Raw genomic sequence first — 115,343 nt, 5'->3', positions numbered from 1 at the left:
TTAAATCCGATTTCGTCTGCCAGCTGTACAATGAATTCAATGGCATCCTTGTGGTTCAGGATCATCTGCGCTTCCTTTGCAGACTTATTGTCTGCAACTTGCCCGGATGAAATCAGTCGCTCGGTGTCCAGAAGAGAATAGGTATTGCCTTCCAGGCGGCTGGAGTTCCAGGATAAGTCTATTAATAACCTGTTAAGAATTTCTTTTGCGTATGTGCCGGCGGGTTCATTTAATCTGGCCGTGTTACCTAATGCTGCCAGGTTTTGCAATTCTGTTGGAGATAAATAATTACTAACATTAGGCCGGTAATTTTCCAGGAAATTGCGGTTATAGCCTACTGGCCGGCGTAGTTGTATTGGGCTTTGGACGATTGTAAGTAACTCCTGGGCTGCTTCCGACAGAGTAATAGCAGTGGATTGGGGGTGGTTTGCTTCGAAATTTTGATGGGCAACATGGTAGCGCAGGCTGCGAGTAGCACCGGATGTTATTATTTCACCGGACTTTTGCAAATCTTCTAATCTACGTTGAAATGTACGACGACCTAATTTCAGGCCACTTGCAGAAATAATCTCATCTAAAGAAGCTCCACTTGGAAATTCTTTAATTGCTTTTAAAAGGGCCGCCTTTTCTGAAATCATGATGTTTTCTGACATTTTTTCTAATTTACGACAAAAAATGTCGCAAAAAATCGTTTCGTGACAATTTTTTGTCGTAAAAAAGGTTTTGCGACATTTTTTTTGTCGTAAATTATGAACCGGTGTCTGTTTAACGTTCTGGACGAGCGTAATAATTTGTCACTAACAAGGTTGAGAAAATATCTATTTTATGCAATCAGTTGTAAAGGCTTTTATTGCGGCGCTACGCTTGAAGGTGCTTGATGCAAAGAATCCGCCACATGCTTGTTTTATTAAACATTTATCACATTCTTCGTGGAATATATTTTTCCAGTCGGAAATCGATTTTCTAGTGAATTGCCATATTTTTTCAGGTGTGGTACAAAGTTGGGCATTGTAAAGAGACGTATTTATACCAAAATCAGATAAATACGTTATCGCCTCTACAAGTTCATTTCCGTAATCATTAGGATCTATCCATAGTTTTTCTATATTATGAGGTGTATAACCTTGGTATTCTAGCCCCATAAATGCTACATGTTCAACAAAGGGTAGGTTCTTATAGATAAACTTGGAAAGTTTCACGAGGCGTGGAATTGTTTGCTTGTGAAGGACTATTCTTATCTCGAGTCGGATATTATGTTTGGCCAGGTTGTATATGCCCTGGATAGTTTGATTGAAAGCCCCCTTAGCTTGAACAATGTAGTCATGTTGCGCATAGTAATCAGAATATAGAGGAATGCCCAACATGAGCCGGGAGAATGACATCATGCTCAATTTTTGGGAAAATGTTGGCCAGGCAAATGACCGGCCATTCGTTAAACAGTGTATTTCTGTGTCTGGTAGATGTGTTTGAATTTGTTCTAATAATTTAAAAAAACGTTCTCCCAGAAGGGTCGGCTCACCACCGGTGATTCCAAGTTCGAAGCAGTCTTTAGGTATTAGCGGTATAGTTTGCGAATGAATGTTGTATAAATAATCTGTATCATCTCTGTTTTTTGGTGGTTGAGAACACATCAGGCAATTGCTGTTGCATCGTTCGGTAAATAGTAGGAAATTATGATACGAGTTTATTCTATACAAAGTATTGATCACCCCATCTGTATTCACAACGACAATATCTCCTTCTGATAAGTGATCAATTGCGGTAATTGAATGTACACTTGGTTTGTCAAGTTGAAATAGCTGGGCATCGGTCGAAAGAACTGCTTTGAAACGCCCAATATGTCCGGAAATATTGTCGGTTATAATCAAAATTTCAGCGTCATTCTCGGGGTTGAAAGTAACCCTGCCTATAACTGGGGCGTCTACCCCTGATGGAGTACCTTTGGTTTTCAGTAACATTAGCTTTTCCCTGTTATCCAGCTTCGGAATATTTTTTCTATCTTTTTGTCTTTATCCATGAGTGCAATCAGGTATCTGATTATTTCCATATTTCTTTGGCAAAAAGAACTTGTTGGTCTGTGACCAATCAAATCACCTTGAGTTGCGTGATTAAATACCGGATCGACACCACAATAAGCCTGGAAGGCACATTCAGAACAACCCGGAAGAGATTCATTAGTCATTACTTCACTAAGGGCCGCAACTTTGTTGCCATAAAATATCTCTTCGTAGGTATTTTCTCCAAGTGTTCCCAGTTTGAATGTGAAATCGTTCATTTCTGCGAGCATTCTGGCTTCGTCGGAAGCGTAAACAGCGCCATCATAATTAAAAACTATTACGTTATTGACCAGGCCAGCTGGTGATTGAAGGTCAACATACCCTACGGGAAATGGAGTAAGCAGTTTTTTTAGAATGATGCTGGCATAGTCTTCCCGAATAAAATAACCATCCATATTGTACTGAATGATTCTTCCGAGAGCTTTTTTATAGAACTCAAGGAATTTCTCCGCTTCATATTTATTTCTGTCTTTATTTCTCGTAGCGAAACCATAAGGACTAATTGGTCTGAGGAAGATGTTTCTGAACGCTAACGCAACATATTCATCAACTATTTCCTCGGGGTATTCCAGAGAAAGCGTTGTTGTTGTCACCAATGCAGAAACATGCTCGCTACCTAATATTTCCCGACATCTTTTGATTCCTTCAACGGCAAGTTGATGACTACTTGCATTAGGCTTATGTCGATTCTTGTTATGAATAAATGAGGGACCATCCAGAGACGTGGATATTAGCATTTTGTTCTCATGAAAATACAGCAGCATTTCATCTGTAAGGAGGGCAAGATTTGTACACACTACATAAGTGATTTTCTTCTCGTATTTTTCCGCCTCAATTTTTGCTTTTTCGACTGCATATACGATATTTTCAAATGCCAATAAGGCTTCCCCTCCTTGAAATTCCATTGTCACATGAGGATTAGGTGATTTCATCATCAACCTTATTCCAGCTTCAATATGAAGCCTGCTCATATCATATTTGTTTTTATCGGACGTAACCCTTGATACCTGGCAATAATGGCAGGTATGCTCACATCGCAAACTCATAACAAAAATGTGCAATGAAGTAAAATAATCAAGGAATGACTTTTTGGTGCGATAGCGAGTCGCAAGAACTTCAATAAGATCAGGGAGAGCGCTTTCTGATATGAAAAAGTTAGCAATGAGATCAGCATATAACTCCTGATCTGAGACACTGCCAGAATTGATTTCGCCTGCTACAATCCGGGTAGTAGTCCCTGTTGGTACAACGAGAAAGTCCCCTACTTCATTTACAATAACTTCTTTCTCTACGGAAATACGATGAAACTTAAACGGTAGTAAAAAGTAGTCGCGGGATGGGGACTGATAGTGCTCAACCTCTTTGAATTTCCTGGATTGCATATTAGTAATGGCACTTGTGGGTATCATACTTTTATGGATTGAGGGCTAAAACCTACAGGATCACTTATTTCCGATATAGGGTCTTTTTCATGGTCATAATAGGCAAAAGCTTTAGCTATAATAAGTTCTCTGATGGTTTGGGTTTCATTAGTGATGAATTGCCTTAGCTTGAAGTCGATGAGATCTTGCTTTAGTTTGAGAACAATATTATCCCAATCCAATGTTTCAGTTTGGTGGAGGGCTTTTAAAGTTATTTTATATTGAAGGTTGTTTAATTTTCCAATTTCTACTTCGAAATTATTAGTATACCAATAAAGGCATTTCAATAAAACAACCTCGGGGTATATCTCCGCATCAATAGTCACATTTAATACATCGTCATTTTGGTGAGTTTCCATTTATCTTATTTATTAAGGCATGAAGGGTTTTGCTGTCTACGATTCCGTTAGGTCTGAGTTCATTGTCTTGTTGAAATTTGATAATAATGATTTCTGTCTGAAGTCCAAAGTAACCTGTAACATACATGTCCTTCTTAAATGTCATTAGGATTTTTTGCAACATTTCTACATCAGCCCCTTCACAACCCTTGGAAAGTTGGCGATCTCCCAGTTTTAGATGTTGGGAATCGGCTATGGCACTTAGGTTGCCCAATTTATTTGAAGTTGGACTTGAGGCAGTATTACGATTATAGAATGAATTTCCAGTACTAACACCTGAATTTCTCCCTGCTGTATTTGTAATGGAAGACGTTTTTAAAGGACTTTCTGACGATGAGGAATTATCAGAAGGAGACGGTTGTGTATAAGATGACCTTGCTGCCGGAGTATAGCTACTGCCTGAGCTATAGGAAGAGGAATAATGAGAACTGTGCGAGCTGTGCGATGAATGAGAGCGATGTGAACTATGCGAACTATGCATTAATACAAAACTATTTTCTGGGTTTGCTACGTTTAGTTTTAAAACCAGCTTGGGTTTAGTAACATTTTTATGAATGTTTTCATAATTGATGTTATTGTCGTTATCAGAGGCCAGGTTATTAACGAAAACTTCTGCTTTAGTCTGTGAAAAAGCACTGAGAGCAGCAGCTATTACAGCAAGACTTTTCTTAGCCAGATTTTGGAAACCAAATTTGTCTTTACTCATTGGGTACAGTTTGGGGAATGACGATAATAGTAAAACAGGTTATTACTAAACGGTATGGTTAAATTTTGAGTTGGGTATCGTACAGATCTAAACCTAAGTTAAATAAATTCCATTTAAGATGCATAATCTTAGCAGTACAATTATTGAAAAAACTCAATAATTGCATGAAATAAATTCAATAGGGTCTTATTACACAAATAAAAAAGGCACCGATTTGCATCGATGCCTTTTAAAATTCTAAGAGCGTCCGCTCTAAAAAGTACCCCAGATGGGAGTTGAACCCACACTCGCATTGCTGCGAACGGGATTTTAAGTCCCGCGTGTCTACCAATTCCACCACCAGGGTTTGTAGGGAATAATCAGAGCGAAAGACCGGGCTCGAACCGGCCACCCCGACCTTGGCAAGGTCGTGCTCTACCAAATGAGCTACTTTCGCATTAGTTTAAGAACTTTTCCCTCCGGCTTTTTTTCGTTGGGATTGCAAAGATAGCAATCTTTTCGAAGTTGCAAAATTTTTCTCGCCTTGAATTAAAATATTTTACGAATCTCTTTTTTTTTAAACTGTAACTACGGATTCAGATCGTAACTGTATTTCACCATACCCATCAGCTCTTTCCCCTTGCCATAACAGGTTTCTTTTAGAGGTAGCCCGTTAGACTGATATTCATATTGCCAGATAGTGTACGACGACGTTTGTGCGTTCACGGTAGTCATCTTCACCAGCTTTCCCTGTGTATTATACTCAAAAATATAGTCGGGGAGCATCCGTTTTTTCGCAGGCTGATAGCGGTATACATCTGTCAGATGACCCTCTTTATCATAGTTGTAAAACGTGCGCTTTCCGCTCCGCTGCTCCAGTTCTTCCGTTACATGCCCGCTGGTATCCGTTTTAAACGTAACCACTGCTGAGTCATTCACGTTACCTTTCTTTTGTATCATCCGTTGCAAATGCCCCGCCGCGTCGTATACATAGGCCCTGGTTTCTTCAAAACGCATCTTGCTTTCCCGCGCTACAGAAGTACTGCTGATATATTGCAACAACCCGTCGCCGGTGTAACGATATAAGGTGATAGTAACACTCGCGGATGAGCTGTCCACTGTTTTGGTCAGCTGCCCCTTGCTGGAAAAGGACGATGTCATCGCAGAATAACCGGTTGAGCTGGACTGCGTTTGCGCCCGCATCTGGTGATACGTAGGACTTAAATTCCGCTCGCAACGGAAATCCCGGTCTATTTCCATATTGGCATCCAGGGTTTGCACCATCTGGGTCTTTACCTTGTTATCTTTCAACAGCGCCAGGGTGGCTACCGTTTGCTGCGTATTATAAATATCCTGGAAGTAGTATTGACAAAACCCCCTGCCCGCAAATGCCAGCATACCCAGTGACAGTAGAATCGTTTTTTTCATGAACGTAAAAATCGCTGATTTTTAATTGTTACAAAAGTAAAACGCAAAAATCATATTAAAATTTTTTGCGGGGATGATATAAGGCCCTGATTTCTTTTTATCTTGTCGCAACAACAATTATCTAAATCGCTTGAAAACGCAACCCTTACGCCAGGACAAACACTGTCTTAACTGTGGTACGGACGTACCTGAACGCTATTGTACCCACTGTGGCCAGGAAAATACGGTGCAACACGAAACCTTTGGCCACCTGTTTAAACATTTTGTGGCGGATATCTTTCACTACGACTCCCAGTTCCTGGTTACCCTTAAGAACCTGTTATTCAGGCCCGGATTTCTTTCCCGCGAATATATGGCCGGAAAAAGGGTACGCTATGTGAACCCGATAAAGCTCTATGTGTTTGTTTCCTTTGTCTTCTTTTTTGGCGTCTTCGCCATTCACTCCGGCCACGAAGAAACGGAAGGAGAGGAGCCGGTAACAGCAGAGCAGGCAATGCAGGCTGCTTTCCGGGGAGATACTGCAATAGCCGGTAACGAAGACCTGAAAAAAGCTTTGGCGGAAGACACCTCGAAGCTGGAGAAAATACAAAAAGTCACCTCGCAGTTCGGAGGTTATACCTCTGTCAAATCATTTGATTCCGCCCAGGCGGCCCTGCCGGATAGTGAGCGCCTACACGGTCCGTCGAGGCTCCTTTTCCGGCGGATGGCCGAAATCCGCCACAAATACGGGAACAATTACCAGGAGGCGCTGGTGGAAGTGTTTAAACACAATCTCCCTAAGTTGATGTTTTTACTGCTGCCATTGTTCGCCCTGTTTATGAAATGGATCTATGACAAGAAGAAATGGCTCTATGCGGATCACGCCATCTTCGCTATCCACCTGCATTCCTTCGCATTTATGGTGCTGCTGTTGGGATTTTTACTGGAAGCGATCTTCCATAACGATGTTTTTCTGTCCATCGTCTACTGGATGATCTTTATTTACCTGGTACTGGCACTTAGCAATAACTATAAACAAAGCTTCAGAAAGTCGCTGGCAAAAGGGATCTTCCTGCTCGTTGCCTATGCCATCGCAGCGGGATTGGTGTTTCTTGGCTCCCTGGTGCTTATTTTTAGCATATTTCTTTAACTTTAAATATGCCTGAATATATCATCATACACCAACAGGTGGCGCCATATGTGGCCCACATACAATTAAACCGCCCCAAAGAACTGAATGCACTCAACCTGCAGCTCATGGGAGAGCTCAGAGATGCCCTGAAACAGCTGGATGCTGATGAACAGGTGCGGGTTATCGTATTAAGCGGTAACGACAAAGCCTTTGCCGCCGGCGCCGATATTAAACAAATGGCTGATAAAACAGCCATTGATATGTATAATATCGACCAGTTCAGCACCTGGGATGCCATCAAAAAAACAAAGAAACCTATTATCGCGGCGGTGAGCGGCTTCGCCCTTGGCGGGGGCTGCGAACTGATGATGCTCTGTGATATGATCGTTGCCAGCGAAACAGCCCGTTTCGGCCAACCGGAAATAAAACTGGGCGTGATGCCCGGCGCCGGTGGCACCCAGCGACTTACACGCGCCGTAGGTAAAGCTCTCGCCATGGAAATGGTGCTCACAGGTCGCTTTATCACCGCAGAGGAGGCCCTGCAGGCAGGCTTGATAAACCGTATCGTGCCCGTAGACCTTTTTTTGAAAGAAGCCATTAAACTGGCCGCGGAAACAGCCGCAATGAGCCCCATGGCCCTTAAAATGGCCAAGGAAGCCGTCCTGAAAGCATTTGATACCAGCCTGGAAGAAGGATTACATTTTGAACGTAAAAATTTTTATCTTCTCTTTGCATCTGAAGATCAGAAGGAAGGCATGCAGGCTTTTATGGAAAAGAGATCACCTGTATTTAAAGGAAAGTAACGTAAGCTTTATTGAAAAACCATTAAACTTTTTTATTATCTGACTTGTTGACCTTCGGCTGAAAAATCATATTGTTATCGCTGTGGGAAAGTGGTGCCCGTCAGCGTTTTGTAAACCCCGTTACTATCAAAAAAATTTAACCATGAGTGCAAGACGGATTCCTGTTGCATCGTTTATTTCATTCACTTTCTGTGTCATCGCCTGTAATGGGCCTACACAGCAGGTCCGGGCAGTTGTACTGGCGGATCAGACAAGCCTGCCCGCCACCGACACCATGATCGCCGGCGGCGATACTATTCAAACTGACCTGGTAGCATCCTGGAACAGCTTTCTCTCCTACGAAGGCAAATATGCCGTGGAAAGCGGCCTTTTTGAAAAAGAACCATTGAAAAGCCGCTTCGTAGCACTGGTAAGCAAAGCCAGGAAAACTTTCTTCGAAAGATTAAAAGTATCTCCCCCCATCGAAGTAGAAAATAAAATCCTCTTTAATGAGGGATATACACCCGGCAAATCCGGCTACGATGAAGCTGCTATCGCTATAGACCTCGACCGCGATATTATCTATATCGGCTTCACCGTAAACCGAAGCCTCATGCTCTTCAGCGAAAAAGGAGATACCGACTACCCCGAAAAGTTTCTTCAGTGGATGCAGAAATTTGACCGCTGATTTTTTGCCCGGGATTTTTTTTGCCCAGGATTAACAGTGATTATGATGATTTTCAGGATTTTTTCCTTTGATGATTTTAAAAAGATTAGCGAAGATTTTCATACTGGTAATCTTCGCTAATCTTTTTTAATCACATAAAATCTCAAAAATAAAATCCTGAAAATCATCATAATCACTGTTAATCCTGGGCAAAAAAAAAATCCCGGGGCAAGAAAAATCAGCGATCATCGAATTTATTCTTCAACGCCGCCAGCTTAGCCTGGAAATCATTCAGCGGCGCCTCTTTCGCCGCAGGTTTATCCTTGCGGATATCCTTACGCGGCTCTGATTTACGTGGCCCCTGCTGCTGCTGTCCGCCGCCACCGCCTTTCTCATTATCTTTCATAGATAAGGAAATGCGTTTGCGCGCTACATCTATTTCCAGTACCGTTACCTGTACCTTCTGGTTCAGCTTCACGGCTTCATTAGGATTACTGATAAATTTATTGGAGAGATGGGAAATATGCACCAGCCCATCCTGTTTAACCCCGATGTCAACGAATGCACCAAATGCAGTAATGTTCGTCACTACGCCCGGCAGCACCATTCCCGGTTTTACATCCTCCATCTTGTGGATGCCTTCCGCATATTCAAAAATAGAAATCTCGTCACGCGGATCACGGCTTGGTTTGGCCAGCTCCTTCAGAATATCTTCCAATGTCAGCAAACCTACTTCCGGACTCACATAATCCTTGGCATTGATCTGCTTCCGCAACTCTTCCTTGCCAATCAGATCAGGTACCGTACAATGTTGTTTCTCCGCCATTTCCTTTATCAGGTCATAACGCTCCGGATGCACGGCAGAATTATCCAACGGATTATCGCCATTTTCAATACGAAGAAAGCCCGCGCACTGCTCAAATGCTTTGTCACCCAAACGATGCACTTTCTTTAACTGCATACGGTTACTGAAAGCGCCGTTCTCTTTACGGTATTTTACAATGTTCTCCGCCAGGGAAGGCCCCAGGCCGGAGATATAAGCCAGCAAATGCTTGGAGGCTGTATTCAGGTTCACACCTACATTGTTTACGCAGCTCACTACCACGCGGTCCAGGCTCTGTTTCAGGGAAGACTGGCTCACATCATGCTGATACTGTCCAACACCAATCGCCTTGGGATCTATCTTCACCAGCTCCGCCAGCGGATCTATCAAACGACGGCCAATAGAAACCGCACCGCGAACCGTTACATCATGATCAGGGAACTCCTCACGGGCTACTTCCGATGCAGAATAAACGGAGGCGCCGCTTTCGTTTACCATGAATACATTCACCTTTTTACCAAAGTCGATCTTCTTCACAAATTCTTCGGTTTCACGACCCGCCGTACCATTGCCCACAGCGATAGCTTCGGTTTCGTATTTATCTGCCCATTTCTTCAGCAGGGCTTCTGCATCATCCCGTTTGTAATTCTTCTCCAACGGGTATATCACATCGTTGGCCAGCATATTACCCTGGTTATCTAACGCCACCACCTTACAACCGGTCCGGTAACCCGGGTCAATCGCAATAACACCTTTAGGACCCAATGGCGCCGCCAGCAACAATTGACGCAGGTTTTCAGCAAATACTTCGATGGCCTCTGCATCCGCCTTTTCCTTCGCTACCGCCCTGAACTCATTTTCCAGGGAAGGACGCAGCAAACGCTTGTACGCATCCGCAGCAGCCTTGGTTACCTGCTCCGCTGCCTTACCCTTGCCGGTTACAAACTGTTTGTTGATCAGCTCATTGGCATCTTCTTCCACAGGAGCAATAGAGCTGAACAAAATACCTTCGTGCTCTGCACGTAATATCGCCAGCACCCGGTGAGACGGCATCTCCCGCAGGTCTTCTGAAAACTCAAAGTAATCTTTATATTTATCGCCATCCGCTTCTTTTCCTTCCACTACCTTGGAAGTAAGCTTGCCGGTATTGGCAAATAATTTACGCAGCTTGTCACGGCATTCCGCGTTTTCATTGATCCATTCCGCAATAATATCCCGCGCACCTTTCAACGCTTCTTCTGATGTAGCTACCTGCTCGTTGATAAATGTTTCCGCAGCAGCAATGTCAGCATCCTGCTCTTCAAATAACAACCTGGCCAATGGCTCCAATCCCTTCTCAATCGCCACGGTAGCACGCGTTTTACGCTTGGGCTTATAAGGAAGATAAATATCTTCCAGCTCTGCCAGCACCCAGGTTTGCTCTATTTTTTCCAGCAACTCCGGGGTCATTTTCTCCTGCTCCGTAATCGTTTTGATAATAAACTCACGGCGATCATCCACCTCCTTGTAACGCTTCTGCAAGTCTTCAATACGACCTATCTGCACCTCATCCAAACTACCCGTTACCTCTTTACGGTAACGACTGATAAAGGGCACCGTAGATCCCTCAGATAACAGGGTCATGGTATTTTCTGCCTGTTTGCCGGAAATACCTAATTCCGATGAAATAAGCGCAATGTGTTTCGGATTCATAAATCAATACATTTTGGGATTTTTTGATTGCCAGATCCCCGGATTTTATTGTCACAATACTGCACTGCCACAACAAAATTTCGCTATCTCCAAATCATGAAATCACTACAATTTTATAGCTCGCAAATGTAATTAAAATGGGCTTTTTACCAAGAAAAAGAATTCCCCATTTATCCTTTGGCCTTTAGCAACTGCAGCGGATGATCTTCGTTACATTTGTTAAAAGCTAAAAGCTGGTGGCTAAAAGCTTAAAAATGATCCCTATTTTTACAAAATATGGAAAAGACAGCCACATTTGATCGCCTCCTGCAGATCATGGACGATTTAAGGGAAAAATGCCCCTGGGACCGCAAGCAAACCATTCAAACGCTCCGGCAGCTCACCATCGAAGAAACCTACGAGCTGGCAGATGCTATTACTGACGAAGACTGGAAGTCCATCAAGGAAGAACTGGGCGATATTCTCCTGCATATCGTGTTTTATGCCAAAATAGGCGCCGAACAACAAAAATTCGATATCAACGACGTGATCAACGGGGTATGTGATAAACTCATCCACCGTCACCCGCATATTTATGGAGATGTAAAAGCCGATACGGAAGAACAGGTAAAACAAAACTGGGAGAAACTTAAGCTGAAAGAAGGTAAAACCTCCGTGCTCAGCGGCGTACCCCTCTCATTACCCGCACTCGTAAAAGCAATGCGCCTCCAGGAAAAAGCCAAACAAACCGGCTTTGAATGGGACAATACCAGCCAGGTATGGGATAAGGTGAAGGAAGAAGTAAATGAGCTGGAAGAAGCCGTCAGCAGCGGTAGTAAAGATGCTATAGAAGATGAATTCGGCGATGTGATGTTCTCCCTGGTAAACTACTCCCGCTTTCTCGACATAGATGCGGAAAATGCCCTCGAACGTACCAACAAAAAATTCCAACGCCGTTTTCAGGCCATGGAAGCCATGGCACTGCAGCAGGGCCGTACCCTCAATGATATGAACTTAACGGAAATGGATACACTCTGGAACCAGGTGAAAGCCACAGAGCAATTATAAATTTTTATAACAGCATCTCATTGATCGATACAAAAGAAATACGGCTTTTTTTCCTGCGGCATGGCTATCTGCTGATCATCGCAGCCTGGCTGTTTACCTTCGCCTTCCTGTTCAGTAACTACTGGTCGTACTACTCCTCCCCGCAAGGCGTGAAACGCAGCATGGAAAAAAGTATCCAGCAAAGAGAAAAGGACTTCCTGAAACTGTCTAAAGATACCAGTCTCTCTAACTCCCTCTTTACACGGAGCTATAACCAGGCAACCATCGACAAGCTTACCCAGCTGGAATACTACGTTTTTGCCTACGATTCCGCCCACTCCGGTATCTGGCTTACCTTCTGGAATACCAGCCAGGTGCAGCCGGAAGAGCTGCAAACCTCCCTGGAAAATGGCTCCCGCTTCATGAAACTGAAAAACGGGTATTATGAAGTGATCACCCGTAAAGTGAAGTCTGCCCCCGGCCACGGACAATTCCTCGTTGGCGTGATCCCGGTACGACTGGAATACGCCATCAAAAACAATTATCTGGTTAACCACTTCTACCACAAGGAAGAACTGGGAGAAGAATACAATATTTTAACAGAAGCCCCCCGGCTAACACAACCGGAACATACGCTTTTACCCGTAAATAACGGGGACGGAGAAACGTTATTTTACCTGGACTATAACAGCGGTATGCACATACATCCCCCCAATAACCTGAGTGTATTACTCCGGGTACTGGGCTGTATCTGCGTCCTCATTTTCCTGAACCTGTTTGCTACACTGCTCGCCAAAACTACCAATCCGCTGTATGGATTCCTGTTCCTGTTCCTTATCGTATTCGGACTCCGGGTGCTCAGCTACGTATACCCGTTCCCGTTTAATCTGAAAGAACTCAATATTTTTGATCCCAGGATCTACGCAAAAGATGAAATCTTCTACTCCCTCGGTGACCTGCTGATCAATGTACTGCTCACCTTCTGGATGATCCTCTTTTTCCGCGAACATGTTAAAACCATTAATCCGCCCGTTCTCAAAAAAAGATGGGCACAGAGCCTGGTGATCATCATCGCCAGCCTCATACTTTACATCGTGGAACAATTCCTGGCCGACCTGATCCAGAGCCTCGTGATCGACTCCAGGATATCCTTCGATGTCATCAATTCTTTCAGCATCACAGAATATAGCGTTATCGGTTTTGTTGTACTGGGATTCATCTCATTCAGCTTTTTATTCTTCTCCCAAATCATCAACTACCTGCTTAATGAGCTCACTAACTTCCAGTATCGTACTAAATATATCTGGCTCGGCGCAGTAGGCATCATCTGGCTGCTGTTCCGTGTACACAACCCGGAACTGCCTTTCTCCATTTCCATGGTGGTGTGGCTGCTGGTATATATTGTGCTGCTCGACTTTATCGCCGACCGCTTTGAAAGCAGCATGGCTACCGTGCCTTTCCTCTTCTGGCTTTTCCTGCTCACCATCACCACTTCCGGTGCACTGGTGCATTATAACAACCATAAAGAGTTGTACGCAAGACAACGACTCGCGGAAGACCTGTCCAGGCAAAAAGATCCCTACCTGGAAATGCTGCTGAACGATATCGGGAAGAAGATTGAACATGATGAAGCCATTCAGTATTTTTTCCAGGACAGCAGTGGAAGAGAGCGCCGCAAAGCTACATTCGACAGTCTCCTCCTCCAGAAATATTTTCAGGGTTACCTGAGCCGTTTTAAAGTAAACATCTATGCATATGATGAAAACGGCGCCTCCCTGTTTCAGTCAGATACCATCAGCCTGCTGACTTTCAACCGCCTCATGTTCGTGGAATCAGAAGCCTCGCCGGCACTCGTTCCCGGCAATGATCTCTTTTACTACGAAAGAAGTTTTAACGACTATAGCTATATCGCTAAAAAAGAATTTCATAAGACGAATAATGACGTGTCGGGATGGCTGGTGTATATGCTCACGCCTAAGCCGGTGAACAGCGAAAGGTTATACCCCGAACTGCTCGTGGAAGGGGATGTCAGCGATCCCGGGCGCGAATACGGGGGCACTTATTCTTTTGCAGTATACGATAAAGGAATCCTGGTCAGCAACAACAACGATTTCCCTTTTCCTATCCGTTTGTATCCGCACGATATTCCGCTTACAGATATTGCGGTGAAATCCGTTAACGGGTATTCGGAATTGTTGTACCGGGCCAGCGCCGATAAGGTAGTTGTGGTAGCAAAAGAGCACCGGATGTTTGTGGAATTCATCACCCTCTTTGCTTACATGTTCTGCCTGTTCCTGCTGATCATCGCAATATACAAGGCTTTCGACCTGCTCATTAAGGCAAGGATGCGTATCAGTAATTTACGTACGCTCATTAACGTGAGTATCCGCAAGAAAGTACACGGTACTATTATTTTTGTAGTCATCTTCTCCTTCCTGATACTGGCCATTACCACTATCAAATTCTTTATCTACCGCTCCGAATCGCAGAACCGCGAACGGTTAAGCAAAACCATGAGAGAAGTAGCAAAAGATGTGGAGAAAGTATTTGAAAATCAACGCGACCTCGACCAGGTAGGAGATATCTATGATTCTGAATTGATGAAGCGCTTGTCTGCTTCACTGGCGGATATTGCAGATGAACGCGCATTGGATATTAACGTATACGACCGCGATGGCAACCTGCAGCTCACCACCCAGCCCCTGATGACGGACAAAGGGTTGATTTCTGCCAAAATGGACCCACAGGCCTATTACCGCCTTTTCCGGCTGGAACAGATCCAGTTTATACATACGGAATATATTGGCGTAATGCCTTTCCTCTCCGGCTATATGCCGCTGCGTAATCATGATACACACGAGGTGATTGCTTACCTGAACGTACCTTATTTTGCTACACAAACAGAGCTGAACGAACAGATCTCGAACTTCCTCGTGGCACTCATTAATTTCAATGCTTTCATCTTCCTCATTGCAGGGATGGTGGCCTTGTTGATCACCAATTCCATTACCCGTTCGTTTTCGCTGGTAACGGAAAAACTGCGCCATGTAAACCTTGGTCAGCGCAATGATGAAATAGAATGGGATAAAGATGATGAGATCGGCGCACTGGTAAAGGAATATAATAAGATGGTGCGTAAGCTGGAAGTCAGCGCAGTACGACTCGCAAAAAGTGAACGGGAAGGTGCCTGGCGCGAAATGGCCCGGCAGGTGGCGCATGAAATTAAGAACCCGCTTACGCCCATGAAGCTGAGTATTCAATACCTGCAACGAGCGATCGCCGGCGACTCTCCGAATGTGAAGGAATTGTCGCGCAATGTAGCCGGTACCCTGGTAGAACAAATAGAACACCTCTCCAATATCGCATCCGACTTCTCTGCATTTGCGCGCATAGGCGAACCTAATAATGAAGTAGTGCTGATCAACGAAGTGCTGCACTCCCTGACTTCATTGTACCAGGGGCATGAAGACTGTGAGGTGACCTATATGGAACCAACGCGGGACTTTTATGTATTTGCAGATAAAACCCAGATGAACCGGCTGTTTACCAACCTGCTGCTGAATGCCATCCAGGCTATTCCGGACGATAGGAAAGGACAGATCGGGGTAAGACTGCAACTTACATCAGACAACTTTGTTATTGTGAGTGTGTCAGACAACGGGGAGGGGATCTCCTCTGAAGTGCAATCCCGTATATTTGTGCCTAACTTTACCACGAAATCGTCCGGCACCGGTCTTGGATTGGCCATGTGTAAAAATATTGCGGAACAGGCCCGTGGGGAAATATGGTTTGAAACAAAACTGAATGAAGGAACTACATTTTATGTAAAGCTGCCCCTGGATGGGAAGTGATAGTGCAATAAAAAAATGTAATATGAAAGAACTGATAGCTAACAAAGATTACGAGGGCATCAGGAAAGCGCTTTCCGAAAATCCCTTGCTGGCCAATGAGGGCCTTCCGTTTGATGAAGAAAATACAACCAAAGCTCATCCTTTGCACCGGATCTGTGACGGCGTATTTGCTCACACTTTCACTGACGGGGAAGCCGTTGAAATGGCACGGATATTTTTGGGGTTTGGAGCGCATGTGGATGGTAATGAATTGGTAGAAGGACATGATACCCCGCTGTTGGCAGCAGCCAGTTTACATGCAGAGGAAACGGGCATCTTGTATATTGAAAACGGCGCCTCCATTAATCACGGCGGGTGTTATGGCGGAACGGCCTTACACTGGGCTGCCTGGGTGGGAAGAGATAAGCTGGCAGCACGGCTGATCCGGGAAAAAGCAGAGATCAATAAACGATGCACTGAATTTCATGGTACGCCGCTTTTGTGGGCTGTGCACGGCTTCAAGTACGGCGGGATAGAAAACCGGCATCACCAGGTGGAATGCGTCCGGTTGCTGTTGGCAGCCGGCGCCGATAAAACGATTCCCAATATCGAAGGAACCACGCCATTGGAATTTCTCGATGAAGAAGATACTGAATTGATAAACCTGCTGAAATAAGGTAACAAGTCATTAACGGCAATAAAAAAAACCGTTCCGGTGATCGGAACGGTTTTTTAAATAATTTTTCAGCAGTTGCTACTGTGCATCCTTTGCTACAAAACTTTCTTTAATCTTCTCCAGCAGTTTGCTATCGATCATTTGTTGTGCCAGCTGTATCATGTTTTTAAACGCTGTTCCTTTGGAAATACCATGACCAATAATAACTGGTTTGGAAACGCCTAAAACGGGAGTACCGCCGTATGATTCTGAATCAAATTTCTTCATATAATCATCCTGAATATCACGTCTTAACGCTATCTCATGGAATGATTCAGCCATCTTAAGAACAATGTTACCGGTAAAGCCTTCACAAACGATTACATCAGCTTTTTCGCTGAGGATATCCCGGCCTTCGATGTTACCAACGAAATTGATTTGTTTGCTTTCCTTTAACAGGGGATAAGTGGCTTGCGCAAGCAGATTACCTTTGCCTTCTTCTTCACCGATATTCAATAGGCCTACCTTGGGGTTGTTTACCTGCAGGATGTGCTTTGAATAAAGAGAACCCAGAATTGCAAATTGCGCGAGGTTTTCAGGTTTGCAGTCGGCGTTGATACCTACGTCAAGCAAGAGGCCATACGATCCGTTTTCACGGGGTACGAGAGTAGATATAGTAGGACGTTGCACTCCCTCTATGGCTTTAATGGAATAATAGGTGCCCACCATCATGGCGCCGGTATTACCCGCGCTGATGAAAGCATCTATTTTCTCATTTTTCAGTAAATGAAAACCGATAGAGATGGATGATTGTGGCTTCTCTTTCAGTGCCTTAGTAGGGTGTTCATCCATCCCGATTACCTGGGATGAATGAACAACTGAATATTTTGATTGGTCCAGCTGTACTTCTGTTAATAAAGGAGCCAACTGTTGCTCGTCCCCTATCAATACCAGATGCACATCAGATGCAACAGTGTCTAAATATAATTTTACTCCTTTTACTGCTTCTGCGGGGGCGAAATCGCCACCCATCATATCAAGCCCGATTCTCATGTAACTCAAGTTTGTTCTTGTTAGCTCGGGTAAAAATAGTAAAATAATTATTTAGCTGCACTCTGTTTTTCCAACACTACTTTTCCTCTGTAGTACAGTTTGTTTTCCACCCAATGAGCGCGGTGTCTCAGGTGCACTTCACCGGTTGCGCTGTCTGTGCTTAAAGTATCCGCTACCGCCTTATAATGCGTTCTTCTCTTTGCTGATCTTTGCTGAGAATGTCTGCGTTTAGGATTTGGCATTTTATTTAATTTTTAATTGTCCTTAAATTTATCCAACCCTTTCCAGATTGGGTTATCGTTTTCTTTTGCCTGCTGGTTCATTTGTTCCAGCATTTCAATCACCTTCGGATTACACCCGCTTTTGCCATCAGCACTGTCAGGGTGTATACGTTGCATTGGAATGCTAAGATGGATGAACTCGTATATGTAGTCCGCCACGTTTAAATGACTTTCCGTCTTCAATATATACGATACATCCGGATCTTCTTCGCTACTCGCCAGCTCTTCCGGATTCTCCACCAGCTTAACTATCTGGTTGAAATCATCCCATAACTGCATTTCGAAGAGTTCTCCACAACGGTCACATGTTACTGTTACCTTCCCACCGATCTCAAACTTTAATAAGAAAAAGTTACTTTTCTTATCCAGGGTAAGATTTACACTTACCGAACAGTTATTGAAATCCTTCGGTTCCTCAAAATTATCAAAGAAACTATCTCCGATTGCATACTGAAATGAATGCACCCCTGGATTTAGTCCTACAAAGGCAATATCAAATTCGCGGAGTGGTTTCATATCAAAGTCCTCACTTTTAGAGGGATGCAAAGGTAATTAAATATTTGCAATTGCAAAAATTTCATAAATTTGTTCACCAACGATATCTTATTTATATATATATTTATATCATAAAATATCAGCCATATTGATCTGTGACCAACAAAGCGTGAGGCGCAAAGGTACACAATTCGCGTTTATCTTATGCCAGTTTTTCACAATTCATCGATTTAATTGAAAATCCGTACCCCATCCTGTCAGAAAAATGAAGGCCATAGGAAGAAACAGTAAGAAAATGACTGCTGCTGAAAGCACCGGCATGCCACAAAATGGCGCCCCGGACATCTTTTCCTTGCCCATAACGGCCTGGCTCAACAGCACCATCGCAGGTATATTGGTGACCGATGAAAAACACCGCTGTATCTGGGTAAATGACATCTTTTCCCGGTATATGAATGGCGCCAGCCCCGTGAACCTGTCTTACACTGAACTCATCCGTTTTTTTAAACCAATGGTCACCGAAAAGACCGCCCTGGAAGAAAAGATGAAATCTCTCCGCCGGGAAAAAAAGCCCTGGTTCGGATGGGAAGTCCCCTTCGAAAACGGACAAATATGGGAAATTACCTATCTCCCCGTATTTAACGGGGAAGGTTTCAGCGGCAGCATCTGGCAAGCCATCGACATCACCCGCCGCCACAACGTACAGGAAGAAATAAAGCGTAATGAGGAGAAATTCAGGGTAATACTCAATAACCTCAACGCCGCCATGTGCGAAACAGACGTAAAAGGTAATATCACCCGCGTATACGAAAGCTTCTGCCGCCTTTCAGGCTACCAGGAGGAAGAACTCATCGGCAGGAACATCACCGACGTATTTGTGCCGGAAGAAAACCGCGCCTTCGCCCGCGCCCTCCGCAGGAAACGCGTTGAGGAAAACGTTTCCCTCGTATATGATATGGAAATAAAGCTGAAAGATGGCTCCTCCCGCTGGATACTGGCCAGCTCCGCCAATATCTACGACCGCGAAGGCCGTATCACCGGCGGCGCAGGCATCCATATGGATATCACCCACCAGAAAAAGCTGCAGGCAGAACTGGAAGAAGCACGCCGGCAGGCTGAAGAAGCCCGCCACGCGCAGAAAGACTTCCTCGCCAGCATGAGTCACGAAATCAGGACCCCGCTGAACGCTATCATCGGTATGGCACACCTGCTGGAAGAAACCCACCTGGATGCCCAGCAAACAGAATATGTCAACATCCTCAAACACTCCTCCGGCATACTGCTGGGTATTGTCAGCGATATTCTCGATATTTCCAGGATAGAAGCAGGGGAAATACAAACAAATCAACGCGAATTCAACCTTCGCGAACTGATACAGTCCCTCAGGCAAACGTTTGAACTGAAACTGGGCCGCCGGCCAGTGAAAATAACCGCTGAACTCGATGCAAACCTTAATACCTGGCTGCTTGGCGACGATGTGCTATTGAACCAAATACTAATCAATTTGTTAGGTAATGCAGAGAAGTTCACCAATGAAGGCGAAATTGCTATCAAAGCCACACAGGAAAGCTGGCTGGATAACAAACTCTGGATCAGGTTCCGCGTATGCGATACAGGCATCGGTATCAGGAAAGATAAACTGGAGCTTATCTTCCGGAACTACAAACAGGCAGAAGGGGATATCCGTGAAAAATATGGCGGCACAGGCCTCGGTCTGGCGATCGCTAAACAGTTGGTGGAGTTCCAGGGAGGTAATATCGTAGTGGAAGAATTACCTGGATTTAATACCTGTTTTAGTTTTAATATCCCTTTTATGGATAGCCGCCGGCCCCTCACGGCCCATACCGGTAAACTGAGCAGGAAACTCCTGCAAAGATCTTTTGAGCAGGCCAGGGTACTTGTAGTGGAAGATAACCCGATGAATCTCCGCTACATCATGAGCCTGCTGGAAAAATATAAAATCAACTACCAGCTTGCTACCAATGGTCCTGATGCTACCTACTTCCTGGAATCAAGGCAATACGACCTTATCCTCATGGATATCCGTATTCCCGGCATGAACGGACTGGAACTGGCACAGAAAATCAGGGCGGACGAGGAACAACCTAATGTGGCCACCCCGGTGATCGCCACCACCGCCGTAGCCATGGAAGGTACCGCCAACATGGCCAGGGCCGCCGGAATAACAGACATACTCACAAAGCCATATACACCGGATCAGCTACTACAGATTTTTAATAAATATCTCAACGAAGACGAAACAGAACTAATAATGGAAGAAGTGCAGAACCTTAGCGGATTTGAATTTAACAACGATTTGGATGTAAAGTATCTCACAGATCTTTATGAGAGTAATATTTCCTATGCCGCCGACCTATTCGAAATTTTTATCAGAACCATTCGCGATGAAATTGCCAAACTCGATGTAATGGTCATTCACCACGAGTGGGAACAAATGAAGTTCCAGGTCCACAAACTAAAACCAAACTTTGCCATGGTAGGCCTCACCTGGATCAGCTCCAAAATGCAGGAGCTGGAAAACTACCTCCGCATAAACCAGGACCTGCATGCCCAGGATATCGCCCGGCTTTTTAATGAAATACAGGAAGAAGTAAACAAATTCTACCCGCTGGTGGAAGAAGAATACCACAAAATGCGCGACTTTATAGATAGTCCCGGCGAATAGTCAATAGGATTGCAGCACTTCCCGGATGCTGTTATAATAATTGCCGCCAAATAATATCAGGTGTACCAGCAACGGATACAGCTGACAAATACCTATCCGTTGTTGCCAGTCGGGCAACAATGGATAGGCAGCCTGGTAAGCATAATAAAAACGGGTATCAAATCCGCCGAAAAGCCGGGTCATTGCCAGATCCATCTCCCGGTGGCCATAATACACCGCCGGGTCAAACACACAGGCCTTCCCGTTTGCCCCCACCATAAAATTACCCGACCACAAATCCCCGTGTAACAATGCCGGCGCCTCCGCCGGGAACAACTGCGGCAACTGCCTGCACAACGATTCTACCTGCTGCACCATCTGTTTATCCACAATCTGCTGGTCATAAGCCATCCGGATAAGCGGCAGCAAACGGTTAAAGGCATAAAATACCGCCCAGTTGCTGTAGGGCGTATTGTATTGCTTTAAAGTACCCAGGTAATTGGTACCCGGGTTACCAAAATGAGGCTTCGTAACCCGGTGCTGACGCGCCAGGGAAACCGCAAAGTCATCCCAGAAATCAGTTACCGCCTGCCCCTTCGTCAAAAATTCCTGTACCAGGTAAGCACGGCCGCCAACACTTCCATAAGCCAGCGGCTTAGGCGCCTGCAACGCCCCGGCCGACCGCAATTCCAGCAACCCCGCATATTCCTGTGCAAACATCTCAGGAAAACGCTTCGCATCATTCATCTTCACAAAAAAATATCCCTCGTTGGTGGCTATACGAAAAGATTCGTTAATATCGCCTCCATGCACGCTTTTTGCATCATTTATATGTATTTTTACTTTCAATTGTTCGGAAAGCGCCGCACTTAACTGTTTTAGTAGAATTTCATCTATCATGTTCCGCCACATTATATGGAGACAAGAGCCCGGTTTAAAAAGAAAATCGTCCGTATTGTACTAACGCTTACGGCTATACTGTTGTTAAACGGATTATTCGCCTGGAGTAACCGCTTCAGCGATTTCTACTTCCATAGGTGGTATAAGTGGAGTAGTTTGGCATTCAGACAAGTAACAGGTATAGTTCCATTCAGCATTGGCGATGTAATATATACTGCCTGGATTGTTGGAGGAATATTTTATTTGTTAAAACTATGTTATAAAGTAGTCCGTCTCTCCTGGGAAGAAGCCGGTCTCCAACTCTTACGGGGCATACAGTTCCTGTTATCCGTATACCTCGCCTTCATAGTGCTTTGGGGCCATAACTACGAACGCAACTCCCTCACTATCGATACAGGCCTCGTTACCGGCACCTATAATACCCGGCAACTTTACCAGCTCTCCGATACATTACGGCAACTCGTGAACCTCGAAAAAGCTAATACCGGCGATACTACCGGGGTCATGAAAACAGATACCGCCGCTATCCCGGTTTTTAAAAGAGCCGTTACCGCCTACGAGGCAGCCGCCAAAAACTGGCCTGCCCTCGAATATAAAGCGCCCTGCATAAAAAAGGCCCTCTTCGGCCACTGGCTTAACTATATCGGTATTACCGGCTATCTCAACCCATTTACCAACGAAGCACAGGTAAATACCACCACGCCACCCGTGCTGCAACCATTTATAACCTGTCATGAAATAGCGCATCAGCTTGGATATGCACCGGAAGAAGAAGCTAATTTTGTAGGTTACCTGGCTGCAACCAGTATTCCGGATAGCCATTTCCGTTATGCAGCCCATTTTGATATGTTCATGTATAGTGTACGGCAATTGGGCTACCGGGATACCACCCTCGCCAAAAATATATGGAACCGTACCGTTCCGGGGGTTAAGGCTGATTATAAAGCGATCATCGACTTCTACGAACCCTATACCGGCAAAGTAGACGAATACTCTACCCTCCTTTACGACCGCTACCTGAAAGCCAACAAACAAAATAAAGGCATTCGCAGCTACAGCGAGGTCACTACCTGGCTGATCGCCTATTTTAAAATAAAAGCTAAAAGTTAAAAGCTGAAAGCACAAAGCAGTTTCAAATCATTATCTCCTTATCTCCTTATCAACCTCCGCTTGCTAACAGCTAACAGCTAACAGCTAATAGCTAACCGCTAACCGCTGTATCAGTTCATCATCAATACATTCACACTCCGCTGCAAAATATTAAACGCAATCTCCGCCATCAGGTTTTCACGATCCAGCGTGGGGTTTACCTCCGTAATTTCAAAACAGCAGATCTTGCGGTGCTGCATAAATTTGGCAATCAGATCTTCTGCTTCCCGCTCCCGTAAACCATTGCTTACAGGCGTACCGGTACCTTTGGAGATAGATGCGTCCAGGCTGTCTACATCAAAAGACACATAAATATATTCACAGTCACTCAGGTAACGGAATACCGAACGGGAAATGTTCTCCGGTCCTTTTCTTCGTACCTCACTGGTAGTAATCACTTTCATGCCGTATTGCTTGATCAGGTGGTCTTCTTCCTTTTCAAAATCACGGAGGGAAATGAATACAATATCTTCCGGCAATACCTTGGGGGCAATTTTACCGATATTCTTCAGCGCATTCCACATCTTAGTGGTGTTTTCATCGAGGTCATGCACTTTACAGTCCATATTATCTTCCGCAATGGCGGTAGCCAGCGGCATACCATGCATATTGCCGGAAGGGGTGGTGTAAGGTGTGTGGAGGTCGGCATGGGCATCTATCCAGATTACGCCCAGTTTGGCTTTGGGATGGGCCATCTTTAAACCGGCAATGGTGGCGCCGGCTGTACTGTGGTCGCCGGAAAGCAATACCGGGAACCAATTGGCCTTCACCGTTTCACATACGCTTTTGCTGATGCGCTCGTACATATTAAAGGTGCCTTTGATCCTTTTGGCATAGGGCGACTCAATAGGTTCAAACAACAGCTTATTTTCCGTTTCAATTGCTTCGGTGGGGAAGTGCACAAAAAAGTTACTCATGAAGTCCAGCGCCGCAATCTTGATCGCATCTACTCCTAAACTGGCGCCACGGGTTCCTGCTCCTATTTCTGATTTAACTTCTATTATTTTAATATTCTTCATAAAGAGATCATTATAGGCAAGCTACAGGATTTTATGTGAACGCCCAAAGCAGCGGAACGTAGAATGGTGAAAAATTGGCATATAATAGCTGAACCAAATCCAATACAGTAGCGTTATTGTAGCGATTTGTTCAATATTTTCCCGGTTCTGGTTGACAACGTTGAATTTTAATCGACCTATTTTTTTAGCTGCTGATTTATAAATAATTTGAGTGGATTACTTCTAAAATTATAACCATGGATTTTCAATTGACGGAAGAGCATCTGATGATACAAAAGGCTGCCCGCGATTTTGCTGTCAACGAGCTGTTACCAGGTGTAATAGAAAGGGATGAACACCAGAAATTTCCTGCAGAACAGATCAAAAAGCTGGGTGAACTTGGGTTTTTAGGTATGATGGTAAGTCCAAAGTATGGAGGAGCGGGGTTGGATGCGATTTCATATGTACTGGCAATGGAAGAAATCTCTAAGGTAGACGCTTCCGCTTCCGTGGTCATGAGTGTAAACAACTCCCTTGTTTGCTGGGGCCTCGAAACTTTTGGAACAGAAGAACAAAAACAAAAATACCTGGTGCCCCTGGCCTCCGGGCAAATTATAGGCGCTTTCATGCTGAGTGAGCCGGAAGCCGGTTCGGACGCCACTTCCCAACGCACCATCGCGGAAGATAAAGGGGATCATTACCTGCTTAACGGTACCAAAAACTGGATTACCAACGGCAACTCTGCCAGCGTATACCTGGTAATGGCTCAAACCCATCCGGAGAAAGGCAGCAAAGGTATCAACGCGCTCATCGTGGAAAAAAATATGCCCGGTGTTACCATCGGCGCCAAAGAAAATAAACTGGGTATCCGCGGCAGCGATACCCACAGCGTAATGTTCCAGGACGTAAAAGTTCCTAAGGAAAACAGGATCGGAGAGGATGGTTTCGGGTTTAAATTTGCCATGAAAACCCTGGCCGGCGGCCGTATCGGGATCGCCTCCCAGGCGCTTGGTATTGCCAGCGGCGCTTTTGAGCTGGCCCTTAAATATTCCAAAGAAAGAAAAGCGTTTGGTAAAGAAATATCCCAGCACCAGGCCATCCAGTTTAAACTGGCCGATATGGCCACCCGCATCGAAGCCTCCCGCTTACTTTGCTTCAAAGCCGCATTGGATAAGGATCACCACCGGGATTATACCCTCAGCAGCTCGATGGCCAAAGTATTTTCGTCCGAAACAGCTATGTGGGTAACCACCGAGGCAGTACAGGTACACGGCGGATACGGCTACGTAAAAGAATACCACGTAGAACGCCTCATGCGCGATGCCAAGATCACACAGATCTACGAAGGTACCTCCGAGGTGCAACGTATCGTGATCAGCAGATCCATACTTTCTTAGAGCTGAAAGCTGAAGGCATAAAGCTAAAAGCTATTGTAGCGAATGATCATAGCGGAAAAAAATCTCCGCGTTAGTCATTCGCTACAATAGCTTTTAGCTTTATGCCTTCAGCTTTCAGCTCTTTTCAGTTATCTTTGCCGGATGTCAATTAACTTAGAAGCATACCAACAGGTACTTTCCCGGCTCAAGCCCTATGAAGCCAAACTGGTGGCCGTTTCCAAAACGAAACCAGCGGCAGATATTGAAGCTTTTTATGCGGCAGGACAAAGGATCTTCGGAGAAAATTACGTACAGGAATTAACCGAAAAGCAAGCCGCTTTACCGGCCGACATTGAATGGCATTTTATTGGTCACCTGCAGTCTAATAAAGTAAAGTTTATAGCGCCGTTTGTAGATACCATTCATGCGGTAGACAGCTTGAAACTGCTGCAGGAAATCAGTAAACAGGCGGCCAAACACCAGCGCATCATTCATTGCCTGCTACAGATGCATATTGCCGAAGAAGAAACAAAGTTCGGTATGGATGAGCAGGAGTTACAGCAACTGCTCCAGGCCTATACCACTAACCCGGCGGCTTTCTCATCTGTTCGCATGGCGGGCATGATGGGGATGGCTACCAATACTACCAACGAAACCCAGATCCGTAAAGAGTTCCACCAGCTCCAACAGTTATTCGGGTCCGTTAAAACCAATTATTTTAACAACGAAGCGTACTTTAAAGAACTGTCCATCGGAATGAGCTCCGATTATGCCATAGCCCTGGAGGAAGGGAGTACTATGGTGCGCATCGGCAGCCTCCTCTTTGGAGAAAGGAACTATTCACAAATGTAGACTTATGAAGAAATTATGGATCTTTTGTCTTACAGGTATAGGCATGGCCGCCTGTAATGATGGTAACCCAACAAGAAATTTTGCCAATGGTGTGTGGCAGGCAAAACTGCACCGGGCTGACGGGGCAGACATCGTTTTCAACTTTGATGTACAGGATACTGCCGGCAAAAAAATGTTGTACGTGCTCAACGCTACGGATAAACTGCTGGTGGATGATGTAAAAATAAAAGACGATTCTCTTTTTATTAAAATGCCTTTCTTCGATTCGGAGTTCAAGGCAAAATTAACCGGCGACAGCACCGTAGAAGGACTGTGGATCAGGCATCTGGCAGATAAGGATGTCAGTATTCCTTTCACCGCCGTTGCGGGTAAAGCAGAACGCTTCCCTGTCAATACACCGGCAGCAGCCAACGTTTCCGGCCGCTGGGTTACAGCATTCGTATCTGCAAAAGATAAAGACAAAAAACCTTCCACCGCGATCGGCGAGTTCAAACAGTCCGGTAACATAGTACATGGTACGTTCCTTACCACTACCGGCGATTATCGTTTCCTCGACGGGGTGGTGGATGGCGATACCCTCCGTCTCTCTACATTTGACGGCTCTCATGCTTACCTGTTTACCGCTCTTGTAGGGAAAGACAGTATCAGTAACGGCCGCTTCTTTGCCGGCATCGGCGACGGACTGGAAAATTGGTCGGCTGTGAAAAATGATACCGCCAAACTGCCCGATGAACGGACCATTGCAACGATGAAACCCGGTCAGCAACAACTGGACTTTAGTTTCCCGGATATGAACGGTAATAAAGTGAGCATAAAAGACGAACGCTTTAAAAATAAAGTAGTCATCATTACCCTCATGGGCTCCTGGTGCCCTAACTGTATGGATGAAACCGGGTTCCTGAGCAGGTGGCATGAGCAAAACAAAGACCGTGGCGTGGAAATCATCGGGCTGGCCTACGAGCGCACCACCGACTTTGAAAAATCGAAGAAAAGCCTTGAAAACTTCCTGAAACGATTCGATGTAAAATACCCGGTACTGATTACCGGCGTAACGCCCGCCGATCCGCAAAAAGGGGAGAAATCGCTGCCGCAGCTCACAGGCATTAAAGGCTTCCCCACCACTATTTTTATCAATAAGAAAGGTAACGTGGAGGAAGTGCATACCGGCTTCTCTGGTCCCGGTACAGGTGAGCACTACGAGGAATTCCAGGCCGATTTCAATCGCTTGGTGTCCGGTATGCTGGATGCAAAATAGGTTGGAACAGGAGAAAACGGAGTTGATGCTTTTCAGATATTTTGGCTAAAATGATATTAATACAGAAATATTTAATAATTATATAATATTTCTGAAAAAAGAGTAAATCCCCACTGGTATTTATTTTCCGGTGGGGATTTACTTTTTAATAAAATTTATTATTTCATTTCTTTCAATAAAGTTTGAAAAATACCAGAATGTAATTATTTTACTGCTCCGTTTGACTTTTATAAATTCCATTATCTAATACGCTTATCTTATCCACCTGCCGGGGCAATGTCAACTCTGATATTGTCCTGGATAGCGTCTCCTTCGATGTTTAACGTTATTGAAACTGATCCTTTCCCTCAAAAAGCAGGTGGTTTTCTCTCTCTCTTCATTTTCATAATAACATTTCTTTAAGGCCAACCTCCTATTGTCACTGCTATACTGGCAAGATATTTGGAAATTTTGTCTGCAAGTGTGAGTTAAACTATGCACCGAAATCATTTGTTAAACCATAAAAATCCACTAACTATGTCTACAACGAAATTTTTAGCAGGCGCTATAGCCGGGTTGACAACCGGATTGGTAATCGGATTATTGACAGCACCGGATAGTGGCGACAGAACCCGCAAAAAAATCAAAAGCACCGCAGACGATTGGCGTCATAAAATCAACGGTTTGGTAGGAAAAGGAGGAGAGGATTTATCAGAGCTGAAAGAAGTATTTGAGCACGAAATCACAGGTTTACAGGATGATGTTCGTGAACGTGTATTGAAACTGATCAACAAGAGCCAGGGAACGTATAACCGGTTTAAAAGAGAAGCGCTTTCCTGAAAAGCATAAAGCATAAAGCCGAAAGCAAAAAGCTATCGAACCGAATGATTAATGCGAAAAATCATTTCCATTAAAATCATTCGCTTTGATAGCTTTTTGCATTCAGCCACATCAATTTTAATCTTCGCTGTATTAGCTTTAATCTTCGCTGCATCTAACTTTAATCTTGCATCTAACTTTAATCTTCGCTGCATTTAGCTAACAGCTAACAGCTAATGGCTAAAAGCTATTTCAATATTTCCCCGGTTTCCATATAGTTCTTAAACCGCTTGATATCTTTCACAATCATATTTTCAAATGCAGGATTCAGCAGCCAGGCCAGCCCGGATCCTACATACCCTGCTGGTGGCCGGTAGGTAATCATCACATCTATTTCGGTACCGCCGTTAAACGTGTCGCGGAAGGTTACCCTGCCTGCCGTTGCAATACTGGAGCCCGGTAACGACCGCCAGCCAAGAATTTCACCGGGTATCTCTTTTACAATCTCTGCATCCCATTCCAGCGTACCTATCCCCCCCGGACCTTTTACCATCCAGTGGGAATGAAACGGATCATTTTCCTCCACTGATTGCAGGTGCTTCATAAATACCGGCAGATTGTTCAGCTGCCGCCAGAAATAATAAACTTCTTCTTTGGGATTATCTATTGTGACAGAGGTTCTGATGTTAACGGAGGCGGTATGTCTGTCGGGTTTTCTTCTGCCAAGAAGACCATTGATCAGGTCATTACCGCTGATGCCCCGGTAAAGCAGGTAACCCGCTCCCAGCAGCTTAAAGAAACTTCCAACGGGCCTTTTGTCTACCTTACTGATAGCATCTCCCAGCAACCAGGCGCCGGTAAAAATAGATACGATTCTTCCTTCAGGCGTTACGTTAATAATGTTGGACCCTTCGTATAATGCCCCACCTTTGGGTTGTTCTCTTAAATGACCATTTTGTTGTTGTGTTAAGGAATTCATATATACAGTTTGGGGAACTAACAGCTAAAACCCTGCAATTTTATATTAAACCTAATAAAATATTGATATTTAGGTAGATAGATATGTGGTTTGTACATATCTCCTGTGGCGTATCCGGCACGGTGCGCAATTTTTTACACACTATCGGAAAGAAATCACTTTCCGGGAAAAGTGCGCATTATTGCCGGAAATGGCCCGTTTCCGCTCCTGCGGCAGGTGAATTATGTTCACTGCTGTTATTCGCCTTGCATTTCTCTGTACTATCTGTTATCTTAACCGCCCAAATAAACGAACGTATGAAAAAAGCACTGACCGCGTTATTGTTACTGGCTGGTCTCCACAGCTCCGCCCAAAAGGAAGTGGCCCCCAATAAATGGCTGAAACTCTTTAATGGCAAAGACCTCAAAGACTGGGATGTAAAAATAACCGGACATGACCTCAATGATAACTTTGGTAATACTTTCCGGGTCGATAGCGGTATGCTCAAAGTAAGTTATGACCACTACGACGATTTCAATGAGCAATACGGACATATTTTCTATAAAAAGAATTTCTCTGCTTACCTGGTGGTGGTAGAATATAAATTTACCGGGGAGCAGGTAAAAGGCGGTCCGGGCTGGGCTTACCGCAACAGCGGTATTATGCTGCATGGCCAAACGGCAGCCAGCATGACCAAAGATCAGAACTTCCCCATTTCACTGGAAGATCAGCTGCTGGGGGGCGATGGTAAAGATCCCCGTACCACCTCCAATTTGTGTACACCCGGTACCAACGTGGTCATGAATGGTAAACTCATCACGGATCATTGTATCAGTTCTACCTCGAAAACATATCATGGCGATGTTTGGGTGCATGCAGAGGCCCTGGTACTGCGTGATTCAGTGATTAAACATATTGTGGAAGGCGATACTGTAATCGTATATAACAAGCCACAGGTGGGCGGTGGCGCAGTATCCCACGGCCGCCCCGAACTGCTGAAAGAAGGACGCCTGCTCTCAGAAGGATCTATTTCTCTGCAGAGCGAAAGTCACCCGATAGCATTCAGAAAAGTGGAACTCTTCGATCTTTCTCCTTACATCAACGATCCTGTTAAGCTGAATAAAATCCTGCATTTGCTGCAGAACCGTCCTGGTGCAAAGAAGGGAAAATAATACTGCCATGATGCGGGCGAGGGGGCCTCGGTGGCCTGGGGCGTCTTGGCGGTACACAACTAACTGCCAACCATAATATCAATAAGGCCAGTACAGACAATGTGTTGTTTTTCATAATCACTTGTTTATGCTGATGAAAAAGGGTATACAAACGGATTGTTTTCCGGATGGATGATAATAAGACAAATCCGATACCATTTTTGGCCGCTTTAGGCTACCTTTGACCCCTCGAAAAAACAGCATGGAAAATTGTACCCTCTATACGCACGACACAGATATGAAGAAAGTGCTGACCCGCATACGGGCGCACTTTGGAGAACAGGCAGTAAAGGTAACAGGACGAGATCATCACTGGGAGCAGTTGACCATCACATCAGGAAAGAAGCTACTCCGTAAAGGCAATACACTCACTATCACCTGGCGTCAAAGGGCCATGCCCGGGTATCAACTGGTACGTAATGACGACCCTGTTATCATCAACCTGCTCGGCATGTATGCCTTTGTGCAACAGCTGCCGGCAGAAAACACCATGTTGCAGGAGCGTTTGCTGGCTAAAGTAGCTACTATCAACACAGAAGTGCTGCTCCTCGCTGAACCGTCCTTTAATGGTGATCTCAGAGCCGCTGTAATGGAGCTGGCCCAGGAACTAGATGGCATCTTCTTTTGTGAAAAGAATTTCATCTTTAATACAGATGTACAGGGATTCTGGGATAAAACAGGCGCACTGTTACTCGATGTAAACGGCCATTCCACCGCTACCAATCTTACTGTTAATATCGATGCTACTTATTTCGATCGCCAGGAAACACCCTCAGATACTGCCAACAACAGGAAGCAACGCAATATTCAGTTGCTGAAGGACATGAACGTGATCACCTCCGTAAACCTGCCCGTTATCAGCGATGAAAGTCAAACAACATTGCGGTCTGCCACAGCAGTAGCCAACCGGGTAGCCGTGCTGGCTGCTGTTAACACCGTGGCCTTTGGCTATCTCGACGGACCTGCTGTAATCAGCTACCTGCAACAGCATCGGCTCTGGGAGGAAACCACAGCCGCAGAAAAGGCATTCCTGCACGATCCACAGGAAGACCAGCGAACAAAGGAAACATGGAAATGTGAAGATATCTGGGTGCTGCTCTGGGCACTGAAAAAAGTGCCTTCCCTGGGAGAGATGGATGCGCTCTGCAACCTGGATATGGTACCGGAAGAAGCGTTTCCCTTCAAAGGCCCGGGCTCAAGCCCTGCCGCATTCCTGGCTGCTGCCACTGAAATACGCAACCCCACCGAAATCCTCGATGCCAACGATCTCTACTATCGCGCTAACTGGGCTTGCGTGGATGCCCGCATAAAAGGTGAAAAAGAACCGCTGCATCCCGGTATTGTATACGAAAGACATTATGCCCTGAACTGGCTGATTAACTATAGAAATCAGCCATGGGATGAGGTGAGAACGGATACATGAGGAACAGCTTTTAGCCATGAGCTGTTAGCTTTTAGCAAATGCAGCGAAGATTTTCTATGCCAGGAAAAACAAAACCCCTGATAATCTCCGCTGCAATTACTACCCGCTAAAACCCAAAAGCTTCGCGGATATACTTCACCGGCGCACTGCCATAGCTGAGGAACTTCTCATTAAAAGCTTTCAAACGGTAGTTCGCACCTTCCTGCTTTTTGTACAATTCGCGGAGGTCAATAATTTCCTTGTACCCGGTAAAATAGCTGGTCAGCTGTACGCTGCTGACGCTTACCCTTTTCCATTTGCCTTCTGCTTCTGCGGTTTGCTGGAATGCTTCTTTGGTCAACAAATGAATGGCATCTTCCTTACTCATATCTTTCACATGCACACTATAATCGAGTATGGTATTACATACTGTGCGCAGGTTCCATTTGTACCACATCAGCCACATTTCCGGGGCATCTTTGCCATAGCCGTTCTCCAGCATCATCTGTTCTGTGTATACCGCCCATCCTTCAATCATGGCGCCATTGCCCATGAGTGACTTAATGAGGCTGGGCGATTGGTTCGCATATACCAGCTGGGTGTAATGCCCGGGAATAGCTTCGTGTATATCCAGTATCTGCAGGATATACTGATTGTATTCACGCAGGTAACTTTCTGCTTTTTCTTTTGGCCATCCTTCCAGGCTGCCTACGTTGTAATAGGTATTCCCTCCTTTATCATAAGGACCGGGCGCACTGATGGAAGCACCTGCCACACCTGCCATGTAGGCGGGTTCTTTACGCACCACTAACGGCTTGGACGGATCGATGTACAACAGGTCTTTCTCTTTGATAAAAGCAATGAGTGCAGGCAGTTGCTTTTCAATGGCGGATTGAAATTCTTCCGGTTTCACATGTTGTACGGAAAGCGTGTCGATCATCCGGCCTACCAGTTCCAGGGAATCCGCAGGCATAGGGGTGTTGCCAAAATAGGTGGGCCACAGCTTACGGCTGATCTTTGTCATTTCGCCGTGTACATAGGCCTTGCGGGCTATCGCAGAATCATAGATCTGGCTGGCGGTAAAGCTGGATTGTATATTGAAATCAAATTTCTGATCGTACAGTTTTTTGCCTAAACGGAAACTGCGGGGATTGGCTGGCTTCAATGCTTTTAACCAGTTGGCGTAATCCCGGATAGCTTTGGCGCCGTTTTTTGCGCTCGCCAGCATGGCGCTTTGTTCTGCTGCGGGAATGCCGGTTTTTTTCAGTGAATCGGCAAAGTCTTTTTCAAAAACAGATACACCGCCATTGTTCTGGTCTATGGCAAGGGAGGTCAGCTCAGGAACGGGATCTTTGATTTGTTTTTTAGCCGCTTCGTAGTAAGCAGGAATGTATGGTAACCTGGCGGCAAAGCTGCGTAGCCTTGATTCCAGCGGTGCATAGTTTTCATTTAATATAAAAGCAAAAGTATTGCTTACGTTAAAGGAAGAAGGATCCCACTCATTGCTTTTCTCTTCATTGATGCCCCATTGAACTGAATGCAGGTAGTTCTGCATCAACTGGTAGTCAATGCTGTTAGCGTCGCTGAGCGCTTTTATATCAAAGGTCTTCAGGGAGTCCAGCTGCTGCTGCGCAAAGGTGAGTTTTGTTTGTGTAGCCGTGCTGTCCGGAACTACCAGCACCGAATCATACTTATGATAGCCAACACTGGTGGCCCAATCCGGGTTTACTTTCCACAGGGCGTCAATAAACCGTGCTTCATACTGGCTGAAAGCATTGTTCAGCGTACTGTCTGAACCGCTTTTTTTGCTGTCACTGCTGCCGTTGTTACAGGCTGCGAGGATAGCAACGGCGGTGGCGCAAAGAAATAGTTTTCTCATGGGAATAGATAATTGTTGTGTTGGTGTTAAATGTCTGTGTAATATACTATTAAATTATTTTCTTTATTTTTGCAGCTTATTGATTAAAACTGCAAACACTTGCGCCATGTAATCTCACAGGCATATTAACACATTCTTGCTGCCGCTCCCTTCCGGAGCCGGCCTGTGAAACTATTGTTTAATTTGAACCCCGATAACATGGCAATTTCTCAAAAATATGGCCGTACCTGGCATTATCCGTTTTCGCCGGGAACTACCAGCGATGACCGTATTCAGCATGAATACTGGCAGCAGCTGCAACAGATTCCTGTGCTGATCCATACGGAAAAACTGGACGGAGAAAATAACTGTCTTTCCCGTCATGGCGTGTTTGCGCGCTCTCATGCAGCGCCCACTACTTCACCGTGGACGGAAAGTATACGCCGCTACTGGCAAAGTATAAAGAATGACCTCGGTGATCTGGAAATTTTTCTGGAGAATTTATACGCGGTACATTCTATTGAATATAGAAACCTGGACCATCACTTCTATGTATTTGGTATCCGGGAGGGCGACCGGTGGCTGAGTTGGGAGGAAACGCATTTCTATGCGGCTATGCTGGATTTACCGGTGGTACCGGAAATAAAGCGTATAACGCCGCCGGCTACACGCGCGCTGTTTGAAGAAGACACCTTGTCGCTGGTCAGCGGCCGGGGCGCCTTTGAACCATATGATGTGCACACCGGGGCTCCTGCCACGATAGAGGGGATTGTATCCCGTAATGCAGCTTCCTATGCGGTAAGCGATTTTGCAGACAATGTGTTTAAATATGTCCGTAAAGGGCATGTGAAAACAGACCAGCACTGGACCCGTCACTGGCGCCGGGCTGGGTTAAACAACGAAGGAGGTAACTATGTGGCAGCTCAGTGAAAATAAGGACTGGAAGTGGCTGGAACATAACTTTGACTGGGTGCGGGTAATGCAGGAGGTACCCCAGGACCCGCGCCACCATGCTGAGGGTAACGTGGCTATACATACGCAGATGGTATTGTCGGCGCTTGTGCAACTCCCCGGTTACGTGGAGTTGTCGCCGGAAAACCAGGAGCTGCTATGGACGGCGGCCCTGCTGCACGACGTGGAAAAATACAGCACCACCGTCACCGAACCGGATGGCCGCATTACTTCTGCGGGTCATGCCCGTAAAGGAGAGGGAAGGGCCAGGCAGATCCTCTACCGGGATGTGCCGGCGCCTTTCGCCATACGGGAACAGATCGCCAAACTGGTGCGGTATCATGGCCTGCCACTTTGGGTGTTCGAAAAACCGGACCCGAAGAAAGCGGTGATCACCGCCAGTCTCGAAGTAAATACCCGGCTGCTGGCCTTGCTGGCCCGCGCGGACGCATTGGGCCGTATCTGTACCGATCAGGCCGACCTGCTGTACCGCCTTGATTGCTTTGAGGAACTGTGCCGGGAAAACGAGTGCTGGGGCCAGCCCCGCGCTTTTGCCACCCCGCAGGCGCGCATGCATTACCTGCATAGGTCCGGCACTTCGCCGGACTATGTGCCCTTCGGACAGCCGCAAACACCGGTGATCATGATGAGCGGCCTGCCGGGAGCCGGCAAGGATACCTATGTGCGGAAGCATTATGCGGATTTACCCGTCATCTCCCTGGATGATATCCGCCAGGAAATGAAAATAAAGCCAACAGATAAAAGCGGGAATGGTACTGTGATTCAGGCAGCAAAAGAACAGGCGAGGGAGTATCTGCGCAACAGGCAAACTTTTGTGTGGAACGCCACCAATATTACCCGGCAAATGAGAGAACAGCTGATCAGCCTTTTTACTACCTATGATGCTGCTGTAACGATTGTATATGTGGAAGTACCGGCGGCGAAGTTGTTACAGCAAAACCGGCAAAGGGAAGCGATTGTGCCACTGCCGGCAATGGAGCGGCTGATTGCTAAACTGGAAATACCGACAGAGATAGAAGCGCATCGGGTGGTGCTGTCTTGCCCGGGATTTTTTCTTGCCCAGGATTAAACTGATTATAATGATTTAAAGGATTTTTTTTTCTTTGATTTTAAAAGATTTGGCGAGACATAAGCGAATGTATCTCCCCAATCTTTTAAAATCAAATACAATCAAAGAAAAAAAATCCTTTAAATCATTATAATCAGTTTAATCCTGGGCAAGAAAAAAAAACCGGATAATCTAAAATTCATTCCTCCACATCATGCTCTCCACGGGCTTGATGGTGCGGCCATTATACTTGGCATTACCTTTTTTATTGTAAAAGGTTTCCACTTCTCCTTCTACTACGAAATAGATCAACTGGCCGATAGGCATCCCTGCGTATATGCGTACGGGTTGGGCGCAGGAAATTTCCAGGGTCCAGGTATTGCAAAAGCCTACATCCCCTTTACCGGCAGTAGCATGGATGTCGATGCCCAGACGTCCGGTGCTCGATTTGCCCTCCAGGAAAGGTACATGGGCATGCGTTTCGGTGTACTCTTCCGTTACTCCCAGGTACAGCGTACCAGGCTGTAAAACATATCCTTCTTCCGGTATTTCGAAATGATCGATTTCATTGTGTTGACGGGCGTCCAGTACACGGTCTTTGTAGGTAGCAAGGTATTTACCCAGGTGTACATCATAGGAATTGGTACCCAGGTATTTTCGGTCATAGGGAGCAATGACGATAGTGCCTTTTTCAATTTCCTCCAATATCCGTTTGTCTGACAAAATCATGCTTAGGTTCGTTTAATTTTAGTGAGCGGTATTTTGAATAAAGTAAAAAGCTGAAAGCAAAAAGCAAAAAGCCTTCTGCTGGTTTCATGAGCTGTTTTTTGCTTTCGGCTTTCAGCTTTATGCTTTCAGCTTCCCACAAAAGCTGTTTTTTCTGCTTTTTTGCTTTAATTTGGCAAGATATGCCATTAATACGAACGATACAAATTGATCCGGAAACGAGACTGGGTGTATGGAAGATAACAGAGACCGAAGACTTTTTCCGGGAGAAGGTAAACATCAGCCCGTCGATTCACCATCCGCATAAGCGCTTACAGCATTTTGCGGGCAGATACCTGTTACAGACGCTTTTCCCGGAATTTCCGTTGCATCAGATCACAGTGACCAATAGCCGGAAACCAGTGCTTGCATGTGACAGCCACCATTTTTCCATTTCGCATTGCGGCGACTATGCGGCTGCCATTGTGAGCACCAAAGCAGCAGTAGGCATAGATATTGAAGAGGTGAAGCAAAAAATAGAACAGGTATCGCATAAGTTCCTGGCCCCGGTAGAAAGATCGTTTATTGATCCTGCTCACGAATTGTCTCATAAAACGATCTGCTGGAGCGCTAAAGAAGCCATGTTTAAATGGTATGGCCATGGAAGTGTTGATTTTAAAGAGAATATGCGTTTACATCCCTTTGTTTATCAGCAGGCCGGTTTCATTACTGCCGATTTTAACAAACCGGATTCAAATACGCGGTTATATTTGCAATATATTATGGAAAATGACCTATGCCTGGCATGGACTCATCCTGCGTGAGGAAAGGACTTATTAAGCGCTGTTGCATTATTTATGAAGATATATTTACTCGGTTTTATGGGTGCCGGAAAATCCTATTGGGGTAAACAACTGGCGGATCACCTGGAACTTCCCTACTATGATCTGGATGAAGTGATTGTAGAAGCAGAAGAAATGGCGATTGCCGATATTTTTTCTACCAAAGGAGAAGATTATTTCCGGGAGAAGGAAAGTAAACTGCTCCGCGAACTGTCAGCACAGGAAAACTTCCTGATCTCCTGCGGGGGCGGTACACCCTGTTTCCAGGAAAATATGGATTTCATGAATGAACAGGGCATCACCATCTGGATTAATCCTTCGGTGGAAGCCATGGTGGAAAGATTGCAGCGTAAGAAATTCAAACGCCCGCTGATAGCAGACCTGGAAGATGAAGACCTGGCAGGGTTCGTGGAAAAGAAAATGGCGGAGCGCTTGCCCTTCTACCAGCAATCCAGGCACATAATTTCATCAGATAATATTTCATTGGATACCTTTACGCAAAATTTATAGCATGCATAAAAGTTTTTTAGTTTGGGCGGCGGTTTTTGGCGCACTGGCAGTCATTTTAGGTGCATTTGGTGCGCATAAACTGAAGGAACTCGTGCCCCCCGAAACCGTATCTACTTTTCAGACAGGCGTTACTTATCAGTTCTATCACGTTTTTGCTTTAATTGTTACCGGCATTCTCTTTGCTCACCTCCCGGGAAGCGCACTGGTATGGGCCGGCAGATGTTTTATTATCGGCATCATCTTATTTTCAGGCTCCCTGTATGCGCTGACCATGTTAAAAATGACGGGCAATGTAGGACTGAAAGGCCTTGGTATACTTACACCTATTGGAGGTGTATTCTTTATAGCCGGTTGGGTGAGCCTCCTGCTCGGCGTGTTAAAATTAAAAGCATAAGAGGAACTCGTATATGTATAGAGGATTTTGGGTGTTGCTGCTGGGAATGCTGACCGGTGCCTCAACAATGGCACAGGATAATACCGGTATTGCCGGCAAATGGTACGGTACCTTTAAACGCTACTATGGCGATAAATACCGCATGGTAGTCGAACTGGAAAAAGACGGCGCCGGGTATAAAGGCAACGTAGCATTTCCTGACCTGTCCGACAATGAAACGTTCGAACTGGAAACGGTCGTTTACCGGAAAGACACCCTGCTGTTACGTATCGACGGACTCAGATTTGCTTACACCGGCGTACGGGACCCCGTTACCCAACAGTTCATAGGCATCTCCAGCTTCGGCGACGAAGAAGCCCGGGTGGACCTCGGACGGAAAGAAATTACCAAAGCAGATCTTTATAAAAGGCCGCAGGAGCCCAAACCACCCTATCCGTACTACACCGAGGAAGTGAGGTTCAATAATATAAAAGACAGCGTTTCCATTGCCGGTACCTTTACCCGCCCTGCCGCAATGGGCAAATACCCTGTAGTGGTGATGATCAGCGGATCAGGACCCCAGAACAGGGACGGAGAAATGGCTGGTCATAAGTTGTTCCTTGTATTGGCCGATTATTTTGCCCGCAACGGCATTGCTTCATTGCGGTACGACGACAGGGGAGAAGGAAACTCCACCGGCGACTACGACAGCGCCACCGTCTACGATTTTGCACATGATGTGAGCACTGCCATGGGCTATCTGAAAAAAAGAAAGGATGTAGACCCGTTAAGCATTGGTTTGCTGGGGCACAGCGAAGGCGCAATAGTGGCGCAGATAGTGGCCGCTAACAACCAGGGTGTGGCGTTTGTAATATCCATGGCCGGTATCGGCGTGAACGGCCGCCAGTTGATCGATCAGCAAATGGCCATCCGGCAAAGCATGGCAGGGAGATCAGACAGCTTTATCCTGGCCGACCGGCAAAGAATGAAGGCCTACTGGGATGTACTGGCCGGCGATAGCGATATTGCGGTAATCAGACCCCAGGCAGAAACCATCATCCGCGAATTGTACCGCAGCTCCGACGAAATAGTGAAAAAAGAGATGACGGAAGACGAAATGGTACGCAACGCGCGTTTAAGCCCTGAAGCAATATCTATGCTGCGTTATAATCCATTAACGTATCTTAAGCAGATCAAATGTCCGTTTATGGCGATCAGTGGAACAAAAGATATACAGGTCGATGCCACTACGAATCTGAATGCAATTCAACGTGGATTAACCGAAAATGGAAATATGCTGGTAACAATCCGTAAGTTTGATGGATTAAACCATATGTTCCAACGTTGTAAAACATGTACAGCAAACGAATACGGAGAGCTGGAACAAACCATTGATCCACTGGTGCCGGAATTTATAGCACACTGGATTTTACAGTTGCCATAGTTCACCAGGTAGTTCCAAATAGCTTTTAGCGTTTATCTTTTAGCCTTTAGCTCATAATCTGCTAAAGACTAAAAGATAAAGGCTAAAAGCTAAACGCTAAAAGATAATTATGTCCAGGAATAAACTGAAAACAGAAAAACCGGAAAGCAAGAAACCCAAAGGCCCCTCACCAAATCCTGATGTGTTGAAGCAAGACAAGGAGCCCGAGGTAAAAGTAAAAGAGCTGGTGAAAGATGAACGTACCCACAAAGTGATGGGTGTGTTCTTCCTTTTGCTGTCTGTTTACTGTTTTATTGCTTTCACCTCCTATCTTTTTACCTGGGAAGATGACCAGGATAAAATATTCCATTATTCCACCCGGGAGCTGTTCTTCGGCGATGTTAAAGTAGATAACCTGCTGGGCCGCCTGGGCGCTTATGTATCCCATAACTTCTTTTTTTACGGAGTAGGTATTGCTGCCTACCTGTTCTGCTACTTCTTTTTTATTATCGGTATTAACTTCATCGTGGGTCGCCGGGTTTTCCGCGTGTGGCGCAACGTAAAGTATATTTTGTTTGGCCTGCTCTTTATCAGCATGGCGATGGCATTCGCAGTCGGCGGTGGGGATTTCCCCTGGGGTGGCGCTTTGGGCGACGCCCTGAATAAATGGACCACCGGCTTTGTAGGTAAAACCGGTACGGCACTCTTACTGCTGGTTGTCGGATTTTCCTGGCTGATCTGGAAGTTTAATTTCGATTTCAAATGGCCGGAAAAGAAAATAAAACCACCGAAACCCGTTCCTGCCGCAGCTCCTGCAGCGCCGGTAGCGCAGGCCACTGCTGCTGCCGCACCTGTAGCTGCCATCAAAGATGACCCGCGTAAAAACGGGCTGAAAGGTGACGGAGGGGTAATGGTGATCCCTCCTCACGAGGAAGAAGAAATAGATGAAGAAGACCTGCCACCCATGCAGTTGGTAGAAAGGGAAGATATTACCGTGATTCCATCTCACGCGCCATATATGCCGCCAGTCATGCCGGATGCAGCAGCACCCGCCGAAATAGAAGAGGATATAATGGAGGAGGAAGAAGAGGAAGAAGATCCGGGGCCATTGTTGTATATAGAAGAAACACCGGAACAACTGCCAACACCGGGTAACAAAAAGAAAAATGAACCACAGGAAGTGGCGTTTGAAATAAAACCTACTTTCCAGGATGAGGAAGACGAGATAGAGGAAATCCAGCCATCAAGACCCGTAGAACCGGTAGACCCATACGATCCTTCCCTGGATCTGAGGGATTATAAATTCCCAACATTGGATCTGCTGGAAAACCACAACGCCGACAAGGTGATTGTACAGGACACATCAGAACTGGAGAAGAACAAAAATCAGATCATCGATACCCTCAAAAACTATGACATCTCCATACAAAAAATAAGCGCTACAGTAGGTCCCACGGTTACCCTGTACGAAATAGTGCCGGCTGCCGGCGTACGTATTTCCCGTATCAAAAACCTGGAAGACGATATCGCCCTGAGTTTATCGGCACTGGGTATCCGTATTATTGCGCCCATTCCGGGCAAGGGTACCATTGGTATTGAGGTGCCCAATGTAAAGAAGACCATCGTATCACTCAAAAATATGCTGGCCTCGGAAAAATTCCAGTCCAGTACCATGGATCTGCCGATTGCTATTGGTAAAAAGATCGACAACGAAAACTTTATCGCCGACCTGGCCAAAATGCCTCACCTGCTGATGGCGGGTGCTACCGGCCAGGGTAAATCCGTTGGTATCAACACTTTGCTGGTATCGTTGCTGTATAAAAAGCATCCTTCCCAGCTGAAGTTTGTACTGGTGGATCCAAAGAAAGTGGAGCTCTCACTGTATAAGCTTATTGAGAAGCACTTCCTGGCCAAATTGCCAGGCGAGGACGACGCCATTATCACCGATACCAAAAAAGTAATCCATACCCTCAATGCCCTGTGTATTGAAATGGATTTACGTTACGACCTGCTCAAAGAAGCGGGTACCCGTAATATCCGCGAGTATAACGGGAAGTTCACCCAACGGCGTCTGAACCCGCTGAAAGGACATCGATACCTGCCATTCATTGTATTGGTAGTGGATGAGTTCGCCGATCTGATCATGACGGCAGGTAAAGAAGTGGAAATGCCGATTGCCCGCTTGGCCCAGCTGGCCCGTGCGGTGGGTATTCACCTCATTATTGCCACCCAACGCCCGTCCGTAAACATTATTACCGGTACCATCAAAGCCAACTTCCCGGCCCGCGTGGCCTTTAAGGTGTCTTCCAAAATAGATTCCCGTACCATCCTCGATATCGGCGGTGCTGAGCAGCTGATAGGACAGGGAGATATGCTGGTTTCCTTTAACGGGGAACTGGTACGTTTGCAGTGCGCCTTTGTGGATACACCGGAGGTGGAAAGCGTTGCGGAATTTATCGGTAACCAGAAAGGCTACCCCGACGCATTCCTGTTGCCGGAATACGTGGACGACAAAGATCCTGACGGCAAAGAACTGAGCATCGCCGACCGTGATCCTTTGTTTGAAGAGGCTGCGCAGGTAATTGTTACCACTCAACAGGGTTCTACCTCTTTGTTACAGCGCCGTATGAAACTGGGCTACAACCGCGCCGGCCGCCTCATGGATCAGCTGGAAGCAGCCAACATCGTAGGCCCCAATATGGGTAGCAAGGCAAGGGAAGTGCTGGTGAGAACGGAGAGTGAGCTGCAGGAAATCCTTAATAATTTGTTATAATATGTTAAGGGAATTGGAATTTATTACCCTTTTTCAGGAAATATGCTGAATTTTGCAGCCTTTAAAAGACCTACACAGCTTACCGGCATGGCATTTGTCTTTGCTGGTTAGCACAAACTAAAAAAAACTACGATGAAGAAATTTGTATTAACAGGAATGTTGTTGAGTGGTATCATTTTCAGCGGCATGGCACAATCTAAGGGAGCCTCCGACCCAAAGGCTAAAACCGTTCTGGATGGTGTTAGTAATAAATTCAAATCATTAAAAACAGTAGTAGCTAATTTTATATTGAAAGTAGAAGGCGCCAATAACAGCGTAACAGATTCCAAAAAAGGAACCGTTTACCTGAAAGGTGCTAAATATAAAGTGACGCTGCCCGGACAGGAAATCATCAGCGATAACAAAACTTCCTGGACATACGCCAAAGATGTAAATGAAGTAACCGTAAATAATGTGGATCAAAGCAGCGGCGCCATGACACCGGCCAAGCTGTTTACCAACTTCTATGATAAAGACTATCTGTACAAACTGGAAGCAGAAACAACAGAAAAAGGCAAAGTGTTACAGAATATAGAACTGACGCCAACAGATAAGTCCAAGAACGTATTTAAAGTGATCGTATCCGTAGACAAAAAGAGCCAGAGCATTGCAAAAATGAAGGTTTTTGAGAAAAACGGTAACCACTATACGTACGAAATCACCAACTTTACACCAAATACCAACCTGAGCGACGCCACTTTTACGTTTGACGCTAAGAAGTATCCCGGCGTAGAAGTAGTGGATTTAAGATAGCAGAAAGCACAAAGCTAAAAGCATAAAGCGACCGAAGCGAAGAAAATAGCGTAGTATTTAACTAAACTCGCGGTTTTCTTCGCTTCGGTCGCTTTATGCTTTTAGCTTTGCGCTTTCTGCTTATTTATTTACCTTTGGCAAGTTCAATTTAAAATTAAATAATATGGCATACGACGTAATCGTAATTGGTAGTGGGCCCGGCGGATATGTGGCTGCTATCCGCGCTTCTCAGCTGGGATTTAAAACTGCAATAGTGGAAAGAGAGAGCCTGGGAGGTATCTGTTTAAACTGGGGCTGTATTCCAACCAAAGCTTTATTAAAAACTGCACAGGTATTTGAATATACGCAGCATTCAAAAGACTATGGTATCACTGTAAGTGATGCGCAGGTTGACTTTGATGCGGTGATCAAACGTAGTCGCGGTGTTGCTGATAAAATGAGCAGGGGCGTTCAGTTCCTGATGAAGAAAAATAAGATTGATGTGATCATGGGCAATGGAAAGGTAAAGTCCAAAGGCCAGGTAGAAGTTACCGATAAAGACGGTAAAGCTACTGTATACGATGCAAAACACATCATTCTGGCTACAGGCGCCCGTTCACGCGAACTGCCAAACCTGAAAATTGATGGTAAAAATGTAATTGGTTACCGTGAGGCAATGGTGCTGCCAAAACAGCCTAAATCCATGATCGTGGTAGGTTCAGGTGCTATTGGCGTTGAATTCGCTTATTTCTACGCTACACTGGGAACTAAGGTAACTATCGTTGAGTTCCTCCCACGCATTGTGCCGGTAGAAGACGAAGATATCTCCAAAGAACTGGAAAAAATATACAAAAAGAAAGGTATCGAAATCATGACCAACGCTTCTGTTGAAGCAGTAGAAGCCGCTGGTAATGGTGTGAAAGCGAAAGTAAAAACGCAAACCGGCGAAATCACCCTGGAAGCAGATGTGGTACTGAGCGCGGTTGGTATTGCCGCTAATATCGAAAATATCGGCCTGGAAGGGTTAGGTATCAAAACCGATAAAGGTCGTGTACTGGTGGATAAATATTACCAAACCAACGTTCCCGGCGTTTACGCGATCGGCGACATGGTACCTGGTCAGGCCCTGGCACACGTTGCTTCCAAAGAAGCGATCGTTTGTGTGGAAGCCATCGGATACAACGAAAAGAAATATGCACATAAACCAGCAGCTATTGACTACATGAACATCCCGGGCTGTACTTATTGCGCTCCCGAAATTGCTTCTGTTGGTTATACTGAAAAGGCAGCAAAAGAAGCCGGTTATGAAGTGAAAGTGGGTAAATTCCCATTCTCTGCTTCCGGTAAAGCTTCTGCCGCCGGCGCTACAGAAGGTTTCGTAAAAGTGATCTTCGACGCTAAATACGGCGAATGGTTAGGTACTCACATGATCGGTGCCAACGTAACAGAAATCATCGCGGAAACAGTAGTAGCACGCAAACTGGAAACTACCTACCAGGAAGTACTGGATTCAATCCACCCGCACCCAACTATGAGCGAATCTGTAAAAGACGCTATAGAAGTTGCTTACGGAGAAGCGATCCACCTGTAGTCACATCATATTGTAAATACGTAAACAGCCGCCCTGATCTGATCAGAGCGGCTGTTTTACTTTTGCCGGCGGCTACTGGGTAACTACCAGCTTTTCCGTTGCAGCCTTATTTCCATCACTGGCATGCAGATAGTAAACACCCGGAGCGTTACTCCAGTCTTTCGCGTTTAAAGTAACCGTTCTCTCTTTCTGCATCTCTTTTACATGTACCGTCGCACCGTGGCTGTTGTAAATAAGCAACCGCACGTTGCCGGCGCTCCGGAATCCCTGCAACGTAACTGTAAACTGGTTTGCAACCGGATTAGGGTATATCCGTATGGCCGATACCACAGGGCCGGCTGTTTTAAACAATGTACTGTCGCTGGTGAGGGCAGTAGGAGTAATAGTGCCGTTGCAGGCAGGAGTGGAACTCCAGGCCATCTGTGCATCGGTAAACTGGCTCCATGCCGTATTTACATCCACGTTGGACGCATCCCCCGCATTTTTGCCATCACAATCCGCCCTGCCATTATTTGGATGCGGTACCTGGAGATAGGTACCGTTGGTGGCACAACTGCCTATTTCCGCATCGCCACCTGCTACTACGGCATTGCCGAAGGTAACGCCCCATTCCAGCGCATCGCCTTTTATATTGGCGCTGCCGGAAACGGTACAGTTGGTGAGCACTGCATTATCGGCAACTACGGCGCTGCCGGTATAATTACCCCCATACACGTTTGCATTACCACTGATGGTCACCGTATTGCCTACTGTTGCATTTTCCACCCATGCATTACCTGTAATCTGTGCTGTGCCGGTGATAACGGAGTTGCCCAGTACGATGGCTTTAGGGCCTACGAAGGCGGTAGAGGCCACAGTTGCACTGTTGGCCACCCACCCGCCACCATTCGTATGGGTGTGACCGTTAATTTTATAAGCAGAACGGAAGGTACTCTGATAACCTTCCGGTACGGCGTTGGCTATACGTAATTCGTATGGATAGCGCTTTATTTTGGGCCAGCCCGGTTCCCATACGTAGCTGGTGTGAGTGGTAGGCGCCCCCATAACTACCAGGTACAGCTGCGTTTCATTGCTGTTCATGGTAAAACTGATTTCACTTTCATTGGCAGTGGCGGTAGTGCCATAGCGGGAAATGGTACCGTTCGGCAACGTTGCTACAAAGCCATAGCGCCAGCCGGCGGTGCTGTTTACTTCGGTATGCCCTTTAAATTTTACGGTTACATTCCTGGCGCTGCAGGTGGTGTATAGCGGAATAATATTGTAACCATAATCCTGTGGCGCGCTCGCATTGTCGATCTTATATCTTCCCATGGTGGCATTTACCTGCTGTAACAGGGTATACAGCCGCCAGATATAATGTGGCTCCTGCACTTTTAACCGGTCCCGTTCTGCTTTGTAAATAGCGCCAAATCCGTTGGTGGTATAGTCGCAGGCCACCTCCCGTTTTGCATAGTCGTACATGAAAGTGTTGAGCTGGGCCTGGGTCCAGCTTTTGAGCCGCCGGTAGGTCATCAGCGGATGCTCTCCCGCGGTAGCACTGGTACGGATAGATTCTTTCCATAACCTGTTCACCATGGTAATACCATCTGTTTGCTGCATATACCACAGCATTTTAAACGCGTCATAGTGATGCCGGGTGGAGCTGAAATGAAACATACTGGTGGCCATCCACCTGGGCAGATCATCGTTGGCAAAGCGGGGATACATTTGTGTGCGCATGAAGTTGGCATGTGTTTCCCAGAAGAAGCCTGCAGGATCGTAGTCGTTGAACCCGCAGTTAGCATTTTCCTGGATGGCAATCATGCCCTGTAAGCTGTGTGTCAGTTCATGGCTGATGACCCCTCCGTCCCGGGTAGCATTGGGGTGTACCCACATGGCCCCGATGGTATTGCCATAGGTGCCGCCAAATGCCCATCCGCTGGGGCCTCCCGTTCCCCAGGTGTCGTTCATCACGATGATAAGTTTGTATTTGCCCAGGTTTTTGGTGGGTGCATCCGAACAGAAACCGATTTCGGTGATAAATTTCGTATAGATTTTTTCCAGCGTATCACAGATCGACTGCGGGTTAAATGCCAGGTTGGGATCGCTGTAAGTAGCGGGATTAGTGCCTACTACAGCCCCCCAGAATACCACAAAATTGGCGGATTGATAGCTGCGGCTGTAAGACCAGGTAGATAGATAGGGATCCGTACTGAACTCAGGTGGTATGTATACCGTTTTTTGTGCTGATGCCATCACGGCGATGAACAACAAGGCAAAAAGAGATAGCGGGTTTTTCATAAATAATTGATTTGTTGTTGGTTGAAAATATAAATGGTTCACAAAAAATGCGTGCGTTAAAATCAGCCGTGGCAAGGCGCCCCAGCTATCTGTATCATTAAAAAGAGGCACGGGAACTATCAGCACGGGGATAGCCGGGTGTAAGCGCTATCAACACAAAAAAGGCTGCGTAAATAAATTGATAATAGGGCTGTTGATTCGTTTTACTTCAATTGATGGATCGGATTTTCAGGTGTTATATGTATAGTGGAAATGCCAGGTCGCTACAAAGTAATTTAATTGTCTAATTGACACTTAAAGTTAAGTGTTCGGCAAGATTATTTTCGCTATGATCTTAACCGGTTATTGATGAATTTTATCCTAAAGGAAGCAGGGTTGAACGCCGTGCGGATATTCGTTTGCAGTAGCATCCGACCGCAAGCCCCGGCCAGTCGCGGATGCGGCACTATTCCGGGTAATTATTCGCAATGGTAGGAGGATCAGGCCAGCCATCTTTCCCGGCCGGCGGGCAGCCGGACTAAGCAGGGTATGGGAGTTATTCGCAATGCTAACGGCGCTGATGCCAGTTATGCTTCCCGGCGGGCGGCTGATATCTATTCGCGTTGCTAACGCTGATTACAGCACGCCGCCGGCCGCGCCCATTTCATTATTGCTTTACAAATTGTTTCGAAAAAATACGTTGGCTGTCTACATAAATGCTGCAATTAAAAACACCATTGGGCAGCTGTTGCACGGGCACGATTTCCTGCCCGTCTTCCAGGTTGCGCTGCATCATAATACGTCCGCTCATATCAGTGATCACCATTCTCCTGCTGCGCGCCTGCGCATCTAAAATATAGAGTTGTGTACTTACAGGGTTGGGAAATAGCAGGATGGTATTATTCAGGAATATACTGACAGAAGCAATGTCTGAATAAATAGCTGTCCCGTCAACGGTTTCGATCCGTACCCGGTACCGGGGCAGCCCTTCCGGCGGATGCTCGTCCAGGAAGTTCAGGTTGAGCGCTTGACCCATTTGTTGCTCGCTGAGGGTAGTCCAGCCCTGGGCAGACCAGCGCTCCCAAAACAGCTTGCTCAGATGCCAGTTACTTCCCAAACTAAGGGACAGCAAAACTTTATTATCTGTTGTTTTATCTGCCAGCAGGCTCTGGACATAGCATCCCGTGCCTTGTTGAGTATAGTCGATTGCGTAGCTGCGAATCCCGGTCCAGCCTGCCGGTGCAATGGCGCTTACTGCGAAGTACAGCGATGCGGCAGTTGCTTTGGGAATAAAAACAAATGTATCACGGAGCTGGCTATACGGAATTAAAGTGCTGCTGCCCATGGTATATAACTGGTAAGCTGCCGCCCCAGGTTGCGAATTCCAGTAAAGCAGTACAGTATCCTGGCAGTTAAAGCCCACCTGCATGGTCAGCACCGGTGAAATATAGGCCGGGGTACTGGTAAAGGCAGTATCGGGCAGCGTCAGTTTAAACTGTACTTTCTCAAAGATGTTGGGGGTAACCCAGTTATACAGACCCTGCTCCAGGGGAACATTTTGTGCGATGGATATCCAGGTTTTACCACTGTCACGGCTATACGAAATATCACCGTTACCGCTATAGGTAGTTTGCCATTGCAGCGCCGCGTTTTGCGCGGCTTCCAGTATATTTCCCGCGGCGGGGTACTGCCATTGAAACCGCTGCAACGGTGTAAATTCATAAGCCAGGTGGAAGCGTTGCAATGCGGTGGCAAGCTGCCGCCCCTTTACATGGATACGCAGTTTGCCTGCTGCGGGGCGCTGGATACTGATTTGTTCTGTATTGTTGATGCTGTCCCTGCCACGTTGTGCCATAGCAGCCAGTGAATCTGCTGCCGGATAAGTGCTGAGTACCCAGGGCAGCCAGGTGTTATTGTCGGCCGTAACCACTGTCAGATCCAGGTCGTTTACCAGCGCTTTCACTGCATTTACGCCTGCTGCCGGGTCGTTCCAGCACAATGTTATTTTTGCCTGCGCCATACCTGCGGGTACGTTGATATCAAAGCTGACTTCTTTTCCTGCACTTATTTCCCCGCTCAGCACGCGGTTTTCCTGCAGTGTTTGAAGGGCGCCCAGTGCGTGCAGGTAGCCATATCCATGATCATACGAAGGCTGTACTCCCGATGGGCGAATCGCGCTGTTGATAATCACAGCTTTGATGAGTGCGGAAGAAGGAAGCGTATTATGTTGTTGACGCCATGCGTCTTGCAGCAATGCTGCAACGCCCGATGTAATGGCCGCCGCGCCGGAAGTGCCATCTTCGCCGTAAGCGGCTATTTCAGGCTTTATACGTCCATCATAGGCAGGGCCCCGTGAGCTCAGCGTTATTATTTTTGAAGTCCCGTCTGTACCACCGGCCACGATTACATTTTTAGCCTGTTTAAAGTTGCCGGAGAGATTGGCGTAGCCGGCAAGCCCCTGGTATCGGCCGGCCGTGGAGGTAGTGTTGCCGATGTTACCGGATGAGTATACATGTACAATTGTATCGGCTTCCTGTATGTGCTGATCATAGGCCACTGCTTCTGCACCGTAGTAATTTTCGATGCCTGTGCCATAAGAATGGTTCTGCACAGTAATACCGGATTGTGTGTAATAAGCATCTTCATCCGGAAATAAACTGCTGTTATAATCGGCGGAGCTCAGTTTTACTTCCGGCGCGGCACCCAATCCTTTTTCGCCGCTGTTGCCGGCGCCGCCAATCAGGGTGGCCATCACCGACGCATGAGAACTGTTCTGTGCAGAGGTATAGCTGGATGCAACATACCTTCCACGCAGATCAATATCGGTAGTATCAAAAAGATCTTCTTTAACGGAAACGGTTATACGTTTTCCCCGCACCAGCGGAAATTGTTGTTGTGCTATTGTGATGCGATTGGCAGTAAGATTGCTGGTATTGATAATGATTTCGGGAGAAGGCCGCCGGATTGAATTGGCAAAGATAACCGCAGGCTGACTGATAAATGCCTGCCAGTCTTCTTTTCGAACCTTCGCTATTACAACGGTAAAGCGGTTCACGTATTTTTGTATGCGGGCATATGCTGGTTGCTGGTGCGCCACACAGGCCGCCTGCACGGAAATACTGTCGTTATTACGGGCGCTTTCCACCTGTTGCAGCAGGTCTGGAGCAGCTTTGTAATTGCTGTTGGAGGTATAGCAATACACAACATTGCTGTCGGCAGGCAATTGCTCCAACACATAATGGTAACGGGTTAGCGACTGTAACATTCCCCACCTGCGCAGTGCAGATGAAGACGGCGCCTTCCTGAATTTTACCAGGAAGGGCGGTTGCCGGTGCCCGTTGGAAAAAGTGTCTGCTGCATACCGATACAAAATGCTATCGGTTGAAATTTTTTGCTGCCCGATAGCAGTATAACTGTAGCATAGCATCAAAGTCAGCAGGGGCCATATTTGGAGGGTTCTTAGCTTCATGCAGGATGGGTGGCAACAGGTCAGTGATTTTGATTTTAATGTTGCAACTTAAAGCTAGTGTATTTAGGTTTTCAACGCAATTTTATACGGATAAAAACAAAATATTTTTTTTAAGTAAAACGAAAGTTGTAATATTGAAACAGGGAATCCTAACACTAGAAATTCAACAAAATCTGAGCAATCTAAACAACGATCTGGAAGAGCCATTTCACAACAATGGTAGTTAGTAGAGCAAGTCTTTTTCGCCGGGAATAACCGGTACCACTAAATCATCGCCAAACCATTAAAAAAACCTGGTGCTATGCCATCATGGTGATCGTAGCTATTGTATGCGTCCAAAAACGAGAGCACACTTACCGTGGTTTTTTGGAAAGATAAACAAAGCTGGAGCATTGTATTTGCGGCCATAAAGCTGGCAAAGTGACTGTGTGTGTTTACACATTTGCAAACGTCTTTTTGATGCTTTATAGAGCTGAAAATCATTGCAATATTTTGTTATTGTTAACAGTTGCCCGTTTGAAGAAATGGGCGATGCAATATCTTTTTTTTAAAACCAAAACCAAAATTTGAACTATGAGAAAACAAACACTTCCTGTCCTTTGCTGTGTGGCAGCAACTTTCCTGTTTGCGTCCTGTCAAAAAAATGGCGCGCAAAAAGAAGAAGTAAAGCCAGATCCCGTATCAGCAGAGGTGTTAGCCCAGATTAAAGCCAACGGCTTCAGCACCGACAACGTGGTGAAAACCGAAGATGGCTATCTTGTAGAAAATGACATTCTGTTAACAGCAGACCAGCTGAAACAACCAGTTGTCAGCCCCATTCTCCGGATAGCTAAAACAGAACAGTACCGCACCAATTATCTCGTAAGTGCACTGCCCCGCGTAATCAAAATTAAAGTGACCAACCTGGGCACCGCATTTATTGCCGGAACAGATACGGCGATTGCACGTTACAACCGACTCAATCTGCGTATTACCTTCCAGCGTATTACCAGCGGTACCCCTAATATCACTATCAAAGGGTTCAACCAGGGACCAAGTGGTGGTTATATCACATTAGGATCTTCCGGTTTCCCAACCAGCGGCGGTAATCCTTATGGCACCATCAAAATGAACACCAATCAGTATGCTTACGGATCTAATCCGAACGTATTGTACGTGGGTTCTGTTATTCAGCATGAAATTGGTCACTGTATAGGTATGCGTCATACCGACTACATGGATCGTTCCTACAGCTGTGGTGGTAGCGCCATAAATGAAGGAGATGGTGGAGTAGGAGCGGTATGGATTCCTGGTACCCCATCTGCCCCGGATGCTAATTCCTGGATGCTGGCCTGCTCTAACGGCGGTAACCGTACCTTCAACGCCAACGATATTATTGCACTGAATTATCTGTATCACTAATCGTTGCATGAGTTAATCTGCCGAGGTATTTCCGGTGCCTGGAATTTTTTGATGCTGGAGCAGCATTATTGCGGGATCTCTCTCCTGTAATAAATACTGTTGTCAAAAAATTCCGGCCCGGAAATACTGCTGATATAAAACTTATACCTATTCTCCGATACATCTTACCGGTTCATCTATAATTTTTGTGTTTCCTCCGCATTATTGGAATCTTTAGTACAGATCAAAAAAATGATGCGATGGAAAACACCCGTAAAAAATTCCTGAAACAACTTTTAATCAGCGCTACAGCTGTTCCTGTATTGATAGACGCCTGTAAGAAAGGCGATAGTACTGATCCCTCCAAAGATAGTAGCAGCAGTGGTTGTACAGTATCACCGGAAGAAACGGACGGTCCTTACCCGTTGTATACCAGCCGGGGATCTTCTATCCAGCGTGTGGATATTACCGATGGGAAAGAAGGACTGCCATTGCATATTACACTGAACATCCTCAACACCAACGATAGCTGTAATCCGCTGGCCAACGCCAGGGTAGATATCTGGCATTGTGATAAGGACGGATACTACTCCGGGTACAGTAACAGGGGATACCTGGGCAACCAGGATAATACCGCCCTTGTATTTTGCCGCGGGCTGCAATACAGTGATACCGCCGGCCAGGTGAAATTTACTTCGGTATATCCCGGCTGGTATGAAGGAAGAATAACGCATATCCATGCACAGGTGTATGTAAACAGCAAACTGAAAACCACTACACAGATTGCATTTCCCGACGATATTAATACCGCTGTGTATAAAACGGCATTGTATGCTGCACACGGCCAAAATACCAGCGTTGCAAAAAACAGCGCCGATATGATCTTCAGCGATTCATTGTCGGCCGAACTGGCCTCAGTGACTGTTAACACCGGCGGTGGATACGATCTTGTTCATAATATTTATGTGGCCGGTTGATATGGGGAAAACAATCATTACGCTCGTCATCCGCCAGGTGATCGATGCGGGGAGCAATACCCCATTTGCCAGGCAGGTATTTCATGATTCCTATGCGGAATTTCTAATGCAGTCGCAGGTATACAATCCTGCCGAACAATTCAGGACCTTTGCTGAAATGGTGGCGCAACAACCTAAAGCCAACTCTCTGCATTACAAAACGGGTTTCGCTATCGGGCTGTATGTTCAATCGCTGAACAACCTGGTACCTGATACCTGGGATACCCTCGGGAGTATACAGCTGCCGTTTCAACGATACCAGTTTAAAATCATCGCATCGGATATTCTTGACCGGCAGGCGCACAGCGTGGCCATCCTGTATTACACCGCGCCGCTGTTGCTGCACAAAGTAATAGGAGACCATCTGCTGCTAGGGTTTCAGGATACAAACGATACGTTTATGCTATCGCTCCATCAACACATCAGCATTTGTAGTTATGAGGAAATGACGTAAGGTCGGGCCTACAACTGCTTCCAGTCGCGTATAAAATCAATGTAACTGTCGCTGACCGGCAGCTCCGCCGCCGAGCTGAGTTTCACTTTCCTGTTTACTACTGTCCGGACTTTATCCACCGCTACGATGTAGCTGCGGTGGATTCTCCGGAACCGCTCTGAGGGCAGCTTCTCCAGTATTTTTTTTAACGTCATTAATGTCAGCACAGGTGCTTGCCCGGTCCGGTGTATCCGGATATAATCTTCCATACTTTCTATATACACGATGTCGTGCAATGGTATTTTTACGCATTGATATGAGGAATGTACGAGCAGGCTTTCTGTGCCGGCCGGCAGCAGCTGCTGCCGGGAGTGAGCCTGCGCTTTTTGTACCGCCTTTTCAAAACGTTGAAAGGGAATAGGCTTTAGCAGGTAGTCGATGGCATCGAGCTCAAAACCCTCAAAGGCATATTGCCGGTAGGCGGTGGTGAAAATGATCATCGGATGGGTAGTGAGGCCTCTGGCCAGGTCCAGTCCATTGATATCCGGCATGTTAATGTCCAGGAAAATAAGGTCTGCCGGTACCTGGCGCAGGTATTCCGATGCAGAAACCGCGTCTTCAAAAGTATGCAGCAGTTTCAGCCAGGGAAACTGCTGTGCGTACGTTTTGATCACCTGCAAGGCAGGTGGTTCATCATCTATCACTATAAATTTAATCTCCATCGGTTATACCTGTAATTGTAAAGAAATAGCATACGCGCCGTTACCTTCACTGATCTGCAACTCATATTTGTCGGGGTATAAATGATCCAGTCTTTGCCTGGTGTTGGAAATGCCAATGCCGGTGCGGCTGGTGTCAGGTGTTATCCGGAATAGTTTATTGCTGCAATAGAAATGGATATGATGCTCAGATGTATTCAGCAGGATATTGATCTCTGACGCTTCGTGATTGCTTACGCCGTATTTAAATGCGTTTTCCAGGAAGGGCAACAGCACCAGCGGGGCAATGCAATTGATACCGGGACTGCCGGTAACAGAAAAGTTGACCTTTGTTTTGGCGGTAAGCCGGAGCTTTTGCAGGTCAATGTAATCACGTAAGCAATCTATCTCGCTTTCCAGCAGCACATAATCATCCCGGGTATATTCGGTGACATAGCGAAGCATGTTGGATAGCTTCATAATGCTCATCGCCGTATTTTCATTGCGGGTTATGGCGAGCGAGTAAATATTGTTAAGGGTATTGAACAGGAAGTGCGGGTTGATCTGTGCTTTCAGGAAAGAAAGTTCTGCCTGGGTTTTACTGGTTTCAGCGTACAGCGCTCTTTTCTCGGTTTGCCGCCAGCGGCGGGTGGTTTCAATGGCAATGCTCAGGGCAATGGTCAGCAGGAAAAGAAAGTCACTTACCATATCTACTTTCACGGGTGGCTTGCCGGGTGGCCGCCCGTTTTGCCCCGATCCCGGTGGCATGGGCGGGTGCCAGCCCGTTTCCCTGCCCGGATGCGGCATCCGCCTGAACAGGTGATCAAAGGGCTGCATGTAATTGACCATGATCAGCAGCAGCAATACCGCCAGGAAGTACAGCACATACTGTTTCCGGAAATACAGCTGCGGAAAAAGAAAAATAGTATGGAAATAGAATAATGCTACATAGGTTACCAGGAATACCAGGTAATCTGCTGAAAATAAGAGGGAGAGTGCTTTATGGTCGCCCGTTTGCCCGCTAATAAACAGCAGCGGTAAACTAAGGCATATCAGCCACCCAGTGATGTGAGCTATTACTACCGAAGATTTTAACCGGAACATTTGCGACAGATAGATATAGGGATGAAATTCAGGTAATCCGTTCACATTACACGCGTGATCTCTCTAAACAGCTGGTTTATGTCGATGAATCACAGGAAACGCGGGGTTATCTTTTCCACCCTCCCCGAATTATAGTAAATTGCCTCTTTTATAAAAAGAATATCAGATATGTTGCAACGAATCGCGAAACCTGTGCTGCTGTTGGTACTCCTCGTACTTGCGCGGCAGGCTTATGCCACGGAAGGGATGTGGCTGCCTCAGCTGCTGTCCGGCCTCAATGAAAAAGAGATGAAGGGAATGGGTATGAAAATCACCGCCTCGGATATCTACAATATCAACAAAGGCAGTCTGAAAGATGCTATCGTAAGCTTTGGTGGTTTTTGTACGGCTGAAGTGATCTCTGAACAGGGATTGCTGCTCACCAATCACCACTGCGGCTATGATGCCATTCAAAAGCATTCTTCCCTGCAGAACAACTTCCTTGAAAACGGTTTCTGGGCGAAGTCGGCCGTAGAAGAACTGCCTAACCCCGGTTTGTTTGCCACCTTCATTGTGCGCATCGACGATATCACCAAAGCAGCTCTGCAGGATGTGAAACCCGGTATGAGCGAAAAAGAACGGCAGTCGGTGATCGACAGGCGCCTGAACGATATTAAACAAACTGTTCGCCGGGAAAGCTGGCAGGATGTGATGATAAAACCATTTTATGAAGGCAACCAGTATTTCCTGTTTGTAACAGAAACTTACCGGGACGTACGGTTGGTGGGCGCACCGCCTTCTTCTATCGGTAAGTTTGGGTCAGATACAGATAACTGGGTGTGGCCGCGTCATACGGGCGATTTTTCGATGTTTCGTATCTATGCCGGTAAAGATGGTCGCCCGGCGCCTTATTCAAAGGATAATGTGCCTTTAAAGCCCAAATATGCGCTGACCATCTCCCTGAAAGGGGTAAAGCAAAACGACTTTACCATGGTGATGGGCTTCCCGGGCCGTACCACGGAATACCTGCCCTCAGAAGCCGTAAAGCAAACGGTGGAGGTACTGGATGCCGCCAAAGTAGACATGCGGGATGCCGCCCTCAAAATTATAGATGGCTACATGCGCAAAGATCAACAGATCAAAATACAATATGCCGCCAAGTATGCCGGTACAGCTAATTACTGGAAAAAATGGATGGGCGAAATGCAGGGGGTAAAACAAACCAACGGCATCGGCAAAAAGCTGCAATATGAAGATAACTACCGGCAGCTGATGGAAGCCAACCCGGTATGGAAACAGAAATATAGCGGGGTGCTTGATTCATTGAACCTTTACTATAGCCAGATACAACCCTACGCACAGGCACGCGATTACTACAGCGAACTGGTAAAAAATGTGGAATTATTTACCGTGGGTGATCGCTTAATCACATTCCTCAACGATGTGCATGAACGGGGAGAGGGACAGTATGAAACCATGCGCGAGCAGTTCCTGGCGTCTATGCAACCATTTTACCAGAACTATAATGCAAAAGTAGACCACGATATTTGTGTGAGTCTTACTAACCTCTACGCCAAAGCAATACCCGCCAGGTACGCCGGTAACGAATTTGCACAGATATGGCAGGAGCATAACCGCGACGGCCGCACATTGTCCGATAAGTTGTATGCCCTGTCCGGTTTAACATCTCCCGAAAAATTAAAAGCATTTGTACAGCAACCTTATAATACAGTAGTGTCGCAAATGTGGACGGACCCCGCTACCCGACTGGTAATGGCTATGCGTAAAGGTTTTGTGGATAATGTAAGCAAACCGCTGGCAGATATACAAGCCAATATCAACAACCTGCAGCGTACCTACATGCAAGCGCAAATGGACGTAATGAGCAGCAAAAAAGCTTTCTACCCGGACGCCAACAGCACCCTTCGTGTAACGTATGGTAAAGTGGATGGCTACAATCCGCGGGACGCCATTCACTACGACTTCTACACCTACCTCGATGGCGTTATGGAAAAATATGTTCCGGGTGATTATGAGTTTGATGTACCTGCAAGACTGATTGAACTTTATAAGAAGAAAGATTATGGCCGCTATGGCGTAAACGGCAAAATGCCGGTTTGCTTTATTGCCTCCAATCACACTACCGGCGGTAACTCCGGCAGCCCGGCACTGGATGCGCACGGACACCTCATTGGCCTGAACTTCGACCGTACCTGGGAAGGTACTATGAGTGACATTAATTTTGATCCTGCCATCTGCAGAAATATCATGGTAGATATCCGTTATGTACTTTTTATTGTAGACAAGTACGCCGGATGCACCAGGCTGATCGATGAACTTAAATTGCAATAAACGCAGCGGGTTTTGTTTTGCCCAGGATTTAAGTGATTATGATGATTTACAGGATTTTTCTATTGATGATTTTTTGATTTTAAAAAGATTTGGGTAGATATCAGCGAATTTTTTCCGCTGATATCTACCCAAATCTTTTTAAATCTCTTTAATCAAAAAAATAAAATCCTGTAAATCATCATAATCACTTAAATCCTGGGCAAGACTAACTTCGCTGAACAGCTGCCTTGCATTCGTACACGATCGAGCTGCATCTGTCCACTGTTTTCAGGCCTTTCCTGTAAGAGCGGAAGCCATGGAAAAATCCCTGCAGCAGGCGACTTTTGCCTGTTTTATATTTTTCGCTGAGCAGACTTACATAGAAGCCATCAAATACCATCGGATGTTTCTTTACAAGTTGGATGTGGTGCTGTGTTAACAGCTTTTCCATTGCACCTGGTGAAAAATGATAAAGGTGCCGCGGCACATCGTAGGCTGCCCAGTATTCTTTGTAGTAGCCGGCATCGGAAGAGGTATAGTTTGGAACTGCAATCAGCAGGGAGCCACCGGGTTTCAGCAGGGTACGGATATGATCCAGGTACCGGTGCAGGTCATGTACATGTTCCAGTACATGCCACATCGTAATCGCATCAAACTGTTGCGGCGCCAGTGTATATAATTCTTCTACCGGGAGTGCGGTGATATTGTAGATGTCTTTTGCATTGCGGCGTGCATTTTCGTCGGGCTCAAGACCGGTAACTGTCCACCCGCCAAGCTGCATATAATGCAGGAAAGCGCCGGTACCGCTGCCGATGTCCAGTAAGGTACCCTGTTTGATACCAGCGGCATTGCGCACCCAGTTTTGTTTGGAGCGCAGCGTGATCTTTCTCACGCTGTGGTATAAACGGTTGATGAGTCCTTTTTTGGTTTCAGAATGCGAAATATATTCCTGCGACTGGTAATAACGGCCTATATGCGCACCATCGGGTACGTTTTGTGTAAACCGGCCGCCACAGCCTCCGCAGTGGACAATATGGAAGGTTTCTTTTGATACAGTATAGTCTTTGGCATCCAGCGCTTCATGTATCTGTGCGGAACCACAAAGCGGGCAGTTGTTGTGATAGATTAAACTCATTTGATTGTTGAATACGCTTATATAATTATTTATACTCTCCCCATACTTCTCTCAGTACATCTGCTATTTCGCCCAGTGTTGCCAGGTGCTCTACTGCTTCCACTACCAGTGGCATCAGGTTTTCGTTGGTGCCGGCAGCCTGCCTGATTTTTGTCAGCGCCGTTTGTACTGCGGCATTATCGCGTCTGGCACGTAATGATTGCAGTCGTTCGGACTGTAATATACGGATGCTGTCATCGATACGGAAAACTTCCGGCGCAGCCTGGTCGGCCGCCGTAAATTTATTCACACCGATGATAATTTTTTCATTATTTTCTATTTCCTGCTGGTATTTATAGGCGCTGCGGGCTATCTCATCCTGTATAAAGCCCTGTTCTATTGCGCTGACAGCGCCTCCCATGGCATCTATTTTATTGATCAGCTCCCAGGCTTTGCTTTCTACTTCGTTGGTGAGCGCTTCCACATAAAATGAACCGGCCAGCGGATCCGGGGTGTCGGCTACACCGCTTTCATAACCAACGATCTGTTGGGTACGCAACGCAATGCGGGCCGCTTCTTCCGTAGGTAACGATAACGCCTCATCGTAGCCGTTGGTATGCAGCGATTGGGTGCCTCCCATGGTAGCAGCCAGCGTTTGGATAGCTACCCGTACTATATTGTTCTGTGGTTGTTGTGCCGTTAGTGTGCTGCCCCCGGTTTGCGTATGGAAGCGCAACATCTGTGCTTTGGGATCTGTGGCGCCCAGCGATTGAGTGATGTGCGCCCACATCCGCCTTGCTGCACGGAATTTGGCTACCTCTTCAAACAAATGGTTGTGTGCATTAAAAAAGAAGGAAAGTCTTTTGGCGAATACATTGATATCCAGTCCTTTTTCCAGTGCTGCTTTCAGATATGCCTTCCCGTTAGCCAGCGTAAAGGCAAGCTCCTGCACTGCATTGGCGCCGGCTTCCCGGATGTGATAGCCGGAAATGGAGATGGTATTCCATTTGGGGACTTCCTTACTGCAATAGGCAAAAATATCCGTGATCAACCGCATGGAGGGCTGTGGCGGATAAATAAAAGTGCCCCTGGCTGCATATTCTTTCAGGATATCATTTTGTATGGTGCCGGAAATTTTTTTAAGGTCGGCGCCTTGTTTTTTAGCGAGTGCGATATAAAAGGCCAGCAGTATAAAACCGGTGGCATTGATCGTCATAGAGGTAGATATTTGTTCGAGAGAAATATCCTTAAATAATATTTCCATATCCTCGAGAGAATCTATGGCCACTCCTACTTTGCCTACTTCTCCTTCTGACATCGGGTGGTCGGAATCGTAGCCGATCTGGGTAGGTAAATCAAAGGCAACACTTAATCCCATTACGCCCTGACTTAACAGGTAATGATAACGCTTATTCGATTCTTCCGCTGTACTGAACCCTGCATATTGCCGCATGGTCCACAGTTTATCGCGGTACATGGAAGCGTGTATGCCCCGGGTGTAGGGAAAACTGCCAGGCAGCTCTTCCATAGCCACCGGCTGGGTATACAGCGGCGCTATAACGATGCCCGAATCGGTTTGAATGGTTTTTTCCATAGTATCTAAAACTAGCGTTGCAATGTTACATAATTATTATGGTACTTCGCCGCTGAGAAAAATATTGATAATTTGTGTGAAAGTTGGCTGGCTCTTATGATCATTTATTGTTTATTAGGCATTACCCTCGTGCTGGGATTATATAGTTTATATCTTGTCTGGAAGGCAGGAAGCAGGCCATTGCCGGCTACTTTCAGCTATCTGTTGCTGGGTCTTACACTGGCCGTGTTTCTATACCTGTATGGTACCTGGGTATATCTTTCCATTTATGCCGGTTATATTTTTGGCGGTTTATTACTGCTCTGCTGCGCGGCTTATGTACTGCGAAAGCACGACCATACGGCCAAACCAACGCCGCGGTGGAAAAAGCGGAGCAACTTTTTTTTGTCGGCCGTTTTCATTGTGTTCAGTATCCTTTATTTCACCGGTACTACGGGTAAACCGGATACAGTGGCGCTGTCGTTGCCTTTTAAGCCCGGTAACTATTTTGTGTTGCAGGGTGGGAAAGGATTGCCCACTAATGTTTTCCACTTTAGTTTAAGGGGCGCGGTATATGCCATGGATATCGTAAGACTTAACAACAGCGGAGGCCGGGCGAATAAAATATTTTCCCGTAAACTAACAGATTATGAAATTTTCGGCGATACGGTTTACGCGCCCTGCGACGGGCTGGTAACAAGGGCTTACAGCAGTAACCCGGATAATATTCCGCCGGCGATGGACAGAGGCCCGAAAAATACCAACCAGGTATTGCTGGAAACACCCGGTTATTATGTGTTTATGGCACATCTTAAGATGAATAGCGTAATTGTGCACGAAGGGCAGTATGTAAAACAGGGACAGGCCCTGGGCTGCGTGGGCAACTCGGGTTTTAGTACAGAGCCTCACCTGCATATACAGGTGCATGCCAAAACCGCCGGCGTTCCCTGGTACCAGGGAAAACCACTTTACATACTGTTTAATGGAAAAGGGTATCTGCTGAATGAAGTGATCCGCGCGAAGTGATTATCTCATCAGGCGTTTCGCTTCAGCATTAATGATCTGGGAGGTCAGTTCCGCAGGAGATTCACCGGCCTGTAAAAAAACTTCCAGGATTTGTTTGTTCAGTTCCATCGCAGGCGCATCCGGCGGCAATTGCACCGCTACCTGGTTGATCACCGAAATGGTTTGTTCCTTCAATGTTTTTACGGCTTCCCAGGTCATGGTAGATACATAGATCTGTTGGGTAACATTATGCTCGTATTCTGCCTTGATATTTTGTACCATAGCAATCTGCATATCCACCGCCAGCAGCCCCGGCTGATAAATACGCCCGATCAGACTTTGAGGAGTAATACGGTCTACATACAACGCCATTCTTTCGTATGCCTGCAGCTGCAATGGCAGGATAGCGGCATTTACAGGCGCCGGTTTATCTTCCGGAGAGGCGCCATCCGGCTTATTTTTTTTGAAAAGATCTTTTATTGTCGGATATATGATAGCAACTGCACCAATTGCAATCGCTACATACAATAGTTTATTCACATCCATCTTTATACGTTATTCACACAAATATATAATAATATTATATATAATTACGAATTAGGAATTACGAATTACGGCGTAATATATCAGATAATGGAAGATGATCCCCGTATATCTATCCAGTGCTCCGTAATTCGTAATTCTCAATTCCCTCTCACGCCAGTTTTCCCAGCCAGGTCCTCATTCTTTCCACGCCTTTTTCCAGTTTATCCATACTGGTGGCATACGACAGGCGGATACAATTGGGTTGCTGGAATGCGCTGCCGGTTACGGTAGACACATTGGCTTTGTGAAGCAGGAACATGCAAAGGTCATCCGCATTTTTGATATGCAGATCCTCATATGATTTATTCAGAAACGCGCTGATGTCGGGAAACATATAGAAGGCGCCTTCCGGATCGTTTACCTTTAAACCGGGAATGGTTTTCAGGGCTTCGTGGATATATGCGCGGCGTTTTTTGAATTCCGCTACCATTTCCACAGCAGTGGTCAGATCGCCGGTAAGGGCGGTAACAGCAGCCCGCTGGGTGATAGAGCAGGTGGCAGAGGTAAACTGGCTCTGGATTTTATCACACGCTTTGGCAATATCCAGTGGCGCAGCCATATAACCCAAACGCCAGCCCGTCATGGCAAATCCCTTGCTCAAACCATTGATAATGATGGTACGGTTGATCAGATCTCCAAACTGCGCGATGCTTTCATGTTTGCCCACGTAGTTGATGTATTCATATATTTCATCGGAAATGATAAAAATTTCCGGGTGTTTGGCAAATACAGCGGCCAGTCCTTCCAGCTCTTCCCGGGAATATACCGATCCGGTAGGGTTACAGGGAGAGGAGAACATAAACAGCCTGGTTTTAGGCGTGATGGCCGCTTCCAGCTGCTCCGGTGTAATTTTATAGTTGTTTTCAATGCTGCAGTGAACAAATACCACTTCGCCCTGGCAAAGACTCACCTGTTCTGAATAGGTTACCCAGTAAGGAGTAGGGATGATCACCTCATCGCCCGGATTCACGATACTCAGTACCGCGTTTGCCAGGCATTGTTTGGCGCCGGTAGATACGACTATCTGTTCCGGCGTATAGTCAAGACCGTTATCTCTCTTCAGTTTATGCACTACTGCCTTTCTTACTTCCGGATAGCCGGCCACCGGTGTATAGTGTGTAAATCCTTCGTCAATCGCCTTTTTGGCGGCTTCACGGATATGCACCGGGGTATCAAAATCCGGTTCTCCGATACTAAGGTCCACAATATCTATACCCTGGGCTTTCAACTCGCGGCCGAGTTTAGCCATTTTAATTGTTTGAGGCTCGGAAATCCTTGACAGCCTTTCTGCTAGTTGATTCATATCTTAACATTGTACCGGAACAAACCTACAGAAAAAAAGTAGATAATACATGGAAAGATCATACCCGGCTGCTGCACAAACGCAGAACGAGCCGTAACCACGGCCCGTTCTGCGTTTGTGCAGGGATATTTATTCACCATAACGGCAACGGCCCATACAGCTGTTGTGCTGTATGGGCCGTTGGTATAATAAGCTGATAGCTGCTAGTATAAGCTGTAGAAAGCATTGACAACCGGTTTATCGGCGCCGTTGCTGCCTTTGGTACCTGCCAGGTAAATGGTGTAAAAGTTACCGGGAACAAATGAAGTAACACCACTGGTTTGTGATGACAAACTAATATTGGCGATCTTAGTTTTAGTACCTGCTTCCGTAATCGTTATCTGGTTGTTGATGCTGAAATTGCTGAACAGCTGGAAAGTGCTGGCACCGCCGATCTGGGACTGCGTGAAAGGAGTTCTGTTACTATCTATCTTTTCACCATTTTCGCTGCCAATGTATACATCAACCGGACCTGCGTTAGCACTCAGGTTTAAGAAACGGATACCGATTTTAGAAGTGGTGTAGTTGGTTTGATCTGTTTTGATGAGCGCTGATACCACAGGATTGGTACCCCAGGTGAGGTAAGTGTAATACTGGGTAGAATCAATATTATAGATGCCGGTAGTTGAGATCAGGCTGTCTGCTCCTTTTTTCTTGAGGTCAAACTTGTGCGGGCCGCCGTAAACAGAATACCGGGCAATGAAATCAAACTTAATGGTGCTGTCGCTTATTTTCTGATCGTTATCATAAAAAATAGGGGCAACAGACAGGGCGGTGGTAGATGCATTTTTGATAATGATCTGGGCCATTGGCCTTTGAGGCGTGATATTGCTATCATTTTTCAAACAGGAAGAAAATCCGATTACTCCGGTCAACAGGGCTACTACGGCCCATACGCGATTTTTCTTGGTTAGCATTTTGTGCTCAGTTTTTAATTGTGTTATTGATCAGTTGTTTTTTCTTCATTAAAACTAAAACGGGAAAGATCCGGTAATATTTTCTTATTACGTTCTGCTTCTGCCGTATAAACTACTTCTCCCAATGCTTTCAGAAAGGGTTTGCCGGTTTCTTCAAAAGCGGGTTGGTCGTCTCCCAGGATGCCACTTGTATTTACAAAGATGCTGGCAGATAATAAGAACTCGGTTTTGCTGGCAAAATCCACAATATAAGCGGTATCCGTTAAAAAGCCGTATGCCCATCCTGGCTTATTGAATATCCTGATATGCCCCGGGATATGGCTGTTTTTTTCTCCTCCGTACAGCAGGAACCTTGTATATGCCTGATGGTATTGCTCCGGATCATATAAAGGATCGGTTGATTCCCCCGGATATTGCGACATACTCCGATATAAAAAACGATAGTCTTCCCCAGTTAAACGGAAACGCTGCTCATTTGTTACAGCCCCGGGAAAAATTATGCTCCGGAGGATATTGTGCAGGTGGATAAGAGGGAGCCTATTTCGGTGCGAAAAGTTCATAGGGCTTTGTTCCAGCTTATCCAGGTGGTTGTAGAACGCCCTGCCGGCAAAATCCTGCCGGGGTGGAAATATGAGCCCGCTATGCTGTGCCGGCTGCTGGTAAAGCAGCACATTGCCGGCCTGGAACCTGATTCCGTTGGTTTGTTTGTTGTCGGCCTCATATAAGGGTAATCCAACCCGGTGCCGGATTTCGGCCTGATCATAGCCCATTTCCCAGAGCCGCCGGTTAAAATGTTCCTGGCCAATAAGCTCGTACAGGCGGTTAAAAGCGTCGTTATCACTGATCAGGAATATTTTTTTGATGTAATGGGCCACAGAAGGGAGCCCGGAGGCGGCGGACCGGTCGTGGTGCACCCCCGTATTGATGCCGGGTAATGGGTCCGTATAAAAAGGGGTACGGGCATCGAGCCCCGGCACCTGTAAATCGTTGAGTTTTTCCAGTGCCAGCGCCACGGCTGGTAACTTTACCGTAGAGGCAGGGTAGAAGTAGGTGTCTGGCGGAACGCCATAAAAATAATCCGTAAAATGAGGCTGCTGCTGCGCATCCCGGTCTATCCGGGTGAAAATTACCTGTAAACGGTAAGACGATGGGTCGCTGAAAACGGCGCCTAAACGGCTTTTTTGACTTTTCAGCAAAGCTTCCAGAAAATTATCTGTTGCCGGATAATGTTGGGTTTGCATATATTTGTCGTTGTTATTGATTGTAAAGCAAAGGAATAATATTAAAAAGACCAGAATCCGGGATCAGCAGATTTGCAAAAAAGTATGCCAGCCAACCTCTAAACGCAGGCGCATACTGATTTTGCGCGTCTTTTAACAAGGACTTTAATATATCGATTTAAATTCTATCTTTGCAACTCTTAAAAATTTTTTTTATAAACCCGAAACAAACAGTATGCAACTTAAAGGACTGGTAAGATTTTTTGCCATCGCACTGATCCTTATCTCTTTGTACCAATTGTCCTTCACGTTTTTGGTGCGGAACTATGAGAAGAAGATAGAGCAGCAGGCCGAAAACGATGTGGCCAAACAATACCCTACACCTGAAAAGAAATATCCAGGCAGTGCAGAACTGCAGGGCTTCTACTCAGATACACTGAAAGGGTTTATTAAACAGAGGAGACAAGAGATCGTGGACAGTACCAGCAGCAAGCAAATTGCAGGTTTCCCGTGGAATGTCACCTACACCAAAGCCAAAGAGAAGGAGCTGAATCTCGGTCTGGACCTGGTGGGTGGTATGAACGTTGTACTGGAAGTAAACGTGGAAGACGTTATCCGCGCTTTATCCGGTCAATCCAAGGATGCTGCATTTAACAAAGCGCTGGAAAGGGCAAATGAGCTGAAAAAGACTAACCAGGCCGATTTTGTTACTTTGTTCGGTCAAGCATACGCCGAAGTAGCACCTCAGGGTAAACTGGCCACCATCTTTGCGAACGCTTATCAAAAAGATATCACTTTCAATTCCTCTAATCAGCAGGTGCTGGACATGATCCGCAAGGAATCACGTGTTGCCATTAAAAATACCTATATCGTACTGCAAAAACGTATTGATAAATTCGGTGTGGCACAACCTAACATCAGCCTGGACGAAAACAAAGGCCTGATTTCAGTGGAACTGGCCGGCGTTGATAACGCTGCCCGCGTACACAAATACCTGCAGGCTACCGCTAACCTCGAATTCAGGGAAGTGTACAAAAACAGCCCGGAATTTTTCCAGAATGTACTGATGCCGCTGAATGAAGCTATCAGGAATTCACTGAACACCACACCTGCCACTCCTGCAGCAGATACTGCCAAAGCAGCCACCACTACTGCTGCTGCTGATAAAGCAGATACCAGTAAAGATGGCAGCCTGACCCAGTACCTGTCGAAAAGCGATACCGGTAAAAACGCCAGCAAAGAATTGCAGATCAAAGAACAGCAGAAACAAAACCCGCTGTTCATGGTGTTCTTCCCGAACGCTGATCCTCAGTCAGGTACCATTTATCCTGGTCCGTCTATCGGCCGGATTTTACCAAAAGATACCGCTACTTTCAACCGTTACCTGCAAATGCCCGCTGTACAGGCAGTACTGCCCAAAGATGGCGTGATTGCATTCGGTCCTGAAAATAAAGAAGATAAACATGGCCCTATCGCTGTTTACCTGCTGAAAGTGAACCCTGCTAACCCTGCACCACGTGTGGGCGGTGAAAGGATCGTTGACGCCAGACAGGATATGGACCAGAACAACCAGCCGGAAATCAGCATGACCATGGATAACGTAGGTGCCCATGAGTGGAAAAAGCTGACCGGTGAACTGGCGCCAAGCAATCCTAAAGATCCTGCTACTTTAAACTATGTGGCAGTAGTACTGGATAACATCGTTTATTCTGCACCTTCCATCCAGGGCGAAATTGCCGGTGGCCGTTCTTCTATCAGCGGTAGCTTTACCATTGAAGAAGCCAATGACCTCGCCAATATCCTGAAATCCGGTAAAATGCCGGCTCCTGCACAGATCGTTCAGGAACAGATCGTAGGACCAACCCTCGGCGCTGAATCTATCGCTGCCGGTGCCAAATCCTTTATGATCTCCTTCGGAATCATTTTCGTACTCATGCTGGTGTACTACAACTCTGCCGGCTGGGTTGCAAATATCGCACTGGTGCTCAACCTGCTGTTTACCTTCGGTATCCTGGCTTCTATGGGCGCTACGTTAACAATGGCCGGTATCGCCGGTATGGTACTCACCATCGGTATGGCCGTGGATACCAACGTAATCATCTTCGAAAGGATCAAGGACGAACTTACTCATGGTAAGTCGTATCACGATGCGGTGGCAGACGGTTACAAACGTTCCTATGCGCCCGTGCTCGATGGTCACGTTACCTCGTTGCTGACTGCCTTCATCCTGTTTTACTTCGGTTTAGGTCCTGTACTGGGCTTTGCTACCACCCAGATCATAGGTCTGTTCCTGTCTCTGTTCTGCGGTATCCTGGTTTCCCGTATGGTAACTGACTTCTGGATGAAGAGGAAAAGACACTTCGAATACTTCACACCGATTTCCCGTAAAGTATTTAAACACGCTGCTTTCGACTTCGTAGGCAAACGTAAATATGCATACATCATCTCTGCGGTAGTAATGGTAGCAGGCGTTTCGTCCTTCTTCCATGGCTTCGACCACGGTATCGATTTCTCCGGTGGACGTAACTATACCGTTCGCTTTGAACACGCGATGAACCGCGAAGAAGTAGCAGATGTACTGAAAAAAGAATTTGGATCAGAGGTATTCGTTAAAACCATCGGAAGTACCAACCAGCTGAGTATCACTACTGCCTACAAAATTGAGCAACAAAGCCTCGCTGTAGACAAGGAAGTAGCTGATAAATTGTACGGTGGTTTGAAGAAATTCTATGACGCCGGTGTAACACCGGAAGTATTTGCTTCCCGCTATATTGTTGGATCACAAACCGTTTCACCAACCATTTCTGATGATCTGCGTGCCGGTGCCGTGAAAGCAACTATACTGTCTATCGTGGTGATCTTCCTTTATATCCTGTTACGTTTCAGCAAATGGCAGTACTCTATCGGTACTATCTTCTCCCTGCTGCACGACGTACTGGTAACATTGGCAGTATTCTCCTGGTGCAGATCATTTGTACCGTTTACACTGGAAATTGACCAGCACTTTATTGCTGCGATCCTGACAGTGATCGGGTTCTCCATGAACGATACGGTGATTGTATTTGACCGTATCCGTGAGTACTTCAAAACAGGTGCACATGGCCGCGACAGGGACACCGTTATCAATAAAGCGATCAACGATACCCTGAGCCGTACTATCATGACCTCCCTGACAGTGTTCCTGACCATCCTGATATTATTTATCTTCGGTGGTGAAGTAACCCGTGGTTTCGCCTTCGCGATGCTGATAGGTGTGATCACCGGTACTTACTCTTCTATCTTTGTAGCTGCTCCGGTACTGGTTGACTTCGACAAGAAGAACCAACTGGCAAACGAAAGCGATTCAATAGAAGTAAGCGCTAAAAAAGCAGCGCCTGCTACCAAATAAGAGATAACTGAAATAATGTTTGATAAATAAAAAACCTCCTGGCTTGCCAGGAGGTTTTTTTATGTGAAACAAAAAGAGGTATTAATCTGCCTGTTTTCCCGGGTTTCTGAAAACGAAGCCCGTAGCTGCATCATCCTGCTGATAGTCGATTTCCATGCCCATCAGGTACATGCCATGCGCCTTTTTCATGATTACAGGTATGCCGGCAATGTCAAAAAGGTCGTCATCTTCCATTAGAGCATCAAATCCCAGCATATAAGCCACACCGGAACAGCCTCCGCCCTTAATGCCTACCCGCAGATAAGGGGCTTCCGTAGCCCCCTGTAATAATTTTTTCACTTCTTCCACCGCACTGGCTGTTAGCTGGATGGGGGAGTTATTCGCCTGGTCCATTATAAGTTTTTTATCAAAGTTAGTTTAGCTTTTAGCAGTTAGCTATTAGCTTTTAGGAATCGATGATTATTGTGCTGCCGCCAGCGTGAGCAGCTGCTGGTGGAGTGCCAGCACCTGGGGAATCACCATATGCTGTTCATCGTTGTGTATAATATAATCGCTCAGCCGCATTTTGATGGTTTCATCAATCTGCTTGTAAATGCGTGCCAGTACTTCATTGCGGGTTACATTGTCCCGCTTCATTACGCGATGTACCCGCAGCGGTTGTGGTGCAAACACGGCTATTATCTTATCCAGGTGGTGGAAGGACTCAGTTTCAAAAAGCAGGGCGGCCTCCTTCAATACATAAGGGGTATGCTGCTGCAGGGCCCATTCGTCAGCATCGCGGATGGTGGCCGGATGCACCAGGGAGTTGAGGATGGCCAGTTTGGCCTTGTCGTTAAATACAATGTTACCCAGGTATTTGCGGTCGAGTACGCCGTTTTCATCATATACCCCATCCCCGAAATGTTGTATCACCTGCGCCTTGAGTTCGGGATCACGCACAAGAATATCTTTTGCCCTTTCGTCCGCATAATATACCGGTACGCCTAACAGCTCAAATATTTTGCTGACGGTGCTTTTGCCGGAGCCGATACCCCCGGTGATTCCTATCTTTAACATGACCCAATTTAAAAAAGAATTACGAATTAGAAATTACGAATTACGGAGGTGCCGGTAGACAAAAAGCGAATGTTGATCTCGCTGATATCTACCGGCACCTCCGTAATTCGTAATTTCTAATTCGTAATTCCTTTATTTGGTTTCAGCCAGTTTTTGCTGAGCCTGGGTATATTCCATGCTAATGGCAGAACGCTCAATGGTAAAGCTGGTACCAGGACTAACTTCCATTAATACGGTGTTGTTATCATTCATTTTTTTAACCTTACCGTGGATACCGGCGATGGTAACGATTTTATCACCTTCTTTCAGGTTATCGATAAATTGTTTCTGCAGTTTCGCTTTTTTAGTCTGTGGGCGAATCATGAAAAGCCACATCACGACAATCATACCACCGAAAAACAGGAAAGAAATGTAGGAGTTTCCACCACCTTGTCCACCTGCCGGAGGCGTCATTAAAAAAATGTTCAGGATGTTCATCTATATTGTTTTAATAGTTTAATCAGGTCTATTTGGTAATAATATTACACTGGATTTTTGGTCCTACCACATAACCATCACTGTTGTTGATTTTTACAGAAATCTCTTTTTCTGTATAACCGGATTTGCCATGGCTATCGAAAATAACTTTCATATAGCCGGACTGTCCGGGTTTGATAGGCTCTTTAGGCCATTCCGGTACCGTACAACCGCAACTGGAAATAGCATCCTCGATCAGTAGCGGGCTGGTGCCGGTATTAGTGAATTTAAAAGAGTACTCTACCTTTTCACCTGCTGCGATTTCTCCGAAGTTGTGTACTTTTTCTTCAAAGGTCAATGCAGACGATTGACCGGCTTCTTTTATCTGTCCGCCACCGGCAGCCCCGGAGGCAGGCGTATTATTTTTAGCGCTATTGTTACAAGCTGCTACCAGCAGGCTTCCACAGGCGAGTAAACAGAACAGTTTTTTCATGGTAATGCTATTTTTCGGTAAAAATAACGCTTCCCACTTACTTTTTCGGACGGTCCTGTTTTTGAACCAGTTGTTCTTTTTCCAGGTCCTTTAGAATATTATCAAGGATACCGTTGATAAACTGTCCGCTCTGTGGTGTACTATATGCTTTTGCCAGATCTATGTATTCGTTGATCGTTACTTTGGTAGGAATAGTAGGGAAATAGAGAAATTCGCATACCCCCATTTCCATCAGTAACATGTCTACCGCCGCAATACGCTCAGAGTCCCAGTTTTGGAGTTTGGGCTTGATCAGCTCCAGGCAGTATTCCTTTTTGTCAATTACTGTGAGCAACAGCTCCTTTGCATAGTCCAGCTTTTCTTTGCTGATCAGCTGCAGGAAATTGAACAAATGCGGTTTGTTGAAATAGTTGTTGATCAGGATGCTCATCATTTCCTCATCATCGCCCCAGTGCAGGAAGGTATCTTCCATATGCTGGATGAACGGCTCGCTTTTCGCCAGTATTTCTTTATAGATGAATTCCAGTATTTCCTTTTCCCCGGCCTTGGTACGGCTGCCATCTGCTATATAAGTCTTATAGACATCCGTTACCACCAATTGGTTATAAAGCTTCCTGAGCAGATCGTCGTCTGTCTGCAGCTTCATTTTCCATTGTTCCAGGTTTACCTGGAACCCCTTGTCACTGGTTATCTGGTAAATAAATTCATTGCCTGCAATCTTGGTATTCACCTGCAGATCCTCGGCAGAGGGTAAGTGTTTGGAGGCACGGGCGTGCGCATCAATTTCTGCGTATTGCGCCACCTGTACCACTGAATTTAGTAAGTAGGTAAAGATCTGACAGGTTTGGTCCAGCTTTTCATTCAAAAGTCTGGTAGCCGTGCCTGGCTTAATACTGCTTTCATCCATCGTTTCCAGGGCGTAAAGTGTTTGCATTACTTTTACCCGGATGTTTCTTCTACTGATCATCGTATAAAAAAGAACTGGTATAAGGGCGCAAAACTAGAGAAAAAAATTCATATTTGAGGATTGTCTTGCCCAGGATTAGACTGATTATGGTGATTTAAGGATTTTTTTGGTGATTTTTAAAAGATTATGAAGGATGACAAAGGATTATAGCAAGAACAGCCGCTGCAATCCTCCGTTATCTTTAAAATCTTGAAAATCAAAAAATAGAAATCCTGAAATCTTCATAATCGGTTTAATCCTGGGCAAGACAATCCGGAGCAGGGCGTTCCTGTCATTTTTTCGGGTGGCCTGTCATGATTTGTCAGTATGGAATACAGTCAATACCTTCGTGAACTGCAAATTTGACCCGAAAACCGCCTTGGCATAATTCTCGTGGACGGGAAGGAACAAAAAATTAAACATCTTTTTTAAATAAAATCTACTATGGCTAAACAATTAAGTATTAAACCTTTAGCTGACAGGGTAATCGTGAAACCTGCAGCAGCAGAAGAGAAAACAGCTGGTGGTATCATTATCCCCGATACCGCAAAAGAAAAACCAGTGAGAGGCACTGTAGTGGCTGCCGGTCCTGGTAAAAAAGATGAACCGATCACTGTAAAGGTAGGAGATACTGTACTGTACGGTAAATACTCCGGTCAGGAACTCCCTATCGAAGGCGAAGACTACTTAATCATGCGTGAATCTGATATCCTGGCGATCGTTTAAGATCAACTGCGGATATGTATTAATTCCTAAAAGAAAAATCTACAAAGTATTATGGCAAAACAAATTTTCTTCAATATAGACGCCCGCAACAAAATGAAGAAGGGTGTTGATACGCTGGCTGATGCCGTTAAAGTAACCCTGGGTCCTAAAGGCCGTAACGTGGTGATCGAAAAGAAATTCGGTGCTCCCGGCGTAACTAAAGATGGTGTTACCGTAGCAAAAGAAATTGAGCTGGAAGACGCTATCGAAAACATGGGTGCACAGATGGTGAAAGAAGTAGCGTCCAAAACTGCTGACCTGGCAGGTGATGGTACTACCACTGCAACCGTACTGGCACAGTCTATCATCGGCGAAGGGTTGAAAAACGTAGCTGCCGGTGCTAACCCGATGGATCTGAAACGTGGTGTAGACAAAGCTGTTAAAGCAGTTGTTGAAAACCTGAAGAAACAGTCCGAAAAAGTTGGTAACGACAACCAGAAAATCGAACAGGTGGCTTCTATCTCTGCTAATAACGACAGCGAAATCGGTAAACTGATCGCTGAAGCAATGCAGAAAGTAACCAAAGATGGCGTTATCACTGTAGAAGAAGCAAAAGGTACTGATACTACTGTTGAAGTAGTAGAAGGTATGCAGTTTGACCGCGGTTACCTGTCTCCTTACTTCATTACCAACAGCGAAAAAATGCAGGCTGAACTGGCTAACCCTTATATCCTGATCTACGACAAAAAGATCAGCACGATGAAGGATATCCTCCACATCCTGGAAAAAGTAGCTCAGCAGGGCGCTCCGCTGGTAATCATCTCCGAAGATCTGGAAGGTGAAGCACTGGCTACCCTGGTGGTAAACAAACTGCGTGGTACCCTGAAAGTTGCTGCTGTAAAAGCTCCTGGCTTTGGTGACAGAAGAAAAGATATGCTGCAGGACATCGCTACCCTCACCGGTGGTATCGTTATCAGCGAAGAACAAGGTTACAAACTGGAAAATGCTGACCTGACTTACCTCGGTAAAGCAGAATCCATCACTATCGATAAAGACAACACTACTATCGTAGGTGGTAAAGGCGAAAAAGATGCGATCCAGTCCCGTATCGGACAGATCAAAGCCCAGATCGAAGTAACTACCTCCGACTACGACCGCGAAAAATTACAGGAACGCCTGGCTAAATTGAGCGGCGGTGTGGCTGTACTGTACGTAGGTGCTGCTACTGAAGTAGAAATGAAAGAAAAGAAAGATCGCGTAGACGATGCTTTACACGCTACCCGCGCTGCTGTTGAAGAAGGTATCGTTCCTGGTGGTGGTGTGGCTTACATCCGCGCTATCGAAGCCCTGGAATCACTGAAAGGCGACAACAACGACGAACAAACCGGTATCGCTATCGTAAAACGCGCTATCGAAGAACCATTACGTCAGATCACTGCCAACGCAGGTATCGAAGGTTCTATCGTAGTGCAGAAAGTGAAAGAAGGTAAAGGCGACTTCGGTTTCAACGCACGTACTGAAGTGTATGAAAACTTACTGGCTGCAGGTGTAATCGATCCTACTAAAGTAAGCCGTATTGCACTGGAAAACGCTGCTTCCATCGCTTCTATGCTGCTGACTACTGAATGCGTAATCGCTGACAAACCAGAACCTAAATCTGCTGCTCCTGCAATGGGTGGTGGTGGCCATGGTATGGGCATGGATTATTAATCAATATAACTACCAGAAAAACTCCTGCGGGCTCCGGCTTGTCAGGAGTTTTTTTTGCCCCGGCGGCTGTAACTTTCCGGACAGGTATCCGTTAAATAAGCAGATCGTAAACAGAAGCGGATGAATACAGCTGTAAAATTAATAAGTGCATGCCTGATTGTATTACTGGCTGCATGTATGAAAAAGGAAGGACCCGTAGAAATGATGCAGGGTATTGATATGCGTCAGGAAAATGTGATCCTGAGCTATCTTCGTGCGCACAACGAAACCGCTACCAAAGATGTTTCCGGCCTGTATTATAATATCCTGGAAGCAGGGGACAGCATTCATTTTGTGAAAGCTACTTCTATCCCCACCGTTGTTTATACCAATCAGCTGCTGAACGGACAAATTGTAGGTAACTCATTTGTGCCTACCGACTTTGACCAACGGGTGCTGAAAAATCATATTCCAGGCTGGCAGATAGGATTACAAAAGATCTCCAAAGGTGGTAAAATCAAATTATACATTCCACCTGCCCTTGCCTATGGCTCTACCGGTATTGCCGGTATCATTCCACCCGATGCCGTGTTGATTTCTGAACTCGAACTGGTAAATATCAGGTAAACTCCTTACTATTGCCTGCTGTATCGTCACTTTTTAATTTCATCATAAAACCGAAACCGTAATTGTATGAAGAAAGTTTTTCTGTTGGGAGGATTGTTTGTGTTAGCATTGGTGGCCTGCTCTAAAAAAGAGGATGAACCACCATACGATTGGAAGGCACAGTATACGATCGATTCTACAAAAATTGTGAACTACATCGCCGCCAACAACATTCAGAATGTAAAACACGATTCCCTGGGCATCTTTTACCAGATCGTGAACAGAGGACAAACAACAGATACCGCTAACGCGGCGGCCAATGTAACAGTGGCCTATATTGGTATTTTCCTTGATAAAAAAGTGTTTGACAGCAGTTATAATATATCCCTGGACTTGAACCGGGTGATCAGCGGCTGGACAATAGGTATTCCCAAAATAGGTAGGGGCGGAGAAATCAATCTTTTCCTGCCATCTATATATGCTTATGGTCCCCGTGGACAAAGCCCCATTCCGGGAAATACCGTATTGATTTTTAATGTTAAACTGAAAGACTTTCAGAACAAGTAATTTCTTATACACCTGATAAGTGTAAAGCGGCGCCGGCTCAGCTGGCGCCGCTTTTTTACGGAATTGTTTTATTCGCATGCTTTCCGTTAATTTTACGGATAAATAAGAAAATAGTGGCACACGAATGTATTTCAGTATTCGACATTTTTAAGATAGGCGTTGGTCCATCCAGCTCACATACCTTAGGCCCATGGCGGGCTGCACTCCATTTCCTGGCTCAGCTGGAACAACAGGGTAAACTGGCAGAAGTGAGCAAGGTACAGGTGCTGTTGTATGGATCGCTCGCCAAAACCGGCCATGGGCACGGTACTGATATCGCCGTACAGCTCGGACTTTGTGGCGATGATCCCGTTACTTTTGACGTGAACCAGATCAACCCCAAAATAGATAGTATCCGCCGCCAACGTAAAATGATGCTAGCAGGCAAATATGAAATAGATTTTGACCCGGTAGAAGATATTGATTTCCTTTTTGAAGAATCATTGCCTTTCCATCCTAACGCGCTCACTTTCCTGGTTTCTTTTATCAACGGAGACCAAATCGCTTCCACCTGGTATTCTATTGGTGGCGGCTTTGTAGTACAGGAAGGTGAAAATGGCAGCAGCGGACAACAGGTGGATCTGCCTTTCCCGATCGATACGGCGCGGCAGCTGTTGCAGTGGTGTATCAAAACAGGGTACAGTATTTCCGAACTGGTAATGGAAAATGAAAACGCCTGGCGTCCGGAAGAAGAAACCCGCCAGGGGCTGCTCAACATCTGGCGCGTAATGCAGGAATGCACCTACCGCGGATGCCATACCGCCGGAGAATTACCCGGTGGACTGAAAGTTGGCCGCCGCGCTGCCACGCTCAGCAAAAAATTATTAAAGGGCCGTACCTATACCGATTATGCCTCCTGGATTGCCGCCATCAGGGAAGGCGGGGAACATTTTAGCTATACGCTCGACTGGGTAAGCTGCTTCGCGCTTGCCGTAAACGAAGAAAATGCTTCCTTTGGCCGCGTAGTAACCGCTCCCACCAACGGCGCCGCCGGCGTAATCCCCGCTGTATTGCAATACTATATTGCTTTCTGCGATGGCTTCCATGAAGATAAGATCCAGCAGTTCCTGCTCACCGCATCTGAAATAGGCAGTATCTTTAAGAAACGTTCTACCATTTCCGCAGCCATGGGCGGTTGCCAGGCAGAAATTGGCGTATCCTCCGCGATGGCCGCTGCTGCCCTCACCGAATGCCTGGGAGGTTCCCAGCGCCAGGTGCTGATGGCCGCAGAAATAGCCATGGAACACCACCTTGGTCTTACCTGCGACCCAATCGGCGGGTTGGTACAGGTACCCTGCATTGAAAGGAATACCATGGGCGCCATTAAAGCCATTACAGCTTCCCAACTGGCCCTGCAAAGTAACCCCGAACTGGCCAAGGTATCACTGGATGCCGTTGTGAAAACGATGTGGGAAACAGCCCAGGACATGAACTCAAAATATAAGGAAACCTCCGATGGCGGACTGGCAGTGAATATTCCCATCAGTTTACCGGAATGTTAAAGAAAGAATTACGAATTACGGATGAAATGACAGATATAACTGGGCATATTGTCGAATTCCATGTTATAATATAAGGAAAGAAACATATTTTCGTTTATACAGTATAATCATCCGCTTAGATCCGACATTTCATCCGTAATTCGTAATTCGTAATTTTTTTATGCGTCTCCTCGCCATTATTGCTTTTTCTGCCCTTTCCCTTTCTTTATCAGCGCAACAATTCGGCGGCAACCCGCCTTCCCTGAAATGGCAGCAAATAAATACGGATACGGTACGGGTCATCTTCCCCAAAGGAATGACGGCACAGGGAGAACGCGTTGCCAACATAGTACATTACCTTAACCGCTATACACGGACCTCTATCGGTCCCCTGGAAAGAAAAGTGAATATTGTATTGCAGAACCAAACCATGCAATCCAACGGATATGTGCAACTGGGCCCTTTCCGCTCCGAATTTTACCTGACCCCTTCACCAAATTCCCTGGATCTCGGCTCCCTCAACTGGATTGAGCAACTGTCCGTACACGAATACCGGCATGTATTGCAGAATATGAACTTCCGGCAGGGGCTCTCCAAAGTGTTTTCCATCCTGGGCGGCCAGCTCGGACAGGCAGCCGTCACCAACATTGCCGTACCCAACTGGTTCTGGGAGGGAGATGCCGTAGTGATGGAAACCGCGCTGACTCCACAGGGACGTGGCCGACTCCCCGGCTTTTTTGACGGTTTCCGCGGACTTTCACTCGCAGGTAAACAGTACGCCTATATGAAAATCCGGAATGGCTCCTATGTCGATTATGTGCCGGACCACTATCCGCTGGGCTACCTTATGTCGACCTATGGGCGCGAACATTATGGCCAAACTTTCTGGAAAGACGTGACCACAGACGCCGTACGTTTCCGCGGCGTTTTTTACCCGCTGTCACAAAGCCTGAAAAAACGAACCGGTAAAAACATTACAGGCTTTTACCATGCCATGCTAAAAGAGTATCAACCACTCTGGAACAGTTATGCCGCCCGTCCGGATACTACGCCGGCCGTGTCTGTGTTGCCTGTGGCTAAACAGGTGACCGACTATAAGTACGTATACGCCGCAGGTCATAACGAGTGGATTGTACTCAAAAATGCCCGGAACAAACTGGCCGGCATCTATCGGCTTAATACAGCCGGTAAGGAACAGCTGCTGGTAAGACCCGGTATTGTATATGATGATTTTTTCAGTTACCGCAACGGACGAATCGCCTGGGCAGCTGCTCGCTTCGACGCACGCTGGGGTTGGAAAGATTTTTCCGTGATCCGTATATGGGATAACGCTACCGGGCATACGAAAACAATTTCTGCCAGAGGCAAGTTCTTTTCACCTGATATCAGCGCAAATGGTGAACAGGTGATCACAGTAGCCACCACCACCGATATGCAATGCCACCTGCAGCTGATCAATGCCAAAACGGGCGCCCTGGAAAAAGAATTGCCCAATCGGGAGAACTGGTATTATACCTATCCCCGTTTTGCCGCCAACGACCAGGCCGTGATCAGCGCAGTACGTAACCCGAAAGGAGAAATGGCCCTGGTACAGCAATCCCTGGCTACCGGCGAAAGCACCCTCTTAACACCCTTTAGCTTCAATGTAATAGGCATACCGGCCGTTGAAGGCGATACGGTTTATTTCACAAGCGGCTACCGGGATGTAAACAACGTATACGCGCTCACGTTAGCCGACCGGAAAACATTCGAAGTTACCGACCGTGGAAACAGTGCAATGCACATGGCCCCGGATCCGGAAAAAGATAGTCTGCTGTTCAGTGAATTCACCATCAAAGGGTATAAACTGTATCATGCCGCGTTGCGTCAAAACAATTGGAAAGAAGTACCTGTAACCGCCGATGGCCGCAGTACATGGCTGCAGCCGCAGTTCAAAGAAGGGGGCGATATCCTTGGGATTGTGCCAAAGGATTCGCTGCCGGTGAAGAAATATCGGCAGCTTACGCATCCCTTTAACTTTCACAGCTGGGTTCCGTCCTTCAACGATCCGGATTTCGGCATTTCACTGATTGGGGAAAACATTTTAAGTACCACTTCTACCAGCATCGGTTATACCTATAACCGTAATGAAGAAAGCTCCGACATTGCCGCCGGCTTTACCTTTGGAGGCTGGTTCCCCATGTTGTCGGTAGGGGCTGATTATGCCATTAACCGCAACGGGCTCGATCAAAACAGGAACAGGGTGTACTGGAACGAGGCCACCGCACATATCGGGTTGAGTATTCCGCTTAATTTTTCCGGCGGACTCTATAGCCGCAGCCTGGCAGTAGGTAGTAATTACAACGTCCGTCATCGATACCTCGATAGTAAATACAAGGGAAATGATCTCCAGTTCCTCAGCAATACCATTATCTTCAGCAATCAACGCATCAAGGCGCTGCAGAACATATTCACCCATTTCGGACAGTACCTGGCGGTGCAGTATAATACATCGGTGAATGGTTTGTACGCAGAGCAACTGTATGCACGGCTGGATCAGTATTTACCGGGGCTATGGCCAAATCATAACCTGGTTTTGCAGGCCGCCTTCCAGCAGCGGGACCAATCTTTCAACTATACCTTTACAGATAACTTCGTATATGCGAGAGGGTATAATACACCTTTTTATACCCGTATTTATAAGCTGGGCGCTAATTACCACCTGCCGCTGGCGTACCCCGACTGGGGCTTTGCACAGATATTATACTTTAACCGGATCCGGGCCAACCTTTTCTACGACTACAGCATGGCTACCTACGCTCCGCAAAAAACCGATACCCGCTATACTTCAGCCGGAACAGAGTTGTTCTTTGATACCCGTATTGGCAATGCACTGCCATTCACATTCGGCGTGCGTTTCAGCCATTTGTTCGACCAGGATCCGGCAGACAATGCACAGAACCGGGTAGATTTTATCATCCCGATACAGCAGTTGTTTAATTACTGATTTATTTTACTTTGATCTGGAGAGGAGGCGCTTTGTAGAATTTTTCTTCTGCATATTTGATGATGATCTCATCAAAATATAGGATGTCGCCAGTTTGGAGCGTTTCTTTCAAACTTTTGCTCCATGCCGGAGACAGCGCAGGTGCTTTGAAATTATCACCGGTAAAATCCTTATACACAGCGGGTTGCCCGGTGGTATCGTTCAGGTAAGGCTCATGTCTTTCGTAAGTAAAGGCAAAGGAGATAACAGGATATTTGATATTCTTTTCATCGCGCACCACCAGGGCAGAATCCAGCAGCTTCATCACTTCCGTTTTTGGCAGCGTATCGCTTAGGTAAATACTCCAGCTGCTGCGCAGTTTCATCGGCCTTTTATTGCTAACAGCCGCCGGTGTTGCCGTACTCTTTTTTCCGGACTGCGCAAATACCGGTGAAACCATCGTGGCTAATATGAAACTAAGTAACAGGTGTTTTTGCATGATAGTGCGGGGGATAAAAAATCGCCCGGTATAGTAACGACCGGGCGATGATAAAAATTATAAGGATTTTAAACTTTCCTCGATCACCGAAATTTTTGCTTCGGCATCTGCTTTCTTCTTACGTTCCGCTTCTACCGCTTCAGGTTTTGCTTTTTGTACAAAACCTTCGTTGGAGAGCTTCTTCTCAACAGACACCAGGAATCCTTTCAAGTATTCCAGGTCTTTTAGGAGCGTGGTTTTTTGCGTAGTGGTATCCAGCTCGGTTTCAGTACCCAGGTAGAATTTATCTTTCCCGATAACAACGGTGATACAACCGGGCACTGGTTCCTGTACATAATGAATCGCAGATGCATTCACCTGTTTCATGAGCATACTTTCAAGTTGTTTGAAAGTGTTGTCGTGTTTGGTTTCTACGTGCAGTATGATAGTTTCTTTCGGCTTGATCTGGTTTTTGTTGCGTGCATCACGGATGCTGCTGATCACTTCCTTTGCCAGGGTACCTTCCAGCAGGGTAGCATGTATCGGTGCTGCTGGTGCGAGGAATTGTGTGATCATCAGGGAATCATCCTCGTTGCGGGTAGCCAGTTGCTGATAAATTTCTTCGGTGATGAAGGGCATATACGGGTGCAGCAGCTGCATCAGTTGTTCAAAGAAGTATACTGTTTTACGATAGATGGAGGCCGGGATAGGTTGTTCAAAACCAGGTTTGGCCCATTCCAGGTACCAGCTGCAGAAATCGTCCCAAACCAGGCTGTAAATGGCTTTCAGCCCTTCGCTAAGGCGGAAGTCTTTATGCAGTGCCGCTACTTCCTGCTGCACTTCATTGAGCCTGCTTTCAAACCATTTCACCGCAAAGTTATCAGCCGCCGCATTGATAGCGCTGTCGTCTTCCTGGCGTTGTTCCCACATCTTTACCAGCTTCAGCGCATTCCATATTTTGTTACAGAAGTTACGGCCCTGTTCACAGCTGGCATCATCGTAGAGCAGGTCATTACCGGCAGGTGAGGAGATCATGATACCAAAACGTACCGCATCGGCGCCAAAAGCGTGGATGAGTTCCAGCAGATCCGGGGAATTACCCAGCTGTTTACTCATTTTACGACCTTGCTTGTCGCGTACCATCCCAGTAAAGTATACATCGCTGAAAGGCTTTACCTCCTTGAATTCCAGGCCGGCCATGATCATACGGGCCACCCAGAAAAAGATAATATCCTGTCCTGTTACCAGTACAGAGGTAGGGTAGTAGTAGTTGATATCTTCGTTATCCGGTTGGGAGATGCCATTGAATACTTCCATCGGCCACAACCAGGAGCTGAACCAGGTATCGAGGCAATCTTCATCCTGCTTCAGTGCTTCCGCAGTGATGCTGATGTTGCGTGCTGCAAATTGCTGTACGGCTTCGGCAGCAGTGGCAGCCACTTCAAAAGTGCCATCAGGGGCATACCAGGCGGGTATTTGTTGCCCCCACCAAAGCTGGCGGGAAATACACCAGTCCTTTACATTTTCCATCCAGTATTTGTAGGTTGCCAGGAAGCGGTCGCCGGGATGTATTTTTACATCACCGTTTACCACTGCATCCAGTGCAGGTTTGGCCATTTCAGCCATTTTTACAAACCATTGGGTGGAAATACGCGGTTCTACTACGGTGTCGGGATTACGTTGGCTGTAACCAAGACGGGTAGTGTATTCTTCTTCTTTTACAAGCAAACCTTCTTCCGCCAGGGCTGCCACTACTTTTTTACGGGCAACGAAGCGGTCTTCTCCCACAAATACAATAGCGGCGGCGCTGAGGGTACCATCGTCATTGAGGGTATCCACTATTTCCAGGTTATGTTTCAGACCCAGGTTATAGTCATTGATATCGTGTGCAGGTGTAACTTTCAGCGCCCCTGTACCAAATGCTTTGTCTACATAAGTATCAAAGATGATGGGTACGCGGCGGTTTACCAGCGGCACTGTTGCGAAATGATTTTTCAGGTGTGCATACCTTTCATCTTCCGGGTTTACGCAGATGGCGGTATCGCCCATGATGGTTTCCGGACGCTGGGTAGCAATGGTAATGAATTCACCGGTAGGTTTACCGGCTGCATCTGTGATGGCGTATTTAACGTGATACAGTTTACCCTGGAGGTCTTTGTATTCAACTTCCTCATCGCTTAAAGCCGTTTTGGCTTTGGGATCCCAGTTGATCATGCGTGCACCGCGGTAGATCACGCCCTTTTTATAAAGGTCTATGAAAACGGTGATCACGGCCTTATAATAATGGTCATCCATGGTAAAGGTAACCCGGTCCCAGTCGCAGCTGCAACCCAGTTTCTTTATCTGGTGGTAGATGATATCACCATATTTATCTTTCCATTCAAAGGCGTATTTAAGAAACTCTTCGCGGGTAAGCTGGGATTTTTCAATACCTTTTTCCTGCTTGAGCATATTTACCACTTTGGCTTCGGTAGCGATGGACGCATGATCGGAACCCGGTACCCAGCAGGCGTTGAACCCGCTCATACGGGCGCGGCGTACCAGGATGTCCTGGACGGTTTCGTTGAGGGTATGGCCAAGATGCAAGACCCCGGTCACATTGGGAGGGGGAATAACTACTGTAAAGGGAGGGCGGCCATCCGGCTTAGAGCGGAAATAACCTTTGTCCATCCACTGTTGGTACCATTTTTCTTCAACCGTTGCAGGCAGGTAATTTTTCGAAAGTTCCATGCTATTCATAATATAAGGCTGCAAAAATAACGGAAAATCCCTTTTTTTAAGCGGAAAGCATAAAGGATAAAGCAAAAAGCTATGGAAGTGAATGATAGCAGGTAAACATTCGTTACCATCATTCGCTTCTATAGCTTTTTGCTTTATCTTTTGTGCTTTCTGCTCTTATGCCATCTCTGCTATAATATGACAGGTAGTCGCAACCATCTCCGGTGTTATATCCAGGTGTGTTACAATTCTTACCTGTGTTGGAGAGATGGGTATTACCAGGATATTTTCTTTTTTCAGGTAATCGGCAAACAGCTGCGGAGTCCAGTCGCCCTTTACTTCAAAAATGAGGATGTTCGTTTCTACGGGCAACATATGGCCCACGAAAGATTTCTCCAGTAGTGCTTGTGCGAGCTGTTTGGCGTGCAGGTGGTCTGCTGCCAGCCTGGCAATATTATTTTCCATGGCATAGATGCCGGTTGCGGCCATATAGCCTGCCTGCCGCAAACCGCCGCCCAGTTTTTTGCGGATGCGCCTGGCGGATTTGATAAAGGCTTCACTGCCAAGTAGTACGGAACCCATGGGGCAGCCCATGCCTTTATTGAGGCAAACGGAAATGCTGTCGAATAATTGTCCGTATGCGGCAGGGTCCTGTCCGGTGGCTACCAATGCGTTGAACAAACGGGCGCCATCCAGGTGCAGTGCGAGGTCATTTGCTTTACAAACGTCGCTGATCTTTACCATTTCCTCCCAGTCGTAGCAGCATCCGCCGCCGCGGTTAGACGTATTTTCCAGGCAAACGAGGCTGGTGCGGGCTTTGTGCACATCGTCGGGGTTGATGGCTGCTTCTACCTGTGCTGCGCGGATCATGCCGCGGTCGCCGGTGATGGCATGTACCTGTGCCCCTGAGTTAAAGGCAATGCCACCTCCTTCATAAATATACACGTGTGCGAGATGACTGCAAACCACTTCATCCCCCGGCAACGTATGTACTTTAATGGCTATTTGGTTACTCATTGTGCCGGAAGGGCAGTACAAGGCTGCCGCTTTGCCAAAATAGGCTGCCATCATGGCTTCCAGTTTATTGATACTGGGATCTTCACCGAAAACGTCATCACCGGTTTCTGCCTGTAACATGGCCTGTAACATGCCAGGGCCGGGACGTGTAAAAGTGTCGCTTCTAAAGTCAATCATTTTATTGAAAAATTTGCAACAGCTTAACAATTAAATTAGTTAAGATGTTAATTTAAATATGATTCTTTATCAATTGTTAAAATTTGTATAAACCAGCGTGGTACAGGGACTAAAGCACTATAAAATTCCGTTATAAAACTGTACTTTGTTATATGGCTGGCAAATATAAGAAGGATTTGGTAGAGTGATTGGTTAGCACGATCTTTGCAGACTTATTTCGAATCAAAAGGATAAAGCGCGGGAAACTTTGTAAGTTAATAATTTTAAAAATTCGAACAAAAAATTTCTTTCGCTGTTATTTTATTTATAAACCAATACAATTTTTCATATGAGGCAACTTAAAATTGCCACCCAGATCACCAATCGTGATTCGCAGGCGGTAGAGAAGTACCTGCAGGAAATCTCGAAGATCCCTTTGTTAACACCCGAGGAGGAGACCGTTTTGGCACAGCGCATTAAAATGGGCGATCAAAAGGCTCTTGAAAGATTGACTACAGGAAATTTACGTTTCGTTGTTTCTGTTGCGAAGCAGTATCAGCATCAGGGGCTTAGCCTCAGTGACCTCATTAACGAAGGTAATCTTGGCTTGATCAAGGCGGCGCAACGTTTCGATGAAACGAAAGGTTTCAAATTCATTTCTTATGCAGTGTGGTGGATTCGCCAGTCCATCCTGCAGGCGTTAGCAGAACAAGGACGTCTTGTTCGTCTGCCGCAAAACAAAATTGGCACCTATAATAAAGCTAACAAAGCTTACATGGCATTTGAACAGGAAAACGAGCGTGAGCCTTCTACCGAGGAACTCGCAGAAATCCTGGAGATGTCTGAATCAGAAATAAACAATATCTTCCAAAGCAATACCCGCCACATGTCATTGGATGCACCTGTGCACGAGGCTGAAGACGTAGCAATGGGCGATCTGCTGGAAGGTGGAGATATTACTGACGACGATGTAATGAGAGATTCACTCCGTGAGGAAATCCGCAGGGTATTGAAATCCCTGAGCCCCCGCGAAGCTGAAATTGTGAATGCCTATTTTGGTCTGGATGGTGAAAACGGCGCAACAATCGAACAAATCGGTCAGAAATATGATCTGACTAAAGAAAGGATCAGGCAGATTAAAGAACGCGCTATCAAAAGGCTGCAGAAAGCCCGCTATAGTGGCGCATTGAAATCTTACCTGGGATAATTCTTTTACTCCGTTGGTTATTTTGATATTTAGAAAAAATAAATAGCAAAATAACTAATTGAATAAATCTACTAATCCTCTTTATTCTATAAGAACACCGGCCTTGTAAATACATGGCCGGTGTTCTTATTTTAGTAAACACCCTTATTTTTGCAGTGTATGCGCAATATGCTCTTCTTATCACTGGTGGCATTGCTCTTTTCCGCCTGCGAAAAGAATATCAATGTTGATCTGCCCGCGCAGGGCGCACAACTTGTGGTGGAAGGCCGGTTCGAAGATGGTGCCTACCCGGTAGTCATACTGACACGCAGCCTTAGTTATTTTGCTGCTATTGATCAGGCTACCCTGCAAAAATCTTTTGTGCATAATGCCACCGTTACCGTTTCGAATGGCAGCCAAACCATGAAGCTGACAGAACGTAGCATTGATACGGCCGGTAACAAGTTCTTTATTTATGTCCCTGACCTGAGTCAGCCCGCCAATAACTTTACCGGGAAAGTGTCAGGTACTTATACCCTGCGCATTAATGCTGACAATAAGGCATATGAATCCGTGACAACCATTCCTACCCGCGGATTGCAACTGGACTCTATCTGGTGGTCGATGGTAAAGCTCGACAACGATAGCCAGATGGCCCGCTTATGGGTACGGGTAACGGATTCGCCGGCACCGGGCAACTATGGCCGCTACTTCACCGCCGTTAATAATGAACCGTTTTTACCCGGTTTGAACTCCGTGGTAGATGACCAGCTGGTGAACGGCACAACATTTGAAATTCCTGTGGACGCCGGGGTGAACAAGAACCAGCGACTGGATCTTGATACATATGCATTCTTTCACCTGGGTGACACCGTGACCATGAAGTTTTGTAATATTGACAAAGCAACCTGGGATTTTTGGCGAACACTCGACTTTGCATATAACAGTAACGGTAACCCGTTTTCATCACCCACAAAAATACTGGGAAATGTACCCGGCGCATTAGGCTACTGGGGCGGATATGCAGTAACCTATAAAACGATTATTATTAGCAAGTAATTATACAGCAAAAAAAAGTATGGAAAACAAGCAACAAGAGCATGTGCATTTATTGATCGTCGGTTCCGGACCTGCCGGCTATACCGCTGCGATTTATGCCGCAAGAGCCAACCTTAAACCAGTATTATACCAGGGAATTCAACCCGGCGGACAATTAACCATTACTACAGAAGTTGAAAACTATCCCGGTTATCCGGAAGGTGTTCAGGGACCGGAAATGATGGTGGATTTTGAAAAACAGGCCACCCGTATGGGCGCCGATATCCGCTATGGTATGGCAACGTCCGTGGATTTCAGCAAACAGCCTTATAAAGTTATCATTGATGAAGAAAAGGAAATCACCGCTGATGCTATTATCATCGCTACCGGTGCCTCCGCCAAATGGCTGGGTCTTCCTTCTGAACAACGCCTGAACGGCAGCGGTGTTTCTGCCTGCGCCGTTTGTGACGGATTCTTCTTCCGCGGTAAGGAAGTAGCTATCGTTGGCGCCGGTGATACCGCCGCTGAAGAAGCACTCTACCTTTCCAAAATGTGCAGCACCGTACATATGCTGGTGCGCCGCCATGAAATGCGCGCTTCTAAAGTGATGCAGGACCGCGTACTGAAAACATCCAACATCATCGTTTACTGGAACTCAGAAACAGATGAAGTATTGGGAGAGAATAAAGTAGAAGCTGTTCGTATCCTGAATAATAAAACACAGGAAAAGAAAGATGTACCGGTAAGCGCCTTCTTTGTGGCAATCGGTCACCAGCCTAATTCCGGTATCTTTAAAGACTACCTGGAACTGGACGAACAGGACTACATCGTAACTGTACCAGGTTCCAGCCGCACTTCCATAGAGGGCGTGTTTGCCTGCGGCGACGTACAGGATAAAATTTACCGTCAGGCGGTAACAGCCGCCGGTAGCGGATGTATGGCCGCGCTGGATGCAGAAAGATACCTGTCAGCAAAAGAACACCACCAATAATAAATTACGAATTACGAATTACAGATTTGTGGGGATGAAAACAGCATTTGCTGCTATCTCCTTACAAATCTGTAATTCGTAATTCATCATTCGTAATTTTCCGTTTATGCTTACTATCGCCCTCGAACAAGCCACTTTTTATGCTTATCATGGTTTATACCCGGAAGAAACCATCATCGGCAACCACTTTGTACTCGACGTAGCTGTTCGTATACCCGGCACCGTGCCAGTAGATGATCTCTCTGAAACGGTGAACTACCAGGGCATCTACGAGGTAGCCAAAACCGTGATGGCAGTGCCTCGCCCACTGCTGGAAGAAGTTGTTTATGAACTGTCTGATGCCCTGAAACAACGTTATCCCGCCATCCAGCACAGTGTTGTAACCCTGCGAAAAATGAATCCGCCTATGGGCGCCAGCATCCGCAACTCACTCGTTTCGCTGGAGAAGGACTATTGAACCTCTATTTTTTAGCATATGCCTGGTGTTTCTCATTTGTAATTTTCGTAAATTTATAGCTATAAGTTAATCAACAAATTCACGCTGTAAAACCCGTCCTATGTTGAAACGGATCATGGCAGTTTGCTTTTTACTATCAGCGGCCTTATTTGTAAGGGCCCAGAGTGTCAGTGATATGGTGGAAGAAGCCAAACAGCTGGAAAAACAAATGAAGGAAAATGAAGCCCTGGAAAAGGATAAGGAAATACTGAAAATCCAACCGGCTGAAACGGACGCATTGAACCAGGCCAGCCAGCTATGCGCCCGCATAGGTAACAGACAAAAATCAAAAGACGATAAAATCAGTTATTTTAACCTTGCTAAAAGCTATGCAGGGCAGTCGCTGAAAGTAAATCCCAACAGCCCGGATGCTAACCTGTCTATGGCCATTGCCATGGGACGCATGGCCCTGATCTCCGGTGCAAAAGATAAAGTAGCCGCTTCAAAAGACGTAAAGAAATACGCAGAACTGGCTATTAAATTCAATCCCTCCCTTGCTCAGGCATATCATGTATTGGGTAAATGGAACTTTGAAGTGGCCAACCTGAATGCCTTCGAAAGAGGTGCCGCTAAAATGCTTTTCGGCGGTTTACCGGATGGCTCCCTGCAAAACGCTATCAACAACTATGAAAAGTGTCGCCAGCTCGATCCGGCATTCCTGCTCAATTATTATGAACTGGCCCGCGCCTACAAAGAAAATGATCAGCAGGAAAAAGCAATTGAAGTATTGAAAAAAGCCATAACGCTCCTTAGCATCGTATACGACGATAACAGCATCAAAGCGGATTGTAAAAAAATGCTGGATGATTTGCAATAGCTTTTAGCCTTCAGCTTTCAGCCTTTTAGATCTCCTTTCCTTTCCACCTGCCGCTGAGCAGGTACCAGTAGCTGATACTAAAAATGAGTACCCAGTAAATGAAATCGGCTCCCCAGGCCCATTGCAGTTCACTGCGCATTCTTTCTATCACAATATCACAATACAGCAGGTAACCTATTACCGCTATAATTTCCGTGATCAGGTTCATACGGGTGTTGCCTGTGCCTATCACCCCGCTCATCACCACTGCGGCTACTGCCATCAGGATAGTACTGAGCGAAATGATACGTATAGACGGAATAGAAGCTGCTATCAGGTCTGCATTATTGGTATATATATGGAGTAACGTATATGGAAACAGGTTGACGAGTATGCATACGGTAGCCGAACAGGCCACACTGATCAGTACAATTTTCCGGATGGCCGTAAATACCAGCTCCGACCGGTCCTGCCCGATAACATTACTAACCATGGTATTACAGGCCGCCGCCAGTGCCCACGTGAAAATGCCAAAGAAACCAAAAATGCTGCGTAACATATTAGATACCGCCAGCGGCCTTTCCCCAAGATGTTCTATAAATATGAAAAACACAAACCAGCTGCCTATACTGAACAGGAATTGTACAATCAGCGGGGCAGATACATTCAGGATGTTTTTCACAATACCCCAGTTCAAACGGAGATAGCCAAACAAGCTGTATTCCAGATGGTAACGCTTGATAAACAACATGCTGAAAGCTACTCCGCAGCCGGTGGCTTCTGCAATAACAGAAGCTGTGGCTGCACCATTCAGCCCTAAAGCCGGGAATCCCAGCTTGCCGAAAATAAGCGTATAATCAAAGAAAATATTCATCATTTCCTGGAAGAGGGAAGTCACTGCCAGTACCCTGGAATGCCCGCTGCCAATATAAAAGGCATTGGCCATGTTGAGCGCCATCAGCAATGGAAGCCCCCAGATACGGATACGAATAAACGAAACCGCTGCCGCATAAATATGATGATCATGTAAGCTTTTGGAAAAGAACCAGGGTGCTGCCAGTAATGTTAGCAAAATAGCCAGCAGGGAGAAGAAAATGCCCACCTGTATGCCATTGGAAAACAATTGCCCGATCCCGGCGTACTGTTTTTGCCCCGCTCTGCGGGCAATCAGTACCTGCATACCGTTGTTAAGACCGTAAGCAATCATGTACATGACCAGGTAATAAATACCTGCAATGCCGTTGGCAGCCAATTCAAATTCGCCTAAACGGCCGAGGAATGCCGTATTCGTAATGTGGTTGATTTGCGGGATGATAAGCGCCAGGCATATAGGTCCTGCTATTTTTATAATTTGCCGGGTGGTAACTTCCAGTTGCATGAATCTTTTGCTGATTGTGGGTATAAAAACAAAGATATGGCTATATGTTGATCATCTCCCCCATATAAAACAACAAAACGCCCTCACCAATTAACTAAAAAGATTATTATTGTAATTCATTTGAAAGGTAAAATATGCCCGTGGCTTATAACATCCATCCTGCATTTACAGTAGACGATGAAACCCTGCTGGAAACTGATCTCACCGCCTGTTATTTATTTGTACTGGTGGGAAGCGGAACATTTAGTTATGTAGTGTATGATCCGGCTGCTAAAAAATTCCTGGCGTTGAAGTCGTATCATTTTACCCCCCGGAAGCTGGCCCTGGCCGATCTGGAAATGATTGAACAGGTATTTGATACCGACAAACTACTGTTTACCGCCTTTAAATCCATACTGCTGGCTTTTAATACCGGCAGCGGTGTATTGGTCCCGCATGAGTATTATATGCCTTCCATGAAAAAGGATTACCTGCACCTGGTCATGCCTGAAAAGGTACAGGAAGCAGTGCTGTCCGATTTGTTGCCTGGTCTGCCAATGGTCAATATTTATAGCGTGGACAAGGATCTGCTGGGATTTTTGAGAAAGGAGTTCTCAACAGACCTGGTGATACATGCCAATTCGGCCCTGCTGCAGTCTTACACCCTGGACCTGGATTTCAATGCAGCAAACGGGGTGGCCTTTGTGGAAGTACAGCAACATACTTTTATAATAACTATTTATGCCGGCGGTAAACTGCTGATACAACAGGAAGCCGACTACCAGGCCGGCCTGGATGTGGTGTACACGCTGGTAAATATGCTGCGCCAGCTTGGCCTGGATGAACAACTGGTTAAAGTTAAGCTGGGAGGCGCAGTAGCCACAGATGCGGGCGTATACCAGGAAATGTATAAGTTTATTCCGCACCTGGAATGGATGCAACGATTACCGGGTTTCAACTACATCACCAAAATGCAGGAAATACCGGGTTATTATTTTCATAATTTATATGCGTTAGCGCTATGCGTATAATCGGAGGAGCTAGTGGAGGCAGAAAAATACAACCACCTGCAAAAATGCCGCATACCCGCCCTACTACAGATATAGCAAAGGGAGGACTGTTTAATATCATCGAAAATAACCTTGATATTCCGTCTTTAAAAACACTCGATATTTTTGGAGGTACAGGAAGCATCAGCTATGAGCTGGCCTCCAGGGGAGCCACAGATATGACTGTGGTGGAAAAGGATCCGGCAATGGCTGCTTTTATCAGTAAAACGGCACTGTCTTTAGGAATCACCACCCTGAAAACGGTAAAAATGGATGCTTTTAAATACCTGCAGCAATGCACGGAAAAATTTGACCTGATATTCGCCGACCCGCCATATATGATGGAAACACTGGATCAACTGCCATTGCTGGTATTTGAGAAAGCATTGCTGAACCCGGAAGGCTGGCTGGTAGTAGAACATACCCAGCACAAGAAGTTCCAGGACTATTCCTACTATCGTTCTGAAAGAAATTACGGTGCAACGGTTTTCTCCATTTTCATTAACAGGGAAGCATTAAAACGCTGACAGATAATTTGTATATATCATGAGGACTTGTTTATTCCCGGGCACATTCGATCCCATTACACTGGGACATACGGATGTTATTGACCGTGCACTGGACCTGTTTGACCGCATGGTCATTGGCATTGGTGTGAACAGTAACAAAACGCCCATGTTCGCACTGGAAGAGCGGATGGCCTGGATCCGGGAAATCTATAAAGATGATCCCCGCGTGGAAGTGGCTACTTACTCAGGGCTAACCGTCGATTTTTGTAAAAAGCTGGATGCCCGCTTTATCCTTCGGGGTATCCGATCTATAGGTGACTTTGAATATGAGAAGGCGATTGCTGATATGAACCGTACGGTGTCGACGGGTATTGAAACCATTTTTCTAACAACGGTTCCCCAGTATTCAAGTATTGCATCTACATTGGTAAGAGATATTTACCGCTATGGGGGAGATGTGTCTTCCTTTTTGCCGGCGGCCGTTTTGGAAGGGATTAAGCATATTAAGCAATAATTTTTAAAGCAGTCGATATGAAAACGATCTGGTACTCCACAAAAATTTCACTGGACCAGCTGAATGAAATGGGAGAAGCAACAATGGCCAACTGGCTGGGCATGGAGTTTACAGAAATTGGCCCTGACTACCTGAAAATAATGATGCCGGTAGACCAGAGAACAGTGCAGCCATATGGGTTGCTCCATGGTGGCGCTTCAGTTGCATTGGCTGAAACTGTGGGCAGTATGGCTTCGGGGTTAATTATTGATCCGGAGAAGCAGATTTGTGTAGGGATGGAAATCAATGCAAACCATGTCAGAGGGGTTAGAAGCGGCTATGTTCACGCCTGTGCGCGGCCTTTGCATATTGGCACTAACAGTCACGTATGGGATATCCGTATCACCGACGATGAGCATAAACTGGTATGTGTGAGCCGTCTTACTGTGGCTATTCTGGCAAAACGATAAACACGTAGCTGTCTCCCTAAAAAAATTACGGACAACCCGCTGGTTATTTTGCATATCAACCGGAAGCAAAACAACCAGCAGGCAACTGGCCTAGAATTCAGCAGCCCTGAATACTTCCCGGATATTTTCGTAAGAAAACTTCAGGTACTTATCCACGTTTTCCGGCCTGATCCATTGAAGGTCCTGGATATCTTCCTCTATCTGCGGTACTGTCAGCTCGGTTCCGGTAAACTGCATCCGGTACCAGTGCGTATGTTTCAATACCTTTTTATTTTTCATGGGGTAATAGTGGTAGGTTTCTATAATCTTGTTTTCGAGAGAAACAGTATGTAAGCCGGTTTCTTCCGCTACCTCACGCAGGGCGCAGGTTTCCAGGTCTTCCCCGGGGTCCTGTTTGCCTTTGGGCAAATCCCATTTACCCCTGCGGAACATCATGAGCACTTCTCCTGCCGGATTGGTTACCAGTCCTCCTGCCGCTACGAGCGTAGTAAAATGCAGAGATACTTTTTTAAAGAGTTGTTTTACATCAGGTGCAATAAAAACTGCTGCTTCTTTTTTCCCATCTTCCAGTTTCTGTAACACGTTTTCCATTTTTCTGGTATCCGGATTATCGTACACCTTTGCTGCTGCAAAAGGGGCTGGAATGCTGGTGGTATCGGCACTCAATAGGAGTGGACGTTCGTTCAGATAGATCGTAATAGTTGATTGCATGCCGCAAATGTAGAAAATTACGAATTAGGAATTACGAATTACGGGAGATCCTGTAATTCGTAATTCCTAATTCGTAATTCTTTATCTTTGGCGATTGTATGAATAAAGTAAGCGAAAAACAAGTTGCAGAGAAATTACTGCAGGTGCAGGCCGTAAAGTTGAGCCCTGCGCAGCCCTTTACATGGGCTTCCGGCTGGAAATCGCCGATATATTGCGATAACAGGAAAATTTTATCGTTTCCTTACGTGCGCGACTATATTAAATCAGAGTTGTGCAACCTGGTATTCGAAACTTTCCCGGAAGCGGCAGTGATTGCAGGAGTAGCCACCGCAGGTATCCCACATGGCGCACTGGTAGCCGATCAGCTCAAACTGCCGTTTATTTATGTAAGATCCAAGCCTAAAGAACATGGCATGGGTAACCAGATTGAAGGCGTTTTGCAGGCAGGCCAGCAGGTAGTGGTGATTGAAGATCTGATATCTACCGGCAAAAGCAGCCTGGAAGCAGTACAGGCCATCCGCGCAGCCGGCGGGGAAGTAATAGGTATGGTATCTATTTTCAACTATGGTTTTGATATTGCAGTGAAAGCCTTTGAAGCGGCAGGTGTTCCTTTCCATTCGCTCAGTAACTATACCGCGATGATTGCGCTGGCAGAAGAAAAAGGCATCGTTTCTGCTGATGAAATTGCCACCCTGCAAGCCTGGAGAAGCGCGCCTGATCAGTGGGGCCGGTAGTTCCTTATTGTATATCACATTTTTTGTATATTCGGGTATAATATTACAACTATGCGTATCCTAAAATTAGTCATGTTGTTCCTCGTAGCCAGTGTAGGTATGGCCGTAGCGCAACAGAAGCAGAAGTCTATCGAAACTGCGAAGATCAGCACACCAACCGTACAGTGTGAATCCTGCAAAAACCGTATCGAAAGATATATGTCGCACGAAGAAGGGGTGCAATCTGTGAAAGTAGACTTCAAAAAGCATGTCACTACTGTTAAATACTGGACAGATCGTACCAACATTGAAAATATCAAAACAGGTATTGCTAACGCAGGTTACGATGCAGATAATGTAACTGCCAATCCTGAATCTTATGCAAAACTGCCTACCTGCTGCAAAAAGCCGGAAGATGGCGGTGGAATGGATAAAAAGAAACAATAATAACGCAGGAGCCTTTAGCTGCCGGACCTTCGGTTGCTAAAGGCTTTGCTGTTTTATAACATCTCTGTAGGCCTCTGCCCCTGCTATTACGCCTCACTTTCTAAAGTCACCATTATTCCGATACTGTTTAATCCGTTGAAACATCACCTGTCCGCGCTCCGGCACAGGCTATCCTTATTGGCTCCCGGCGAGCTGCATACGGCATTGCTTGCCCTGGGTGGTTCACAAATGGATATGTACGCCGGCGGCTTGGATATGCCAACCATATTTAATGAGATAAGGCAACAGTTACAACACGCAGGAGTAAATAACCGGGCGGATTATGAAGCTTTCCTGGCCACGAGCGGGGGATATGGCACAGTGGTATTGTCAGATACGTCGAATTGGATTCTGCGGTTGGCAGCAGATAAGGAACAATATATACACCTGCATCCCGGGCGATACAGCCCGCATACTTTCCGGGTAAAAGCATCGGCGTTGAAAACGGCACTGGCTTATTGGATAGCAGCGCAACATCAGTTAACAACGGGGCCTCTGTTGGAAGATCTTAACCGTCTGCGAAAAGATTTACGGTTGTCGCCGCTTAGAAGCCTCCGCGAAAGCGGTCATATTTTGGAAATAATGTCCCTATTGGGCTGTGCAGGATCAAAAGAAATTTAAGGCCTGTTTGGTTTCGCATTTAATCGGGAAGGGCAGAAAAATACCTCCTTTGCCCACTTTACAATTGCCGGTTGCCTTAATAGTTACTTCTTTATTGGCAAATGCGCTTAATGCATTTTTGAAGACGTTCGCCATATTCACTTCCAGTTTTACCGGGAAGTAAAAAGTATCCCTGGCGGGGATGGAAATAGTGGTATCCTGTACTGAATGGCCGACCTCGGTATCGTCAAAAAACAAGTCAAAATTTGCATCTTTTAATTGCAGACGATAATTGTTTGGATTGTAATATGCCAGGGTCATCCGTACCACACTTTTGGTCATACCCAACTCATCCATATTAATACCGGCGACTCTCACAAATTGAATATCCTTTGTTTTTTCGCAAGAGCTTGCTATGCCCCAGGTAATAAATATTGCCACTAATAATCTGAAAAGTTTCATCGGCTGACCAGGTATTTTAATTTATGTAAACCTACAGTAAAGGTTTTAGTTATCAAAAAAGTGAACCTGAATTGGGAAACTTTTAACGGGACTGATTTTCAAACTGCGGAAAGGAGGGGAAAAGAATAAAGCATAAAACACATATAAAATAAGTTGTTTTTTAAAAAAATAGTTTATCTTCGGATTTCCTCCTGTGTTCGCTAAAAATCATCACAAAAGCGACTAATTTCTTTAGTATTTTTGCATTTCTACGACTTTTGATGAAAGTAGTCCCATGCTAATTATTTTAGCATATGATTAATAATTCTATGATTTGTTAATCATCTACTTAACATTAATTGTTAAGTACTTAGGTATAAGTGATTGTCAGGTGAAATAAACGGTTTTCATACATCTGCCCATTAAAAATTGACATTATGACAGCGAATGCAAATGAGAAGGTATTACTAATTGAATCTCAATATTTTCCACCGATTAATGCATACAAAGCTTTAGTAAAGCACGACATATTACAGATTGAGAAATATGAACACTACCAAAAGCTTAGTTACAGGAACCGTTGTTACGTTGCCGGACCAAATGGCCGTATGATTTTAAGTGTGCCATTGGCAAGGGGGAAAAACCAGCGTACGGTCATGAAGGATGTTAGGATCAGCAATGATGAGAAATGGCAGGGCCTGCATTGGAAAACGCTCGTGTCTGCTTACCGGCGTTCTCCCTGGTTTGAATATTATGAAGCAGAATTACAGGAGCTGTTTGAAAAACCATTCGATTTTCTGCTCGACTGGAACATTGCCTGCTTCGAATGGACTACAAGCAAGCTCGGCATTAATATGCCGGTTATCTTTACTGAAAGTTACCAGAAGGAAGTAAACGGTGTAACAGATGCCCGGGAAAGCATACTGCCGGGAGCGGACACGACCGGAGAACCACTATATACCCAGGTTTTCCAGGACCGTACAGGGTTCATCCCGGATCTGAGTATCCTGGACCTCCTTTTTTGCGAAGGAAAGCAGGCAATGGCCGTCATAAAAAAAAATTAAGGTGGCAATCAACAAAATATTTAGATTTGCAACCTATTTTGCTGGGGTTCGAACTGACGTAGGTGTGTAAACCAGGAGTTTCCCAGTGAGGGAAAAAAGGATTGTTATCCTGTTTGTTTTTTCTATTACTAATTCCTAAAAATTCATTTGTAGTACTAAATGAACAACACCTACACAGACCTGGTTAAACAGACCTTTGAATTTCCCCAGGAGGGCTTTGATGTAAAAGATAACTACCTGGAATTTAATGGTTTGGATATTAAGGCATTGATTGACAAGTATGGAACACCATTTAAGTTAACCTTCCTTCCTAAAATCGGAATGCAGATTAACAAGGCGAAGAAAATGTTCCATGACGCCATTAAGAAGAACAGGTACGACGGAGACTACTTTTATTGTTATTGTACCAAAAGCTCGCATTTCTCCTTTATTATGGAAGAAACGCTGAAACATGGTGTACATATTGAAACTTCTTTTGCTTATGATATTGACATTGTCAATAAACTGTATGAGCGCAAGAAGATCAATAAGGAAACCTATGTGATCTGCAATGGCTTTAAAACAAAGAATTATACCCGTGCTATCGCCAGACTGATCAACAGCGGATTCAAGAATGTGTTGCCGATACTTGATAATAAGGAAGAACTGGAGGACTATAAGCGCAATATACGGATCAAGGACAAAGTGAAACTGGGATTACGTGTAGCAGCGGAAGAGGAGCCTAGTTTTGATTTTTATACCTCCCGTTTGGGAATACCTCCGCGTGATATCCTGGAATATTATGTGGATAAAATCAAAGGCAACGAGAAGTTTGAGCTGAAAATGCTGCACTTCTTTATGAATAAAGGGATTAAGGATGATATCTATTACTGGAGCCAGTTTAACCGTGTAATGAATCTTTACTGCCAGCTGAAAAAGATCTGTCCTGAACTGGATAGCATCAATATTGGTGGCGGCTTCCCGATTAAGCATTCCCTGGGTTTTGACTACGATTACAACTATATTGTGAACGAGATTGTAGCCAACATCAAGAGCATGTGTAAAAAGAACAAGGTACCGGTACCTCATATTTACACAGAGTTTGGTTCCTTTACGGTAGGAGAAAGTGGTGCGGTTATTTATAGCGTAGTTGGGGAAAAAATGCAGAACGACAGGGAATCCTGGTACATGATCGACAGCTCTTTCATTACCACCCTGCCCGATACCTGGGGTATTGGTGAGAAGTTCCTGATGTTGCCCATTAATAAATGGGATCAGGAATACCAGGAAGTGCATCTCGGTGGACTTACCTGCGACGGATACGATTTCTATACATCAGAAGAACATATTAATGCCGTGTTTCTGCCTAAGCAACAGGCTTCCGGTGAGCCGCTCTATATAGGATTTTTCCATACGGGCGCTTACCAGGATCAACTCAGCGGGTATGGTGGTATTAAACACTGTCTCATACCTTCGCCTAAACATGTTATTGTTGGATACGACAAGAACGGGCAGCTGAAAGACTGGTTATATGCGAAGGAGCAGACATCACAAAGCATGCTGAAGATCTTGGGTTATTAAAAAAATGGGTTAGTAATCCTACTGAAAGCCCCCCGACTATTCGGGGGGCTTATTTTTTTCATTTTTTTTCTCTCAGTTTGATAAAAAAAGGCTTTCATTTTACTGAAAGCCCTATCATGGCATAGGTTAGATGATATTCACCCGGCATAAGGAAAATAGGAGATGAATATTGACATCGCAAAGATATACCTATCAACTGCCAACAATAAGCCCCGAAAGTTGTAATTTTTTCTAATCTATTTTTACTATAAATATTTGTATTAGCAACAATATATTATCATGATGTCCGAAAATGCCCCTAAATGGTAATATTTACTTATCCATATAATATGGATAATATTAATATAACAGCTTTGTTGTATAACACAGAAGTGTAGGTCTATGATTCCGTGGAATCATTCAGAAAATCGATGGCGGTGCCGCATTGTTTCTCTATTTCGGTAAAACAGGCTTCCAGCAGTTCCAATTCTCCCTTCACAAAGGCGGATTTGCCGGAACGGGAAAAGCCCTTCACCAGCAGAAATTGTTTGGTCAGGTGCTGATTGATCAGCGAAAGGTGTTGCTGTTGTTTTTCGGCAGTCCTCTTTTGTTCCATGGAAATGATGTTGCGGTAATATTGCCCCAGTGCCCTGATCAGGAACAGGAGGTACATACCAACAATCAGTGGATTGGCCAGGTACTGAAAAGCGGAAGAATATCCCGGGCTTACATATACAGCTATGTTATTCAGCTTTATATAGGCAATAGCCACCAGGTACCCGCAGAGTGTGGCACTCCATATAAGCGATGTACGCAGATTTACTGTGATATAGCTGAGTAAAATGCTCATAATCCATATCAGGGTGTATTTGGGACTTAAATCCTGGTTGTTGAAAAAGGAGGAAATAATGGGAATACAGAGCGTGGTAAACGAAGTTAAGCGGCCTACATTTTTTGCGCTGACACCTTTTCTCAATAATAAAAGACAAACCATCAGGATGATGATCAGGAGCGGAATCAACAACATGTTCACCAAATTCTGACTGAGCATATTGATGAAAAGAAAACTCATCAATAAAACGATGTAGAAAAAAGCATAATCAAAAATGAGTTTGATTTTCGCTTGTTCATAGGTATTCTCCGTGTGAAGAATGACATCCCCGATCACCACCTTCTCCGTGTTCAGGTAGATACTTTTTATAAATAACCAGCTTTGCCGGAATAGCTTTGCCATTGTTGCGTGCTTAGGGAAGCAAATTATTGTATAATAAACAACGGGAGCTTCAACGTTTGTGGGATTATTTAGCTTTTAGCTATTAGCTGTTAGCTTTTAGGAAAATGCAGCGGACAACGTATCGCTACGTTGTCCGCTGCATTTTCCTAAAAGCTAACAGCTAATGGCTAAAAGCTTTACTATTCCACTACTATTTCTTTAGGAGCATCCTGTTTGTTTTCCTTTTTACCAAGGGTCACTTTCAGGATTCCGTTTTCATATTTTGCATTGATCTTACCGGCATCTACCTGTTCGCTAATGGTGAAGGAACGCTTGAAAGATTTGAAGCTGAATTCGCGGCGTACCTGTTTATCAGTTTCATTCTTTGTTTCTGCTTTCCTTTCCGCACTAATGGTAATTGCTTTTTCCGCGGCGCTGATCTTGAAATCTTCTTTGGAGAAGCCCGGGGCAACTACGTCCAGTAAAAAGGCTTCTGGTGTTTCAACGATGTTTACCGGGGGATGTGTGGTAAAATAATCGTTGGTCAGAAAATCATCTTTTACATACTTATTTAATCCGTTATTCAGAATGTCTTCAACAATTCCACCAAATGATTTGGGAAGCGGGCTGTGGTTAAATTTGATGTGTGTCATAGTTTCTATAAATTTTTTTAGTGTGAAATCAATTTTTTGTTTGATGCCCGGTACAGATCAAATGGGATACCATGCCGTAAAAACTGCTATTTTGTTAGTAAAAAGGTTACAGATTGTGACAATATGTCGTTTCTATTGTAGTTGTTGTGTCAAAAAGTCTATTTCAATATCCATTTTTTTACTTTCTGCCCGCATATATTTAACTTTGTGAAAAATATAAACAGAAAAAACACTTATTATATGTATCCAGCGGAACTAGTAATGCCCATGAAGGCAGAATTAACAGATAACGGCTTTGAAGAATTGCTGACACCTGAAAGTGTTGATAATACCTTACAGAAAGATGGAACTACCCTGGTAGTCATCAATTCTGTTTGTGGTTGTTCGGCAGGTACAGCCCGCCCGGGTGTACTGTTGGCGGTAGCGCACAGCGAAAAGAAGCCGGACAGACTGACGACCAGTTTTGCAGGTTTTGATGGTGAAGCGGTAAAGCAGATCCGTACACACCTGTTGCCTTATCCTCCTTCTTCTCCGGCCATTGCTTTATTTAAAAATGGCGAATTGGTGCACTTCATTGAGCGTCATATGATTGAAGGCCGTTCTGCGCAAATGATTGCAGCGAACCTGGCAGACGCTTTTGAACAATATTGCTAAATATTCACATTTCTAAAATCCAATTTAGAAATTCGAAATTGCATCGTACTTTGGTGGTTTGATTTTCCTTTTGATTAAATTCGGCTTTGTTCATAGGAAAGTTCAGATCACCAATTTTTTTTCGGCTATGTATCCTAATTTATATTACGCGTTCAGAGATCTGCTTGGCTTAGAGATTCCGTTTTTGAAGATTTTCCAGACGTTTGGTTTTTTTGTAGCCATTGCCTTCCTGGCTGGCGCATATATTTTAACGCGTGAATTAAAGCGCTACGAACAACAGGGTTTACTGAAAGGTATTCCCGAAAAGGTAGTGGTAGGACTTCCTGCTTCTCAGGGGGAAATCATTGGTAATGCGGTAGTAGGATTTATTATTGGATATAAGATACTCGGTATATTTTTTCAATGGGATACTGCTTCCCAGGATTTGCAGTCATTCGTGTTTTCGAGCCAGGGTAGTGTGTTTGCAGGTATTATCGTAGCTGCAGCGATGGCTGGTTATAAATACTATTCGAAGAAGAAACAGGCGTTGCCCAAACCGGTGGAGCAAACCGTAATGGTAATGCCGCACCACCGGGTGCCGGATATCATTGTAATGGCAGCTATTGCCGGTTTACTGGGCGCCAAGATTTTTCATAATCTCGAAAACTGGAACGACTTTGTACAGGACCCTGTTGGGGCGCTGCTGTCGTTCAGCGGGCTTACTTTCTATGGAGGCCTGATTGTGGCGGCTATCGTGATTATCAGCTATGCCCGTAAAAAACAGTTTAATATCCGCGCGCTGATTGATAGCGCAGCTCCCGCGTTAATGCTTGCTTATGCTATCGGCAGAATGGGTTGTCATTTTTCAGGAGATGGGGACTGGGGTATCTATAACAGTGCCTATTCAGTTGATACCAATACCGGTCGTACCGTGAAGATGGCGCCGGCAGCATTTACAGATGCGGTGCAGAAGAATGCGGCTTTTTTCCAGCAGCAGTACCCCAGCGCAGATAAGATTCCGCATGCTGCTTTTGAAAAACCAGCTGCATTGGGCTTTATGCCTGACTGGCTTTTTGCCTACGGTTATCCGCACAATGTTATTAAGGAAGGCGTACAGATCGCAGGCTGTGATGGCCAGTATTGTAAAGTGCTGCCTGTGGCCGTATATCCTACACCGTTATATGAGATCATTGTTTGCCTGGGCCTTTTCCTGGTGCTTTGGGGCGTCCGTAAAAAAGTAAGGATACCGGGAGTGATATTTGGTATATATCTTATATTAAATGGGGTAGAAAGATTTTTTATAGAGAAGATAAGGGTGGATACGAGATATGACATCTTTGGTTTTCATCCTACGCAGGCAGAAATTATTTCTTCGCTCCTGGTGATTGGTGGTATTATATTAATAAGTATCTACCGCAAAAATAATAGTACCACAAATAAGCTATCCCGATAATATTATATGCAACGTCACCTTTCTTTAGTTCCCTTGTCGCTAGAGCACAAGCGCCTTTTATTTGTATGCCGCTACCTGAAAAAAGATGCAGCCCCATATGAGGGCTTTCCTCTTGAAACCCAAGCCAGATTTGAATATATAGTAAAAGTATTCCAGGAATTGATGGTGCCGCATATCCAGAAAGAGGAATATCTCTTTGAGAAATGCGCCGGTAAAAACACCGCCATAGACGCCATGATACGGGAATTGCAGGAAGAACACCTGGTGATTTCCCGGATGTACAGCACCCTCACAGATAGTACCGACCTGGACTCCGCCATGGATATACTCGCAACCAGTCTGGAAACACATATCCGTAAGGAAGAACGCGAATTTTTTGAACTGCTGCAACAGGAATTGCCGGAATTATTGGCCGGTCTTCAGCTGGAAGGTCAATAAATGTATTTAACGTGTTATTGCCTGGTACCGATTTTAAAACTATTTTTCACTAGCATTAGAGTAGCACTATCTATTCGTATTTTTATTCCCACTATCTTATCCTAAGCCTTTTACTGCTTTATCCTTGTTTTGTTGAGCTGGTAAACAACCTGTGGCTATTTAATTAGAGTTATGCGTACGTTTTATTGCAGCTTTGTGATGTTTTTTTGCTTATCTGTCAGCCTCAGTGTTCTCGGATTATCCAGGGAAGACAGTCTAAGTAAATATGATAAGCTGGATTCATCTGACATTATAGTAGCATCCTTTTCTTACAGTGTAGGTGAACAAGAGCTTGGGCAGGGCGCCGTTTTACAGGTGCCTGAGGGATATCGTTTGTTGAACGCCGCCCGGAGCCGGCTGCTGGTAGAGCATTTATGGGGGAATCCTGAAAACCCCAACACCCTCGGCGTATTGGTGCCTGAAAGGACAGGCCCGCTGGATAAAGATTTCCGTGGTTTTGTGATTTCATTTGAGCCGTCCGGCTATCTGGATGAACAGGAGGCCGGGAAAATCAACTATGGCAGATTGCTCCGCGAAATGAAAGAGGAGTTGAAGAACGATAACCTGCTGCGCGGTCGTAAAGGAGCCGGTGTTATTACCAGTATGGACTGGGCCTTTCCTCCCTACTTCGATAAAAAAAGCCGTACCCTTCATTGGGCCAGGATCCTGCATTTTGATGGAGGCGTTCCTCCCGTACTTAATTATGAAGTGCGGCTGCTGGGCAGAAAAGGGGCGCTTTGTTTTACCGCGATTGGTAAAGTTGGTGCTATTGCCCAGGTAAAACAGCAATTGCAACAGGTGGCGGCATCGGCGCATTTTACCAATGGGAACGGATATACGGACTTTAATCCCCGGACCGATCAACCGGCACGCTGGGCGCCTGAAGAAATATCTATCAGTACCAGGATCCTTTCTCCCGAAAACCTGATGCTCGGCGTTCGCAGCACTTTGCTGATGCTGTTGGTATCCCTGTGTATGGTGTTATTCGTATACGTTATGCACTTCTACCACCACCGCCGTAAACATACCTATCGTAAAATGATAGATTTCGATGAGCGCCTGAACTAAGCGGGCGCTTTCTCCCTCCATATGCTGAATTGCCGTTTTCCTGACAGCTCATCCCATGCTTTTCCTATCACTAGCAGCTAACCCCTGACAGCCAGTAATACCGTTTATCCGGTATTAACACCACTATTTTATATAGTGCAACTCCCCATGAAACATTATCCCTACCCAGTCGTCTTTCAGCTTAAATAGTTCCATCACGCTTTCTAACAGCTAACAGCTAACCCCTAAAAGCTAACAGCTAACCGCTAAAAGCTAAAAGCTGTTTTTACCACTCATCCCTGCGTATAGACCGTTTGTGTAATGCTATGTACTGTGTAATGCATAATACCTACTTTTACATCGTAGTAGTTAATCTACTGTAGTAGTTTAACTACTGTAGTATATAAGCTAAGGAACTAAAGGAATCTAAAAAACCAAACAACATCTAATTCTCTAAATCGCCTTATATGAAAGCAAACATTAAAGCTATAACATTGACAATGAGCATGTTAGTAACAGCTTTAACCTCCATGGCCCAAAATAACCCAGGTGTGACAGGACAAATAACCCAGGCCGGCAATAAACCTGTAGAGTTCGCTACTGTAACATTATTAAAAGCAAAAGACTCAACGCTCGTAAAAGGAGCCATCGCAGATATAAATGGTAAGTATGAATTTGAACAGGTAAAACAGGGTAAGTACCTGGTAGCTGCTGTATCGGTTGGCATGACCAAGGCATACAGCCAGGCGTTTGAAGTAGCAGGTGGCAGCATCCGCGTACCGGCAGTATCCCTCGCAGCAGCTTCCAAAACTTTAAAAGGAGTAGATGTTACCGCCCGTAAACCATTTGTAGAGCAGAAAGCAGATAAAATGGTAGTGAATGTAGAAAGCAGCATCACCGCTTCCGGCGGCTCTGCCATGGAAGTACTGGAAAAATCACCCACCATTAATGTAGATAAGGATGGCAATATTTCCATGAAAGGTAAAGGTGGGGTAATTATCATGATAGATGGCAAACCAACCAATATGACCCCGGAAGATGTTGCCGAGCTGCTGAAAAGCATGCCAGCTACCAATATTGACCAGATTGAACTGATCGCCAATCCTTCTGCCAAATATGACGCAGCCGGCAACGCGGGGATCATTAACCTGAAACTGAAAAAGAACTCCAGTTACGGTACCAACGGAAATATGAATGTAGGAGCTGCTGTTGGAAAATGGCCCCGTTTGAACGGCGGACTGAACCTGAATCACCGTAACGAAAAGTTCAACATATTCGGTTCCTATAACTATAGCCACCGGGAACAGCAACAGGACCTGGGTGTTTACCGCTCTATCCGCGACAGTAAAGGATTCAGCGTATACGACCAGTTCAATACCATGAAACAGACATCTGATTATCATGGCGGCAAAATCGGGGCGGATTATTTTATCAGTAAAGGACATACCATTGGTGTAATGGTAGATCTGGCCGACAGGGGACGTGATTTTCCTTCCAACGCTACCACCAAAATCGGCAATGGTAAAATGATAGATTCTATCCTGTATACCAATACCAACTATGCCGGTAAATGGAGAAGAGGCGCCTATAACGTAAACTACCGCGGTATCCTCGATTCTACCGGTAAGGAGTTGAACATTGACCTGGATTATGCACGGAACAGCGACAAGCAGTTTAACAATATCTACGCGCTTTCCCAGGACGTAACAGGAAAAAGGGTACTGGGCGCGGATACTTCCCGCAATAATCAGCCTTCTACCATCGAAATAAAAACCGCCAAGGTGGATTATGTACATCCGCTGAAAAATCAGGCGAAGCTGGAAGCCGGCGTAAAAGTAAGTTTTGTGACTACAGATAACGATGCGCGCTTTGATTCATTGAGAAGCGGCAACTGGATACCCGATCAAAACCGCTCCAATCACTTTATATATAAGGAAAACATCAACGCTGCCTACATCAACTTCAACAAACAATACAAGAAATTGAATGTGCAGTTGGGCCTGCGCGGAGAACAAACACATATTACCGGTACCTCAACATCCATGCAGGGAGAAGAGAATAAAATGGTAAAGAACGACTCTACTTATTTTAACCTGTTTCCAAGTGCGGCGCTGACATATACTCTGAATAAAAGTAATACCCTGGGATTCAGCTACAGCCGTCGTATTGAGCGTCCGAGCTATGAAGATCTCAATCCATTTGAATTCTACCTCGACAGGTATACCAAGGAAGCGGGTAATCCAAATCTGAGACCACAGTATTCCAACAACTTTGAAATCACGCATACTTTCAAAGAATTCCTGATCACCTCCCTGGGTTACTCCCGTACAAAAGATATGATGACGAAGATCCTGGAGGCGGATGTAGACAGGACTACAGGAGATACTTCTATCATCCGGTACAAATACATGAACGTAGCCAGCGCTGATAATTTCAACCTGAATATCTCTGTACCTATGCCTATTACCAAATGGTGGATGAGTTTTACCACCGTATCTGTTTCCTATGGAAAATATGAAACAGTAGTCAATAACAACGCTGTAAAACTCGCTTCCGGCGCATTCTTTGGCCGTACGCAACAAACATTTACCATTAGTAAGGATATGGCTGCCGAAGTGACCTACTTCTATGTTTCACCGCAGGTAACCAACGAAGGCCTGTTTAGAATGAAGTCCATGTCTTCACTGGACCTGGGTGTATCACAGAAAGTAATGAAAGGCAAAGGTTCCCTGAAACTGAATGTGGCCGATGTTTTCAAGACTAATTATTTCCGCGGGGATTTTGAAAATGCGGGTAAATATACTTCCGTATCCAGCGCACGGGACAGCCGGCAGGTGAGACTGACCTTTACTTACCGTTTTGGTAACAACAATATAAAGGCCGCCCGTACCCGTCAGACAGGTTTGGAAGCAGAACAAAATCGTGTAAAACAGGGAGGTAATTAATCCGGACTTCCTGTCCTAAAGATGGTTTTTTAGGTATATAAAGGATGGAAAAACGTAGCCTCTCATTGGGCTGCGTTTTCCTTTCAAAACTTCGGAAATGGGAAGTGCCTGTTTCGTCACAAAAAACAGCCCTTTTGTATAATTTGACCCGTTCCGATATTGTATTCTTATAATTTTGAAGAAATTTTTTACCGGAAATTAACTTTCATCCATCTATATAAATATTTAATAATTAATTAGATAGAAGCGGGTTATGAGATCGGACCTGGCAGAAGGCGCAAAAAACCGGAAAATCCTTTCAACGAGCGTGCAACCTTTTTTACAATTACTGTCTTTATAATGAAAGCATCAGCCTCTAACTTGAATCAAACGCAAATAGCAGAGAATGTAATCGACCGCTGCAAAAAGGGGGATGTCCGCGCATTCCGTGAATTGTACGATGCATATTCCGCGGCGATGTATAATATTTGTCTGCGTATGACCAATAACGTGAGCGATGCAGAAGACACTTTGCAGGAAGCTTTTATCCAGGTACACCGGCATATTCATAAGCTGGAGCGCGACGGCAGTATCAGTGCCTGGATTAAGCGGATAGTGGTAAATCATTGTTTGAATACACTGCGTAAAAAGAAGGTGTATTTTGAAGATGTAGATGAAGTGGAGGTGATGACAGAAGAAGGAGTGGACGAAGCCCAGCATACCTGGACCGTTGCCGCTGTGAAATCCGCCATCCGCGACTTACCACAGGGATACCGTACGGTGTTGAATCTCTATCTTTTTGAAGAGTATTCACACCGGGAAATAGCAGAGATGCTGGGTATTACTGAATCCACTGTAAAAACGCAATATATGCGTGCAAAGGAGAAAGTAAGACAGATTGTAAAACAGCAAAATGTAACTCGTTAATGCCAGACAATTTTGAAAGTTTTATTCAGCAGCACCGGGATGAGTTTGAAGAGCAGGGGCCTTCTCCGAGGGTTTGGGGTGCACTGGAAAAGGAACTGACTAATCAGCGCAAAGGTAGGGTAGTACTGCTTTTACAGAAGAATTGGTTTAAGGCAGCGGTGATATTGGTACTATTTGTAAATGCCGGCGCCCTGTTTTATTTCACCAAACATAAGCAGCAGCAGCGGCAGGAACTGGCAGTAATAGCGCCGGAAATGCAGGAAGCCAAGGCGTACTATACCTCACGCATAAACGAAAAGCTGGAGCAAATCAATGCATATCCTGTTAGTGAGCTGGGGCTGGACAGTACCGCCCGTAAAGAACTTGAACTTCGCAACGATACTTATAAAGCGCTGGAGAAAGAGTTGAAGAATAATCCGGGCAATGAAAGGATCCGCGCCGCACTTATACGCTATTACCAGCTGAAGCTGGACTTACTGGACAAAATTCTGGAAGAGTTGCAGGAAAAACGTGTAACACCAGGTCATACAAAAAAACAATATGAAGCTGAGATTTAAATGCTTGTTATTCCTGTTGTTCCCTTTACTGGCGCAAGCTCATAATGGCGGAACAGCTTACAAAAAAACAATCGTCAAATCGTTTTCAGTAAACGACAATGCTACGCTGGGTATTTCCAATAAATATGGTAAGATTATTTTTCATGCCTGGAACAAGAATGAAATTAAAGCCACCATTACGGTAACAGGATTTGGAAAGAATGACGAACAGGCAAAGGCGATTGCAGAACTGGTGGATGTTAATACTGACAGAAGGAGCAATACCAACGTTTCCATGCGCACTGCCTATAATCCCTCAAAGGGCGGCTCCAGCTGGTTTTCCTGGGGGGGTAAAATGGATTCCAAGGACTATGTGAATATTGACTACGATGTATATATTCCGCAGAGTTTACAGAAGCTGGTCGTAGAAAACCAGTTTGGAGATGTGATTGCGGACAAGTTTACATTCCCCGCTTCGCTGGATATGAACTACTGCACTTTTGATATCCGGGAAGCAGAAGATATTACACTCAGAATTAACTACTGCGACAAAGGCAAAATCGGTAAGGCGGGTAAAGTAAATGTGAGAGGCAACTATTCTACCATCCGTGCTGATCAGCTGGACGCATTGGAAACCAGTTCCAACTATAGCGAATATGTTGTTGGTAAGCTGGGTAGCCTGAAAGTTGCAGCCAACTATGACGACTATAAAGTAGAAACAGCAGACCAGGTGAGTGGTCGTTGCACTTATTCCGATCTGCGTTTGGAGGAGTTGAAGGAGGCGATCAATATGAACATGACCTATGGCGATGTAAGGGTAGAGAAAGCGGGTAGCGGTTTTAAGCAGGCTGATTTTCAGCTCACTTATTCTGATCTCAGGATGGCTTTTCCCCGCAGACAGTCATTGGCCATCAGTGCGAACCTGGTGAACGGAGATCTGAAAACCGGAGGGTTAGAGCTGAAAAATGTAGTATCCAACCGGAAAGGCTCGGCCCTGAATTACTCAGCACAGGCAGGCGGTGGAAATGAATCATCTTCCTATATAAAAATACACGGGGTGAACTCAGATGTTAAACTTGATATTCTCTAGTTATAAAATGCCATTCTAAAATCTTTTAAATATAGTTACACTATGAAAAGACTAGCCACGTATTTATTGATTGCCCTGCCATTGTTACTGGCTGCGGGAGCACTGGTTTCCTTTAAATATACCGGAATTTCGTTTAGCCATATCCGTGAGGAACGTATAAGGGGTAACGGAGTAATGAAACAGGAGCCGAGGGATGCATCTCCCTTTACAGACATCAGTACTTCAGGGGTGTATAAAGTAGTTATTGAGCAGGGGAATACCCACAGTATCCGCATAGATGCCGAAGAAAACCTGCTGCCTTATATCGTAACAGAGATTGTGGGTGGTGAACTTAGGATTCACACGAAAAGAGGATACGATGTTCAGCCTACCAAAGAAATTAAGGTATATGTTACCCTGCAGAAGGTGGACCGGTTGTCGGCCAGCGGAGCAGGAGGGTTTACCAGCACGGGTACGCTGAAAAGCGATCGTATAGAACTGTCATTCAGCGGCGCGGCAGATGCCAATCTGGACATCCGTACTGAATTACTGAAAGTAGGCGTATCCGGCGCCAGCAATATAAAACTGAAGGGCAGTTCTGACAAAGCTGAATACGGAATTTCCGGAGCGGCTGACATTGAGGCGCTGGACTTATCTACCAATGACGCAAAAATTGGTATTTCCGGTACCGGAAAAGCAAATGTATTTGTGCAGAAAAAGATGGATGTGAGTATTTCCGGTATGGGTAACATCCGGTACAAAGGAGAGCCCGGTATTACACAGGCCATATCCGGCATGGGTAAGATCAATAAAATTTAATAACAAGTTAGATTTAGAGTATATATGCGGCAGGTAGTTCTCTACCTGCTTTTTCTTTTTTATATTTGCTGTTCGAATATAAAATTTTAAGTTATGCCGTCCTTTGATATTGTTAGCAAAGTAGATTTACAGACACTGGATAATGCAATTAACACTGTGAAGAAGGAAATCACCAACAGGTTTGATTTCAAGGGGTCACATGTGGAAATAGAGCTGAATAAGAAAGAGCTGGTACTGAATGTAGAGGTAGATAGTGATATGAAGCTGGGACAGGTATTGGACGTGCTGGTAAGCCGGTCTATGCGGCAGGGCCTGGATGCAACGATCTATGACCTGAGTAAGGAGCCTTACCAGAGCGGTAAGGTATTTAAGAAGGACATACCGGTGCGTAACGGGATCAAACAGGAAGATGCCAAAAAGATCGTAAAGCTGATTAAGGATGCGGGATTGAAGGTACAGGCGGCCATTATGGACGATATTGTACGTGTTACCGGTAAGAAAATTGATGACTTGCAGGAAGTTATCCAAAAGGCGAAGGAAGCCAATCTGGGTATACCTTTGCAGTATATTAACATGAAATCCTGATTTTTTTTACGAATAATCTTTGGGTGTTAAAGAAAATTGGTTAACTTTGCACCCTGTATTTACAATAATTTTGATATGAAACAGGGAATCCATCCAGAAAGTTACAGATTTGTGATATTTAAAGATATGTCAAACGGAGACAGCTTTTTAAGCCGTTCTACCGCACCTTCCAAAGAAACTGCAAAGTGGGAAGACGGTAATGAGTATCCGTTGATCAAGTTGGAAATTTCCAATACTTCTCACCCTTTCTATACTGGTAAGAACGTGTTGGTGGATACTGCAGGACGTATTGACAAATTCAACAAACGCTACGCTAAGAAAGCATAGTTTCTACGGAAAATATTTTTTTAGAAAATCCCATCGGCTTATCGATGGGATTTTTTATTTTAGCCAGCTATGGAGCGTAATTATATTCTTTTTGACACGCCCGTACGTGAACTGTTGTACCCCTTTACACATACAAGACCCGTTGCAGCCTGCAGAGTAGGGATACTTACCATACAGGAAAAATGGGAACATTGGCTGGGTGCCGGAGTAGGTCATTTTACCGTACCGCATTTACAGGATAAGTATCCGTTACTGCGTAAGGATGGGGCTGCCCCTGATGTTTTGATAAGCGGGCATGTACTGCCGGATACTGCACTGGTGGCAGCGATTAAAGAGTTGCAGCCCAACGAGGAGCTGTATAAAGATAACCAGCTGCTGGCTAAAGTGGTACCGGGCAGGAATGTTGAAATGCTTTCAGACAGTGTCCGGAAAAATTATCCGGGGGAAGTACTGGGAATTTATAAACCATGGGATATCTTTGCGCTCAACGATAAAGCGCTCAGGGCAGATTTTAAGCTGCTTACTGCCGGCAGAACCTCTGCCAGTCTATCACACACCAATCAACAATTCAATCATACGGACATTTTTTTGGAACCCGGGGCTACTATTGCGTGTAGTGTGCTGAATGCGGAAGCGGGGCCTATATACATAGGGAAAAATGCGCAGATTATGGAAGGGTGCCTGATCCGGGGACCGTTTTCCCTGGGAGAAGGGGCGGTATTGAAAATGGGAACAAAAGTGTATGGAGCCACTACGCTGGGACCTTATTGTACCGGCGGGGGCGAGATCAAGAACAGCGTGATGTTTGGTTACTCCAACAAGGGGCACGACGGTTACCTGGGTGATGCGGTCATAGGAGAATGGTGCAATCTGGGAGCGAATACCACCTGTTCCAACCTGAAGAATAATGTATCTACCGTAAAAGTGTGGATGGAAGCCGAGGGCGCTGCGGTAGCGGCGGGTACCAAATGCGGTGTGCTGATGGGGGATTACAGTCGTTGTGGCATCAATACTATGTTGAATACCGGTACTGTGGTGGGGGTGTCCTGCAATGTGTTTGGCGGGCAGTTTCCGGCTAAGTTTGTGCCATCATTCAGCTGGGGGGATGGGGATACTTACCGTTTACAGGAGGCATTGAAGGATGCCGGCAGCTGGATGGCGCTGAAGGGGCATCGGTTATCCGAGAAAGATAGAGCGGTGCTGAGTGCCGTGTATGAATTAGTTAATCAGAAAGACCTTAAAACTTAATATCACAGTATTTATGAGAAAGAAAATTGTTGCAGGTAACTGGAAAATGAATCTTACGCTGGCACAGGGCGAGCAATTGATCAACGACATCCTGCAGGCGGGACTGACATTGAAGGAAGGACAGGAAGTGGTGGTAGCTACTCCTTTTCCGTATTTGCTGAAAGCGAAGGCATTGCTGAAAAGCTATCCTGGTTTTTATGTAGCTGCACAGAACTGCTCCAGCGAAAAATCCGGTGCATATACCGGTGAGGTGTCTGCCGAAATGCTTCAATCAATAGGCGTGGATTATGTTATTCTGGGTCACTCTGAGAGAAGGGAATATTTCCACGAAACCAATGAAATGCTGGCAAAGAAGATAGACCAGGTGCTGGCAAACGGGCTGAAACCTATCTTTTGTTGTGGCGAGCCGCTGGAAGTACGGAAGGCTGAAACACAGAATGCATATGTAGCAAAACAACTGGAAGACAGCCTGTATCACCTCACGGAAGAGCAGTTGAAACAGGTGGTGATTGCCTATGAGCCGATTTGGGCTATTGGTACGGGACTTACCGCCAGTTCTGCCCAGGCGCAGGATATGCATGCATTTATCCGTTCGCAGATTGCTAATAAATTTGGGCGTGAAGCCGCTTTACATATGTCTATTTTATACGGAGGCAGTGCCAAGCCGGGTAATGCAGCAGAGCTGTTTTCCTGCCCGGATGTAGATGGAGGCCTTATTGGAGGCGCTTCTTTGGTAGCAGCAGATTTTGTGGCTATTATAGAAAAGCTGTCATAAGTAAATAATTGAAAAATACGCAGTTAGTAAAGCTGCGTATTTTTTTAGTAAATAATGCTAAAAAAATTAGTATTTCCGAAAAAAGGTTGTATATTCGTATTGTCATTCTAACAGGAAGAATAAAAATATCAGGTTATGAATACGAATTATGAAATTTCGGAAGAGTTATTTGATTATTTGCTGGTAGTAAATCCGGATGCGGTGGTATCCAAGGATGTAACACGTATCCGGCAGTTTGTTGCATCGGAGTTAAACGATGTAGCAATGTCAGGAGCGCCGGTTCATGTGGCTTTGTTCAGATCGGCCTTCCCGGAGCGTTTCCAGGAGGATTTTGTTACCATGCTGGAGGAGGTTGCGCGTAAGCAGGCTGGTTTTGCTATCTATACAGCAAAAATGGATGCTTTCAGGCATGCGGATGGAAACAATAGTGTTTTCATCAATGTGGCCAACCCCAAGCCATTAATAGAATTACATCGCAGCATCATGCAGGCTTTTGAGTTAAAGCCGCAGTCCTTCAAACCGCATATCATGCTGGCCAGGGGATTGCAGGATGCAGAAGTGAATATGATCATGCCGTTGCTGGCACAGCAGATATTCGTGCGTAGTTTCAACTGCCATTGTTTTAGCCTGTTGAAAAGGCCTGCTGCCGGTGGTAAGTATGAGCGTGTAAGAGACTTTGTATTTGGAGATATTGAACACATGGTAGGTTCATTATTTAATTATGCTGCATAAACAGCAAAGCATTATCTGATGCAGGAATTGCCGGATGGTAGATTCGCAGGATTGATGAAATTGGGACGGATAAAATAATTTGTTATCTCCTATATCAATGTTCATCAATGTTTGTTTCCCTCAAGTTAGCCATCCCTTTCATACTGTTGCTGTTGCAGGTTTGAGCTGCTATCTGAGGATAGCGGACGGTTTGCAACACGTTATTGACCCGTCGGTACGACCATTTCATGCGGTGCTGCGGATCTGCTATCCGGCAATTCCTGGGTCAGATGATGATTTATGGTATTTTTTTCGCCACTTGTCATTGTTCCTTCATTCCATTCATTCACTTTGGCAATAAGTTTTTAGTTGTTTGTATCTTAGCGGAAATTTTAAAAGTTTTAAGAGTGTCCTTTTTCATTTGTATCATATACAGGCTGGGATAGGGCAATTACCGCGTTAATCGAATAGAAATTTATGGCAACTAAGACAATTGTACACAAGGAAATCATAGTGAAAGGACGTGTGCAGGGAGTAGGGTTCAGGGCAAATGCAAAACGTGTAGCTGATTCAATGAATGTACAGGGGCATGTGAAAAACCTGCTGGATGGAAGTGTTTGGATCCTGGCGGAAGCAGAAGAACATGCAATGGAAGACTTTATTGCCTGGTGCAGGTCTGGTCCTGGCATGGCTGCAGTAAAAGAGCTGGAAATCACTTCCGGCGACGTACAACATATCAAAGGCTTTACTATCCTTTATTCATAAATCCTGGTCCGGTAACAGCAGGTGTTCAGATACCTATGCCCGTTTAGCTGTTAGCTTTTGGCTACCGGCTTTTAGAAATCGCAGAAAAAAAGTTAACTGTGACCTGTTGACAAAAGGCGCAAAGAAATTTAACGGAGCAACGCAACTGAATACAACCGTATAAATTTCTTTGCGCTTTAGTCATATGATAGACGAAGTACATAAACTGCCGCTGATGTACAGGGCTTATGTACAGCTATCTAGTTGATGCTGTATTTCTTTTGGAAAGACTTGTCCAGCGCTGCTTTTGGCACTACAATCGTAATGGTGTTTACCGCAAAATAAGCTTCGGAAACATTCAGATAACCTCCAAACGGACTGGCGTTTTTACCCCATGAGTTTTTTACCAGGAAGAAGGTTTTCCCTTTAGGCGTTTTTTCAATACCGGTAATATGCATCAGGTGGTCATCCTGGGTGATCAACTCTTCGTATAGCTGTTGCCGTGAATCCTGTGTATAGTTGGGTTCGGTCATTTCGGGATCAATGCTATCTTTTTTGAGCGACATGTCCGGTGAAGCCAGTAAAGCATAACCTTTGCCGCCGGCAAATCCCCTGTTGCTTACATCGGCATCCCATAATACGGTAAAGCCTTTCTGCAGGGCTGTTTCGGTGATACCTGTCAATTCTTTCAACGGTACGTTATAGTAGGCGCCATTGGAGAAATTGTCGGGCACTTCAATAATAAATGACTTATAGAAAGGATGATGCGTAAATGAGGTGAGAAATACATAGTCCTCTGCATCGAACTTCACCACCTCTTTTGCAAAGCTTTGAGGCGTATAGGTTTTACCGTTGTATTCGAATGTTGCAGGAGGTTGGCCCATATACTGGTCCAGGATACCGGTAAATTGCGATACCCAGTTATCCGGTACCGGCGATACCTTGATGATGCTGTCGAGGTACTTTTTCATGGCAACTACCATCTCTGAATGATTATGCATGGTAGCATTGTTTTTAAGGCCGCTGTAAACAGTTTCCGGTTCTATACCGTAGGTAGCAATGGAATGGATCACATCATGCGCCAGACCACCCTCATCGAAGCGGGCAAACCCCTGGCGACGCACATAGTTCTTTGCTTTTTCGATATAAATATTGCGGGCAGTAAACATTTCAGACAAGTCCAGCTCCGGAAGGCCCTTACGCAAACACTCCGTTTCCACCATGGAGGTAGAAGAAAAAGACCA

At 45.6% G+C, this 115,343-nt stretch carries 103 protein-coding genes and 2 tRNA genes (2 of these 105 running past the window's edge); 64 read left to right on the top strand and 41 right to left on the bottom strand.

Annotated features, from left to right (window positions below; translation table 11 throughout):
* The 8 genes from KE626_RS09255 to KE626_RS09220 form a co-directional block, all read right to left on the bottom strand.
* On the bottom strand, positions 1-653 hold the 5' portion of the coding sequence (locus KE626_RS09255; RefSeq protein ID WP_211972582.1) for a Fic family protein. 715 nt of this gene lie to the left of the window's left edge; the window shows 653 of its 1,368 coding nt (coding positions 1-653); the start codon lies at positions 651-653; its stop codon lies off the left edge, out of view.
* Between the two features lie 165 nt (positions 654-818).
* Positions 819-1,958, bottom strand: a complete 1,140-nt coding sequence (gene hxsC, locus KE626_RS09250; RefSeq protein ID WP_211972581.1) for a His-Xaa-Ser system radical SAM maturase HxsC — start codon at positions 1,956-1,958, stop codon at positions 819-821.
* Positions 1,958-3,466, bottom strand: a complete 1,509-nt coding sequence (hxsB, locus tag KE626_RS09245) for a His-Xaa-Ser system radical SAM maturase HxsB (protein ID WP_211972580.1) — start codon at positions 3,464-3,466, stop codon at positions 1,958-1,960. Before hxsB ends, hxsC begins: the two co-directional genes overlap by 1 nt.
* Entirely contained in the window at positions 3,463-3,837 is a 375-nt protein-coding gene (gene hxsD, locus KE626_RS09240; RefSeq protein WP_211972579.1) for a His-Xaa-Ser system protein HxsD, read from the bottom strand. The genes hxsB and hxsD overlap by 4 nt, the downstream gene beginning before the upstream one ends.
* Positions 3,818-4,582 (bottom strand): peptidoglycan-binding domain-containing protein, encoded by a 765-nt coding sequence (locus KE626_RS09235; protein WP_211972578.1) that lies wholly within the window; start codon positions 4,580-4,582, stop codon positions 3,818-3,820. Before KE626_RS09235 ends, hxsD begins: the two co-directional genes overlap by 20 nt.
* Before the next feature lie 260 nt (positions 4,583-4,842).
* Positions 4,843-4,928, bottom strand: a tRNA-Leu gene (locus KE626_RS09230).
* A gap of 17 nt (positions 4,929-4,945) precedes the next feature.
* A tRNA-Gly gene (locus KE626_RS09225) sits at positions 4,946-5,018 on the bottom strand.
* A gap of 131 nt (positions 5,019-5,149) precedes the next feature.
* Positions 5,150-5,989, bottom strand: a complete 840-nt coding sequence (locus tag KE626_RS09220) for a hypothetical protein (protein WP_211972577.1) — start codon at positions 5,987-5,989, stop codon at positions 5,150-5,152.
* A 130-nt stretch (positions 5,990-6,119) separates the two neighbouring features.
* Between KE626_RS09220 and KE626_RS09215 the strand changes: the two genes are divergently transcribed.
* The 3 genes from KE626_RS09215 to KE626_RS09205 all read left to right on the top strand — a co-directional run bounded on the left by KE626_RS09215 (position 6,120) and on the right by KE626_RS09205 (position 8,570).
* Positions 6,120-7,118, top strand: coding sequence for a DUF3667 domain-containing protein (locus KE626_RS09215; protein ID WP_211972576.1), 999 nt, complete (start codon positions 6,120-6,122; stop codon positions 7,116-7,118).
* Between the two features lie 8 nt (positions 7,119-7,126).
* Positions 7,127-7,903, top strand: coding sequence for an enoyl-CoA hydratase-related protein (locus KE626_RS09210; RefSeq protein WP_211972575.1), 777 nt, complete (start codon positions 7,127-7,129; stop codon positions 7,901-7,903).
* 142 nt (positions 7,904-8,045) lie between these two features.
* Positions 8,046-8,570, top strand: coding sequence for an Ivy family c-type lysozyme inhibitor (locus KE626_RS09205; protein ID WP_211972574.1), 525 nt, complete (start codon positions 8,046-8,048; stop codon positions 8,568-8,570).
* Positions 8,571-8,787: 217 nt separating this feature from the next.
* Here the strand turns inward: KE626_RS09205 and KE626_RS09200 are convergent, their stop codons facing one another.
* Positions 8,788-11,064, bottom strand: coding sequence for a Tex family protein (locus KE626_RS09200; protein ID WP_211972573.1), 2,277 nt, complete (start codon positions 11,062-11,064; stop codon positions 8,788-8,790).
* Between the two features lie 276 nt (positions 11,065-11,340).
* Between KE626_RS09200 and mazG the strand changes: the two genes are divergently transcribed.
* From mazG to KE626_RS09185, 3 genes are read left to right on the top strand one after another with little or no spacing between them, the layout of a single operon-like run.
* Complete coding sequence (gene mazG / locus KE626_RS09195; protein ID WP_211972572.1) at positions 11,341-12,111, top strand: nucleoside triphosphate pyrophosphohydrolase; 771 nt, start codon at positions 11,341-11,343, stop codon at positions 12,109-12,111.
* Positions 12,112-12,131: 20 nt separating this feature from the next.
* Entirely contained in the window at positions 12,132-15,941 is a 3,810-nt protein-coding gene (locus tag KE626_RS09190; protein ID WP_211972571.1) for a sensor histidine kinase, read from the top strand.
* Positions 15,942-15,963: 22 nt separating this feature from the next.
* Positions 15,964-16,596 (top strand): ankyrin repeat domain-containing protein, encoded by a 633-nt coding sequence (locus KE626_RS09185; protein WP_211972570.1) that lies wholly within the window; start codon positions 15,964-15,966, stop codon positions 16,594-16,596.
* Between the two features lie 78 nt (positions 16,597-16,674).
* Here KE626_RS09185 and plsX read toward each other — a convergent pair whose 3' ends face one another.
* From plsX to KE626_RS09170, 3 genes are read right to left on the bottom strand one after another with little or no spacing between them, the layout of a single operon-like run.
* Positions 16,675-17,628, bottom strand: coding sequence for a phosphate acyltransferase PlsX (gene plsX, locus KE626_RS09180; protein ID WP_211972569.1), 954 nt, complete (start codon positions 17,626-17,628; stop codon positions 16,675-16,677).
* A 47-nt stretch (positions 17,629-17,675) separates the two neighbouring features.
* Complete coding sequence (gene rpmF, locus KE626_RS09175; protein ID WP_079473289.1) at positions 17,676-17,870, bottom strand: 50S ribosomal protein L32; 195 nt, start codon at positions 17,868-17,870, stop codon at positions 17,676-17,678.
* A gap of 12 nt (positions 17,871-17,882) precedes the next feature.
* Positions 17,883-18,425 (bottom strand): YceD family protein, encoded by a 543-nt coding sequence (locus KE626_RS09170; RefSeq protein ID WP_211972568.1) that lies wholly within the window; start codon positions 18,423-18,425, stop codon positions 17,883-17,885.
* A gap of 274 nt (positions 18,426-18,699) precedes the next feature.
* Between KE626_RS09170 and KE626_RS09165 the strand changes: the two genes are divergently transcribed.
* On the top strand, positions 18,700-21,090 hold the full coding sequence (locus KE626_RS09165; protein WP_211972567.1) for a PAS domain-containing hybrid sensor histidine kinase/response regulator: 2,391 nt from the start codon (positions 18,700-18,702) through the stop codon (positions 21,088-21,090).
* Here the strand turns inward: KE626_RS09165 and KE626_RS09160 are convergent, their stop codons facing one another.
* On the bottom strand, positions 21,091-21,969 hold the full coding sequence (locus KE626_RS09160; protein ID WP_211972566.1) for a fructosamine kinase family protein: 879 nt from the start codon (positions 21,967-21,969) through the stop codon (positions 21,091-21,093).
* Positions 21,970-21,984: 15 nt separating this feature from the next.
* Between KE626_RS09160 and KE626_RS09155 the strand changes: the two genes are divergently transcribed.
* Positions 21,985-23,079 carry a DUF3810 domain-containing protein gene (locus tag KE626_RS09155; RefSeq protein ID WP_211972565.1) on the top strand — a complete coding sequence of 365 codons (1,095 nt, stop codon included), beginning with the start codon at positions 21,985-21,987 and terminating at the stop codon, positions 23,077-23,079.
* A 110-nt stretch (positions 23,080-23,189) separates the two neighbouring features.
* Here the strand turns inward: KE626_RS09155 and KE626_RS09150 are convergent, their stop codons facing one another.
* Positions 23,190-24,137, bottom strand: coding sequence for an arginase (locus tag KE626_RS09150; RefSeq protein ID WP_211972564.1), 948 nt, complete (start codon positions 24,135-24,137; stop codon positions 23,190-23,192).
* Between the two features lie 236 nt (positions 24,138-24,373).
* Here KE626_RS09150 and KE626_RS09145 point away from each other — a divergent pair, with 236 nt between their 5' ends.
* The 4 genes from KE626_RS09145 to KE626_RS09130 all read left to right on the top strand — a co-directional run bounded on the left by KE626_RS09145 (position 24,374) and on the right by KE626_RS09130 (position 28,418).
* Positions 24,374-25,513 carry an acyl-CoA dehydrogenase gene (locus tag KE626_RS09145; RefSeq protein WP_211972563.1) on the top strand — a complete coding sequence of 380 codons (1,140 nt, stop codon included), beginning with the start codon at positions 24,374-24,376 and terminating at the stop codon, positions 25,511-25,513.
* Positions 25,514-25,654: 141 nt separating this feature from the next.
* Entirely contained in the window at positions 25,655-26,344 is a 690-nt protein-coding gene (locus tag KE626_RS09140; RefSeq protein WP_211972562.1) for a YggS family pyridoxal phosphate-dependent enzyme, read from the top strand.
* A gap of 4 nt (positions 26,345-26,348) precedes the next feature.
* Complete coding sequence (locus tag KE626_RS09135) at positions 26,349-27,599, top strand: peroxiredoxin family protein (protein WP_211972561.1); 1,251 nt, start codon at positions 26,349-26,351, stop codon at positions 27,597-27,599.
* Positions 27,600-28,115: 516 nt separating this feature from the next.
* The gene (locus tag KE626_RS09130; protein ID WP_211972560.1) at positions 28,116-28,418 is read left to right on the top strand and encodes a YtxH domain-containing protein; all 303 of its coding nucleotides are present in this window, start codon (positions 28,116-28,118) and stop codon (positions 28,416-28,418) included.
* Positions 28,419-28,644: 226 nt separating this feature from the next.
* On the opposite strand, the gene KE626_RS09125 is transcribed toward KE626_RS09130, so the two are convergent.
* Positions 28,645-29,376 carry an SRPBCC family protein gene (locus KE626_RS09125; protein WP_211972559.1) on the bottom strand — a complete coding sequence of 244 codons (732 nt, stop codon included), beginning with the start codon at positions 29,374-29,376 and terminating at the stop codon, positions 28,645-28,647.
* A 296-nt stretch (positions 29,377-29,672) separates the two neighbouring features.
* Here KE626_RS09125 and KE626_RS09120 point away from each other — a divergent pair, with 296 nt between their 5' ends.
* Both KE626_RS09120 and KE626_RS09115 read left to right on the top strand, forming a co-directional pair.
* A complete protein-coding gene (locus KE626_RS09120; RefSeq protein WP_211972558.1) occupies positions 29,673-30,527 on the top strand; it encodes a 3-keto-disaccharide hydrolase in 855 nt (284 codons plus the stop codon).
* A gap of 241 nt (positions 30,528-30,768) precedes the next feature.
* Positions 30,769-31,989, top strand: a complete 1,221-nt coding sequence (locus KE626_RS09115) for a DUF4272 domain-containing protein (RefSeq protein WP_211972557.1) — start codon at positions 30,769-30,771, stop codon at positions 31,987-31,989.
* A 106-nt stretch (positions 31,990-32,095) separates the two neighbouring features.
* Here the strand turns inward: KE626_RS09115 and KE626_RS09110 are convergent, their stop codons facing one another.
* Entirely contained in the window at positions 32,096-33,847 is a 1,752-nt protein-coding gene (locus tag KE626_RS09110; RefSeq protein ID WP_211972556.1) for a DUF885 domain-containing protein, read from the bottom strand.
* Positions 33,848-34,045: 198 nt separating this feature from the next.
* Here KE626_RS09110 and KE626_RS09105 point away from each other — a divergent pair, with 198 nt between their 5' ends.
* Positions 34,046-34,756, top strand: coding sequence for an RNA ligase family protein (locus KE626_RS09105; protein WP_211972555.1), 711 nt, complete (start codon positions 34,046-34,048; stop codon positions 34,754-34,756).
* A complete protein-coding gene (locus tag KE626_RS09100) occupies positions 34,740-35,867 on the top strand; it encodes an AAA family ATPase (protein WP_211972554.1) in 1,128 nt (375 codons plus the stop codon). The genes KE626_RS09105 and KE626_RS09100 overlap by 17 nt, the downstream gene beginning before the upstream one ends.
* A gap of 171 nt (positions 35,868-36,038) precedes the next feature.
* Here KE626_RS09100 and dcd read toward each other — a convergent pair whose 3' ends face one another.
* Complete coding sequence (gene dcd, locus KE626_RS09095) at positions 36,039-36,575, bottom strand: dCTP deaminase (RefSeq protein WP_211972553.1); 537 nt, start codon at positions 36,573-36,575, stop codon at positions 36,039-36,041.
* A gap of 179 nt (positions 36,576-36,754) precedes the next feature.
* Between dcd and KE626_RS09090 the strand changes: the two genes are divergently transcribed.
* The 7 genes from KE626_RS09090 to lpdA all read left to right on the top strand — a co-directional run bounded on the left by KE626_RS09090 (position 36,755) and on the right by lpdA (position 44,834).
* Positions 36,755-37,375 carry a 4'-phosphopantetheinyl transferase family protein gene (locus KE626_RS09090; RefSeq protein ID WP_211972552.1) on the top strand — a complete coding sequence of 207 codons (621 nt, stop codon included), beginning with the start codon at positions 36,755-36,757 and terminating at the stop codon, positions 37,373-37,375.
* A 33-nt stretch (positions 37,376-37,408) separates the two neighbouring features.
* Positions 37,409-37,903, top strand: a complete 495-nt coding sequence (locus KE626_RS09085; RefSeq protein WP_211972551.1) for a shikimate kinase — start codon at positions 37,409-37,411, stop codon at positions 37,901-37,903.
* A gap of 1 nt (position 37,904) precedes the next feature.
* A complete protein-coding gene (locus KE626_RS09080; protein WP_211972550.1) occupies positions 37,905-38,297 on the top strand; it encodes a DUF423 domain-containing protein in 393 nt (130 codons plus the stop codon).
* A 13-nt stretch (positions 38,298-38,310) separates the two neighbouring features.
* Positions 38,311-39,720, top strand: coding sequence for an alpha/beta hydrolase family protein (locus KE626_RS09075; RefSeq protein WP_211972549.1), 1,410 nt, complete (start codon positions 38,311-38,313; stop codon positions 39,718-39,720).
* Positions 39,721-39,829: 109 nt separating this feature from the next.
* Entirely contained in the window at positions 39,830-42,472 is a 2,643-nt protein-coding gene (locus tag KE626_RS09070; protein ID WP_211972548.1) for an FtsK/SpoIIIE family DNA translocase, read from the top strand.
* 132 nt (positions 42,473-42,604) lie between these two features.
* A complete protein-coding gene (lolA1, locus tag KE626_RS09065; protein ID WP_211972547.1) occupies positions 42,605-43,264 on the top strand; it encodes an outer membrane lipoprotein periplasmic chaperone LolA1 in 660 nt (219 codons plus the stop codon).
* Between the two features lie 163 nt (positions 43,265-43,427).
* Positions 43,428-44,834 (top strand): dihydrolipoyl dehydrogenase, encoded by a 1,407-nt coding sequence (lpdA, locus tag KE626_RS09060; RefSeq protein ID WP_211972546.1) that lies wholly within the window; start codon positions 43,428-43,430, stop codon positions 44,832-44,834.
* 72 nt (positions 44,835-44,906) lie between these two features.
* Here the strand turns inward: lpdA and KE626_RS09055 are convergent, their stop codons facing one another.
* Both KE626_RS09055 and KE626_RS09050 read right to left on the bottom strand, forming a co-directional pair.
* Entirely contained in the window at positions 44,907-47,114 is a 2,208-nt protein-coding gene (locus KE626_RS09055) for a DUF6055 domain-containing protein (protein ID WP_211972545.1), read from the bottom strand.
* Positions 47,115-47,760: 646 nt separating this feature from the next.
* Positions 47,761-50,562 (bottom strand): S8 family peptidase, encoded by a 2,802-nt coding sequence (locus tag KE626_RS09050; protein WP_211972544.1) that lies wholly within the window; start codon positions 50,560-50,562, stop codon positions 47,761-47,763.
* Positions 50,563-51,135: 573 nt separating this feature from the next.
* On the opposite strand from KE626_RS09050, the gene KE626_RS09045 reads away from it, so the two are divergent.
* The 3 genes from KE626_RS09045 (at position 51,136) to KE626_RS09035 (ending at position 53,412) form a co-directional block, all read left to right on the top strand.
* Positions 51,136-51,963 carry a M57 family metalloprotease gene (locus tag KE626_RS09045; RefSeq protein ID WP_211972543.1) on the top strand — a complete coding sequence of 276 codons (828 nt, stop codon included), beginning with the start codon at positions 51,136-51,138 and terminating at the stop codon, positions 51,961-51,963.
* A 239-nt stretch (positions 51,964-52,202) separates the two neighbouring features.
* The gene (locus KE626_RS09040; RefSeq protein WP_211972542.1) at positions 52,203-52,919 is read left to right on the top strand and encodes a peptidase associated/transthyretin-like domain-containing protein; all 717 of its coding nucleotides are present in this window, start codon (positions 52,203-52,205) and stop codon (positions 52,917-52,919) included.
* 1 nt (position 52,920) lies between these two features.
* A complete protein-coding gene (locus tag KE626_RS09035; RefSeq protein ID WP_211972541.1) occupies positions 52,921-53,412 on the top strand; it encodes a hypothetical protein in 492 nt (163 codons plus the stop codon).
* A gap of 8 nt (positions 53,413-53,420) precedes the next feature.
* Here KE626_RS09035 and KE626_RS09030 read toward each other — a convergent pair whose 3' ends face one another.
* Positions 53,421-54,113 carry a LytR/AlgR family response regulator transcription factor gene (locus KE626_RS09030; RefSeq protein ID WP_211972540.1) on the bottom strand — a complete coding sequence of 231 codons (693 nt, stop codon included), beginning with the start codon at positions 54,111-54,113 and terminating at the stop codon, positions 53,421-53,423.
* Between the two features lie 3 nt (positions 54,114-54,116).
* On the bottom strand, positions 54,117-55,238 hold the full coding sequence (locus tag KE626_RS35020) for a sensor histidine kinase (RefSeq protein ID WP_211972539.1): 1,122 nt from the start codon (positions 55,236-55,238) through the stop codon (positions 54,117-54,119).
* A gap of 123 nt (positions 55,239-55,361) precedes the next feature.
* Here KE626_RS35020 and KE626_RS09020 point away from each other — a divergent pair, with 123 nt between their 5' ends.
* Positions 55,362-57,524, top strand: a complete 2,163-nt coding sequence (locus KE626_RS09020; RefSeq protein WP_211972538.1) for a S46 family peptidase — start codon at positions 55,362-55,364, stop codon at positions 57,522-57,524.
* 205 nt (positions 57,525-57,729) lie between these two features.
* Here KE626_RS09020 and KE626_RS09015 read toward each other — a convergent pair whose 3' ends face one another.
* Together KE626_RS09015 and KE626_RS09010 are read right to left on the bottom strand one after the other, a co-directional pair.
* Positions 57,730-58,638 carry a class I SAM-dependent methyltransferase gene (locus KE626_RS09015; RefSeq protein WP_211972537.1) on the bottom strand — a complete coding sequence of 303 codons (909 nt, stop codon included), beginning with the start codon at positions 58,636-58,638 and terminating at the stop codon, positions 57,730-57,732.
* 25 nt (positions 58,639-58,663) lie between these two features.
* Complete coding sequence (locus tag KE626_RS09010) at positions 58,664-60,211, bottom strand: acyl-CoA mutase large subunit family protein (protein ID WP_211972536.1); 1,548 nt, start codon at positions 60,209-60,211, stop codon at positions 58,664-58,666.
* Between the two features lie 96 nt (positions 60,212-60,307).
* Between KE626_RS09010 and KE626_RS09005 the strand changes: the two genes are divergently transcribed.
* Complete coding sequence (locus KE626_RS09005) at positions 60,308-61,216, top strand: M23 family metallopeptidase (protein WP_211972535.1); 909 nt, start codon at positions 60,308-60,310, stop codon at positions 61,214-61,216.
* On the opposite strand, the gene KE626_RS09000 is transcribed toward KE626_RS09005, so the two are convergent.
* From KE626_RS09000 to KE626_RS08985, 4 genes are all read right to left on the bottom strand, one after another.
* Positions 61,217-61,741: a DUF7935 family protein gene (locus KE626_RS09000; protein ID WP_211972534.1), complete on the bottom strand. Its 525-nt coding sequence runs from the start codon at positions 61,739-61,741 to the stop codon at positions 61,217-61,219. It lies immediately after the preceding gene.
* A gap of 148 nt (positions 61,742-61,889) precedes the next feature.
* Positions 61,890-63,029 carry a pyridoxal phosphate-dependent aminotransferase gene (locus KE626_RS08995; protein WP_211972533.1) on the bottom strand — a complete coding sequence of 380 codons (1,140 nt, stop codon included), beginning with the start codon at positions 63,027-63,029 and terminating at the stop codon, positions 61,890-61,892.
* A 257-nt stretch (positions 63,030-63,286) separates the two neighbouring features.
* Complete coding sequence (locus KE626_RS08990) at positions 63,287-64,039, bottom strand: DUF4397 domain-containing protein (protein WP_211972532.1); 753 nt, start codon at positions 64,037-64,039, stop codon at positions 63,287-63,289.
* A 23-nt stretch (positions 64,040-64,062) separates the two neighbouring features.
* Complete coding sequence (locus tag KE626_RS08985; RefSeq protein WP_211972531.1) at positions 64,063-65,280, bottom strand: serine hydrolase; 1,218 nt, start codon at positions 65,278-65,280, stop codon at positions 64,063-64,065.
* A 214-nt stretch (positions 65,281-65,494) separates the two neighbouring features.
* Here KE626_RS08985 and secDF point away from each other — a divergent pair, with 214 nt between their 5' ends.
* A complete protein-coding gene (gene secDF / locus KE626_RS08980) occupies positions 65,495-68,647 on the top strand; it encodes a protein translocase subunit SecDF (RefSeq protein ID WP_211972530.1) in 3,153 nt (1,050 codons plus the stop codon).
* Positions 68,648-68,728: 81 nt separating this feature from the next.
* On the opposite strand, the gene KE626_RS08975 is transcribed toward secDF, so the two are convergent.
* The 5 genes from KE626_RS08975 to nusB form a co-directional block, all read right to left on the bottom strand.
* Positions 68,729-69,040, bottom strand: coding sequence for a HesB/IscA family protein (locus KE626_RS08975; protein ID WP_211972529.1), 312 nt, complete (start codon positions 69,038-69,040; stop codon positions 68,729-68,731).
* A 66-nt stretch (positions 69,041-69,106) separates the two neighbouring features.
* Entirely contained in the window at positions 69,107-69,703 is a 597-nt protein-coding gene (coaE, locus tag KE626_RS08970) for a dephospho-CoA kinase (RefSeq protein ID WP_211972528.1), read from the bottom strand.
* A 132-nt stretch (positions 69,704-69,835) separates the two neighbouring features.
* Positions 69,836-70,180, bottom strand: a complete 345-nt coding sequence (gene yajC / locus KE626_RS08965) for a preprotein translocase subunit YajC (protein WP_249207366.1) — start codon at positions 70,178-70,180, stop codon at positions 69,836-69,838.
* 28 nt (positions 70,181-70,208) lie between these two features.
* Positions 70,209-70,652 carry a DUF1573 domain-containing protein gene (locus KE626_RS08960; RefSeq protein ID WP_211972527.1) on the bottom strand — a complete coding sequence of 148 codons (444 nt, stop codon included), beginning with the start codon at positions 70,650-70,652 and terminating at the stop codon, positions 70,209-70,211.
* A gap of 37 nt (positions 70,653-70,689) precedes the next feature.
* The gene (gene nusB, locus KE626_RS08955) at positions 70,690-71,619 is read right to left on the bottom strand and encodes a transcription antitermination factor NusB (RefSeq protein ID WP_211972526.1); all 930 of its coding nucleotides are present in this window, start codon (positions 71,617-71,619) and stop codon (positions 70,690-70,692) included.
* Positions 71,620-72,042: 423 nt separating this feature from the next.
* On the opposite strand from nusB, the gene KE626_RS08950 reads away from it, so the two are divergent.
* The 6 genes from KE626_RS08950 (at position 72,043) to KE626_RS08925 (ending at position 79,671) form a co-directional block, all read left to right on the top strand.
* Positions 72,043-72,324: a co-chaperone GroES gene (locus tag KE626_RS08950; RefSeq protein ID WP_079473337.1), complete on the top strand. Its 282-nt coding sequence runs from the start codon at positions 72,043-72,045 to the stop codon at positions 72,322-72,324.
* Between the two features lie 51 nt (positions 72,325-72,375).
* Positions 72,376-74,013: a chaperonin GroEL gene (gene groL / locus KE626_RS08945; RefSeq protein ID WP_211972525.1), complete on the top strand. Its 1,638-nt coding sequence runs from the start codon at positions 72,376-72,378 to the stop codon at positions 74,011-74,013.
* A gap of 120 nt (positions 74,014-74,133) precedes the next feature.
* Complete coding sequence (locus KE626_RS08940) at positions 74,134-74,619, top strand: FKBP-type peptidyl-prolyl cis-trans isomerase (protein WP_211972524.1); 486 nt, start codon at positions 74,134-74,136, stop codon at positions 74,617-74,619.
* Between the two features lie 66 nt (positions 74,620-74,685).
* Positions 74,686-75,165, top strand: a complete 480-nt coding sequence (locus tag KE626_RS08935; protein WP_211972523.1) for an FKBP-type peptidyl-prolyl cis-trans isomerase — start codon at positions 74,686-74,688, stop codon at positions 75,163-75,165.
* Between the two features lie 113 nt (positions 75,166-75,278).
* Entirely contained in the window at positions 75,279-76,706 is a 1,428-nt protein-coding gene (locus tag KE626_RS08930; RefSeq protein ID WP_211972522.1) for an L-serine ammonia-lyase, read from the top strand.
* A gap of 160 nt (positions 76,707-76,866) precedes the next feature.
* A complete protein-coding gene (locus KE626_RS08925; RefSeq protein ID WP_211972521.1) occupies positions 76,867-79,671 on the top strand; it encodes a hypothetical protein in 2,805 nt (934 codons plus the stop codon).
* Between the two features lies 1 nt (position 79,672).
* Here KE626_RS08925 and KE626_RS08920 read toward each other — a convergent pair whose 3' ends face one another.
* The 3 genes from KE626_RS08920 to KE626_RS08910 all read right to left on the bottom strand — a co-directional run bounded on the left by KE626_RS08920 (position 79,673) and on the right by KE626_RS08910 (position 84,040).
* On the bottom strand, positions 79,673-80,149 hold the full coding sequence (locus KE626_RS08920; protein ID WP_211972520.1) for a hypothetical protein: 477 nt from the start codon (positions 80,147-80,149) through the stop codon (positions 79,673-79,675).
* A gap of 57 nt (positions 80,150-80,206) precedes the next feature.
* Entirely contained in the window at positions 80,207-82,858 is a 2,652-nt protein-coding gene (locus KE626_RS08915; protein ID WP_211972519.1) for a valine--tRNA ligase, read from the bottom strand.
* Positions 82,859-83,023: 165 nt separating this feature from the next.
* A complete protein-coding gene (locus KE626_RS08910) occupies positions 83,024-84,040 on the bottom strand; it encodes a threonine aldolase family protein (protein ID WP_211972518.1) in 1,017 nt (338 codons plus the stop codon).
* 328 nt (positions 84,041-84,368) lie between these two features.
* On the opposite strand from KE626_RS08910, the gene KE626_RS08905 reads away from it, so the two are divergent.
* The 5 genes from KE626_RS08905 to KE626_RS08885 all read left to right on the top strand — a co-directional run bounded on the left by KE626_RS08905 (position 84,369) and on the right by KE626_RS08885 (position 88,547).
* Entirely contained in the window at positions 84,369-85,226 is an 858-nt protein-coding gene (locus KE626_RS08905; protein WP_012793808.1) for a sigma-70 family RNA polymerase sigma factor, read from the top strand.
* Positions 85,227-85,385: 159 nt separating this feature from the next.
* Positions 85,386-86,264: a DUF4249 domain-containing protein gene (locus KE626_RS08900; protein WP_211972517.1), complete on the top strand. Its 879-nt coding sequence runs from the start codon at positions 85,386-85,388 to the stop codon at positions 86,262-86,264.
* Between the two features lie 19 nt (positions 86,265-86,283).
* A complete protein-coding gene (gene trxB, locus KE626_RS08895; RefSeq protein WP_211972516.1) occupies positions 86,284-87,234 on the top strand; it encodes a thioredoxin-disulfide reductase in 951 nt (316 codons plus the stop codon).
* Between the two features lie 106 nt (positions 87,235-87,340).
* A complete protein-coding gene (folB, locus tag KE626_RS08890; RefSeq protein ID WP_211972515.1) occupies positions 87,341-87,691 on the top strand; it encodes a dihydroneopterin aldolase in 351 nt (116 codons plus the stop codon).
* 100 nt (positions 87,692-87,791) lie between these two features.
* Positions 87,792-88,547: a tetratricopeptide repeat protein gene (locus tag KE626_RS08885; protein WP_211972514.1), complete on the top strand. Its 756-nt coding sequence runs from the start codon at positions 87,792-87,794 to the stop codon at positions 88,545-88,547.
* Between the two features lie 25 nt (positions 88,548-88,572).
* Here KE626_RS08885 and KE626_RS08880 read toward each other — a convergent pair whose 3' ends face one another.
* Positions 88,573-89,904: an MATE family efflux transporter gene (locus tag KE626_RS08880; RefSeq protein WP_211972513.1), complete on the bottom strand. Its 1,332-nt coding sequence runs from the start codon at positions 89,902-89,904 to the stop codon at positions 88,573-88,575.
* Between the two features lie 140 nt (positions 89,905-90,044).
* Here KE626_RS08880 and KE626_RS08875 point away from each other — a divergent pair, with 140 nt between their 5' ends.
* From KE626_RS08875 to KE626_RS08860, 4 genes are read left to right on the top strand one after another with little or no spacing between them, the layout of a single operon-like run.
* A complete protein-coding gene (locus KE626_RS08875) occupies positions 90,045-90,914 on the top strand; it encodes a DUF3822 family protein (protein ID WP_211972512.1) in 870 nt (289 codons plus the stop codon).
* Positions 90,905-91,459: an RsmD family RNA methyltransferase gene (locus KE626_RS08870; RefSeq protein WP_211972511.1), complete on the top strand. Its 555-nt coding sequence runs from the start codon at positions 90,905-90,907 to the stop codon at positions 91,457-91,459. The genes KE626_RS08875 and KE626_RS08870 overlap by 10 nt, the downstream gene beginning before the upstream one ends.
* Before the next feature lie 19 nt (positions 91,460-91,478).
* The gene (coaD, locus tag KE626_RS08865; protein ID WP_211972510.1) at positions 91,479-91,955 is read left to right on the top strand and encodes a pantetheine-phosphate adenylyltransferase; all 477 of its coding nucleotides are present in this window, start codon (positions 91,479-91,481) and stop codon (positions 91,953-91,955) included.
* A 17-nt stretch (positions 91,956-91,972) separates the two neighbouring features.
* A complete protein-coding gene (locus KE626_RS08860; protein ID WP_211972509.1) occupies positions 91,973-92,404 on the top strand; it encodes a hotdog fold thioesterase in 432 nt (143 codons plus the stop codon).
* Positions 92,405-92,494: 90 nt separating this feature from the next.
* Here KE626_RS08860 and KE626_RS08855 read toward each other — a convergent pair whose 3' ends face one another.
* Positions 92,495-93,115: an NUDIX hydrolase gene (locus tag KE626_RS08855; RefSeq protein ID WP_211972508.1), complete on the bottom strand. Its 621-nt coding sequence runs from the start codon at positions 93,113-93,115 to the stop codon at positions 92,495-92,497.
* A gap of 98 nt (positions 93,116-93,213) precedes the next feature.
* Here KE626_RS08855 and pyrE point away from each other — a divergent pair, with 98 nt between their 5' ends.
* The 3 genes from pyrE to KE626_RS08840 all read left to right on the top strand — a co-directional run bounded on the left by pyrE (position 93,214) and on the right by KE626_RS08840 (position 94,935).
* Positions 93,214-93,849 carry an orotate phosphoribosyltransferase gene (gene pyrE, locus KE626_RS08850; RefSeq protein WP_211972507.1) on the top strand — a complete coding sequence of 212 codons (636 nt, stop codon included), beginning with the start codon at positions 93,214-93,216 and terminating at the stop codon, positions 93,847-93,849.
* Between the two features lie 51 nt (positions 93,850-93,900).
* On the top strand, positions 93,901-94,275 hold the full coding sequence (locus KE626_RS08845; protein WP_211972506.1) for a heavy-metal-associated domain-containing protein: 375 nt from the start codon (positions 93,901-93,903) through the stop codon (positions 94,273-94,275).
* Positions 94,276-94,410: 135 nt separating this feature from the next.
* Entirely contained in the window at positions 94,411-94,935 is a 525-nt protein-coding gene (locus KE626_RS08840; protein ID WP_211972505.1) for a hypothetical protein, read from the top strand.
* On the opposite strand, the gene KE626_RS08835 is transcribed toward KE626_RS08840, so the two are convergent.
* Positions 94,921-95,376 carry an LEA/WHy family protein gene (locus KE626_RS08835; protein ID WP_211972504.1) on the bottom strand — a complete coding sequence of 152 codons (456 nt, stop codon included), beginning with the start codon at positions 95,374-95,376 and terminating at the stop codon, positions 94,921-94,923. The two genes, KE626_RS08840 and KE626_RS08835, sit on opposite strands and share 15 nt — an antisense overlap.
* A 416-nt stretch (positions 95,377-95,792) precedes the next feature.
* Here KE626_RS08835 and KE626_RS08830 point away from each other — a divergent pair, with 416 nt between their 5' ends.
* Entirely contained in the window at positions 95,793-96,419 is a 627-nt protein-coding gene (locus KE626_RS08830; protein WP_211972503.1) for a WbqC family protein, read from the top strand.
* 159 nt (positions 96,420-96,578) lie between these two features.
* The gene (locus KE626_RS08825) at positions 96,579-97,979 is read left to right on the top strand and encodes a type III PLP-dependent enzyme domain-containing protein (RefSeq protein ID WP_211972502.1); all 1,401 of its coding nucleotides are present in this window, start codon (positions 96,579-96,581) and stop codon (positions 97,977-97,979) included.
* A 379-nt stretch (positions 97,980-98,358) separates the two neighbouring features.
* Here the strand turns inward: KE626_RS08825 and KE626_RS08820 are convergent, their stop codons facing one another.
* Both KE626_RS08820 and KE626_RS08815 read right to left on the bottom strand, forming a co-directional pair.
* Positions 98,359-99,192, bottom strand: a complete 834-nt coding sequence (locus KE626_RS08820; RefSeq protein ID WP_211972501.1) for a hypothetical protein — start codon at positions 99,190-99,192, stop codon at positions 98,359-98,361.
* Positions 99,193-99,371: 179 nt separating this feature from the next.
* Complete coding sequence (locus KE626_RS08815; protein WP_211972500.1) at positions 99,372-99,824, bottom strand: Hsp20/alpha crystallin family protein; 453 nt, start codon at positions 99,822-99,824, stop codon at positions 99,372-99,374.
* A gap of 240 nt (positions 99,825-100,064) precedes the next feature.
* On the opposite strand from KE626_RS08815, the gene KE626_RS08810 reads away from it, so the two are divergent.
* The 15 genes from KE626_RS08810 (at position 100,065) to KE626_RS08740 (ending at position 114,120) form a co-directional block, all read left to right on the top strand.
* Positions 100,065-100,478 carry a BrxA/BrxB family bacilliredoxin gene (locus tag KE626_RS08810; RefSeq protein ID WP_211972499.1) on the top strand — a complete coding sequence of 138 codons (414 nt, stop codon included), beginning with the start codon at positions 100,065-100,067 and terminating at the stop codon, positions 100,476-100,478.
* A gap of 127 nt (positions 100,479-100,605) precedes the next feature.
* Positions 100,606-101,910 carry a prolipoprotein diacylglyceryl transferase family protein gene (locus KE626_RS08805; protein WP_211972498.1) on the top strand — a complete coding sequence of 435 codons (1,305 nt, stop codon included), beginning with the start codon at positions 100,606-100,608 and terminating at the stop codon, positions 101,908-101,910.
* A 6-nt stretch (positions 101,911-101,916) separates the two neighbouring features.
* Positions 101,917-102,348, top strand: a complete 432-nt coding sequence (locus KE626_RS08800; RefSeq protein WP_211972497.1) for a hemerythrin domain-containing protein — start codon at positions 101,917-101,919, stop codon at positions 102,346-102,348.
* A gap of 171 nt (positions 102,349-102,519) precedes the next feature.
* Positions 102,520-103,455: a DUF2167 domain-containing protein gene (locus KE626_RS08795; protein WP_211972496.1), complete on the top strand. Its 936-nt coding sequence runs from the start codon at positions 102,520-102,522 to the stop codon at positions 103,453-103,455.
* Positions 103,456-103,901: 446 nt separating this feature from the next.
* Entirely contained in the window at positions 103,902-106,379 is a 2,478-nt protein-coding gene (locus KE626_RS08790) for an outer membrane beta-barrel family protein (protein WP_211972495.1), read from the top strand.
* A 339-nt stretch (positions 106,380-106,718) separates the two neighbouring features.
* Entirely contained in the window at positions 106,719-107,285 is a 567-nt protein-coding gene (locus tag KE626_RS08785; protein WP_211972494.1) for an RNA polymerase sigma factor, read from the top strand.
* Positions 107,285-107,842 carry a hypothetical protein gene (locus KE626_RS08780; protein ID WP_211972493.1) on the top strand — a complete coding sequence of 186 codons (558 nt, stop codon included), beginning with the start codon at positions 107,285-107,287 and terminating at the stop codon, positions 107,840-107,842. Before KE626_RS08785 ends, KE626_RS08780 begins: the two co-directional genes overlap by 1 nt.
* Positions 107,826-108,911, top strand: a complete 1,086-nt coding sequence (locus KE626_RS08775; RefSeq protein WP_211972492.1) for a hypothetical protein — start codon at positions 107,826-107,828, stop codon at positions 108,909-108,911. The genes KE626_RS08780 and KE626_RS08775 overlap by 17 nt, the downstream gene beginning before the upstream one ends.
* Positions 108,912-108,953: 42 nt before the next feature.
* The gene (locus KE626_RS08770; protein ID WP_211972491.1) at positions 108,954-109,709 is read left to right on the top strand and encodes a head GIN domain-containing protein; all 756 of its coding nucleotides are present in this window, start codon (positions 108,954-108,956) and stop codon (positions 109,707-109,709) included.
* A 93-nt stretch (positions 109,710-109,802) separates the two neighbouring features.
* Entirely contained in the window at positions 109,803-110,294 is a 492-nt protein-coding gene (locus KE626_RS08765; protein WP_211972490.1) for a YajQ family cyclic di-GMP-binding protein, read from the top strand.
* A 75-nt stretch (positions 110,295-110,369) separates the two neighbouring features.
* Positions 110,370-110,621 (top strand): type B 50S ribosomal protein L31, encoded by a 252-nt coding sequence (locus KE626_RS08760; protein ID WP_145674946.1) that lies wholly within the window; start codon positions 110,370-110,372, stop codon positions 110,619-110,621.
* Positions 110,622-110,690: 69 nt separating this feature from the next.
* Complete coding sequence (locus KE626_RS08755; RefSeq protein ID WP_211972489.1) at positions 110,691-111,869, top strand: putative sugar nucleotidyl transferase; 1,179 nt, start codon at positions 110,691-110,693, stop codon at positions 111,867-111,869.
* Positions 111,870-111,882: 13 nt separating this feature from the next.
* A complete protein-coding gene (gene tpiA / locus KE626_RS08750; RefSeq protein ID WP_211972488.1) occupies positions 111,883-112,644 on the top strand; it encodes a triose-phosphate isomerase in 762 nt (253 codons plus the stop codon).
* Positions 112,645-112,779: 135 nt separating this feature from the next.
* Positions 112,780-113,376 (top strand): 2'-5' RNA ligase family protein, encoded by a 597-nt coding sequence (locus KE626_RS08745; RefSeq protein ID WP_211972487.1) that lies wholly within the window; start codon positions 112,780-112,782, stop codon positions 113,374-113,376.
* A gap of 456 nt (positions 113,377-113,832) precedes the next feature.
* Positions 113,833-114,120, top strand: coding sequence for an acylphosphatase (locus KE626_RS08740; RefSeq protein WP_211972486.1), 288 nt, complete (start codon positions 113,833-113,835; stop codon positions 114,118-114,120).
* Between the two features lie 239 nt (positions 114,121-114,359).
* On the opposite strand, the gene KE626_RS08735 is transcribed toward KE626_RS08740, so the two are convergent.
* Positions 114,360-115,343 carry the 3' portion of a C1 family peptidase gene (locus KE626_RS08735; protein ID WP_211972485.1) on the bottom strand. Its footprint extends 144 nt past the window's final position, so only the last 984 of its 1,128 coding nucleotides appear in the window; its start codon lies off the right edge, out of view; its stop codon occupies positions 114,360-114,362.

This window comes from Chitinophaga hostae, assembly GCF_018224885.1.
Classification (GTDB): Bacteria; Bacteroidota; Bacteroidia; order Chitinophagales; family Chitinophagaceae; genus Chitinophaga; species Chitinophaga hostae.
The sequence above is the reverse complement of the archived record's forward strand: the minus strand, read 5'-3'. Positions and strand labels throughout refer to the sequence as shown.

Coding starts and splice junctions, on each gene's coding strand:
- hxsC (WP_211972581.1), bottom strand. CDS start 1,958: ATGTTACTGAAAACCAAAGGTACTCCATCAGGGGTAGACGCCCCAGTT.
- hxsB (WP_211972580.1), bottom strand. CDS start 3,466: ATGATACCCACAAGTGCCATTACTAATATGCAATCCAGGAAATTCAAA.
- hxsD (WP_211972579.1), bottom strand. CDS start 3,837: ATGGAAACTCACCAAAATGACGATGTATTAAATGTGACTATTGATGCG.
- KE626_RS09235 (WP_211972578.1), bottom strand. CDS start 4,582: ATGAGTAAAGACAAATTTGGTTTCCAAAATCTGGCTAAGAAAAGTCTT.
- KE626_RS09220 (WP_211972577.1), bottom strand. CDS start 5,989: ATGAAAAAAACGATTCTACTGTCACTGGGTATGCTGGCATTTGCGGGC.
- KE626_RS09210 (WP_211972575.1), top strand. CDS start 7,127: ATGCCTGAATATATCATCATACACCAACAGGTGGCGCCATATGTGGCC.
- KE626_RS09205 (WP_211972574.1), top strand. CDS start 8,046: ATGAGTGCAAGACGGATTCCTGTTGCATCGTTTATTTCATTCACTTTC.
- KE626_RS09200 (WP_211972573.1), bottom strand. CDS start 11,064: ATGAATCCGAAACACATTGCGCTTATTTCATCGGAATTAGGTATTTCC.
- mazG (WP_211972572.1), top strand. CDS start 11,341: ATGGAAAAGACAGCCACATTTGATCGCCTCCTGCAGATCATGGACGAT.
- KE626_RS09185 (WP_211972570.1), top strand. CDS start 15,964: ATGAAAGAACTGATAGCTAACAAAGATTACGAGGGCATCAGGAAAGCG.
- plsX (WP_211972569.1), bottom strand. CDS start 17,628: ATGAGAATCGGGCTTGATATGATGGGTGGCGATTTCGCCCCCGCAGAA.
- rpmF (WP_079473289.1), bottom strand. CDS start 17,870: ATGCCAAATCCTAAACGCAGACATTCTCAGCAAAGATCAGCAAAGAGA.
- KE626_RS09170 (WP_211972568.1), bottom strand. CDS start 18,425: ATGAAACCACTCCGCGAATTTGATATTGCCTTTGTAGGACTAAATCCA.
- KE626_RS09165 (WP_211972567.1), top strand. CDS start 18,700: ATGACTGCTGCTGAAAGCACCGGCATGCCACAAAATGGCGCCCCGGAC.
- KE626_RS09160 (WP_211972566.1), bottom strand. CDS start 21,969: ATGATAGATGAAATTCTACTAAAACAGTTAAGTGCGGCGCTTTCCGAA.
- KE626_RS09155 (WP_211972565.1), top strand. CDS start 21,985: ATGGAGACAAGAGCCCGGTTTAAAAAGAAAATCGTCCGTATTGTACTA.
- KE626_RS09150 (WP_211972564.1), bottom strand. CDS start 24,137: ATGAAGAATATTAAAATAATAGAAGTTAAATCAGAAATAGGAGCAGGA.
- KE626_RS09145 (WP_211972563.1), top strand. CDS start 24,374: ATGGATTTTCAATTGACGGAAGAGCATCTGATGATACAAAAGGCTGCC.
- KE626_RS09140 (WP_211972562.1), top strand. CDS start 25,655: ATGTCAATTAACTTAGAAGCATACCAACAGGTACTTTCCCGGCTCAAG.
- KE626_RS09135 (WP_211972561.1), top strand. CDS start 26,349: ATGAAGAAATTATGGATCTTTTGTCTTACAGGTATAGGCATGGCCGCC.
- KE626_RS09130 (WP_211972560.1), top strand. CDS start 28,116: ATGTCTACAACGAAATTTTTAGCAGGCGCTATAGCCGGGTTGACAACC.
- KE626_RS09125 (WP_211972559.1), bottom strand. CDS start 29,376: ATGAATTCCTTAACACAACAACAAAATGGTCATTTAAGAGAACAACCC.
- KE626_RS09120 (WP_211972558.1), top strand. CDS start 29,673: ATGAAAAAAGCACTGACCGCGTTATTGTTACTGGCTGGTCTCCACAGC.
- KE626_RS09115 (WP_211972557.1), top strand. CDS start 30,769: ATGGAAAATTGTACCCTCTATACGCACGACACAGATATGAAGAAAGTG.
- KE626_RS09110 (WP_211972556.1), bottom strand. CDS start 33,847: ATGAGAAAACTATTTCTTTGCGCCACCGCCGTTGCTATCCTCGCAGCC.
- KE626_RS09105 (WP_211972555.1), top strand. CDS start 34,046: ATGGCAATTTCTCAAAAATATGGCCGTACCTGGCATTATCCGTTTTCG.
- KE626_RS09100 (WP_211972554.1), top strand. CDS start 34,740: ATGTGGCAGCTCAGTGAAAATAAGGACTGGAAGTGGCTGGAACATAAC.
- dcd (WP_211972553.1), bottom strand. CDS start 36,575: ATGATTTTGTCAGACAAACGGATATTGGAGGAAATTGAAAAAGGCACT.
- KE626_RS09090 (WP_211972552.1), top strand. CDS start 36,755: ATGCCATTAATACGAACGATACAAATTGATCCGGAAACGAGACTGGGT.
- KE626_RS09085 (WP_211972551.1), top strand. CDS start 37,409: ATGAAGATATATTTACTCGGTTTTATGGGTGCCGGAAAATCCTATTGG.
- KE626_RS09080 (WP_211972550.1), top strand. CDS start 37,905: ATGCATAAAAGTTTTTTAGTTTGGGCGGCGGTTTTTGGCGCACTGGCA.
- KE626_RS09075 (WP_211972549.1), top strand. CDS start 38,311: ATGTATAGAGGATTTTGGGTGTTGCTGCTGGGAATGCTGACCGGTGCC.
- KE626_RS09070 (WP_211972548.1), top strand. CDS start 39,830: ATGTCCAGGAATAAACTGAAAACAGAAAAACCGGAAAGCAAGAAACCC.
- lolA1 (WP_211972547.1), top strand. CDS start 42,605: ATGAAGAAATTTGTATTAACAGGAATGTTGTTGAGTGGTATCATTTTC.
- lpdA (WP_211972546.1), top strand. CDS start 43,428: ATGGCATACGACGTAATCGTAATTGGTAGTGGGCCCGGCGGATATGTG.
- KE626_RS09055 (WP_211972545.1), bottom strand. CDS start 47,114: ATGAAAAACCCGCTATCTCTTTTTGCCTTGTTGTTCATCGCCGTGATG.
- KE626_RS09050 (WP_211972544.1), bottom strand. CDS start 50,562: ATGAAGCTAAGAACCCTCCAAATATGGCCCCTGCTGACTTTGATGCTA.
- KE626_RS09045 (WP_211972543.1), top strand. CDS start 51,136: ATGAGAAAACAAACACTTCCTGTCCTTTGCTGTGTGGCAGCAACTTTC.
- KE626_RS09040 (WP_211972542.1), top strand. CDS start 52,203: ATGGAAAACACCCGTAAAAAATTCCTGAAACAACTTTTAATCAGCGCT.
- KE626_RS09035 (WP_211972541.1), top strand. CDS start 52,921: ATGGGGAAAACAATCATTACGCTCGTCATCCGCCAGGTGATCGATGCG.
- KE626_RS09030 (WP_211972540.1), bottom strand. CDS start 54,113: ATGGAGATTAAATTTATAGTGATAGATGATGAACCACCTGCCTTGCAG.
- KE626_RS09020 (WP_211972538.1), top strand. CDS start 55,362: ATGTTGCAACGAATCGCGAAACCTGTGCTGCTGTTGGTACTCCTCGTA.
- KE626_RS09015 (WP_211972537.1), bottom strand. CDS start 58,638: ATGAGTTTAATCTATCACAACAACTGCCCGCTTTGTGGTTCCGCACAG.
- KE626_RS09010 (WP_211972536.1), bottom strand. CDS start 60,211: ATGGAAAAAACCATTCAAACCGATTCGGGCATCGTTATAGCGCCGCTG.
- KE626_RS09005 (WP_211972535.1), top strand. CDS start 60,308: ATGATCATTTATTGTTTATTAGGCATTACCCTCGTGCTGGGATTATAT.
- KE626_RS09000 (WP_211972534.1), bottom strand. CDS start 61,741: ATGGATGTGAATAAACTATTGTATGTAGCGATTGCAATTGGTGCAGTT.
- KE626_RS08995 (WP_211972533.1), bottom strand. CDS start 63,029: ATGGCTAAACTCGGCCGCGAGTTGAAAGCCCAGGGTATAGATATTGTG.
- KE626_RS08990 (WP_211972532.1), bottom strand. CDS start 64,039: ATGCTAACCAAGAAAAATCGCGTATGGGCCGTAGTAGCCCTGTTGACC.
- KE626_RS08985 (WP_211972531.1), bottom strand. CDS start 65,280: ATGCAAACCCAACATTATCCGGCAACAGATAATTTTCTGGAAGCTTTG.
- secDF (WP_211972530.1), top strand. CDS start 65,495: ATGCAACTTAAAGGACTGGTAAGATTTTTTGCCATCGCACTGATCCTT.
- KE626_RS08975 (WP_211972529.1), bottom strand. CDS start 69,040: ATGGACCAGGCGAATAACTCCCCCATCCAGCTAACAGCCAGTGCGGTG.
- coaE (WP_211972528.1), bottom strand. CDS start 69,703: ATGTTAAAGATAGGAATCACCGGGGGTATCGGCTCCGGCAAAAGCACC.
- yajC (WP_249207366.1), bottom strand. CDS start 70,180: ATGAACATCCTGAACATTTTTTTAATGACGCCTCCGGCAGGTGGACAA.
- KE626_RS08960 (WP_211972527.1), bottom strand. CDS start 70,652: ATGAAAAAACTGTTCTGTTTACTCGCCTGTGGAAGCCTGCTGGTAGCA.
- nusB (WP_211972526.1), bottom strand. CDS start 71,619: ATGATCAGTAGAAGAAACATCCGGGTAAAAGTAATGCAAACACTTTAC.
- KE626_RS08950 (WP_079473337.1), top strand. CDS start 72,043: ATGGCTAAACAATTAAGTATTAAACCTTTAGCTGACAGGGTAATCGTG.
- groL (WP_211972525.1), top strand. CDS start 72,376: ATGGCAAAACAAATTTTCTTCAATATAGACGCCCGCAACAAAATGAAG.
- KE626_RS08940 (WP_211972524.1), top strand. CDS start 74,134: ATGAATACAGCTGTAAAATTAATAAGTGCATGCCTGATTGTATTACTG.
- KE626_RS08935 (WP_211972523.1), top strand. CDS start 74,686: ATGAAGAAAGTTTTTCTGTTGGGAGGATTGTTTGTGTTAGCATTGGTG.
- KE626_RS08925 (WP_211972521.1), top strand. CDS start 76,867: ATGCGTCTCCTCGCCATTATTGCTTTTTCTGCCCTTTCCCTTTCTTTA.
- KE626_RS08920 (WP_211972520.1), bottom strand. CDS start 80,149: ATGCAAAAACACCTGTTACTTAGTTTCATATTAGCCACGATGGTTTCA.
- KE626_RS08915 (WP_211972519.1), bottom strand. CDS start 82,858: ATGGAACTTTCGAAAAATTACCTGCCTGCAACGGTTGAAGAAAAATGG.
- KE626_RS08910 (WP_211972518.1), bottom strand. CDS start 84,040: ATGATTGACTTTAGAAGCGACACTTTTACACGTCCCGGCCCTGGCATG.
- KE626_RS08905 (WP_012793808.1), top strand. CDS start 84,369: ATGAGGCAACTTAAAATTGCCACCCAGATCACCAATCGTGATTCGCAG.
- KE626_RS08900 (WP_211972517.1), top strand. CDS start 85,386: ATGCGCAATATGCTCTTCTTATCACTGGTGGCATTGCTCTTTTCCGCC.
- trxB (WP_211972516.1), top strand. CDS start 86,284: ATGGAAAACAAGCAACAAGAGCATGTGCATTTATTGATCGTCGGTTCC.
- folB (WP_211972515.1), top strand. CDS start 87,341: ATGCTTACTATCGCCCTCGAACAAGCCACTTTTTATGCTTATCATGGT.
- KE626_RS08885 (WP_211972514.1), top strand. CDS start 87,792: ATGTTGAAACGGATCATGGCAGTTTGCTTTTTACTATCAGCGGCCTTA.
- KE626_RS08880 (WP_211972513.1), bottom strand. CDS start 89,904: ATGCAACTGGAAGTTACCACCCGGCAAATTATAAAAATAGCAGGACCT.
- KE626_RS08870 (WP_211972511.1), top strand. CDS start 90,905: ATGCGTATAATCGGAGGAGCTAGTGGAGGCAGAAAAATACAACCACCT.
- coaD (WP_211972510.1), top strand. CDS start 91,479: ATGAGGACTTGTTTATTCCCGGGCACATTCGATCCCATTACACTGGGA.
- KE626_RS08860 (WP_211972509.1), top strand. CDS start 91,973: ATGAAAACGATCTGGTACTCCACAAAAATTTCACTGGACCAGCTGAAT.
- KE626_RS08855 (WP_211972508.1), bottom strand. CDS start 93,115: ATGCAATCAACTATTACGATCTATCTGAACGAACGTCCACTCCTATTG.
- pyrE (WP_211972507.1), top strand. CDS start 93,214: ATGAATAAAGTAAGCGAAAAACAAGTTGCAGAGAAATTACTGCAGGTG.
- KE626_RS08845 (WP_211972506.1), top strand. CDS start 93,901: ATGCGTATCCTAAAATTAGTCATGTTGTTCCTCGTAGCCAGTGTAGGT.
- KE626_RS08835 (WP_211972504.1), bottom strand. CDS start 95,376: ATGAAACTTTTCAGATTATTAGTGGCAATATTTATTACCTGGGGCATA.
- KE626_RS08830 (WP_211972503.1), top strand. CDS start 95,793: ATGACAGCGAATGCAAATGAGAAGGTATTACTAATTGAATCTCAATAT.
- KE626_RS08825 (WP_211972502.1), top strand. CDS start 96,579: ATGAACAACACCTACACAGACCTGGTTAAACAGACCTTTGAATTTCCC.
- KE626_RS08820 (WP_211972501.1), bottom strand. CDS start 99,192: ATGGCAAAGCTATTCCGGCAAAGCTGGTTATTTATAAAAAGTATCTAC.
- KE626_RS08815 (WP_211972500.1), bottom strand. CDS start 99,824: ATGACACACATCAAATTTAACCACAGCCCGCTTCCCAAATCATTTGGT.
- KE626_RS08810 (WP_211972499.1), top strand. CDS start 100,065: ATGTATCCAGCGGAACTAGTAATGCCCATGAAGGCAGAATTAACAGAT.
- KE626_RS08805 (WP_211972498.1), top strand. CDS start 100,606: ATGTATCCTAATTTATATTACGCGTTCAGAGATCTGCTTGGCTTAGAG.
- KE626_RS08800 (WP_211972497.1), top strand. CDS start 101,917: ATGCAACGTCACCTTTCTTTAGTTCCCTTGTCGCTAGAGCACAAGCGC.
- KE626_RS08795 (WP_211972496.1), top strand. CDS start 102,520: ATGCGTACGTTTTATTGCAGCTTTGTGATGTTTTTTTGCTTATCTGTC.
- KE626_RS08790 (WP_211972495.1), top strand. CDS start 103,902: ATGAAAGCAAACATTAAAGCTATAACATTGACAATGAGCATGTTAGTA.
- KE626_RS08785 (WP_211972494.1), top strand. CDS start 106,719: ATGAAAGCATCAGCCTCTAACTTGAATCAAACGCAAATAGCAGAGAAT.
- KE626_RS08780 (WP_211972493.1), top strand. CDS start 107,285: ATGCCAGACAATTTTGAAAGTTTTATTCAGCAGCACCGGGATGAGTTT.
- KE626_RS08775 (WP_211972492.1), top strand. CDS start 107,826: ATGAAGCTGAGATTTAAATGCTTGTTATTCCTGTTGTTCCCTTTACTG.
- KE626_RS08770 (WP_211972491.1), top strand. CDS start 108,954: ATGAAAAGACTAGCCACGTATTTATTGATTGCCCTGCCATTGTTACTG.
- KE626_RS08765 (WP_211972490.1), top strand. CDS start 109,803: ATGCCGTCCTTTGATATTGTTAGCAAAGTAGATTTACAGACACTGGAT.
- KE626_RS08760 (WP_145674946.1), top strand. CDS start 110,370: ATGAAACAGGGAATCCATCCAGAAAGTTACAGATTTGTGATATTTAAA.
- KE626_RS08755 (WP_211972489.1), top strand. CDS start 110,691: ATGGAGCGTAATTATATTCTTTTTGACACGCCCGTACGTGAACTGTTG.
- tpiA (WP_211972488.1), top strand. CDS start 111,883: ATGAGAAAGAAAATTGTTGCAGGTAACTGGAAAATGAATCTTACGCTG.
- KE626_RS08745 (WP_211972487.1), top strand. CDS start 112,780: ATGAATACGAATTATGAAATTTCGGAAGAGTTATTTGATTATTTGCTG.
- KE626_RS08740 (WP_211972486.1), top strand. CDS start 113,833: ATGGCAACTAAGACAATTGTACACAAGGAAATCATAGTGAAAGGACGT.